Origin of the sequence: Rathayibacter sp. AY1F9, from assembly GCF_002932155.1 — a bacterium.
GTDB lineage: Bacteria > Actinomycetota > Actinomycetes > Actinomycetales > Microbacteriaceae > Rathayibacter.
Window position 1 is genome coordinate 56,549 of the sequence record NZ_PSVA01000004.1, and the last position, 105,289, is coordinate 161,837.

Consider the following 105,289-nt stretch of genomic DNA (forward strand, 5'->3'; position numbering starts at 1 on the left):
AGGTTCCTGCTGGCATCCCCCCATCCTGCCCGATGCGCCGCCCGGTCCCGCGCTCCCGGAGACGCCGAAGGCCACCGGGGAGCGCCTCGGCGCCCGCGGTGGCCTTCGGAGGATCGCGCCTAGAGGGTGGCGAACGCGTCGGCGATGACCGACACGGCGTCGTCGAGCAGCTCGTCGGTGAGGGCGAGGCTCGGCAGGAAGCGGACCACATTGCCGTAGGTGCCGGCGCTCAGCACGAGGACCCCGTGCTGGGCGGCGTAGTCGATGATCGCCTGGACCGCGACGGCGTTCGGCTCCTTCGTGGTGCCGGCGGTGCCGGGCTGCACGAGCTCCATCGCCATCATCGCGCCGATGCCGCGGACGTCGCCGATGATGTCGTAGCGCTCCTGCAGGCCTCGCAGCGCCGCGCCCAGGCGGGCGCCGATCCGGTCGGCCTCGGCGAGGAGGCCCTCGCGCTCGATGCGCTCGAAGACCGCGACGGCGGCGGCGGCGGCGACGGGGTTCCCGCCGAAGGTGCCGCCCAGTCCGCCGGCCTGCGCCGAGTCCATGATCTCGGCGCGGCCCGTCACACCCGCGAGCGGCAGGCCGCCGGCGATGCCCTTGGCCGAGAGGACGAGGTCGGGGACGAGGCCGAGGTGCTCGCTGGCGAACCAGGCGCCGGTGCGGGCCATGCCCGACTGGATCTCGTCGGCGACGAAGACGATGCCGTTGGCCGTGCACCACTCCTGCAGTGCCGGGAGGAAGCCGTCGGCGGGGACCATGAAGCCGCCCTCGCCCTGGATGGGCTCGGCGACGAGGCAGGCCAGGGCGGAGGCGCCGACGGTCTTCTCGAGGTACGAGATCGCGCGCTGGGCGGCCTCGGCTCCCGACAGGCCGTCGTGGTACGGGTACGAGCTCGGGGCGCGGTGGACGTCGCTGGCGAAGGGGCCGAAGCCCAGGCCGTAGGGCAGCGCCTTGAAGTTCATGGCCATCGTGAGGTTCGTGCGGCCGTGGTACGCGTGGTCGAGCACCGCGACGCCCGGGCGGCCGGTGTGCTTGCGCGCGATCTTGACGGCGTTCTCGACCGCCTCGGCACCGGAGTTGACCAGGACGGTCTTCTTGGCGAAGTCGCCGGGGGTGTGCTGGGCCAGCAGCTCCGCGACGCGGATGTAGGGCTCGTACGGAGTGACGGTGAAGAGGGTGTGCGTGAGGCGCGCGAGCTGCTCCGCGGCGGCCGCGACGACGGAGTCGTCGGTGTGCCCGATCGTCGTGACGCCGATGCCGGCGCCGAGGTCGATGAAGCTGTTGCCGTCGACGTCGACCAGGATCGCGCCGTGCGCGCGGTCGATGTAGACGGGGAGCGCGGTGCCGACGCCGGTGGGCACGACGGCGAGGCGGCGCTCGTGCAGGGCCCGGGATCGCGGCCCGGGGATCTCGGTCGCGACGCGCCGCTCCTGGGGGACTGCGGACGTGGGAACCTGGGGGGCGAGCGTGTCTGTCATGGTCCTCGGAGTCTACCCGCGGGGGTTCCGCGTCCAGAGGTCCAGACCGGCGCGACCGGCCTGATCCACCGCCGTCGAGGAGGAGCCCGATGAAGTCCGAGCACGAGTACGCGGTGTCCGTCGTCTGGGAGGGCGACCGGGGCACCGGCACGAGCGGCTATCGCGAGTACGGGCGCCAGCTGACCGTCACGGCGGAGGGCCCGGCGCCCATCCTCGCCTCGGCCGACACGCCCTTCCGGGGCGACGCCGACCGCTGGAACCCGGAGCAGCTGCTCCTCGCGGCGCTCGCGCAGTGCCACCTCCTCTCCTACCTGCACGTGGCGGTCAAGAACGGAGTCGTCGTCACCGGCTACACGGACGACGCGGTGGGCTCGATGCTGCAGGAGGGGGAGAGCGGCCGCTTCACCTCGGTGACCCTCCGGCCCCGCGTCACTGTCGCCGAGGAGTCGATGGTGGCGATCGCCCAGACGCTGCACGCCGAGGCCTCCCGGCTCTGCTTCATCGCCAACTCGGTGAACTTCCCCGTCGCCCACGAGCCGGAGGCGTCCGCGCGCTGAGGCTCAGCGGCGCTCGTGCGGGAGCGCCCGGCGGATGCGCTCGACCGTGGTCGTCGGCGGCGACTCGTTGTACGCACCGGCGAGCTCCTGCCCGGAGAGCGCGTGGACGGCCGCCATCACCTCGTCGGTGGCGTGGCGTCGGGCGCGGCCGGAGTCGGCGGAGCCGTGCCGCGAGAGGTCCAGCGGAGCCCCGAAGCGGACCGTGATCCGGTGCAGGCGCGGCACCCTCGTGCCCACCGGCTGGAGCTCCTGCGTGCCGATCATGCCGACGGGGACCACCGGCGCGCCCGTGGTGAGGGCGAGCCATGCCACTCCGGTGCGGCCCTTGTAGAGGCGCCCGTCGCGGGAGCGGGTGCCCTCGGGGTAGACGGCGAACGCCTCGTCCCGCTCGAGGATCGCCCGGCCGAGGTCCAGCGCCTCCTGAGCGGCCTGGCCGGCGCCGCGCTCGACCGCGACGGCTCCGACGCTCGTGAAGAAGGCGCGAGAGAGGGCGCCCCGCACGCCGGTCCCCGTGAAGTAGTCCGACTTGGCCAGGAACTGCACCGGCCGCGGGGCGAGCAGCGTCAGCACCGGGGAGTCGATGAACGAGAGGTGGTTGGCCGCCAGGATCACGCGTCCCTCGGCCGGGACGTTGTCGCGCCCCTCCACGATCGGCCGGTAGACCAGCCGGCCGACGCCGCCGATGGACAGGCGCGCCAGACGCGCGGAGAGGCCGATCCCCGGGGGAGTCGGCCTCTCGTGGTCGTCGTCGATCCGCATTCCGACGAAGCTACCGGGGCGTCCATGCCGCTCCGGTCATGCGGCGGATCAGCCGAACTGGGCGAGCGCCTCCTCGATGACCGTCGCGGCGTCGTCGATGAGCTCCTCGCTGATGACCACGCTCGGCATGATCCGCAGCACGCTGTCCCAGCTGCCCGCGTCGAGGACGATCACGCCGTTCGTGGTGGCGTGCTTCAGGATCGCGGTGAGCGCCTCCGGGTACTGCTTCTTCGTGCCCGGGTGGACGAGCTCGACGCCCCACATCGCGCCCTTGCCGCGGACCTCGCCCACGACCGCGAAGCGCTCGGCCCAGTCGCCGATCCGCGCCTGCAGCAGGCGCTCGACCCGCTGCGCCTCCTCCAGCAGGCCCTCGGACTCGATCGCCTCGAACGTCGCGAGCGCCGCGGCGGTGGAGACGGGGTTGCCGCCGAACGTGCCGCCGATGCCGCCGGGCTGCACGGCGTCCATGATCTCGGCGCGGCCGGTGACGGCGGCGAGCGGGAAGCCGCCGGCGATGCCCTTGGCCGTCGTGATGAGGTCCGGGACCACGCCGTGGTGCTCGATGGAGTACCAGGTGCCGGTGCGGGCGATGCCGGCCTGGATCTCGTCCGCGACGAAGACGATGCCGTTCTCGGTGCAGAACTCGGACAGGCGGCGGAAGTAGCCCGGCGCCGGGATGATGATGCCGCCGTCGCCCTGGATCGGCTCGACGAAGAGCGCGGCCAGCTCCTGCGCGCCGATGTGGGTGGTGATGTAGTCGATGGTGCGCTCGGCCGCCTCCTCGCCCGTCATGCCCTCGGGGTCGCGGAACGGGTAGCTGATCGGGAGGCTGTAGATCTCGCCCGGGAAGGGGCCCATGCCCGCGCGCTCCGGCCAGGGGCGGTAGGTCATCGCCATCGTGAGGTTGGTGCGGCCGTGGAAGGCGTGGTCGAGCGTCGCGATGGCGCGGCGGCCGGTGAACTTCCGCGCGATCTTGACGGCGTTCTCGACCGCCTCCGCGCCGGAGTTGACCAGGATCGAGTGCTTCTCGAAGTCCCCGGGGGTGATCTCGGCGAGCTTCTCGGCGACCCGGACGTAGTTCTCGTACGGAGTGACGGTGAAGAGGGTGTGCGTCAGCTTCTCGGCCTGCGCGGCGGCCGCCGCGGCGACCGCGGGGTGCGCGTGGCCGATGGTGGTCACTCCGATGCCGCAGCCGAGGTCGATCAGGCGGTTGCCGTCGACGTCGACCAGGACCGCGCCCGACGCGTGGTCCATGTAGATGTTCGCGAGCGTCCCGGCGCCGCGGGAGACGCTGGCGACGCGGCGCTCCTGGAGGGCGACGGAGCGCGGGCCGGGGAGCTCGGTGACGAGCTCTCGGGACTGGGGGACCGAGAATTCACGCATGCCCCGATGGTAGGCCTGGGACCGTTCGAGGACCCGCACCCAGCGCGTTGCGAGGCGCGCCGTGCAGGATGGAGGCGATCCCCGAACGTCCACCGGCCGCCGCCGGTCACGAAAGGTGCCCCTGTGCGCAGAACCCTCGCGATCCTCGCCGTCCTCGGCGCCTCCCTGAGCCTGGCGGCCTGCACCCCCGGGGAGCCGGATGCAGCGCCGTCCGCCTCCGCCACCCCGCTCGGCTGCGCGACCGAGGGCGAGGCGACCGCCGCAGTGCAGACCAGCGGCGACTTCGCCACCAAGCCGGTCACCGTGTTCCCCAGCCCGGTCAGCGTGGACGCCACCGAGCGCTCCGTCGCGATCGAGGGCACCGGCGAGGAGGTCGCCGAGGGCGACACCGTGCTGGTCGACTACACGCTCTACAACGGGACGAGCGGTGCCGAGTTCTCGGCGAGCAGCTACGCGTCCGGTGGCCGCGCGGCCTTCGAGGTCGACACCGACCAGTACCTCGCCGGTCTCGTGAAGGCCGTCAACTGCGCGACCGTCGGCTCGCGCGTCGTCGCCGTCGTTCCCCCGGCCGACGCGTTCGGCGACGCCGGGCAGAGCCAGTTCGGCATCGCCGCGACCGACTCGATCGTCATGGTGATCGACGTCGAGCAGATCGTGCCGACCGCCGCCGACGGCGAGCCGCAGCCCCCGGTCGACGGCCTGCCGACGGTGGCGCTCGCCGAGGACGGGGCGCCCACCGTCACCATCCCCTCGACCGACCCGCCCGCCGACCTGCAGCTCGCCGTCCTCAAGAAGGGGAGCGGCGCGACCGTGGCCGACGGCGACCAGCTGATCGTGCAGTACCAGGGCGTGGTCTGGGGCACCGGCGAGGTGTTCGACCAGAGCTGGGGGAAGCCCGCTCCCGCCGCCTTCGGCACCGGCGACGTGATCGAGGGCTTCAAGGAGGCCGTGGTCGGCCAGACCGTCGGCTCGCAGGTGCTCGTCACCATCCCGCCGTCGAAGGGCTACGGCGACCAGGGCAACCAGAACGCGGGGATCAGCGGGACCGACACCCTCGTCTTCGTGGTCGACATCCTCGCCATCAGCTGACCGGGAGGCGCTGGGTGCTCCGTGCCAGGATGGGCGGATGCGCAGGGTCATCATCCTCGGCTCGACCGGGTCCATCGGCACGCAGGCTCTCGACGTCATCGGCGCGAACCGCGAGCGGTTCGAGGTCGTCGGCCTCGCCGCCGGCTCGAACCGGGCGGCGGTCGCCGAGCAGGCGTCCGCGTTCGGCGTCGAGCACACGGCGTTCGGTGCGGAGGAGGCCGAGCAGCTGATCCGCTCGGTCGATGCGGACGTCGTGCTGAACGGGATCACCGGCTCGGTGGGGCTCGGCCCGACGCTCGCGGCGCTCGAGGAGGGCAGGACGCTCGCCCTCGCCAACAAGGAGTCGCTGATCGTCGGCGGCGAGCTCGTCACCTCGCTCGCCGGTCCCGGCCAGATCGTGCCGGTCGACTCCGAGCACTCCGCGATCGCCCAGGCCCTCCTCGCGGGCGAGCACCGCGAGGTCCGCCGCCTCGTGCTGACCGCGTCCGGCGGGCCGTTCCGGGGACGCGACCGCGCCTCCCTCCGCGACGTCACCCCGGCGCAGGCGCTCGCACATCCGACCTGGGACATGGGCCTGGTCGTCACGACCAACTCCTCCACCCTGGTCAACAAGGGGCTCGAGGTGATCGAGGCGCACCTGCTCTTCGACGTCCCCTACAACCGGATCGACGTCACCGTGCACCCGCAGTCGGTGATCCACTCGATGGTCGAGTACGTCGACGGCTCGACGATCGCCCAGGCCTCGCCGCCGGACATGCGGCTCCCGATCTCGCTCGGCCTCGACTGGCCGCACCGCGTCGCCGGGGTCGGCGTCCCGCTCGACTGGACCCGCTCCCACTCCTGGACGTTCGAGCCGCTGGACGAGGAGGCGTTCCCCTCGGTCCGGCTCGCAAAGCGCGTCGGGGAGGCGGGCGCCTCCTACCCGGCCGTGTTCAACGCGGCGAACGAGCAGGCCGTGCAGGCGTTCCACGCGGGGCGGATCGGCTACCTCGACATCCTCGAGACGGTGGAGGCGGTGGTCGACGCGCACAGCGTCGACGGCACGCTGACCCGCGAGTCGCTGGCCGCGGCGGAGGAGTGGGCGCGCCGCACGGCGGACGAGCGGATCGCCGGAGTCTGACCAGGGGTCATCCGAACGGGCTCCTTCTCCGCGGATCCGTGTCGGCGGACGTCGCGCCGCTGATCCGCTCGGCCGCGGAGTTCATCGGATCCGTGCAGGCGCACCCCAGCGTGGACGGGCGGGCCCGGCCTACAGTGTGTCGGTGGAATCCGTGCTGCTCTTCGTCCTCGGCGTCGTCATCATCGCCGTCGGCGTCGCCCTCTCCATCGCCCTGCACGAGGTCGGGCACCTCCTCCCCGCCAAGCTGTTCGGGGTCAAGGTCACGCAGTACATGATCGGGTTCGGGCCGACCCTCTTCTCCCGGCGCCGAGGCGAGACGGAGTACGGCGTCAAGGCGATCCCGCTCGGCGGCTACATCGCCATGATCGGCATGTACCCGCCGAAGCACCCGGGGGACCGGCCCACGGAGTCGAGCACCGGTTTCTTCAACGGCCTGGCGTCCTCCGAGGCCCAGCTCGAGGAGCCCCGGCGCGGCGCCTACGCCACGATGATCGACGAGGCCCGCGCCGCCAGCGCCGAGACGATCGGCGACGGCGAGGACCACCGCGCGTTCTACCGGCTCCCCGTGTGGAAGCGCGTGATCGTCATGGCCGGCGGCCCCTTCATGAACCTCGTGATCGCCACGGTCCTCTTCACCGTCCTCCTCTGCGGCATCGGGATCCCGCAGAGCACCAGCACCCTCGCCGCGGTCTCGCAGTGCGTGGTCCCGGAGTCGCAGCGCGCGACCGCGACCTGCACCGCCGACGACCCGCTGGCACCCGGAGCCGCGGCCGGCCTGCTGCCGGGCGACACGATCACGGCGATCGACGGCACTCCGGTGAGCACCTGGAACGACCTGACCCCGATCATCCAGCGCTCCGCGGGCGTCCCGCTCAGCGTGTCCGTCCAGCGCGACGGCGCCCCGCTGACCCTCACGATCACCCCCGCCGAGAACGAGGTCGCGGTGACCGACGCGAACGGCGCCCCCGTCACCGACGCCTCCGGTGCGATCGAGACGCAGACGGTCGGCTTCATCGGCATCTCGCCCACATCGGCCCTCGCGCAGCAGCCGGTCACCGCGGTGCCCGAGACGGTCTGGTCGAACATCACCAGCGTCGCCCATGTGATCCTCAACCTGCCGCAGCGCCTCATCGACGTCGCCCGGGCGGCGTTCGGCTCGGAGGCGCGCGATGCCAACGGCCCGATCAGCGTCGTCGGAGTCGGCCGGATCGCGGGCGAGATCGCCGCCTCCGACCAGCTCCCCGTCGTGTCCAAGGTGCAGACGATGGTCGGCGTCCTCGCCTCGCTCAACGTCGCCCTCCTCGTCTTCAACCTGGTGCCGCTGCTCCCCATGGACGGCGGCCACATCGCCGGTGCCCTCTGGGAGGGCCTGCGCCGCCGGATCGCCAAGCTCTTCGGACGCCGCGACCCCGGCCCCGTCGACATCGCCCGCCTGCTCCCGCTCACCTACGTCGTCGTCCTCGTCCTCGGCGGCATGAGCGCCCTCCTCATCTACGCCGACATCGTCAAGCCGATCACGCTGTTCTGAGTTGGATTCCACGCCGGGCCTCGCCCGGCGTGGCGCGGTCGGCTTCTCGGGGTGGGGGCGTGGGTGGAGCGGGGTGCGGACGGCTGGGGCGAAACGCTGGGATGCGATTCACCCGTTCGCCTCGGGGCTGCGACCGTCTGAGGTGAATCGCTGGGACGGGATCGGCGGTTCGGCTCGGGAGCGAGGCGACCGCGGATCGTCGTGCGGTCTCGGGCTGAGAGCAGGTGCGGTGGACGGGTTCCGAGGCGCGCAGGAGGGGCGGCGGCTGGGAAGGTGCGGCGAGCGGACGAGGGGTCCCGCGGCGCGCGTACGATGGGGCGCGTGCCAGCAGTGAATCTGGGTCTTCCCAAGGTCCCCATGACCCTCGCCCCCCGCCGCAAGTCCCGCCAGATCAAGGTGGGCAAGGTGCTCGTGGGCGGTGACGCGCAGGTCAGCGTCCAGTCGATGTGCACCACACCGACGACGAACATCAACGCGACCCTCCAGCAGATCGCCGAGCTCACCGCGTCCGGCTGCGACATCGTCCGCGTCGCGGTGCCGAGCCGCGACGACGCGGAGGCGCTGCCGATCATCGCCAAGAAGAGCCAGATCCCGGTCATCGCCGACATCCACTTCCAGCCCAACTACGTCTACGCCGCGATCGACGCCGGCTGCGCCGCGGTCCGCGTGAACCCCGGCAACATCCGAAAGTTCGACGACCAGGTCGGCAAGATCGCCGCCGCCGCGAAGGCCGCCGGCGTCTCGATCCGCATCGGCGTCAACGCCGGCTCGCTCGAGCCGAGCATCCTGCAGAAGTACGGCAAGCCCACCCCCGAGGCCCTCGTCGAGAGCGCCGTCTGGGAGGCCAGCCTCTTCGAGGAGCACGACTTCCACGACTTCAAGATCTCGGTCAAGCACAACGACCCCGTCGTCATGGTGAAGGCCTACCGCCAGCTCGCCGAGCGCGGCGACTGGCCCCTCCACCTCGGCGTCACCGAGGCCGGCCCCGAATTCCAGGGGACCATCAAGTCCGCCACCGCCTTCGGCATCCTCCTCGGCGAGGGCATCGGCGACACCATCCGCGTGTCCCTCTCGGCCCCGCCCGCGCAGGAGGTCAAGGTCGGCCTGCAGATCCTCCAGTCGCTGAACCTCCGCGAGCGCAAGCTCGAGATCGTCTCCTGCCCCAGCTGCGGCCGCGCGCAGGTCGACGTCTACACGCTCGCCAACGACGTCACCGCCGGCCTCGAGGGCATGAGCGTCCCGCTGCGCGTCGCCGTCATGGGCTGCGTCGTCAACGGACCCGGCGAGGCCCGCGAGGCCGACCTGGGCGTCGCCTCCGGCAACGGCAAGGGCCAGATCTTCGTCAAGGGCGAGGTCATCAAGACCGTCCCCGAGGCCGAGATCGTCCAGACCCTCATCGAGGAGGCCAACCGCCTGGCCGCCGAGATGCCGGCCGACGACACCTCGACCGGAGCCCCGGTCGTCACCGTCGGCGCGAACTGACGGCGCGGGGCGGATCGACGTGGTCCGCCCCGCACTGCGCCTCGCGCTCGTGGTCGTCGCCGCCGCGCTCCTCGCCTCCGGTGTCGCCGCGCTCCGCAGCGGCCCGTCCTCCGAGGCCGGCGAATGCATCGACAGCCGCAGCCCGCAGGACCCCTTCGGCTGCGACCGCTGGGTGCTGACCGCGGCCGAAGGGGAGACCCCGTACACGGCCTGGGTCGAGGACGCCCGCGTCCGCCTCCGCTCCGAGAGCGTCGGGGGTGCGCCGACCCTGGTCGTCGGCACGGGCTGCCTCGTGGTCAGCGCCGCCCACCGGATCGACGACGGCGTGCTGGTCCCCGGCGACGAGGTGACCGGATCCGACAGCTGCTCCGACACGCCGAGCCCCGAGGCCATCCGGCTCCGGGCGCTCCTCTCCGGCCCGATGACGATCGGCGGCACCCCCGACGACGTGCTGCTGGACGGCACGGGCGGAGCGGTCGTCTTCTCGCGGATCCCCGACTGAGGCTCCCGGCGCCCTCGCGAGCCGGGGGAGCGCAGCGGATAGGATCGTCCCTCGTGGTCACCCGTCTCTCGCATCTGTTCGTCCGCACGCTCCGGGAGGATCCCGCCGACGCCGAGGTCGCGGGCCACCGCCTCCTCGTCCGCGCGGGCTACATCCGCCGTCAGGCGCCCGGCGTCTTCGCCTGGCTGCCGCTGGGCCTGCGCGTCAAGCGCCGCATCGAGCGGATCATCCACGAGGAGATGGAGGCGGCCGGCGCCCAGGAGGTGCACTTCCCCGCGCTCCTGCCCCGCGAGCCCTACGAGCTCTCGGGCCGCTGGACCGAGTACGGCGACGGCGTGTTCCGCCTGAAGGACCGCAAGGACGCCGACTATATGCTGGCTCCCACGCACGAGGAGTTCTTCACACTGCTCGTGAAGGACCTCTACTCCTCCTACAAGGACCTGCCCCTGTCGATCTACCAGATCCAGGACAAGTACCGGGACGAGGCGCGGCCCCGCGCGGGCCTCCTGCGCGGTCGCGAGTTCACGATGAAGGACGCGTACTCCTTCGACTACACCGACGCCGGCCTCGACGCGAGCTACCAGCGCCAGCGCGACGCCTACGAGCGGATCTTCGCCCGTCTGGGCCTGGAGTACGTGATCGTGCAGGCCGACGCCGGAGCGATGGGCGGCTCCCGGAGCGAGGAGTTCCTGCACCCCACCCCCGTCGGCGAGGACACCTTCGTCCGGTCGGCGGGAGGGTACGCGGCGAACGTCGAGGCGTACCGCACGCCCGTCCCCGCGGCGCTGCCCGTCGAGGGCCTGCCCGAGGCGCGCGTCTTCGACTCGCCCGACACCCCGACCATCCAGACCCTGGTCGACCTGGCGAACGCGACGCAGCCCCGCCCCGACGGCCGCGCCTGGACCGCCGCCGACACCCTGAAGAACGTCGTCCTCGCGCTCACCGCGCTCGACGGCACCCGCGAGCTCGTGATCGTCGGCCTGCCCGGCGACCGCGACGTCGACCTCAAGCGCGCCGAGGTGGCCTTCGCCCCGGCCGAGGTCGAGGCCGCCACGGCGGAGGACTTCGCGACGCACCCCGGACTGGTCAAGGGCTACATCGGACCCTGGTCGGCCGAGGGAGCCGTCCTGGGCGAGGAGTCGGCGACCGGCGTCCGCTACCTGCTCGACCCGCGCGTGGTCGACGGCACCGCCTGGATCACCGGGGCCAACGTCTCCGGGCAGCACGTCCTCGACCTGGTCGCCGGCCGCGACTTCCACGGCGACGCCACCGTCGAGGTCGCGGACGTCCGCACCGGCGACGAGGCGCCCGACGGCTCGGGCCCGATCGAGACCGCCCGCGGCATGGAGATCGGCCACGTCTTCCAGCTCGGCCGCAAGTACGCCGACGTCCTCGGGCTGAAGGTGCTCGACGAGAACGGGAAGCTGGTCACCGTCACGATGGGCTCCTACGGCATCGGCGTGACCCGCATCCTCGCCATCATCGCCGAGGCCACCCACGACGACCGCGGACTGCTGTGGCCCGCGAACGTCGCGCCGTTCGACGTGCACGTCATCGCGACCGGCAAGGACGCGGCGGCTCTCGAGCTCGCCGAGTCGGTCGGCGCCTCCCTCGAGGCCGCCGGCCGCGACGTGCTGATCGACGACCGCCCGAAGGTTTCGCCCGGCGTCAAGTTCGGCGACGCCGAGCTGATCGGGGTGCCCGTGATCGTCATCGCGGGGCGAGGAGCGGCCGACGGGATCGTCGAGCTGTGGGACCGCCGGTCCGGCGAGCGCGAGCAGCTCCCGGTCGCCGAGGCGCTCGCCAGGCTGGGCGCCTAGACCCGACACGCCGAGGCGCTCGCCCGGCTGGGCGCCTAGACCCGACACGCCGAGGGCCCCGCCACCGCTTCCCGCGGCAGGCGGGGTCCTCCGTGCCTCGGCGGGATCCGCGGGTGGAACCCCGGGCCGCGTCGGGTACCCTTGAGGGCTGATCCGGGTGAGAGCCCGGCAGGCGAACGACCGCGGTCACCACCGCGGCATCCAAGTGAATAGAGAGAAAGGCCCGCCCGTGGACATCGACCTGAGCGTTCTGCGACTCATGGAGCGCGAGCGCGAGATCCCCTTCGAGGAACTCGTGCAGATCATCGAGCAGGCGATCCTGACCGCCTACCTCAAGCACATCGGCCAGGCCGACGACGCCGACAAGGCCACCGCCGTCGACGCGCGAGTGCACCTCGACCGCAAGACCGGTCACGTCTCGGTCTTCGTGCCCGAGCTCGACGAGGAGGGCGCCGTCGTGGGCGAGGCCGAGGACTCCCCGCGCGACTTCGGCCGCATCGCCGCCTTCGCCGCGAAGCAGGTCATCAACCAGCGCCTGCGCGACATCGCCGACGAGCACGTGCTCGGCGAGTTCAAGGGCCGCGAGGGCGACATCGTCGCCGGCGTCATCCAGCAGGGCCCCAACCCGCGGATGATCCACGTCGACCTCGGCTCCATCGAGGCGATCCTCTCGCCCGAGGAGCAGGTGCCCGGCGAGGACTACAGCCACGGACGCCGCATCCGCGTCTACGTCACGAGCGTCGGCCGCGGACCCAAGGGCCCGTCGGTCCAGGTGTCCCGCACCCACCCGTCGCTGGTGCGCAAGCTGTTCGCCCTCGAGGTCCCCGAGATCGCGTCCGGCGTTGTGGAGATCGTCTCCCTCGCCCGCGAGGCGGGCCACCGCACCAAGATCGCGGTGCGCGCGACCGAGCCCGGCGTGAACGCCAAGGGCGCCTGCATCGGCGAGCTCGGCCAGCGCGTGCGCGCGGTGACCGCCGAGCTCAACAACGAGAAGATCGACATCGTCGACTACTCCTCCGACCTGCCGACCTTCGTCGCCAGCGCGCTCTCGCCCGCCAAGGTGACCAGCGCGTTCGTGATCGACCAGAGCCTCAAGGCCGTCCGGGCGCTCGTCCCCGACTACCAGCTCTCGCTCGCCATCGGCAAGGAGGGCCAGAACGCCCGCCTCGCCGCCAAGCTGACCGGCGCGAAGATCGACATCCAGCCCGATTCGGTGATGGACGGGGAGTGATCCCCGAGCATCGGCCGTGCGGGGGAGCGGTCCTGGAGGGGAGGGAGTAGAGTGGAAGCCGTCAGAACGTGCGTCGGCTGCCGTCTGCGCGCCCCCCGGGCCTCTCTTCTGAGGCTGGTCCTCCACTCGAACGTCCTCGCGGTAGACCCGCGTGCCGTCCGTCCTGGTCGGGGAGCGTGGCTCCACGACACTGCCGACTGCTACGAGCTCGCGGTCAAGCGCCGCGCGTTCGGAAGAGCGTTCCGGACACGCGAGAGCGTGGACGCGAGCGAGCTGGAGCAGTACATCGCACGATCCGACCGGCTCGGCCCCTCGACCGGAGGGGCCGGAGCAGCGCACGATCACACCATAGAGAACAGGCAGAACGGCCCGTGAACTGATCATGAGCGAAGACTGATGAGCGGCTCGAAATGAGACCCGTCCGTTCGTGACGCCTGCCCCCGTCTTGGGTGCAGGCCCAAGACAGGAGAGAAGTGGCAAAACCACGCGTACACGAGATCGCATCCGAACTGGGTGTCGATAGCAAGGTCGCACTTGCGAAGTTGAAGGAGCTCGGCGAGTTCGTCAAGGGCCCGTCCTCGAGCATCGAACCCCCGGTGGCGCGCAAGCTCCGCCAGGCCCTCCAGGGCCAGGGCGGTTCCTCCGCGGGAGCGTCGGCGACCCCGGCCGCCCCCGCCGCCGGCGCCCGTCCCGGGGCCCCGCGCCCCTCCGGCGCGCGTCCGTCCGCGCCCACGCCCGGACCGGCCAAGCCGCCCGCTCCGGCGCCGGCACCGCCGATGTCGGTCGCCGAGCGCCAGGCCCAGGCTCAGGCCGCCCAGGAGGCCGCGGCCGCTCAGCGCGCTCAGGCAGCCAAGGACGCGCCCGCCGAGGCCGCCGCTCCGGCTCCGACCGAGGCCCCCGCGGCTCCGGCCGCCGCCGAGAAGCCGGCGTCCGGCGCGACCCCCGGCGGACCCAAGCCCGTCACCCCGCGTCCGGCTCCCGCCGCGAACACCCCGCGCCCCGGCGGCGCCTCGGGCGGCTCCAACCGCCCCGGCGGCACCCCGCGCCCGGGCAACAACCCGTTCGCCAGCAACCAGGGCATGGGACAGCGTCCCGCCGCCCCGCGCCCCGGCAACAACCCCTTCGCCAGCTCGCAGGGCATGGGATCGCGTCCGACCCCGGGCAACATCCCCCGCCCCGCTGCTCCGCCGCCGGGTCCGCCGGGACGCTGGCCGAAGCCGGCGGACCCGGCGGCGGAGCAGGACGTCCCGGCGGTGCCGGTCGTCCGGCCGGCGGCGGCTTCCAGCGCCCCGGCGGCGCTCCCGGTGCCGGTGGCGGCTTCGCCCCGCGTCCCGGTGGCGGTGGCGGTCGCGGTCGCGGCCCCGGCGGTGGAACCGCAGGAGCCTTCGGTCGCGGTGGCGGCAAGAGCAAGGCCCGGAAGTCCAAGCGCACGAAGCGTCAGGAGTTCGAGCTCAGGGAGGCCCCGTCGCTCGGCGGCGTCAGCGTCCCCCGCGGCGACGGCAGGACGGTCATCCGTCTGCGCCGCGGCGCGTCGATCTCGGACTTCGCCGACAAGATCGAGGCCATGACCGGCGTGCCGGTGCCCCCCGGCAACCTGGTCACCGTCCTCTTCGCCCTCGGCGAGATGGCGACGGCCACCGAGTCGCTCGACGAGGCCACCTTCGAGGTGCTCGGCTCCGAGCTCGGCTTCAAGATCCAGGTCGTCTCGCCCGAGGACGAGGACAAGGAGCTCCTCGAGGGCTTCGGTCTCGACCTCGAGCAGGAGCTCGACGACGAGACGGACGAGGACCTCGAGATCCGTCCCCCCGTCGTCACCGTCATGGGTCACGTCGACCACGGAAAGACGCGCCTGCTCGACGCGATCCGCAACGCCAACGTCGTCGCCGGCGAGGCGGGCGGCATCACGCAGCACATCGGTGCGTACCAGGTCGTCGCGGAGCACGAGGGCATCGAGCGCCCGATCACCTTCATCGACACCCCGGGTCACGAGGCGTTCACCGCCATGCGAGCCCGCGGTGCCCAGGTCACGGACATCGCGATCCTCGTGGTCGCGGCGGACGACGGCATCATGCCGCAGACCATCGAGGCGCTGAACCACGCCCAGGCGGCCAACGTGCCGATCGTGGTCGCGGTGAACAAGGTGGACAAGCCCGACGCCAACCCGGCCAAGGTGCGCCAGCAGCTCACCGAGTTCGGGCTCGTCGCCGAGGAGTACGGCGGAGACGTCATGTTCGTCGACGTGTCGGCTCGCGCGGGCACCGGCATCCAGGACCTCCTGGACGCCGTGCTGCTCACCGCGGACGCCGGTCTCGACCTGCGCGCCAACCCCAACAAGGAGGCGCGCGGAGTCGCGATCGAGGCGAAGCTCGACAAGGGACGCGGTGCGGTCGCGACCGTGCTCATCCAGTCGGGAACGCTGCGCGTCGGAGACGCGATCGTCGCCGGAACGGCCTACGGCCGCGTCCGTGCGATGGCGGACGAGAACGGCAACGCCGTCCTCGAAGCCGTGCCGTCGCGTCCGGTGCAGGTGCAGGGACTCTCGTCCGTGCCCCGCGCCGGCGACACCTTCCTCGTCACCGAGGAGGACCGCACGGCCCGTCAGATCGCCGAGAAGCGCGAAGCCGCTCAGCGCAACGCCCTGCTGGCCAAGGCCCGCAAGCGCATCTCGCTCGAGGACTTCACCCGTGCTCTCGAGGAGGGCAAGGTCGAGTCGCTCAACCTCATCATCAAGGGCGACGTGTCCGGTGCCGTCGAGGCGCTGGAGGAGTCGCTCGTCAAGATCGAGGTCGACGACTCGGTGCAGCTGCGCATCATCCACCGCGGTGTCGGTGCGATCACGGAGTCGGACGTCAACCTCGCGACGATCGACAACGCGATCATCGTGGGCTTCAACGTCCGCCCCGACCCGAAGGCCCGCGAGCGCGCTGCTCGAGAAGGAGTGGACATCCGCTTCTACTCGGTCATCTACAACGCGATCGAAGAGGTCGAGAACTCGCTCACGGGCATGCTCAAGCCCGAGTTCGAGGAGGTCCAGTCCGGTGTCGCCGAGATCCGCGAGGTGTTCCGCTCCTCCAAGTTCGGCAACATCGCGGGTGTCATCGTCCGCTCCGGCACGATCACCCGCAACTCGAAGGCGCGCGTCATCCGTGACGGCGTCGTGGTCGGGGACAACCTGGCCATCGAGTCGCTGCGTCGCTTCAAGGACGACGTCACGGAGGTCCGTACGGACTACGAGGCCGGTATCGGACTCGGAAAGTACAACGACATCCAGATCGGCGACGAGATCGAGACGATCGAGATGAAGGAGAAGCCGCGAGGCTGATCCGCTCCACTGGAAGGCCCGGGTCCGCCCGGGCCTTCCGGCGTCTCACGGCGCTGTTCGTGCGGGATCGGGAGGGGACTCTCGTCCTCTCGCGCCCTGCGGGAGGAATCGGGGGCCGCCCGTGTCCCGGAGGTGCGCACCCTCCAGCGTGCGCTTCCGCACCTCCGGGCGTGGGAGGCCGGCCCCGATCAGACGTTCTTGCAGCGGTGACTGCGCCCGCTGAGCGAGCAGCGAGCCTGCGGGCGACGTCCGGCTCCCGATCCAGCACCTGAGCCTTCCCGCCCCCCCCCCCCCGATCCCCGAGGATCAGGGAGCCGCGAGGAGGCACCCCACCCGCGCCGTCGCAGACGCGCGGTCGAGGGGCATCACGCCCCAGAAGCAAGGCCCCCTCGGACGCGACCGGTCGTCCGGGCGGAGAGTGGTTGAATGGCGAGCTGAACGGTTCGCCGAGAGAGATGTGAGGACCAGCCATGGCAGATCCGGCCCGGGCGAGGAAGCTCGCCGAACGTATCCAGGTGATCGTCGCGAAGCGGCTCGAGCGCGGTCTCCGCGACCCGCGCCTCGGCTTCGTCACCATCACCGATGTCCAGGTGACCGGCGACCTGCAGCACGCCTCGGTGTTCTACACGGTCTACGGCACCGATGAGGAGCGCGCCGATTCGGCCGCGGCCCTCAAGGCCGCCACCGGAATGCTCCGCACCGAGGTGGGCAGGAACATCACGTCCCGGCTCACGCCGTCGCTCGAGTTCATCCTCGACGCGGTGCCCGAGAACGCGAAGCACATCGAGGATCTGCTCGCCGCCGCGCGCAGCCAGGACTCGCAGGTGCAGTCGCTCGCCGCTCAGGCGGACTACGCCGGCGAGGCCGACCCCTATGTGAAGCCCCGCGAGGACGACGAGGACTAGGCGCCGAGCCCGAACACCGCGGAGCCCGTGGCGACGTCGACCGATTCCAGGACGACGACGACACGGGCTCCCGGCGTGAGCGGGGCCGGGACGTCGACGGTGATCTCCGGGTCGAGCAGCTGGACCGAGGAGCGGGTGCGCGTCGAGGAGACGACGATCCCGCTGAAGGAGGCTCCTTCGCGGCCGCGGAGGACGGCGGCCTCGACGATCGCGGTCGCCGCACGGGAGGCGGCTCCGGCCCGGCGGTCGCTCGCGGCGAGGAGCGGCGGGAGCAGGGGCAGCGCCTCGCGCAGCTGCGACGGGATCGTTCCGCCGCGGGACACCGCGAGGCAGACGGCGAGGCCGAACCGGTCGACCAGGCGCCGCAGCGGCGCGGTGACGTGCGCGTACGGCGCGGCGAGAGCCGCCTGCTCGGGATGCTCCGGCGGGGCGCCGTCGAAGGCGGTGTAGCCGGCGCCGCGGAACAGGCTCGCCGCGGCGTACATGATGGCGAGCTGGGCGGGGTCGGCGGTGTCGAGGCGGCGCAGGTAGGCGCCGTAGGCCTCCTCCTCGGGCCACGGGACGCCGAGCGCCGCGGCTCGGGAGCGGAAGGCCGCGACGGTGGCGGGGTCGGCCTCGGGCATGGTCCGGAGGATGCCCACCCCCGCGTCGAGCATCATCGTCGCCGCCGCCATACCGGTCAGCAGCGAGACCTGGGCGTTCCAGCCCTCGACGGCCAGGGGAGCGCGGCGCTCGACCCGGTAGCCGCCGTCGGCGGCGACGATCTCCTCCTCGGGCAGCGTCAGGCTCGCTCCTCCACGCTCGGCCTCGCGCGCCAGGCGCTCGCGTCCGAACCAGGGGAGGAGGGCGAGGGAGGGGTGCGGATCGCCCGCGTCGACGCTGCGCTGCACGCCCTCGTAGTCGAGCCGGGCCACGCTGCGGACGAGCGCCCGCTCGAGGTGCACCGAGCGCGGCTCCGCCCGCTCGTCGAGGGTCAGCGTCCAGACCAGCGCTCGGCGCGTCTCGTCCGGCAGGAGCGACGCGGTCCCCTCGGAGAGGACCGCGGGGTGCAGCGGGACGCGGCCGTCCGGGAGGTAGTAGGTCTGGCCGCGGCGGCGCGTCTCGGCGTCGAGCGCTCCGCCGGTGCGGACGACCGCGGGCACGTCCGCGATGGCGTAGCGGAGGACGACGCCCTCCGACGTGCGCTCCAGGTGGAGGGCCTGGTCCAGGTCGAGCGAGCCGGGCGGGTCGATCGTCACGAAGGGGAGGTCCGTCCGGTCGACGCGGTCCTCGTCGTCCGCTCCGGCGTCCGCGTGCTCGGCCTCGGCCAGCGCGGCCGGCGGGAACGGGCCGGGCAGGTCGTTCTCGACGCGGACCGCGGCGAGGGCGCGCTGGACGTCCAGGGCGAGGTCGACGTCGAGGGCGCGCTCGACGGCGGCGTCGGGGCGGGGGAGGCGGAGGCGGCGACCGGTCACGGCGCCGACCCTACCCGCCTCCTCCGACGCGGACGGCGGTCGACGGGCCCTCAGGAGCCGGGGAGGAGGTAGCCGTCCTCCGGGCCGCCCGTCGCCAGGCCGTCGGCGAGGAGCCCGGCCAGGGCGCGACCGCGCTGGTCGGCGTCCGGCCAGAGAGACTCCACCTCGGCCGCGGTGACCGGGCCGTGCGCGGCGCGCAGCTCGGCGAGGATGAGGCCGCGGACCTGGCGGTCCGAGCCCTCGAACCGCTTCTGCTTCGCCTTCACGGGCCCGGTGTGCTCGGGGTACCCCTCCGCCCGCCAGCGGCAGAGGTCGCGGATCGGGCACTCGTCGCAGCGCGGAGCGCGGGCGGTGCAGACGATCGCCCCCAGCTCCATCGCGCCCGCGTTGAAGGCCGCCGCCTCGGAGAGCGACTCGGGCAGCAGCGCCGACATCGCGGCGAGGTCGGCCCTCGCGCGGGGCGGGCCGGGCTCCGCCGCTCCGTCGACCGCGCGCGCGAGGACCCGGCGGACGTTGGTGTCGACCACGGGGTGCCGCCTCCCGTAGGCGAACACGGCGATGGCGCGGGCGGTGTAGTCGCCGATGCCGGGCAGCGCGAGGAGGGTCTCGACGTCGTCGGGGACCACGTCGCCGTGCTCCTCGGCGATCGCCACGGCACAGGCGTGCAGGCGCAGGGCCCGCCGCGGATAGCCCAGGGACTGCCAGGCGCGCACCGCCTCGCCGGGAGGGACGGCGGCGAGAGCGGAGGGTGTCGGCCAGCGCTCCAGCCACTCCGCCAGACGCGGGACGACGCGGACCACCGGGGTCTGCTGCAGCATGAACTCGCTGACGAGCGTGCCCCAGGCGGGGAAGCCCTCGCGGCGCCACGGCAGGTCGCGGGCGCTCGTGCGGAACCAGGCGGTGATCGCGTCGGCGAGAGGGTCGGAGGGCATCAGCCCACACTAGGCGGCGGCGCGTATCGTGGGCGGATGACCAGGTGGGCTCCGCAGAAGGCCGATGTGCTCGACGCTCTCGCGGCGGAGGTGCTGCACAACTACGGGCGCGGACGGGTCAAGGTCGGGATCGACGGCGACGACCCCGCGGTGAGCGCGGCGTTCGCGCTCGACCTCGCGGCGGCGCTCCGCCGGGCCGGCAAGGACGCGATCGTCGCGCACCTCGCCGACTTCCGACGTCCCCGCGCCGATCGGGACGACCCCGCCGTGCCCGACGAGCAGCGCTCCTACGCGGCCGGGTACGACTACGAGCTCCTGCGCCGCGTGCTGCTCGATCCGTTCACCCTCGGCGGCAGCACCGGGTTCGTGCTCGCGGGCTTCGACGCGGTGCGCGACGAGGCGCGGCAGGCGCGCTGGCGGACCGCCGGCCGCGACGCGGTGCTGCTCGTCGACGGCGAGTTCGCCCTCCGGCCGGAGCTGCGCGGCGCGTGGAGCACCAGCATCCGCCTCGACACGCAGGAGCCGCCGGTGGACGCGGCGTACCGCGCCACGACGGATCCGCGCCGGCTGGCGGGGATCCTCGTCGACATCCGCGATCCGGAGCAGCCCCGGCGCCTCTTCGCCGACTCCTGCTGAGCCTCGGGACGGAGGCCGCCGCCGCGGGCGGCGTCCGTCCGACAGGGCCGCGGGCTCAGACCAGGGCGGCGCGGCGCACGACCTCCGCCGGCGGCACGAAGGCGCCCGCCCGCTCGACCTCGTGCACCAGGTCGACCAGCAGCTGGTTGACCGGTGCCTCGCGCCCGCCGCGGTGAGCGGTGCGGACCACGGCCCCGGCCAGGTGGTCGATCTCGCTCGGCACTCCGCGGCGGACGCTCTGCAGCGTCGACCCGGGGTTCGGCACCTCGCCCATCCGCGCGGCCATCCGGCGGGGGAGCAACTCGACCAGGGGCAGGGGAGCGGCGGCCAGGGCGCGGACGGACGTGTTCGAGAGTCCCTGCAGCGAGCCGAAGCGGACGCCCGACGCGAGGCCCGTCCGGGCGGCCTCGCGCATCGACCGGGCGAGGACGCGCCGCAGCCCCGGATCGTCGATCGTCTCCTGGACCGAGAGCCCGGTGATCGCGGGCAGGGCGTTGACCTCGTTGATCAGCAGCTTCGTCCACTGCGCTCCGGTGAAGTCGTCGGTGACGGCGGTGGGGACCGCCTCGCCGAGCACGGCGGCGGCCCGTCGGACGTCGTCGTCGGCCGGGCCGCCGGGGACGCCGAGCGTGGTCGTGGCAGGAGCCGTGACGGTGACCCGGCCGGGTTCGAGGTGGCTCGCGGCGAAGAGGGCGAGAGCACCCACGAGCCGGGCGTCGCGCACCTGCCGGGCCGCCGCGGTGAGTCCGTCCAGTCCGTTCTGGACGACGACGACGAGAGTGCCGTCGACCGTGCGGCGGTTGGTGCGCAGCGCGTCCTCGGCGTCCTGCGCTTTCGTGCAGACGAAGGCGAGATCGGGCACGAGGTCGAGAGACTCGCCGCAGCGGACCCAGGCGGTGTGCTCGCCCCACGCCCCGTCGAGCCGGATCCCCGACCGGCGGATCGCGGTGAGGTGGTCGCCTCGGGCGGTGACCTCGACGTCGTGCCCGGCGCGGTCGAGAAGGGCGGCGATGGTGCCGCCGACGGCGCCTGCTCCGAGTACTGCGATCCTCATCCGGACAGCCTAGGACGGGCGGGCGAGGGCTCCGGCTCCACCCCGGGGGTACTCCCGATCCGTCCGTGTATCCTCGCACCCGTGCTCGAGACCCCCGCCCCGGCTCCGAACGGGATCCTCCTGCTGGACAAGCCCGGCGGCATCACCAGCCACGACCTCGTCTCGCGGACCCGCCGCCGCGCGGGGACCCGCAAGGTCGGCCACGCGGGGACGCTCGATCCGATGGCGACCGGGCTGATGATCCTCGGTCTCGGCCCCTCGACGCGCCTGCTCACCTACCTCGTCGGCCTCGACAAGCAGTACGAGGCGACGATCCGGCTGGGCTCCTCCACCACCACCGACGACCAGGAGGGCGAGGTGCTCGCCTCGGCGGAGCCCGCCCTCGTCGCGGCCCTCGCCCCGGAGTCGGTGTCCGACGCGATCGCGGCCCTCACCGGAGCGATCGAGCAGGTCCCGAGCACGGTCAGCGCGATCAAGGTGGACGGCCGCCGCGCCTACGCCCGCGCCCGCGACGGCGAGGAGGTCGTGCTCGCCTCCCGCCCCGTGACCGTCTCGGAGTTCGCCGTCCTGGCGAGCCGCCCGGTCGAGGGGTTCCTCGACCTGGACGTGCGCGTCACCTGCTCCTCCGGCACCTACATCCGCGCGCTCGCCCGCGACCTGGGCGCGTCCCTCGGAGTCGGCGGCCACCTGACCGCGCTGCGGCGCACCGCGGTCGGCCCCTTCTCCGTGGCCCAGGCCGGCGAGATCGACGAGCTCGACGTCCCCGCCGCGCTCCTGCCGCCGACGCTCGTGGCGGGCGAGCTGTTCCCCCTGCTGCGCCTCGACGCCCAGGAGGCGGGCGATCTCGCAAACGGCAAGCGCATCCCGGCCCCGGAGGCGGTGGCGGGCGCGAAGGGCCTCCTCGCCGCGGTCGGCCCGGGGGAGCGGCTGATCGGCCTCGCCGAGCGGCGCGGCACCCAGCTCAAGAGCGTCGTCAACTTCCCGACCGAGGACCTGCGGACGGCCGCCTCGTGATCGAGTGGTTCACGATCCTCCAGGTGGGGATCGCCGTCGCGGCCGGCCTGCTCTGCCTCGTGCTCGGGCTGCTCGCCCGCCGTCCCTCGGACGTCTCGGTCGGCGCGACGGCGATCGTCGAGCTGCTGCTGATCGTCCAGCTGGCGGTCGCGATCGTGTCGCCGCTGGTCGGCAACCGCCCGTCGGGGAGCCTGCCGGAGTACTACATCTACCTGATCTCGGCGCTGCTCCTGCCGCTCGCGGCCGGGTTCTGGGCGCTCATCGAGCGGAGCCGCTGGAGCACCGTGATCCTGGGCGTCGTCTGCCTCTCGATCGCGGTCATGGTCTACCGGATGCACCAGATCTGGTTCTTCCAGAGCGCCTGATCGGGCCCGCCACCGGGCCCGGCCCGGCGAGCGCCTAGCATGGACGTGCGATGTCGAAACCAGCCAGCGATGCGTCCGGACGGGCCGCTCACGACCCCTCAGTCCCCTCGGCCCCCGGGAGCGGAGAGCCGACCCGTTCCGCCCGCTCGCGCGGGATCGGCAGCCTCCTGGTCGTGGTCTACGGGATCCTCGCGCTCGCCGCGACGGGGCGCTCCGTCTTCCAGATCATCGACCGGTTCGACGAGGCGCCGCTGGCGTTCTCGCTCTCGGCGCTCTCGGCCGTCGTGTACATCGTCGCGACGGTCGCCCTGATCGTCCCGGGCCGCACCTGGCAGCGCGTCGCGTGGGTGACGATCACCTTCGAGCTGGTGGGCGTGCTCGTGGTCGGCGCGCTCAGCCTCCTCGCTCCGCAGCTCCTCGGGCTCGCGAGCGCCGACCCGTTCGGGCGCCAGTCGACGGTGTGGGCGGCCTTCGGCGCCGGCTACCTGCTGATCCCGCTCGTCCTGCCCGTGCTCGGCCTCTGGTGGCTCCGCGCGCAGGGGCGGCGCACGGCCCGGGCGGCCGCCTGATGCGCGTCGAGACCCGCCCCGGCGACCTGGCCGGGATCGGACCCTCCGCCGTCACGATCGGCAAGTTCGACGGCGTCCACTCCGGGCATCGGGCCGTCATCGGCCGGCTGCACGAGCGGGCCCGCGAGCAGGGGCTCGCCGCCGTCGTCGTCACCTTCGACCGCAATCCGCTCAGCGTGATCGCGCCGGAGAAGTGCCCGCCCGTCCTGGTCGGCAACGAGCAGAAGCTCGAGCTCCTCGCCGGGACCGGCGTGGACGCGACGCTGCTGCTCACCTTCGACGAGGCGTTCCGGGCGCTCTCACCCGAGCAGTTCGTCGAGCAGGTGCTGGTAAAGGCGCTCGAGGCCCGTGTGGTCCTCGTCGGCTCCGACTTCCGCTTCGGCGCCCGGGGAGCGGGCGACGTCGACCTGCTGCGCGTGCTCGGCGGGCAGCACGGATTCGAGGTGGAGCTGATCGACGACGTGCGGCCCGAGGACGGCCGCCGCGTCTCCTCCACCTGGATCCGCGAGCTGCTGGCCGAGGGCGACGTGGAGCACGCGACGCGCCTGCTCGGGCACGAGCCCGTCGTCCGCGGCGTGGTCGTGCACGGAGCGAAGCGCGGCCGCGAGCTGGGCTTCCCGACCGCGAACCTCTCGCCGCAGTCGCAGGGCCTGATCCCGGGCGACGGCGTCTACGCGGGCCGGCTCACCACCGACGGCGTCACGCATCCCGCCGCGATCTCGGTCGGCAGCAACCCGACCTTCGTCGGAGTGCCGCCCAAGCAGGTCGAGGCGTACGTGCTCGACCAGACGCTCGACACCCTCGACCTCTACGACCGCGTGGTCGACGTGGCGTTCGTCGGCCGGATCCGCGGCCAGGTCGCCTACGAGGGCGTCGAGCCCCTCATCCGCCAGATGAACCACGACGTGGTGCAGGTCCGCGAAGTCCTCGGCATCGACTGAGCGGGATGCCGGCCGCCGCCTAGCAGGGGCCGCGGGCCCGCACCAGCGGGAGAGGTCCCGGGGCCATCGGCGTACCGTGGCCGCATGAGCGAAACCCCCTCCGACTCGGCGCGCCCCCTCGCGCTCGTCACCGGCGCGACCGGATACATCGGCGGCCGGCTGACGCCGCGCCTCCTCGAGGCGGGCTTCCGGGTGCGCGTCCTGGTGCGCGACCCGCGCAAGCTGGTCGACGTGCCGTGGGCGGAGGAGGTCGAGGTCGCCCAGGGCGATCTCGGCGATCCGGAGTCGCTGGAGGCCGCGGTCGAGGGCGTCGACGTCCTCTACTACCTCGTCCACTCGATGGGCTCGGGCAACGACCACGCCCACTTCGAGGAGGTCGAGAGCCGCGCCGCGCAGAACGTCGCCACGGCCGCGAGGTCGGCCGGCGTCGGCCGCATCGTCTACCTCGGCGGCCTGCACCCCGAGGGCCAGGAGCTCTCGAAGCACCTCCGCTCGCGCGCTGAGGTGGGCCGGATCCTGATGGAGTCGGGAGTGCCGACGATCGCCCTGCAGGCGGGCGTGATCATCGGCTCCGGGTCGACCTCGTTCGAGATGGTGCGCCACCTCACCGACGTGCTGCCGTACATGCCCGCGCCGCAGTGGGTGCGCAACTTCATCCAGCCGATCGCCGTGCGCGACGTGCTGCACTACCTGATCGGCTCCGCGTCGCTCGAGGACGCCACGCTCAACCGCACCTTCGACATCGGCGGGCCCGACGTGCTCCGCTACGGCCAGATGATGAACGGCTACGCGGTCGAGGCCGGGCTCCCGCAGCGGCCGATCGCGTCCCTGCCGGTGTTCACCCCGTGGCTGGCCTCGCAGTGGGTCAACCTGGTCACGCCGATCCCGCGCTCGCTCGCGGTGCCCATCATCGCCTCGCTGCAGTACGACTGCGTCGTGCACGAGCAGGACATCCGCGCGCTCATCCCCGACCCCGAGGGCGGGCTGACCTCCTACCGCCGCGCCGTCCGGCTCGCGCTGGGAAAGATGCAGGCGGGCGAGATCGAGACGAGCTGGCAGAACGCGGAGGTCGTCGGCGCTCCCAGCGATCCGCTGCCGAGCGACCCGGAGTGGGCCGGCCACACGGTCTACGTGGACCTCAAGGAGCGCCGCACCCAGGCCGACCCGGCCAAGCTCTGGCGCGTCATCGAGGGCATCGGCGGCACCAACGGCTGGTACTCCTTCCCGCTCGCATGGGTGATCCGCGGCTGGATGGACCGCCTCGTCGGGGGAGTGGGCCTGCAGCGCGGGCGCCGCGACTCCGCGCGCCTGCACGCCGGCGACGCCCTCGACTTCTGGCGCGTCGAGGAGATCGAGCGGCCGAAGCTCCTGCGCCTGCGCGCCGAGATGAAGGTGCCCGGCGGGGCCTGGCTCGAGATGCGCGCCGAGCCCTCCGGAGACGGCGGCTCGGTCTACACGCAGCGCGCGGTCTTCTTCCCGCAGGGCCTCGCGGGCAGGCTCTACTGGTTCGCGATCCTGCCCTTCCACGGCATCATCTTCAACGGCATGGCCAACCGCATCACGGCCACCGCGGCCGACCTGCCGGACTCCGGCGACGAGCGCTCCCCTGGCGGGCGCCGGGTGCAGCGGTGACAATGGAGGGGTCCGGCGGCGGCGAGGCCGCCCGGGACGCCGACGAGAGGAGCACGATGAGCGAACGGTCGAGTACGGACGCGGGGCGCGGACTCCAGCTGGGGAAGGTCCTCTTCATCGGGGACAGCATCATCCAGGCGGGAGCCTGGGGCGAGTGGCTGACGGAGTCGACGGTCGTCGACGAGGGAGTCGGAGGGGCCACCACGGCGGACGTCGTCGCGCGGCTCGCCGAGCTGGTCGCGCAGGAGCCGGACACGGTGGTGCTGCTGATCGGCACCAACGACCTCGCCTGGCACCGCACGACGGAGCACGTCGTGCGCAACATCGAGACGATCGTCGCGACGTTCCGGCGCGACCTCCCGGACGTGCGCATCCTGGTGACCTCGGTCCTGCCGCGCGGACACGAGTTCGCGCCGCAGATCCGCGAGATCAACCGCCACCTGTGGCAGTTCGCGCCCACGGCGCACGCGGGCTACCTCGACCTGTGGCCGGTGCTCGCGGGCGAGGACGGCGGGCTGCTCGAGCAGTACTCGCCGGACGGCCTGCACCTCAACGAGGACGGCTACCGCGCCTGGCGCGAGGCACTGGGCCCGGCGCTCGAGGCGGTCGTGCGGATGCCTCCGCGGACCCGCCCGATCACGCTGCCCTACGACGAGTTCGCGCGGCCGAAGACGGCCTAGCGCAGCACCGTGGAGGGGGAGTCGAACGCAGGGTCGGCTCCCCTTCCGTCATTCCGCGGCCAGGGCGGCCTCGAAGGCCGCGAGGGCGTCCGCGGAGAAGAGGACGAACCGGACCTCGTCGAGTGCGCCGTCCGCGGTCGCCTCGCGGACCGTCTCCACCGCGATGCGCGCCGCGTCGTCCATCGGCCAGCCGTAGACGCCCGCCGAGACGGCCGGGAAGGCGAGCGTCCGCGCACCGAGACCGACGGCGGTGCGCACCGACTCGCGGTAGGCCGAGGCGAGGACGGCGCTGCGGTCCTCCGACCGCGAGTGGACGGGACCGACGGTGTGCACGACCCAGCGGGCGGGGAGGCGGCCGGCGGTCGTGGCGACCGCGGAGCCGGCGGGGAGACCGTCCGGCAGCTCGGTCCCGCGGAGCCGGCGGCACTCGGCGAGGATCTTTGGTCCGCCCGCGCGGTGGATCGCGCCGTCGACGCCGCCGCCGCCGAGGAGCGACGAGTTCGCCGCGTTCACGATCGCGTCGACGTGCTCGCGGGTGAGGTCGCCGCGCACGGCTCTCAGGGTGGTCACGACTCCTCCTTAAGGCTTCGTCCGAGGGCAGCGATCGCCGCAGGTCCCACGCGGCAGCAGCCGCCGATCAGATCCGCTCCCGCCGCGCGCCAGGAGGCGACCAGCGCAGGGTCGAAGGCCGCGTCGCCTGCCCAGCGACGCTCGACGGCGTCCCACTCCTCGCCGCTGTTCGGGTACACGACGACCAGCTTGCCGGTGACGGAGCGGGCGATGCGGACCGCCTCGGCGACGTCGCCGGGCGGGCAGCAGTTCACTCCCACGCCGACGACCTCCTCGGAGGCGGCGGCGACGGCGAGCGCCTCGGCCAGGGGCTCGCCGGACGCGGTGCGGCCCGAACGACCGCTCACGCAGATCCAGGCGGGGACCGAGGAGCCCGCGAGGGCCTTCACGACGGCCCGCACCTCCCGCACCGACGGGATGGTCTCAACGGCGAGCAGGTCGGGCCCGGCCGCGGCCAGGGTCTCCAGGCGCGGGCGGTGCCAGGCGGCGAGCTCGCCGACGGTGAGGCCGTCGTCGCCGCGGTACTCGGAGCCGTCGCCGAGGCTCGCACCGAAAGGGCCGACGGAGGCGGCGACCCAGCCGCTCTGCGCGCGCCGGGCCAGGTCGACGCTCTCCCGGAGGGCGCGCTCCGCGAGGCCCGGGGCCAGGCCCGCGGCCGCGAATCCGCTCGCGGACACCTGGTAGCTCGCGGTCACCGCGACCCGGGCGCCCGCCTCGGCGAAGGCGCGGTGCGCGGCGACGACCCGGCCGGGCTCCTCCAGCAGGACCCGGGCGCTCCAGAGCGAGGAGTCCACCGCGGCGCCCTGCGCCTCCAGCTCCGTGCCCAGGCCCCCGTCGAGCAGCAGCGGGCGCACCCGCGCCGCGGCGACGAGGCCGGCGGTCACGAGCGGTTGTTGGAGAGCTCGAAGATCTTCACGAGCTCGGCGATCGCCGCCTCGCGGGCGTCTCCGCCCTCCTCGAACATCGCGGTGATGTGCGTGCGGAGGTGGTTCTCGACGATGAGCTTGTTGAGCGAGCCGAGCGACTTCTGGATCGCGAGGGACTGCGTGACGATGTCGACGCAGTAGTCCTCGTTCTCGATCATCCGCTCGAGGCCGCGCATCTGGCCGCCCAGGATCCGGGCACGGTGCAGCGAGCGCTTCTTGACGTCCTCGATCACTCCTCCAGCCTACGCGCCGCAGGCGGTACCCGGGCGGGGTATGCGCGCCTACGATCGAGGGGTGAGCACCCGCAAGCCGTCCCGCGCGACCGCCGCCCGCTACCCCTCGCGCGACCGCGCCCGCATGGCGCTCGCGCCCGGGATCCTCGGCGCGATCGTGCTGCTGGCCGGGCTCGCCCTCGTCGGCTCCGACGCCTACGACTTCATCCGCTACCCGGTCGCGATCCTCGCGGCGGTCATCGGCTGGTTCGCGATCCAGGCGCGCGCACTCCTCTGGCTGATCGGGCTCGTCCCGGTGCTCGTGCTGTGGAACCCGGTGCTGCCGTTCGCCTTCCCGGACGCGATCTGGTCCTCGCTGAGCCTCGCCGCGGTCGGCGTCTTCGTGGCGGCGGGCCTCGTCATCCGCGTCCCGACTCCGGAATGACGACGAGCGCGACCGTCCGCGCGGCGGAGCGCCGACCGGACCGCCCCGAGGAGTAGACTGGCGGCGCACCCGCACGCCGGGGATGCTGCGACCGGGTCCCAGACCCGTTGCTCGGAGCTCCCGACGGCCACCGGATGCACCGACGCCCGACGCCTCTCCGGAGGCGATCCGGCGGATGCACGGCGACGGCAGCGCGCGGGAACCCCTCCTCCGCCCCCCGTCACACATCGAGGAGGAGCATGGCTCGCAGCGGCCAGCGTCAGTCCGGTCAGACGCGACGAGCGTCGAACGCCGCCGGGAGCCGACCCCGATCGCGCTCGCGCGGCGTGGACAACGCGGGGATCATCCCGATCCTCGCCCGCCGCGTCCGCGAGGTGGAGGCGAAGGCCCAGACCGGCAAGGTCGGACCGACCAACCGGACGAAGTTCCTGGTGATCGCCCTCCTGATGCGCGAGGAGCGCAAGCGGGTCAAGGTCGATCCCTCGCTCAGCGACGCGCAGCGCGCCGAGGAGATGAAGCGCCTCGACGGCATCGCCACGATCCTGGCCAAGACGGCCGCCCGCGACACCAGCCTGATCGCGCTGCTCGAATCGGAGGCCGGCGTCACGGCGGCCGCGCAGAAGCTCCGCCGCGACTGGCTGCTCGAGGCGGGCGCGGAGCTCAGCCCCGACGAGCTGCTCATCGTGACCGAGCCGGAGCCCAAGCCCGAGGTGCCGGTCAACCAGGTCGTGCCGCAGTCGGTGCGCGCCCGGCAGCTGGCGAACCCCTTCCTCCCGCCGGACTTCTCGATCGCCGAGGCCTCCGCTCCGGCGCCGCGTCGCAGGCTCGACGACTGGGAGCTGCTCGGGCCGCTCTTCAAGGCGTTCGAGTACGGAGCGGGCGGACGGGCCGCGAGCATGGAGCTCCCGGAGCCGCCGAAGCTCGACCGGGTCTCGCCGCGCGGCCGCGAGCTGATGCCGCACCAGGCGCGCTTCATCGAGAGCGCCCGCGAGGGGCACCGCAGCTTCCTGCTCGCCGACGAGCCGGGTCTGGGCAAGACCGCGCAGAGCCTCCTCGCCGCCTCGGTGGTCGGGGCGTACCCGCTGCTCGCGGTGGTGCCGAACGTGGTCAAGATGAACTGGGCGCGCGAGGTGGAGCACTGGACGCCGCAGCGGCGCGCCACGGTGATCCACGGAGACGGCGGCACGCTCGACGCGTTCGCCGACGTCGTCATCGTCAACTACGACATCCTCGACCGGCACATCGGCTGGCTCGGGAGCCTGGGCTTCCGCGGCATGGTCGTCGACGAGGCGCACTTCATCAAGAACCTCCGCTCGCAGCGCTCGCAGAGCGTGCTCGCGCTGGCGTCGAGGATCCGCGAGACCACTCCGGGGCACGATCCGCTGATGATCGCGCTGACCGGCACCCCGCTGATCAACGACGTCGACGACTTCCGCGCCATCTGGCGCTTCCTCGGCTGGATCGACGAGACCAAGCCGGGACCGGAGCTGATGGGCCGCCTCGAGGAGACGGGCCTCACCCCCGCCGACACGGGCTTCTACCCGGAGGCGCGCGAGGCCGTGATCGACCTCGGCATCGTCCGGCGCAAGAAGATCGACGTCGCCGCCGACCTGCCGTCGAAGCGGATCGTCGATCTGCCCGTCGAGCTGGACGACGACCTCGGCCGCTCCATCCAGAAGGCCGAGCGCGAGCTCGGCGCCCGCATGCTGCAGCGCTTCAGGGCGGTCACCTCCTCGATCACGCACGAGCTCGACGACGACGAGCGCGAGCGGTTCATCCGCATCGTGGCGCAGAGCGAGCTCGAGGAGTCGAAGTCGGCCAAGACCGGCGAGAACGTCTTCACCATGGTGCGCCGGATCGGCCAGGCCAAGGCGGCGCTGGCCGCCGACTACGCCTCGCAGCTGGCCCGCTCGGTGGGCAAGGTCGTCTTCTTCGCGAAGCACATCGACGTGATGGACCAGGCGGAGGACACCTTCGAGAAGCGCGAGCTGACGTCCGTCTCGATCCGGGGGGACCAGACCGCGGCGTTCCGCCAGACGCAGATCGACGCCTTCAACGAGGACCCCGACGTCTCGGTCGCCGTCTGCTCGCTCACCGCGGCGGGAGTCGGCGTGAACCTGCAGGCGTCGTCCAACGTGGTGCTCGCCGAGCTGTCGTGGACCTCGGCCGAGCAGACGCAGGCGATCGACCGCGTGCACCGCATCGGCCAGGAGGAGCCGGTGACGGCGTGGCGGATCATCGCGGCGCACACGATCGACGCGAAGATCGCCGAGCTCATCGACGCCAAGGCCGGTCTCGCCGCCCGCGCGCTCGACGGCGCGGACGCCGAGACGGCCTCGGCCGACACGGTGCAGCTGGACGCCCTCATGCACGTCCTGCGCGAGGCGATCGGCTGAGCGCACCCGACCGGGCCGGCTGAGAGCTCAGCCGGTCCGGGCGAGCGGTGCGGCGAAGAAGTCCTTCTCGAACGAACTCGACCGCAGGAACGCGTCCCTCATCGCGGCGCGCTGCCTCGGTGAGGCGTCGCGGGCGGCCTGCTCCGTGAACTCGATCGCCCGCTCGGTGGCCGTCGCGAAGACCGGGTCGCCGTAGGTGAGCAGCCAGTCCGCGTAGGGGTGCTCGGGGTGCCCGGAGGCGGCGAGGCGCGACCCGACGTCGGCGTAGAGCCAGAAGCAGGGGAGCAGGGCGGCGACGATCTCGCCGTAGCCGCCGCCCGCGGCGACCGCGAGCAGGTGGTCGGTGTAGCCGCGGGTCACGGGCGCGGGAGTCGCGTCCCTGGTCCCGAGCCGGTCGCGGTGCAGCTGAGCCTCCGCCGCGAGGGCGGACGCCGAGCCCTCGGCCCAGAAGACCTGCTCGGCGGTGGTCGGCGCGCGTTGCGCCGCCACGGCCAGGACGCGGGCGTACTCGGTGAGGTAGAGAGCGTCCTGCTCGAGGTACCACTCGAAGTCCTCCCGCCCGAGGGAGCCGTCGCCGAGGGCCCGCACGAACGGGAGCGCGTCGATCTCGTCGCGGAGGGTCCGCGTCCGCTCCCAGACGTCCGCGCAGAACGCCGGAGGACGTTGCCGGTGGAAGTGGTCGATCGGGCCGTTGCCGGAGCCGACCTCGAGAGCGTCGGCGGCGCGCAGGGCGCTGGTCAGCCACTCCTTGGCCTCCGTCAGCGCCTCGACCAGGGCGTCGGAGGAGGCGTCGCGCCCGGCCAGGAGCGTCGCCATCGCGGACGAGAGCGAGCACCCGGTGCCGTGCGTGTTCGAGGTGGCGACGCGCTCGCCGGGGACCTCGCGCACGAGGCCGTCGGGGGTGACGATCGCGTCCGGGGTGGCGGGGCCGTCGAGGTGGCCGCCCTTCACCAGCACGGCGGCCTCGAGGGCGCGGGCGAGTGCCGCTCCCTGCGCGAGCGCGGCCGGCCAGTCGGAGGCGGTCGGCTCTCCGGCCAGCACGCCCAGCTCGGGGAGGTTCGGCGTCACCAGGTCGGCGCGGCGGAGCAGGTCGCGCACGGCGTCCTCCGCCTCGGGAGCGAGCAGCCGGTGACCGCTGGTCGCGACCATCACCGGATCCACGACCACGACGGGCGGGCGGACCTCGTCGAGCCACTCGGCGACGACTCCGGCGTACTCGGCCGTGGCGAGCATCCCGATCTTCACCGCGTCGATCGTGACGTCGTCGCTCACCGCGTCGAGCTGCTCGCGGAGGAACGCGGCGGGTGGCAGGTGCACGGAGCGGACACCGTGCGTGTTCTGCGCGACGAGCGCGGTGACGACCGCCATGCCGTAGCCGCCGAGCGCGCCGATCGACTTGAGGTCGGCCTGGACGCCTGCACCGCCGGTCGGATCGGTGCCGGCGATGCTGAGGACACGGGGGACGCGGGCGCCGGCGGTCACCGGTCCCACTCCGCTCGGATCAGGCGGGCGGCCGCCGCGGGGTCGGCGGCCGTGCAGAGCGCCGACACGACCGCGAGGCCGGCCGCACCGGCGAGGCGGAGTGGCCCCGCATCCGCGGCTCCGACTCCGCCGATGGCGACGCAGGGCAGCGCCGTGGCCGCGGCGAGGGCGGCGAACCCGTCGACACCGAGGGGAGCGGGGTGGTCGGGCTTGGTCGCGGTGGGCCGGATGACGCCGACGCCGAGGTAGTCGACCGTCCCCGCGGGCAGGGCGCGGACGGCGGCGAGGTGCTCGGGGGTGTTCGCGGTGAGCCCGATCACCGCGTCGGGTCCGAGCAGCGAGCGGGCGGCGGTGACGGGGAGGTCGGACTGCCCGAGGTGGACGCCGTGGACGCGGGCGCCCGCGAGGCGGGCGGCGAGGGCGACGTCGACGCGGTCGTCGACCAGCAGGGTCGTGCGCTCGTCGAGGACGGCGGCGACGGCCCGGGTCAGGGCGACGAGCTCGGCGGCGGGGGCGTCGTGATCGCGGATCTGCACGGTCGTGACTCCGCCCCGGACGGCGGCGGCGACCACCGCGGGCACGCCGCGCGGGCCGCACTGGGCGGTGTCCGTGACGAGGTAGAGCGAGAGGTCGAGGCTCATGCGATCCGCGCCCCGGCCTCGGCGTCGGCCGGCTGGAGGGCAGCGAGGGCGTCGAGGAGGCCGACGGCGAAGGACCCGGGACCGCTGCTCGCGGCGGCGGCCCGCTCGGCGGCGAGGCCCCAGACCGCGGAGGCGCTGACGGCCGCGTCGAGCGGGCGGGCGCCCGCGCCGAGGAACGCCGCCATCACGGCGCCGAGCGCGCAGCCGCCGCCGGTCACGCGGGTCAGCAGCGGGTGGCCCCCCGTGACCCGGACGATCCGCTCGCCGTCGGTGACGAGGTCGACCGCTCCCGAGACGGCGACCACGCCGCCGGTGCGGCGGGCGAGGACGCGGGCGGAGTCGAGCGCCTGCTCGGCGGTGTCGACGGCGTCCACGCCGCGGCCGCCCGCACCGGCTCCCGCGAGGGCGAGGATCTCGGAGGCGTTGCCGCGGATGATCGCGGGCCGCGCCTCGAGCAGCTCCACCGCCAGAGCGGTGCGGACGGGCAGCGGGCCCACGGCGACCGGATCGAGCACCCACGGGGTGCCGGCGCGTCCGGCCGCGGCGACCGCCTCGCGAGCACCCTCGCGCTGCTCCGCTCCGGGCGTGCCGAGGTTGACGAGCACGGCGGAGGCGAGGCCCGCGAAGACGCCCGCCTCGCCGGGCAGGTCGCACATCGCCGGGCTGGCGCCGAGGGCCAGGAGGCTGTTGGCGGTGAAGCCGGTGACGACCGCGTTCGTGATGCACTGCACCAGGGGCCCGGCGGCGCGGAGCTCGGCGAGATCGCGACCCACGGACGCCGGGTCGGGCGCCGTGTCGGCGGGGAGGGTCGGGTGGACAGGCGTGCGAATGCTCATTCGCGACATCCCTTCGCTAGTACGAACTAGATCAGGTTCAACGGGTCTTCTCTCAGCCCTGGCGGGCACCCCGTGTCACTGCGCACGACCCTAGCAGCGGGCGCGGGCGCGCTCGCTGCTGCAGTGCGAGAGGAGCCAGCGGGCCGTCGTCGCCCCTTCGCCCGGGAGCGGCCGCTCAGCCGGTGAGGATCGTCGAGTCGCCGCGCGGCCCCACCGCGACGCGGAGGCCGATCGGCAGCCGCTCGCGCATCGCGTCGACGTGGCTGATCAGGCCGATCGTCCGACCGCCCGACCGCAGCTCGTCGAGCGTGCTGAGCGCCGTCTCGAGCGTCTCGGCGTCGAGCGAGCCGAAGCCCTCGTCGATGAACATGGTCTCGAGCGAGATGCCGCCGGACTGCGCCGTCACCACGTCGGCGAGGCCGAGGGCGAGGGCGAGCGAGGCGAGGAACGTCTCGCCGCCGGAGAGCGAGGCGGGCTGCCGGCGGACGCCGGTGAAGGCGTCGAGCACGTCGATCCCGAGGCCGGAGGCGGCGCCGCGGTAGGCGAGCGAGTCGTCGTGGGCGAGCGCGTAGCGGCCGCTGGTCATCGCGTCGAGGCGGAGGTTCGCCGCGGTCACGATCTCCTCCAGACGTCCGGCGAGGGCGAAGGCCTCGAGGTCCATCCGGCGCGTGTTCTGCCCCCGGCCGGAGACGGTCTCGGCCAGCGCGCGCAGCTCCTCGTGGCGGCGGAGGCGCTCACCCAGCACCGCGAGGCGGCCCGCGGCCGTCGCGGCGAGCTCGGCCAGGCGCTCCGAGCGGTGCTCGAGCACGGAGAGGCCGGCTCGCGCCTCGTCGCGACGGGCGGAGGCCTCGCGCGAGCGCTCCTCGGCGGCGGCGAGGTCGACGGCTGCGCCCGGCAGTCCGCGGAGCTCCGGGTCGGCGAGCACCGCCTCCGTCGCGCTCCGCCGTCGCTCGTGCTCGGCGACGACGGCCTCGGCCCGCGCCCGGTCCCCGCTGGCCAGCGCGGCCGACTCGGCCTCCTCGGCGGTCGTGAAGCCGCGCTCGGCGAGGACCTCGGCGAGCTCCTCCCGGGCGGCGGCGGCGGCCTCGGACCGCGAGACGGCCGCCTCCTCGGCCTCGACCAGGGCGACGGCACGACGGCGCTGGGCGTTCAGCTGCTCGACGCGCGAGGCGACGCTCGTCGCGCCGTCGCGGAAGGCCTCGACGCGCTCCCGCAGCAGCCGCAGCGCTTCAGCGGCGAGGGCGGACTCGTCGGCGCGGGCGCGGTGCTCCTCACGAGCGGCGTCCCGCCCGGTCGTGAGAGCGTCGATCCGGGTGCGCAGCCGGATGCGCTCGCGCCGCAGCTCCTCCATGCGGGCGGCGGCGCGGCGCGCCGAGGCGAGCCGCTCCTCGTGCGCCGGGCGGAGCGACTCCGGATCCGCGTCCTCGCCCACGCGCTCCTCGAGCGCCGCGAGAGCCCGAGCCGCGGCTCCCTCGCGCTCGCGGGCGCCGTCGAGGGCGGCGGCGGCGCGCTCCACCGCGACGCGGGCCCGGTCGAGGTCGTCGGTGCCGACCGTCGTCGGGCCGTCGTGCTCGGCCGGGCGGGGGTGCTCGCACGAGCCGCAGACGGGGCAGGGCTCGCCCGGCTCCAGCCGCTCGGTGAGCTCCCCGGCGAACCCGGCGAACCGGCGCGCGATCAGGGCGGCCTGCTCCGCGGCGCGCTCGCCGTGGACGCGCGCCGCGTCGGCGTAGGCCGTGCCGAGCCGCTGCAGACCCGCCGCAGTGAGATCGCGCTCGAGGGCCGCGGCGATCCTCCGCTCGAGCGCGGCGAGCTCGTCGACGCGCGTGGGGACAGCGGCGGCCTCCCCGGCCAGGGACTCCTCCTCGGCGGCGAGCGCGTCGACGCGGGCGGGCAGCTCGCGCAGCTCCGCCTCGATCCCCGCGAGCGCGGTCGCCGCCGCCTGCTCGGCGCGTGCGGACCGCTCGGTGACGCGCTCCGCGTCGGGGAGCCGGCGCTCCTCTGCCAGCGCCTCGGCGAGGGCGCCGAGGACAGCGGCGAGCCGTTCGGCCGTCTCGGCGGCCGGGCCCCCGGACGCGTCCCCGTAGGCGTCGGCGGCGAGGTCGCGCTGCTGCCGGGCGGCCCGCTCCTTCTCGGCGGCTGCCCGGGCGGAGCGGAGCAGCGGCAGCACGCCGTCGGCCCGGCGCGCGCGCTCGATCGCGGCCCGCTGCTGCTCGACGTGCGACTCGGCGACCACGAGCTCCTCCGCCTCGATGAGGGCGCGCCGGCGCCGCTCCAGGCCCCGTGCGATGCGCCGTGCCTCGTCGAGAGCGGTGCCCGCGGCCTCGTGCGCCGCGTCGGCCGCGGCGGAGCCGGCCCGGGCCGCCTCGAGCGGAGCGGCGAGCCGCGCCGGCAGCCCGGCGAACCAGGCGGCGTCCGGCAGAGGCGGCTCGGCTCCGTCATCGAGGAGCCGGACGGCCTCGTCCGCGAGCGCCGTCACGGCCGCGCGCTCCTCCTCGAGCCCGACGGCGCTCGCGTCGCGCTGCTCGAGCAGGCGGCGGCGGAGCAGATCGAAGCGCTCGGTCGCGAAGAGCGTGCGCAGGAGCCGCTGCCGGTCGTCGTTCTTCGCGAGCAGGAACTCGTGGAAGCGGTTCTGCGCCAGCAGGATCACCTGGAGGAACTGGTCCTTCGTCAGGCCGACGATCCGGCCGATGTCGGCGCCCACCTCCTTCGCGCTCGACGAGAGCCCGACCCAGGTGCCGTCGACCTGCTCCAGCAGCTCGACCTTCGCCGGCTGGGTCGTGGTGCCGGTGCCGCGCCGTTTCGGCCGCTCGTACTCGGGCGAGCGCCGGACGCGGTAGACGCGCCCCGCCGCCTCGAAGTCGAGCTCGGCGAAGGTCTCGTCCTCGGGGCCGCTGTGGTCGCTCCGGAGGCGCGAGGCGGTGCCGTCGAAGCGGGGGACCGAGCCGTAGAGCGCGAACGCGATCGCGTCGAGGATCGTCGACTTGCCCGCTCCGGTGCGCCCGGCGATGAGGTACACGCCCACGTCCTCGAGCCGGTCGAAGTCGACGCACTGCTCGGCGCGGAACGGTCCGAGTCCGGCGAAGGCGAGTCGGCGGATCCTCACCGCAGAGCCTCGGCCTCGACGGCCGCGAGCGCGTCGAGGGTGAGGGCGCGCTCGGTCTCCGTGGCGCCGTGACCGCCGCGGACGTGGGCGAGGAAGTCGTCGACGACCTCCACGTCGCTCCGCCCGCGGATCCGCTCGGCGTACGCGCGCGGCTCGGCCGCGGCGTGCGGGGGCCGGTGCTCGAGCGTGGCGCAGCCGGGGAAGCGCGACTGCAGGCGCGCCATGGCGTCGAGCGGGCGCACGGGATCGGTGAGCACCGCCGAGACCCAGTCGCCCTCCACCTCGGCCAGGGAGGGATCGCGCAGCAGCTGCTGGAGCTCGCCTTCGATCACGCTGAGCCTCCTCGGCACGGGGAGCGGCGACCACTCGACGCCCTCGAGCCCCTCGGGCCCGATCGTCACCAGCCAGGCACCGCGCGGCTTCGACGCCTCGCCGAACGAGTAGTGCAGCGGCGCTCCGGAGTAGCGCACTCCCGGCAGCAGCTCGGCGCGTCCGTGGATGTGCCCGAGCGCCGCGTAGTCGGCCGCGGCGAAGTGCTCGACCGAGACGTAGTCGAGCCCGCCCGCCGTGATGTCGCGCTCGAGGACCGCGGCCGGGGCTCCGACCGCGAAGCAGTGCGCGAGCACGACCCAGGGACGGCCCGCCGCCTCGGCGGCGGCGCGCACCCGCGCCATCGCGAAGGCGAGCACGTCCTCGTGGCGGCGCAGCTGCTCCTCCGGGTGCCGGTGGCGGAAGAGGGCGGGCTCGAGGAAGGGGATGCCGTGGACGCCGACCTCGAGGCCGGACGCGTCGCGCAGCAGGACCGGCTCGGCGTACGCCTCGGGGTCGGTGAGGACGTGGACGCCCGCTCCGCGCAGGAGCCCCGCCTGGAAGCCGAGCCGGGCGGGGGAGTCGTGGTTGCCGCTGGTGAGGACGACCTCGGCGCCGGCCGCGCGGATCGCCTCGAGCGTGCGGGTGAGGAGGGTGTAGTGCTCCGCGGCGGGCACGGCGGAGTCGAAGACGTCGCCGGCGATCAGCACCGCGTCCACGCGCTCGGCCTGCACTGTCTCGACCAGGGCCTCGAGCACGGTCGCGAGCGCCGCCGTCGTGGAGTGCCCGTGGAAGGTGCGGCCGATGTGCCAGTCCGAGGTGTGCAGCAGCTTCACGGTCGTCCTTCCTCTGCGTCGTCCGGGGGAGCGCCTCCAGGCTAGTGAGGCCCTCCGACACCGGCGGCGCAGCGGACACCTCCCGTTCACCGGGAGGTGCACAATAGGGCGTCGGTCGAGCAGAGGAGATGGTCGTGAAGCTGCCCCGCGTCCCCGCGACGATCCTGGGTCTGGGCTCGCGCACCCGCGCCGCCGCCGAGGACACCGCTCCCATCCAGCGTCTGCGCCCGGACGACGAGCCGGCCCGCACCAGCACGGTCGACAACGCGATCTACCAGGACGGCCGCCGGGTCGTCTCTCCCGGCAGCATCCCGGAGGCGCTCGCCGCCCTGCAGAAGCTGCCCGACGCGATGGCGTGGATCGGGCTGTACCGGCCGAACGCGGCCGAGCTCGCCGCGCTCGAGGACGAGTTCTCGATGCACCCGCTCGCCCTCGAGGACGCGATCAGCGCGCACCAGAGGCCCAAGCTCGAGCGGTACGGCAGCGACATGTTCGTGGTGCTGCGCGCCGCCAGCTACTCCGACCAGCGCGAGGAGGTCGACTTCGGCGAGCTCCACCTGTTCGTGGGGTCGAACTTCGTCGTCACGGTCCGCCACTCCGAGAAGCCCGACCTCTCGCTGGTGCGGCGGCGGATGGAGGCCGATCCGGAGCTGCTGCGCGTCGGCCCGGTCGCCGTGCTGTACGCGATCCTCGACGCCGTCGTGGATCAGTACTCGCCCGTCGTCGCCGGTCTCGAGAACGACATCGACGAGATCGAGGCGCAGGTCTTCGAGGGCGACCCGGCGGTGTCCCGCCGCATCTACGAGCTCAGCCAGGAGGTGCTGGACTTCCAGCGTGCGGTCGCTCCGCTGACCGGCATGCTCGGGCGGCTCGTCACCGACTTCGAGGTGTTCCAGTCGGATGTGGAGCTGCGCCGCTACATCCGCGACGTCGCCGACCACGTCGCGCTCGTCACCGAGCGGGTCGACGGCTTCCGCACCACGCTGCGGGAGATCCTGGCGGTGAACGCGACCCTCGTCGCCCAGCGCCAGAACGAGGACATGAAGAAGCTCGCGGAGGTGGGCAACCAGCAGAACGACGAGGTCAAGCGGATCTCCGCCTGGGCGGCCATCTTCTTCGCGCCGACCATGATCTCGAGCATCTACGGCATGAACTTCGACGTGATGCCCGAGCTGCACGTGGCGTGGGGGTACCCGGCGGCGCTCGCGGCGATGCTCGCCTCGAGCGTGGTGCTGCACCGGCTCTTCAAGCGGTGGGGCTGGCTCTGAGCCCGCGTCCCGCGACGTGTCAACACCGTGACGGTCCCGGAGGCTCCGCGTAGCGTCGCTCGTGGGCCGTCCGGCCCCTGAACGGAGGGACTCCCGATGACTCCGGAGGACACGACCACGACGGCCCCGCGGCCCCGCTCCCTCTGGCGGGCGGGCGCGGCTCCGATCCCCTCCGACGAGTTCATGCCGGGCGCGCACTTCGATGACGTCGTGGTCGGCGCCGGACTCACCGGGCTGGTCACCGCGCTCCTCCTGCAGCGGACTGGCCGGCGCGTGCTGGTGCTGGAGGCGCGGGAGGTCGGCGCGGTCACGACCGGGAACACGACGGCGAAGCTCAGCCTCCTGCAGGGAGCGCACCTCTCCCGGATCGCGGAGCGCAACATCCCCGCGGTGACCGAGGCCTACGTCGCGGCGAACCTCGCGGGCTTCCGCTGGCTGCTCGACTACTGCGAGGGCGCGGGAGTGCCGGTGCAGAGGCGCACCGCCTACAGCTACGCGCAGACGCCCGAGGGCGTGGACGCCGTCCTGAAGGAGCACGCGACCGCGCGCCGCTTCGGCCTCGCGACCCGCCTCGTCGGCGAGCTCGACGTGCCCTTCCCCAGCACGGCGGCCGTGGCCCTCGACAACCAGGCCCAGTTCGACCCGATGGACGTCCTCACGGCGCTCGCCGCCGACTTCCGCGCCGCCGGGGGCACCCTGGTACAGGGCGTCCGGGCCCTCGGGATGCGAGCGACCGCTCCTGTCCGGGTCCGCACCAGCGCGGGCCCGGTGACCGGGGACCGGGCCTACCTGCTCACGGGCGCGCCGATCCTCGACCGCGGCCTCTACTTCGCCAAGATCGCCGCGCTGCGCTCGTACGCGGTCGCGTTCCGCACCGACGCGCCGATCCCCGACGGCATGTACCTCTCGGTCGACGAGCCGTCCCGCTCGGTGCGCGACGCCGAGCGCGACGGCGAGCGGCTCCTCCTGATCGGCGGCAACGGCCACCCGGTGGGGCGCAGGCCCGTCACCTCGGAGGCGGTGGACGACCTGGTCGCCTGGACGCGGCGGTCCTTCCCGGGGGCGGAGCCGGTCGCGCAGTGGAGCGCCCAGGACTACGAGCCGTTCCACCGTGTGCCGTTCGTGGGCTGGCTGCCGCGGGGCCGCGGACGGATCTTCCTGGCGACCGGCTACGACAAGTGGGGGATGACCAACGCGGTGCAGGCCGCGATGACGCTCGTCGCCGACCTCGAGGGCGGGACGCCGGCCTGGGCGAGGACGCTGCACCGCCGGCCCACGCTGCCGCGGGTGATGGCGGAGGGGCTCGGCGCCGGGCTGGCGGTGGGCGCCTGGTACGCCCGCGGCTGGTCGGCAGCGCTCCGCGCGCCCCGCTCGGCCGGGGTGGTGCCGGCGGAGGGCCAGGGCTCGCTCGCCCGCGACGGCCTGCAGCCCGTCGCTGTCTCCACCGTCGAGGGGAGGCGCTGCGCGGTGTCGGCGGTGTGCCCGCACCTGGGCGGGATCGTCACCTGGAACGACTCGGAGCGCAGCTGGGACTGTCCGCTGCACGGCTCCCGCTTCGCAGCCGACGGGACGGTGCTGGAGGGGCCGGCGGTCGAGCCGCTCGCCCCGCTGGGCTAGGCCGGCCGCCGGCTCCGCGGAGCCGAGCCGGCGGCCGGCCCCGCAGAGCAGGCGGCTCAGTCCTCGTCCGCTCCGGGCTCCGCGACCTCGTCGCCGTCCGCGCCCGAGGCATCGCCGGTCGTGTGCAGATCGGTGTCGCCCGGGATGCTGAAGTCGCTCAGCGGGTCCAGGGGCTTCTTGTCGTCGGTGTCGTCGCTCATGCCTGCCACCCTACGAGCGTCCGGCGAGGCGCTGCACCGCGGCGACCGGGATCGACAGCCACTCCGGCCGGTTGCGCGCCTCGTAGATCGCCTCGTAGACGGCCTTGTCGAGCTCGAACGCGTCGAGCACCGCCCGGTGCGCGGTGACCGCGTCGCCCGCCTGCTCGGCGTAGCCCTCGAGGAACGCGGCACGGCTCGCCGCCGCCCACGCCGCCCTCGAGGCGCCCGGCTCGGCCTGCTCGTGCGCACCCGCCGCGTAGTCGAAGGAGCGCAGCATCCCCGCCACGTCGCGGAGCGCCACGTCGGGAAGACGGCGCTCGTGCATGGGCCGCAGCGGCTCGCCCTCGAAGTCGAGGAGCACCCAGCCGCGATCGGGCACGGACAGGACCTGCCCGAGGTGGTAGTCGCCGTGGATGCGCTGGAGCCTCGGCCACGGCGCGGTCTCGGCGGCGCGGAACACGGCCTCGATCGCCTCCGAGTCCTCGGCGATCACGGGGACCTCGGCCGAGGCGATGCGCAGGCGACGGCGCATGGCCGCGACCATCCGCTCGACGACCTCGGACGTGGTGTCCTCGGTCGGCATGACCTCCGCCAGCGTCGCGTGCACCTCGGCGGTGGCGCGGCCCAGCTCGCGGGCGGGTCCGGTGAAGTCGGAGTCGGCGGCGACCGCCTCGAGGGCGACGCGCCACGCGTCCTGGACCCCGGGGAGGAACTCCTGCGCGAAGGCGAGGTGCCCGAAGGCGCGGCCCGTCTCCTCGCCCTCGTCGTCCCACTCGCCGGTCACGTTGCCGATCACGGGCGGGACGAGGGCGCTCCCGGCGGCGTTGAGCGCCGACTGCACCGTCACGTCCGGGTTGTCGCCGTGGTGGAGGGCGCGGAAGACCTTGACGATCACCGGGGTCGCGTCGGATCCGTCGTCGGCGGTGGTGCGGACGATCACCGAGGTGTTCGACTGCTCGCCGCTGAGCACCTTCGAGGACGCGAACGCCCCGATCGCGGCACCCGGCTGCCGGTGGCCCTCGGCGCGGGCGCCGCCCTGGGCGCCGTCCTCGTCGGAGCGGCCGCCGTCGGCGATCATGCCGAGCAGGGCGCGGGCGAACACCGGGTCCCGTGGAGCGTCGTACACGAAGTGCGAGTCGTCGGAGTAGACGAGGGCGTCCTCGAGCCCGGGCACCGGAGCCGCGTGGACGGTCACCGGGACCTGATACAGCACCGGGCTCGTGCCTGCCCGGTCGATGAAGAGGTGGTCCACCACCTCCGCCTCGCCGGGGTGCAGCGACCAGGCGCCGCGGACCTCCAGCTCGGGGCGCCGCCCCTTGCTCGCGTACCACCTCTGGTCCGCCACCCATGCGGCGATGCGGTCGATCGACAGGCCTGCGCTCATGCTCTTCCCTCCGTCGGCACCCCGAACCCTACTGGCCGCGGACGACGGGCGGAGGGGCTTGCGGCGGGGCGCTCAGGCCAGCTCGAGCACGTCCAGCGTCCAGGCGTACTCGAACGCGATCTCGCGCCAGCGCTCGTAGCGTCCGCTCACTCCGCCGTGTCCCGCTGTCATCTCGGTGCGCAGCAGCGCGGGAGCGCCGACCTCGCGGAGCCTGGCCACCCACTTCGCCGGCTCCACGTACAGCACCCGGGTGTCGTTGAGGCTCGTCGTCGCGAGGATCCGGGGGTACTGCACGCCCTCGCGGACGTTCTCGTAGGGCGAGTACGACTTCATGTAGGCGTACACCTCGGCGTCGTGCAGCGGGTCGCCCCACTCGTCCCACTCGATCACCGTGAGCGGGAGCGACGGGTCGAGGATCGAGGTGAGCGCGTCGACGAACGGGACCTGCGCGAGGACACCCGCGAACGCCTCCGGGGCGAGGTTCGCGACCGCGCCCATCAGCAGGCCGCCGGCCGACCCTCCCTGCGCGACCAGGCGGGCCGGAGAGGTGAAGCCCGCGTCGACCAGGTGCCGCGCCGCGGAGACGAAGTCGGTGAAGGTCGTCCGCTTCGCCAGCGTCTTCCCGTTCTCGTACCAGGAGCGGCCCATCTCCCCGCCGCCGCGGACGTGCGCGACGGCGAAGACGACGCCGCGGTCGAGCAGCGAGAGGCGCGCGATCGAGAAGCCAGGGTCGATGCTCGCCTCGTACGAGCCGTAGCCGTAGAGGAGGAGCGGCGCGGGGGCCGAGTCCGGATCGGCGGCGTCGCGGCGCCAGACGAGCGAGAGCGGCACCCGCGTGCCGTCCTCCGCCACGGCCCACTCCCTCCTCTGCACGTACAGCGCGGGGTCGTAGTCGCCGAGCACCGGCTGCTGCTTGAGCACCGTGCGCTCGCCCGTCGCGACGTCGAGCGCGAGCACGGTCGAGGGGGTGACGAACGAGGTGTAGGCGAGGCGGAGGGAGGGCTGCTCCCACTCCGGGTTCCCCGCCAGGCCAGCGTCGTAGAGCGGCTCGTCGAAGACGATCTCCTCGAGCCGCGCTCCGGCGCCGTCCTCGCGGAGCAGCCCGAGCCGGGTGGCTCCGTCGGCGCGGTACGAGACGACGACGTGCCCGGCGAAGGCGTCGACGCCCTCGATCCGGCGACCCTCGCGGTGCGGCACCACCACGCGGCGCTCGCGGGCCCGGGCGTCGGCGTCGAGCGACAGGTCGGCCGGCTCCTCGACGATCTCGAAGTCGAGGGCGCCGTCGTTGTGCACGATCAGCAGGCGGTCGTGCCCGTCGACGACCGCGTGCTCGACCTCGTACTCCACGCCCTCTCGGCGCGGCCACACCGAGCGGAAGGAGCCGGTCGGGTCGGACGCGTCCAGCAGCAGGCACTCGCTCGTGATCTTGCTGCCGATCTCGATGACGAGGAAGCGGCGGCTGCGGGTGAGGCCCACGCCGATCCAGTAGCGCTCGTCGGGCTCGGCGAAGACGACCTCGTCCGGGGTCCCGGCGCCGACCTCGTGCCGCCAGATCGTGTCGGGGCGCCAGGACTCGTCGACGGTCGGGTAGAAGACGAAGCGCGCGTCCGCGCCGAAGGTCGCTCCGCCGCCGGTCCCCTCGATGACGTCCGGCAGGTCCTCGCCGGTCTCGAGGTCGCGGATGCGGAGGGTGTAGCGCTCGTCGCCCTCGACGTCGGTGCCGAAGAGCAGCCGTCGGCCGTCCGCCGAGACGTCGAAGCTGCCGAGCGAGAAGAAGTCGTGCCCCTCCGCCTCCGCGTTGCCGTCCAGGACGACCTGCTCGCCCTCGAGCGGACCGCCCTCGGCGATCGACGGCGGCGTCCAGTCGTCCGGCCCGCTGATCGGCGCTCGGCAGTGCACGGCGTACTGGCGGCCCTCGTAGGAGCGCGAGAAGTACCACCAGGAGCCCTCCCGGACGGGGACCGAGAGGTCGGTCTCCTTCGTCCGCGAGCGGATCTCCTCGAACAGGCGCTCGCGCAGCGGAGCGAGAGGAGCCAGCACCGCCTCGGTGTACGCGTTCTCGGCCTCGAGGTGCGCGATCACCTCGGGGCTCTCCTTCTCGCGCAGCCACTCGTAGTGGTCGACCACCACGTCGCCGTGGTGGCGGCGCTCGAGGGGGACGCGGCGGGCGACGGGCGGAACGGGCGCGGTCATCGCTCCAGCCTAGGGCGAGGGCGCCCCTGGCCGCCCGGGGTGCCGCAGCGGCGCCGGGCGTGATCACAATGGAGCATGGCCAGCGGTGCGGAGAACGAGTCGGCGACGTCCCGGGCGGGCGGTGCGCGGAGAGTGCAGACCGAGGTCGAGCGCAAGTACGACGTCGACGCGGGCACCCGGCTGCCCGACCTGACCGGCACCGGGAGCGTCGCGAGCGTCCGCACCGAGGAGCCGGTGACCCTCCGCGCCGAGTACTTCGACACCGCCGAGCGCGCTCTGTCCCGGGCGCGGATCACGCTGCGCCGCCGCGAGGGCGGATCCGACCAGGGCTGGCACGTCAAGCTGCCCGGCTCCTCCGGCCGCACCGAGATCCACGCGGAGCTCACGGCCTCGCGCACGGTCCCGTCCGCCGTCCGCGAGCCGGTGCTCGGGCAGGTGGGGCGCGCGCCGCTCGAGCCGCTGGCGCTGCTCGAGACGGTCCGCTCGATCACCCGCGCCCTCGACTCCCACGGGCGGGAGCTCGCCGAGATCGCCGACGACCTGGTGACCGCGCGCGACCAGCGCACCGGCCGCGAGCGGCGCTGGAGGGAGTGGGAGGTCGAGCTCGTCGACGTCCCTGGGGACGAGGGCGAGCGGGTCCTCGACGCGATCGAGCAGCGCCTCCTCGCCGCGGGCGCCCGCCCGGCCGCCAGCGCCTCCAAGCTCGCCCGGGCCACCGGCGGCCCGATCGAGGAGGCGGTCCCGGATCCGCGGAACGGCGGGGAGGCGGCGCTCGCCGCGGTCCGCTCGCTCCTGCGCGAGCTGCGCGCCGTCGACCCGCGGGTGCGCCTCGAGGCCGACGACGCCCTGCACCGGATGCGCGTGCTCGCGCGCCGGCTCCGGTCCGTCCTCGCCGCCTCCCGCTCCGTGCTCGACCGTGCGGCGACCGACCCCGTGCGGGACGAGCTGCGCTGGCTGGGAGGGGTCCTCGGCGCGGCCCGCGACCAGGAGGTGCTCGCCGAGCGGTTCCGCACCTCCCTGGCGGCCGTCGAGGGCGCCCCGAGCACCCCCACCGCCCTGCTGGAGGAGATCGAGCACCGGCACGCCTCGGCGCTGCGCCGCGTCGACCGCACTCTGCGCGGCGGCCGCTACCTCGCGCTCCTCGCCTCGCTCGACGCCCTGCTCGCGGATCCGCCCCGCACCGCGCGGGCGGGCTCGAGCGCGACGGCGCTGGTGCGCCGCTCCGTCGCGAAGGACCTCGCGCGCATCTCCGCGGCGGGCTCCGCGGCGGCCGGCGGCTCGCTCGAGGCTCGTCACGACCTGCGGAAGGCGGCGAAGCGGCTCCGCTACACCGTGGAGGCGTGGCGGGCGGTCGTCCCCGAGGCCGTCGGCGCCCGGCGCCGCTCGCTCGCCGAGGCGGGCGAGGACCTCGCCGACGCCCTGGGGGAGGAGCGCGACGCGCTCGCCGCCCGTGCGCTGATCCTGAAGGAGGCCGATCGCAGCGGGGAGGGGGCCTTCGCGCTGGGGGTCGTCGCCGCCGAGGAGCGGCACCGCGCCAGGCGGGCCGCGAAGGCCGCGGAGAAGGCGGGGGACCGTCTGGGGTCGCTCTCGCGCTGACCGTGCGGCCCCGCGGTCGCTGTCAAGCCGACGGCCCGGTCACACGGACGAAATCCACGGCGGATAATGTGAATCATGCCTTCCGTCCGTGCTCTTCCGTCACCGCTCCTGCGCCCGCGCCACTTCGACCGCGACGACGTCGTGGTCCATGCCGGCCTGTTCTCGCTGGTGAACTCGAGTACGACGCCCCGCGCGGCCTGGACCGAGGACCTGATCGCCATCGGCGAGGTCCTCGACGCCGCCGAATTCCCCTACCGCCTCATCCGCGGCACCGACGGCTCGCCCTTCCTCGCGGTGGACCGCGTGCTCGGCGCCGAGCTGGCCACGCTGCTGGCGCGTGCCTTCGCGACCGAGCCCTTCTACGCCAAGACGGTCGACAAGCGGGGCACCCCGCCCCAGCTCCTGGCCGAGGGCGTGCTCGCGCCGTACCCGCGCGCCTCCGTCTTCAAGCTCTTCCGCCCGCGCGTCTCCTCGACGGGATCGCTGCGCTACGGCGCCCGCAGCGGCGTCCGCCTCGAGCTGTGGAAGGTGGGCGAGGAGGAGATCATCACTCCCGCCGAGAACGCGCTCATGCGCAACAGCCTCCCCGTCGCCGAAGCCATCGACGCCCACGTCGAGGCGTACGGCCGCACCTGGCCGACGTTCGAGGGCATGTTCGAGCCGCTCGTCAGCGACATCCGCTTCGAGGTGGACATCGTCTTCTCGTGGGTCGACGGCACCGACCTGGAGTTCCAGCGCGCCCGTGCGGCCCGCATGGCGAGCTACGTGGTGGGCGAGGGCGACGACGCTCCGGCGCGCTTCCGCCAGATCGACGAGCTCAAGTACGCCCTGCGCAGCGTCTACATGTACGCGCCGTGGATCCGGCACATCTACATCGTCACCGACTCCCCGCGCCCGCGCTGGCTGGACGAGCACCCGGACGTCACCCTCGTGCGCAGCGAGGACCACTTCCGCGACCTCTCGGTGCTGCCGACGCACAACTCCCACGCGGTCGAGAGCCAGCTGCACCGCATCCCGGGGCTGGCGGAGCACTTCCTCTACTCCAACGACGACATGTTCTTCGGGCGCCCGGTCGACCCGTCGATCTTCTTCTCGCCCGGGGGCATCACGAAGTTCATCGAGGCGACGACGCGCATCGGCATGGGCGACTCCAACGCCTCCCGCAGCGGCTTCGAGAACGCGGCCCGCGTCAACCGGCGCCTGCTCCGCGAGCGCTTCGGCGCGATGACGACCCGTCACCTCGAGCACGCCGCCACGCCGCTCCGCAAGACCGTGATGGCCGAGCTCGAGGCCGAGTTCGAGCCGGAGTTCACCGCGACCGCCGCGAGCCGCTTCCGCTCCGCGAGCGACGTCTCCGTCACCAACTCGCTCTACCACTACTACGCGCTGATGACCGGCCGCGCGGTCGTGCAGGAGAACGCCTCGGTGAAGTACGTCGACACGACGATGCACCAGGGGCTGAAGGACATGCGCAAGCTCCTCAAGAACCGCGGAGTCGACTTCTTCTGCCTCAACGACGGCAGCTTCCCCGAGATCTCGGCGGAGGCGCGCACCAAGGCCGTCATCGGGTTCCTCGAGGAGTACTACCCGATCCCGGCTCCGTGGGAGCGCGAGGTCTGACCGTGGGCTGGGCCGTCGGGGGAGCGGTTGCCGGGCTGCTTCTCGGCCTGGCGAGCTCGCTCGTGTTCCCGGGCATCGGAGTGGGAGCGGGCGTCGGCGTGGGCGTCGCGCTGGCCGCGGCGCTGGCGTTCGCCGGATGGCTGTTCGCGCGGGACCGCGCCGGCGGGCGCTGACACCGCCGGCCGTGTCCGAGGACGCGGTCGACGCGGCGCCCGGAGGCGTCGGGGCGACCCCGACTCCCCGTCGCGTCGCTACGCGCTGACGCCCACCCGCTCCACGAGCGGCGGGTAGAGCTCCTCGTCCCGGGCGACGGGGGCCGCCGTCGCCGCGGCGATCTCGACGCCGTGGTCCGCGAGGATCCGCTGCGTCTCGCTCGCCGAGACGTAGGACACCTCGGTCGAGGCGCCGATCGGCACCACCGAGTGCAGCACCGTGCCGTCGTAGACGTGGATCAGGTTGAACGCCTGGGCGCCGTTGCGGGCGCGGGTCGCGCCCACCGGCACGTTGAGGTCCTGGGTGTAGCAGGTGGCCGACGCGACCGAGACCGGGATGCCGGCGAACATCGCCGTCGACGAGTAGTGCAGGTGGCCCGCGATGATGCTGCGGACGTCGGAGCCCTCGAGCACCTCCGCGAGGGCGGGCTGGTCGCGCAGCTCCACGAGGACCGAGAGGTCGAGCACGCTCGGCACCGGCGGGTGGTGCAGCGCGAGGATCGTGCCGTGCGGGGCCGGGCTGGAGAGCTCCTCCGCCAGCCAGTCGAGCTGCGCGTCCGAGATCTCGCCGTAGTGGGCGCCGGGCACGGTGGAGTCCAGCGCGATGATCCGGAGCCCGTTGACGTCGTGCACGCGGTCGACCGGCTGCGTGGTCGGGAGCTGGTCGAGCAACCCCGAGCGGAACGCGCCGCGGTCGTCGTGGTTGCCCATCACCCAGATCACCCCGGCGCCGAGGCGTGCGGCTGCGGGCTCGACGACGGCGCGCAGCTTCGCGTACGCCTCCGGCTCGCCCTTGTCGGCGAGATCACCCGTGATGACGATGGCCTCCGGACGTCCGCCGGACGCCTCCAGCTCGTCGAACAGGAGCCGCAGCTGGGCCTCGCTGTCGACGTCGGAGCCGTACAGGCCGCCGTCTCCGGCGATGAAGTGGGTGTCGCTCAGGTGAAGGATGAAGTGGTTGGGCCGGGGGTACTCGGCCTGGCGGAGGGACATGATCCTCGGGTTCCACGATCGGCGGGAGCCGGATCACGCGACCCGGCGTCGGCACTTGCGCACTGCTCCAGCGGAGGCGACCCCGCTGAGACCAGTCCATCATCGCGGGGTGAACTCCGGGCCAACACCGGTCGGCGCGTCATCGAACGGTTCTCCCAGGTTGCCGGTCGCTGCGCGGTCCTCCCGGACCCCGGAGGACCGCCGCGATCAGAGCCGGGCGAGCAGCCGCGCGTAGAACTCGATGGCGCGCTCGAACTGGTCGGCCTCGACCGACTCGTCGACCCCGTGGATCCCGAGCTGCTGCCGCGGGCTGATCTCGAACGGGATGAAGCGGTAGACGTGGTCGCTGATGGCGTGGAAGTGCCGGGCGTCGCTGCCGCCGGTCTGCACGTAGGGGGCGACGACCGCGTCCGGGAACGACTCCTGGACGACCGCGCGGAGCAGGTCGTACGGCCCGCCGTCGCCGGGCTCGCCCGTGGGGGAGACGGGGGAGGGCTCGTGGGCGACCTTCACCTCGACCTCGACCTCCGGGTCGTCGATGACGGCGCGGATGCGCTCGACCACGCCCGCCACGGTGCCGCCCGGGTTGATCCGCACGTTCGCGGTGGCGCTGGCGCTGGAGGCGAGGACGTTCGCCCCGGTGCTGCCGCGCAGCTCGGTGATCGCGACCGTCGTCCGCAGCATCGCGGCCGAGCGGTTGGAGTGGGCGGCGAGCGCGCCGACGACGGCGTCCGGGTACTCGTGCGGGCGGGCGTACCAGACGGCGTGGGCCGCGTCCGCGTGGTCGGCCGCCGCGCGCACCAGCTGGGCGATCGGCTCCGGGAGGGTCGAGGGGAACGGGTTCTCGGTCAAGCGGTGGATCGCCCTCGCGAGCCGCTGGGTGGCGAGCAGCCCGGGCGGGGGCGGCGGAGCGGAGGCGTGGCCGCCGACGTCGCGGCAGGTCAGCTCGAGGTTCATGATCCCGCGCTCGGTGACGCCGATCACGGCGAGGGGGGTCGTGACTCCGGGCAGGATGCCGCGCCGCACGTTCCCGCCCTCGTCGAGCACGAGGCGCGGGCGGACCCCGCGCGCGCCGAGCAGGGCGACGACCGAGGGGGCGCCGTCGCCCGCCGTCTCCTCGTTGTGCGTGGAGAGGAGGTACACGTCGTGCCGGGGCCGCTCGCCCCGCAGGACGGCCGCCTCGACCGCCTCGAGGAGGGCGACGAGGGAGCCCTTGTCGTCGAGGGCGCCGCGCGCCACGACGGAGGTGCGGCCGTCCGCGGCGACGACCGTCTCGGCCGCGAACGGGTCGTGCGACCACTCCGCCGCCGTCACGCTGACCACGTCGTAGTGGGCCATCAGCACGGCCGGCTCGCCCGGCTCCTCGCCCCGCCAGCGCCAGAGGAGGGAGTGGCCGGCGACCGTCTCGGACTCCAGCGCCGCGTGCAGCGCCGGGTAGAGCTCGGCGACGAGCTCCCGGAAGGCGTGGAAGCGGCTCCAGTCGGTCGCCGACTCGTCCGAGTGGGACACGGTGTCGACGCGCAGCAGGGCCTGGAAGCGCTCGAGCGCGGTCGTCGTCACCGGGCTAGCCTACGACGGCGGTGCCGGGCCCCCGGCCCGCCGGAGCGGAGGTGCGCGGTGGGGCTGCCCGAGGTCTGCGTCGTCTACGTCCTCCGCGACGGCCCGCGGGGCGCGGAGGTGCTGCTCGGCCGGAAGCGCCGCGGCCTCGGCGAGGGGCGCGTGGTCGCTCCCGGCGGCAAGCTCGAGCCCGGCGAGTCGCCCGTCGCCGCCGCCGTCCGCGAACTGCAGGAGGAGGCCGGGCTCGTCGCCCGAGCGGCCGATCTGGAGCCGCGCGGCGTGCTCGACTACTCCTTCCCGCACCGGCCGGCCTGGAGCCAGCGCTCGCACGTCTTCCTCTGCCGCCGCGTCACCGGCGAGGTCACCGAGTCGAGCGAGCTCGCCGCCGCCTTCGTCCCGGTCGAGGAGGTGCCGTTCGAGCGGATGTGGGATGACGCCCGCCTCTGGCTGCCGGGCGTGCTGCGCGGGGGCGCGCCCGTGCGCCTCCGGGTCGAGTTCGGCGCCGACCTCGCGAGCGTGGCCTCGTGGGGGCCGGCCGACGCTCAGACGAACGTTCCCGCCACCAGCAGCGCCAGCAGCGAGATCACCGAGGCGATCGAGAGCGTCAGCGAGTAGGCGGTGAACGTGCCCCGCACGGTGAGGCCGAGCACGGACTTGAAGAGCCAGAACGCGTTGGCGTTGACCATCCCGAGGAAGAGCGCGCCGGAGCCGGCGGCCAGGGCGATCAGCGCCGGGTTCACGTCGAGCACGGGGATCAGCGGGGCGACGATGCCGACCGCGGTGATCGCGGCCGTCGAGACCGAGCCGATCGCCGCGTGCAGCACGGCCGCGACGACCCAGGTGAGCAGGATCGGCGAGAGGGCCCGCCCGTCGAAGGCGCCGGCGAGCGCGTCGCCGACCCCGGTTCCTCCGACCACGGCGGCGAGGCTGCCGCTGACCCCGGTCAGGACGACGATCGGGCCGCTGCGGGTCAGTGCTCCGCCCAGTGCCGTGGCCACGGCGCCCTTCGGGAGCGTCCGCAGTGCCGTCGCGTAGGCCAGCACCAAGCCGGCCAGCAGCGCGATGTGCGCGTCGCCGAGGAACCGCAGGAGGGGGACGTCGAGCTCGGCCAGCTGGGTGAGCGAGTTCGCGGCGATCAGCACGATGGTGAGGGCGATCGGAGCGACGGCCAGCGCGAGCGGCACCCGCCGCGTCGCGAGCGCCGTGCCTCCCGTGGCCGCGCCCGCCTCGGGCTCGAGAGCGGGCCCCGGGACCGCCCCGCCCTCGAGGTCGCGCTCGTCCCGCCAGCCGCCGCGCTTCACCAGGGCGCTGTACACCAGCACGGTCAGCACGATGGTGACGATGCCCAGCGGGGCGCCGATGGCGACCATCGACGGCAGGGGAGCGCCCGCGATGCCTGCCGTGGCCAGCGCGGCGGCTCCGGGGACGACGAAGACCACGCCCACGATCATCCCGACGATGGAGGAGCCGGCCAGCAGCCCGTAGCCACCGGCACCGAGCCCCCGCGAGGCCAGACGAGTCAGCGGTGCGCTCATCACGACCAGCACGTCGGAGTAGATCGAGGGGAAGGCGACGCCCAGGGTCAGCGCGTAGGCGACCGGGAGCGCGCGCCGACCGAAGCGCTTCACGAGCCAGCGGGCGAGCAGCGGGGCCACGCCCAGCGCCTCCAGGAGCGATCCGAGCAGCAGGCCGAGCGCGATCAGCAGGCCGATGTCGCCGAGGACCGCGCCGAATCCGGACGTCATCGCGGTCACCGTCCCCTCGCCGCCCTGCCCCGAGACGAGGCCGAGCCCGAGGGCCGAGACGAGGAGGGCGATCACCGGCTCGACCTTCAGCACGACGATCAGGACCACGACGGCCACGATCGTGAGCAGGATGAGGAGCACGGGCCAGTAGTCGGTCATGGGCGGTCCTTCTGTCGAGGAGCGGGAGGGCCCGGAGACCGGGTCGCCGCGAGCCGTCCAGCCCCGGCCGTGGTGCGCCGCCAGACGGACGATCGCGCGGATCCGCGGAGCCGGGAGAACGCCGCGGAGATGCGGCGCGTCAGCGGAACATACCGATCCCCGACCCTGCTCCCCGACGTCGACGACTTCCTTCGTCATGCAGCGTCGCGAACACGCGGGCCGGATGCGCACCCTGCTACTTTCACCGGGCAGACGTCCTCGGGGGGAGGACGCAGCCGCATCTCTCCTCCGTGGTCACCCGCATCCGGACGGCCTCCGCCGTCCGACCCGCCAGGCGCCCTCCGTGGGGCGCCGCCGTCAGCGGGCCACACGACAGCGACGCGATCCGGCCCCGCCCGGACGCGCCCGAGCGCAGCAGGAGCACTACCCATGACGGCACAGATCATCGACGCGACCGATCTCGACGAGCTCCGGCGCGTCGGGCAGGAGCTCCGCGAGGGCGCGACCGTCATCGCGCAGACCGACACGAACTACGGCGTGTTCGCCAGCCCCTTCTCGCGCAGCGCCTGCTTCCGCCTCTACGACATGAAGAAGCGGGACGGCGCGAAGCCGCTCACCCTCTTCGTCTCCGCGCCCCGCGACTGGGCGACCTGGGCCTTCGCCCCGGAGACGGCCGACATGGACGCGCTCGTCGCAGCGTTCTGGCCGGGGCCGCTGAACGTCATCCTGCGCCGCAAGCCCGTCGTCCCGGACTGGGTCACCTCGGGCCAGGACACGGTGTCGGTCGTGCACAACCTCAGCGCCCCGATCAACCTGCTCTCGATATTCGCGGGCCTGCCGCTCGCGGCCACCTCCGCCAACATCAGCGGCACGGTGTCGACCGGACTCGTCGACTTCGACCTCGCCGCGGAGCACCTCGGCGGCGACAGCGACTACCTGATCCGCAGCACCACCGCCCCCGACTCCACGATGAGCAGCACGATCGTCTCCCTCGTGGGCGGCGCGTCGATCGTCCGTCAGGGCGACGTGGGCGCCGACGCACTGCGCGTCGTCGTGCCCTCCCTTGTCTGACCTCGGGCGCGGGGACGCCCCGCGCGGCCGCAGCGCCGCCGGGCTGATCACGGTCTACCGGATCGTCTCGCGCGCCTACTTCCACCTGCCCGTGGTCGCGGTGTTCCTGCTGGCGCGGGGCTACCCGATCCTGGCCGTGGCGCTGCTGCTGGCGCTCTACGGAGTGGTGGCGGCGCTCGCCGACGGCCCGCTCTCGCCGCTCACACGCCGCCTGTCCTCGGCGGGCGCGCTCGTCGTCGGCGAGGGCGTGAAGGCACTGGGCCTCGTCGTGATCGTGCTGGACGCGGATCCGGTCGCCGTCGTGATCAGCCAGCTGCTCGCCGGCTGCGGCTTCTCGCTGACGGCCGGGCGGGACGCCGCGCTGGCCTCCTCGCTGCGCGCCGGAGCCGATGCTCGCCGCCAGGAGACGCGGGTGCAGAGCGGAATGTTCCTCGCCTCCTTCGGCGCGGGAGTGCTCGGGGCCGCCTCGCTCGCGCTCTGGGACCGGCTGCCGTTCCTCCTCAGCGCGCTCGTGTCGTGCGCCGCGCTGGCCGTGGTGCTCCTTGCCCGCCTGCCGCTCGGCGCGAACGCCGCCTCGGGAGTGGCGGCGCGCGCCGTGCGGCCGGCCGTCCTGCCCGCCGCGGTGCGCTTCTGGTCCCTCTACTACTCCGTGAACCGCGCCGTCCTGCTCGCCGCTTACACCTTCGTGATCCCGCTGCTGCTGTTCCAGGAGCTGCGTCTGACGCTGCCCGCGTTCGGCCTGGTGCTCGGCCTCTACACGCTCGCCGGCCTGGCCGCCGCCCGGCTCTCGCCGCTCATCGCCGGCACGCCCCTGGTCTTCCGGCTGACGGCGCTCACCCAGGTGCTGGGCCTCGCCCTGACCACCCTCGGGGTGCTCGGCGCCGCGATCGCCGGCCTGGCCCTGCTCGGGATCGCGGGCGGCTTCGTGCGGCCCGCGACGATGATCGCCCTGGCGCCGGCGATGAACGGGCTCGAGGACGGCGCCCGGGTCGCGGTGATGCGCGGACTGGAGCGCAACCAGGGGATCCTCCAGGCCGTCCTGCTCGTCGGCGCCGGGATACTCGTCCCCCTCACGGGAGGGACCGCGCCGACCCTCATCGTCCTCGTCGTCCTCGCGGTCCTCGCGCAGACGATCGGGGCCGTCTCGATGCGACGACAGGAGAGGAGGGCCGTCACCGCGGAAGCGGAGTGACAGAGGAAGTCCGGGACGAGCCCGCCGGCGGCGTCCCTCATCCACGTGCAAGGAGTGAAGCAATGCAGCCCATCTACACGTTGTCCGATTCCGACAGATCGACCCTCCAGCAGTCGCTGCTGGCGGTCGCCATCGACCCCTACAAGGACTACGACCGCTTCCGCGACGCGATCGCCGCGCTGATCGACAGCGGCGACGTCCCGCAGGGCTTCGTCGACGCGCTCGCCCGCATCCGGCGCGAGCGCGACGAGAAGATCACCTACGCGCACCTGATCTCGAACAACCCGGTCGACGACGAGATCCCCTGGCTCGACCAGGACGACGCGCTCGAGGACAAGTACCGCAAGAAGCTGACGTTCGTCGGCGAGGGCCTGCTCGAGCTGCAGTCGCAGTACCTCGGCTCGCCGCTGCTCGCGTACGCCACCCGCAACAACGGCGACTTCTTCCAGGACGTCTACGCCGACAACCGCTTCTCGAACACCCAGACGCAGAAGACCGACGGCGAGCTGTACTGGCACAACGAGCGGACCGCGCACCCGGTGCGCGCCGACTTCATCTCGCTCCTGGGACTGCGCACGCCCGAGACCGACCTCGTCTACACGAAGTACGTCGACGGCCGCGAGATCCTGCGCTTCATCTCACCCGAGAACCAGGCGCTCCTGCGCGAGGCGGTCTACATCACCCCGTTCGACGAGCTCTCGCGCGCCCAGAACAAGAACCAGATCGTGTCGGACCAGCACGCTCTGCTCGAGAACGAGCACAGCTTCCGCTACTACGACACCCGGACGGTGCCGGCCGACCCGGACGACCTGCCGCACCTGTGGGCGCTCTGGCAGTTCCGCGATGCGCTCTCGAAGGTCAGCGAGCAGTACCACCGGATCCGCGACGCGGACCTGCTGATCATCGCGAACCAGGACGGCCTGCACAGCCGTCAGCTCGTCGACGTCCAGGACCGCGACAAGACCCGCTTCCGCTGGCTGCTGAAGACGTACTCGTTCCGCGACGCGGCGACCGCGGACCGCCACTCCGACTACTGGCTCGACGGCGTCCGCGGCCGAGTCACCGACTGAGAGAGAAGGAGAACAACATGACCGATCTGACCAGGAGCACGCCCCCGCACCCGCTCGACTTCCTGCCCGCGACGGCGCCCCTGGAGGTGTCCAGCGACGACGTGACCGACGGCGAGCGGCTCGCCGAGGCCCAGGGGAGCGGCGACACCAGCCCGTCCCTGCGCTGGAGCGCCGGCCCCGAGGGCACGCAGTCGTACGCCGTGACCGTGTTCGACCCCGATGCGCCGACCCTCGGCGGCATCCACCACTGGGTCCTGGTCGACATCCCGAAGGAGGTCACCGAGCTGGCCGCCGGCTCGACGGAAGTGGGGCGCCCGGCGCTCAACGACCTCGGGTCGCTCGCCTACGCCGGTGCGGCCCCGCCGCCCGGTGACCGCCCGCACCGCTACCTCTTCACGGTGCACGCGCTCGGAGTGCCGACGCTGCCGGTCGACGAGTCGACTCCGGCCTCGCTGGTCGGCTTCCATCTGACCGTCAACACGCTCGCGCGAGGCTCGCTCACGGCCCTCGCCTGAGCCGTCCCGTCGGCGCGCGCGGCGCGGACGGGCGCGCACCGGGCACCGGAGTCGATCCGGAGCCCGGTGCGCGTCCGTTCGCGGCATCACCGCCGCGGACGACGGGAGGCGATCCGCTAGGCTTCCGCTCGGCCGGGGCCCCGCCCATGGCGTCTCTGGACACCACGAAAGGGAAAGAATGACCAGCACGACGGTGATCGAATGGCGTGAGCAGGCTCCTGCGGAAGCGGTGGACGCGCTCTACGCCCCCGGTGGACTGGTCGTCTGCGCGACCAAGGTCGGCTACATCCTGATGACGACCGACGGAGCGGGCCTCGAGCGCAAGTTCTCGGCCAAGCAACGCAACCGCAACAAGCCGGGCGTCGTGCTCTGCTCCAGCATCGAGCAGCTCACCGAGCTCGCCGAGCTCAACGAGGAGGTCCTCGCCTTCTACCAGAAGCACTGGGACCAGGACGTCCTGCTCGGCTGCATCCTCCCGTGGAAGGCCGAGGCCGTCGACCTGATCGACGAGGACGCCCGCGAGCTGGTCCGCGACGGACGGGGCACCAGCTGCTTCGTCATCCGCTTCGGCCGCCCGGCCGAGCAGCTGGTCGCCACCATGTGGGAGCGCGACCGCACCCTCACCTTCGCCAGCTCGGCCAACCCCTCGGGCGTGGGCAACCGCGGCCGCGTCGCGAACATCGGCGAGCGGATCGAGAACGAGGCCGACGTCATCGTCTCGGCCGACTCCTACGTCTCCTCGATCCAGCCGGACAAGGACGAGGACTCCCGCCACGAGCAGGGCGTCATGGTCTCGATGGTGGACGCCTCGGGCGCCCTCATCCCCGTGCAGGGCGGCGAGCGCTCGATCACCCCGGGCCCCGTGCTGATCCGCCGCGGCCTCGACTACGAGCGCATCATGCTGAACCTCGCCGAGCAGTTCAACTCCTGGGACTACCGCCAGGGCGAGTACTACTGATCCGGTAGCGGATCGCGACGACGGCCGGGCCGGGGCTCGCCCCCGACCCGGCCGTCGTCGTCCCCGGCGTCAGAGCTCGAGCACGTCGCCGGGCTCGAGCGCGTGGTACTCCCCGCCCCCCTCGCGCACGGCCCAGCCGAGCCGGTCGTGGCCGAGCGCGCGTCCCGCCTCCGAGAGGACCTGCTCGTGGGTCGCGAAGGCGTGCCGCGGCGCGATCTCGAGCACGTAGTCCATCGCCTCGGCGATCTTCATCCACGGCGCGCCCGACGGGGCCGCGAGGACCTCGACGTCGACGCCCTCGGGGACGGTGAAGGAGTCGCCGGCGTAGTAGACGCGGCCGTCGACGAGGACGCCGACGTTGTCGATGACGGGGATGCTCCGGTGGATCACCGCGTGGCGGGCGCCGAAGAAGCGCAGCTCGAACGGGCCGACCGTCACCAGGTCGCCGTCGGCGACCGTCTCGACGTCGAAGCCCTCGGCGGCGGCGGCGACCCCGGCCGGGCCGAGGATCCGCAGCGATGGGGCCGCGTCGCGCAGGCGCTGCAGCTGCTCCGGGGTCCAGTGGTCGGCGTGCTCGTGGGTGAGCACCACGGCGACGGTGTCGGTCGTCCCCTCGACGGGCCGGGTGAAGGACCCCGGATCGATCACCAGCCGGGCGCCGTCCTCCTCGATCAGGACGGCGGCGTGCTCGAGTTTCGTCAGTCTCATGCCCCGAGCCAACCGCCTCGGCGGGCGGCGGGCAAGGCCGGGGCCGAGCGGAGACCGGATGGGCCGGGCGCTCGATTTGCGTCGATGCGGATCCGTGTGCAACACTCTTCGAGTTGCAAAAACGCGGCCCCATCGTTTAGCGGCCTAGGACGTCGCCCTCTCACGGCGGTAACGCGGGTTCAAATCCCGCTGGGGTCACCACGGCAACACGAGAAGAACCCCCGGTCTGACCGGGGGTTCTTCTCGTTTAACACCCGGGTGCTCGCCACGCGGCACCCGCTCGACGCATCGCGCCGATCGCCTCGTTCCCGCTCCGCCTCCCCGGGGCCGCATCCCGCCGGATCGGCGCTAGGATCGCATCCGCGAAGGGGAGTATCCCGCCTTTCCGCTCCCGTCAGTACGCACCGCCCCTGCGCGGCGCCGGGGGCGGGACGGGTGACGCGGACCGGCACGGCCGTCCGCTCCCCGGGGAGAGACTTTCGGCCCCCACCCACTCGGAAGGCCCTCATGCTCGATCTGCCCGTCTGGTTCGTGATCGGCTCGTTCGTCGTCCTGAGCCTGATCCTCGCCGCCGACCTGCTGCTGGTCTACAAGCGCCCGCACGTGCCGAGCCTGAAGGAGTCGGGGCTGTGGGTCGGCTTCTACGTGTCGCTGGCGCTCGTGTTCGCGCTGCTGATGCTGATCCTCGGCGGCGGCGAGCTGGCCGGCCAGTTCGTCGCAGGCTGGCTGACCGAGTACAGCCTCTCGGTCGACAACCTGTTCGTCTTCGTCATCATCATGGGCCGCTTCGCGGTGCCGGCGAAGCTCCAGCAGGAGGTGCTGATGGTGGGCATCATCATCGCGCTGGTCTTCCGCGGCGTCTTCATCCTGCTCGGCGCGCAGCTCATCGAGAGCTTCAGCTGGATCTTCTACCTCTTCGGCGCGTTCCTGGTCTACACGGCCTGGAACCAGGCGTTCGGCGCGGAGGACGAGGACGAGGGCACCGACAACCTGCTCATCCGGCTCCTGCGCCGCCGCGTCAAGATCTCGGACTCGTTCGACGGCTCCAGGATTCGCACCACGATCGACGGCACGCGCCACTTCACGCCGATGCTGATCGTGTTCCTCGCGATCGGCTCGACCGACCTGCTCTTCGCGCTCGACTCGATCCCGGCGATCTTCGGCATCACCGAGAGCCCCTTCATCGTGTTCACCGCGAACGTCTTCGCGCTGATGGGGCTCCGCCAGCTCTACTTCCTGCTCGGCGGGCTGATCGACAAGCTCGAGTACCTCAAGTACGGGATCGCGTTCATCCTCGCCTTCATCGGCGTGAAGCTCGTCCTGCACGCCCTGCACGAGAACGACCTGCCCTTCCTCAACGGGGGCGAGCCGGTGCCGGTGTGGGACATCGACACGATCACCTCGCTCGTGGTCATCGTGCTGAGCATGACCGTGGCGACGCTGGCGAGCCTGGCGAAGATGCGCCGCGAGCACCGCCACATCCAGCTGCACGACGGGCACCCCGAGGTCGTCGCGGACGACGCCCGGTCCTCCGCCGAGGAGAAGTGATCCCGCGATGACGACGACCACGGTCGACCTGCCCCAGGGGGCGCTGCGGCTCGCCGTCAGCAGCAGCACCGACGTCGGCGCCGTCCGCCGCGTCAACGAGGACGCCCTCCTCGCCGACGAGCTGCTCCTGGCAGTCGCGGACGGGATGGGCGGGCACGCACGAGGGGACCTCGCGAGCGCAGCCGCCGTCGAGGCGCTGCGCGAGAACCGGCCGACGAGCCTGGGTCCGGTGGACGCGGTGTTCGACCTGGTGGAGGGCGCCAACACGGCCGTGCGCGCGCTCGACGTGGGCGGTGCGCTCTGCGGCACGACGCTGACCGGGCTGATGCTCGTGCTCCCCGAGCCCGCGGGCCCGGCCCGCTGGGCGCTGTTCAACGTCGGGGACTCCCGCGTCTACCGCTGGGACGGTGCCGAACTCCAGCAGCTGACGGTGGACCACTCCGCCGTGCAGGAGCTCGTCTCGGCCGGCCTGCTCACCCCCGAGTCGGCGGAGTCGCATCCCGACCGCAACATCGTCACCCGCGCCCTCGGCGCCGACGAGGAGGTCGAGACGGACGTCTGGACGCTGCCCGTCGTGCCGCGCGCCAGCTACCTGCTCTGCTCCGACGGGCTGACGAAGGAGCTCTCCGACCAGCGGATCGCCGCCCTGTTCGCCCGCCGCGACTCCGGCGACCCTGCCGACCTCGCTCAGGCGCTCGTGCGTGCGGCGGTCGAGGCCGGCGGACGGGACAACGTCACCGTCGTCGTCATCGACGCCGTGCTCGACGCCCGCGCCTGAGCCGGGCGACTCCGTGCCGCGCCCGCCCGGGAGGCGGGGGAGCGCGGTGCTATTCTCGGTCCATGCTGAGTGGCCCGCACCTCCTTCCGTGCCGCGACGAGACCTCGAACTGACGGCCTCCCTCGTCGCGGTGCCTCGCCCGGCCGAGCAGCGACTCCAGGAGGAGAAGGAACCGTCATGATCGAGACCACACCCGGCACAGCCGCGCCCGCGTCGAGTGGAGCAGGGACCGGCAGGAGAGCCGAGAAGCCGCGCACCCTCGCCGAGAAGGTCTGGGACGACCACGTCGTCGTCGCGGGCGAGAACGGCGCTCCCGACCTGCTCTACATCGACCTGCACCTGCTGCACGAGGTGACCAGCCCGCAGCCGTTCGACGGCCTGCGTGCCGCGGGGCGCCCGCTGCGCCGGCCGGACCTCACCATCGCCACCGAGGACCACAACACGCCGACCCTCGAGATCGGACGCCCCATCGAGGATCCGATCAGCCGCACCCAGATCGACGCGCTGCGCCGCAACGCCGGCGAGTTCGGCGTCCGCCTGCACTCCCTGGGCGACGTCGAGCAGGGCATCGTGCATGTCGTCGGCCCCCAGTTGGGCCTGACGATGCCCGGCGTCACGGTGGTCTGCGGCGACTCGCACACCTCCACGCACGGCGCGTTCGGCGCGATCGCCTTCGGCATCGGCACGAGCGAGGTCGAGCACGTGATGGCGACGCAGACGCTGCCGCTGCAACCCTTCAAGACGATGGCGATCACGGTCGAGGGCACGCTGAAGGAGGGGGTGACGGCCAAGGACATCATCCTCGCGGTCATCGCCCGCATCGGCACCGGCGGCGGCCAGGGCTACATCCTCGAGTACCGCGGCTCCGCGATCCGCGCGCTCTCGATGGAGGGCCGGATGACGATCTGCAACATGTCGATCGAGGCGGGTGCGCGGGCCGGCATGGTCGCGCCGGACGAGACGACCTTCGCCTACCTGCACGGCCGCCCGCACGCTCCGGCGGGCGAGGACTGGGACGCCGCGGTCGCCTACTGGCGGACGCTGCCGAGCGACGAGGGCGCCGTGTTCGACGCCGAGGTCGTGATCGACGCCGACGCGCTCGAGCCGTTCGTCACCTGGGGCACGAACCCCGGCCAGGGCGTCTCGCTCTCGCAGGCGGTACCGGACCCTGACGTCCTCGACGATCCGAACGAGCGCGCCAGCGCTCTGCGAGCGCTGGAGTACATGGCGCTGGAGCCCGGCACGCCGATGAAGGAGATCCCGGTCGACGTGGTCTTCATGGGCTCCTGCACCAACTCGCGGATCGAGGACCTGCGGGCCTTCGCTGCCGTCGTCGAGGGGCGCACCAAGGCCCCCGGCGTCCGCGTGATGGTCGTCCCCGGCTCCGCCCGGGTGCGGCTCGAGGCCGAGGCCGAGGGGATCGACCGGATCGTCACCGCGTTCGGCGCGGAGTGGCGCTTCGCCGGCTGCTCGATGTGCCTCGGGATGAACACCGACCAGCTCGTCCTGGGGGAGCGCGTGGCCTCCACGTCCAACCGCAACTTCGAGGGTCGTCAGGGCAAGGGGGCGAAGACCCACCTCGTCTCGCCCCTCGTCGCCGCGGCCACGGCCGTGCGCGGCACCCTCTCCAGTCCCTCCGATCTGGAGCCGGTCCGCGAGAGAGCAGGAGTCTGACCGTGCAGAAGTTCGAGACCGTCACCGCGATCGCCGCGCCCCTGAAGCGCGCCAACGTCGACACCGACCAGATCCTCCCCGGCATCTACCTCCGCCGCATCACGAAGACCGGCTTCGAGGACGCGCTCTTCCACGGCTGGCGGCAGGACGCGGACTTCGTCCTCAACCAGGAGCGCTACCGCGGCGCCGGCATCCTCGTCGCCGGCCCCGACTTCGCCATCGGCTCCAGCCGCGAGCACGCCGTCTGGGCGCTGCGCGACTACGGCTTCCGGGTCGTCATCTCCCCCCGCTTCGGCGACATCTTCCGGGGCAACGCCGGCAAGCAGGGACTGCTCGCGGCCGTCGTCTCGGAGCCCGACGTCGAGCGGCTGTGGGAGATCATCGAGGGCACCCCGGGAATAGAACCGACGGTGGATCTGGTTGCGCGTACGGTCACCGCCGGTGGCGAGACCTTCGACTTCGAGATCGACGACTACACTCGATGGCGCCTGATCGAGGGCCTGGACGACATCGGCCTGACCCTGCGCGACGAAGCGCTCATTTCCGAATTCGAGACCCGCCGCGAGAGCTGGCGGCCCAAGACATTGCCGGTGAAATAGCGTGAACACACTTCTTCAGGACGCCAAGGCCCTGCAGGACGCCAAGGCGTCGGGAGCACGGGTGGGAATGACGACCGAGCGGATCACCATCAACGGCGGGCGACCGCTGGTGGGCCGGATCGAGCTCAAGGGGGCCAAGAACCTCGTCACCAAGGCGATGGTCGCGGCGCTGCTCGGCGAGACCGCCTCCACCCTCCGCGACGTGCCCGACATCAGCGACGTCCGCGTCGTGAAGGGCCTGCTCGAAGTCCACGGCGTCAAGGTGAAGCAGGGCGCCGAGGTCGGCGAGCTGATCCTCGACCCCTCCAACGTCGAGTCCGCGCACTTCGCCGACATCGACGCGCACGCCGGCTCCAGCCGCATCCCGATCCTCTTCTGCGGCCCGCTGCTGCACCGCCTGGGCGAGGCGTTCATCCCCGACCTCGGCGGCTGCCGCATCGGTGACCGCCCGATCGACTACCACCTCGAGGTCCTCCGCAACTTCGGCGCGGTGATCGAGAAGCTGCCCTCCGGCATCCGGATGTCGGCCCCCGAGGGCCTGCACGGCGCCAAGGTGTCGCTGCCCTACCCGAGCGTCGGAGCGACCGAGCAGGTCCTCCTGACCGCGGTGCGCGCCTCCGGCATCACCGAGCTCTCGGGCGCGGCGATCGAGCCCGAGATCATGGACCTGATCAACATCCTGCAGAAGATGGGCGCCATCATCTCGGTCGACACCGACCGGGTGATCCGCATCGAGGGCGTGGACCGGCTCACCGGCTACTCCCACCGCGCGCTCTTCGACCGCAACGAGGCGGCCTCCTGGGCGGCCGCGGCCCTCGCGACCGACGGCGACATCTTCGTCGGCGGCGCCCGCCAGCAGGAGATGACCACCTTCCTCAACGTCTTCCGCAAGGTCGGCGGCGCGTTCGAGATCGCCGAGGACGGCATCCGCTTCTACCACCCGGGCGGCGAGCTCAAGCCGGTCATCATCGAGACCGACGTGCACCCCGGCTTCATGACCGACTGGCAGCAGCCGCTGGTCGTGGCGCTCACGAAGGCCAAGGGCGTCTCGATCGTGCACGAGACCGTCTACGAGCAGCGCTTCGGCTTCGTCGACGCGCTCGTCGAGATGGGCGCGACCATCCAGATCCACCGCGAGTGCCTCGGCGGGCAGGCCTGCCGCTTCGGGCAGCGAAACTTCATGCACTCGGCCGTGATCTCGGGACCCTCGAAGCTGCACGGCGCCGACATCGTCGTGCCGGATCTGCGCGGCGGCTTCTCGCACCTGATCGCGGCGCTCTCGGCCGAGGGCACCTCGACGGTCTCGAACGTCGGCATCATCAGCCGCGGCTACGAGAACTTCCTCACCAAGCTCGAGCTGCTGGGCGCCGACTTCTCGCTCGACGCGTAGCCGCCCACCGGGACCCCGGTCCCGCGGAGGACGACCGTCCTCAGCGGCCCGGGGTCCTGTCGCGCCCGGGCGCGCCCCACGCGGGCGGTTCCGCGTCCTCCTCCAGGCGTCCCCGGATCCGCTTCTCGAGGAGCGCGAGCGTCGTCTCCGGCGCGGGCCGGAGGCCCAGCGGTCCGGGCGACTCGACCAGGACCAGCGTGAGGCGTCCGCGCCGCGTGCCGGCCAGGACGACCTCGAGGGCCTCGCGCGGACGCAGGCCCACCAGCACCCACCGCCGCTCCAGCCGCGCGATCCGCGCCCAGGGCACGACGACGCCCCAGTCGCCGAAGGAGACGGTCAGTCCCCGGCGGCGCGGCACGACCACCGCGTAGGGCCGCAGCGTCGGCAGCGGGAACCGCGGCTCGACCCGACGGAGGCCCGCTCCGAGCCGGCCGCGTCCGAGGACCGCGACGCCGCCGGTCGCCTCCGCCTCGACGTGGGCGAGCGGTGCCACCGCCACGCGCCAGAGGGCGTCGACCCCGCCGATCACGAGGGCGACTGACGCCGAGCCGCCGACGAGGACCGCGAGCGTCAGCAGGAGGCCGTCGCCGAGCGCGGCCGCATCGCGTCCGGCCTGCGTGGCGAGCAGCACGACTCCCCACACGATCAGGAGCACCAGGCCGGACAGCGCGATCGGCGAGTCGGCGAGGCGGCCGAGGGCCCTGCTGACGGCGTCCCACGGCGACGGGCGGCGACGCGGACGGGGCATGCCGGTACCGTACCCGGCGGCCGGACCGCTCCTCCCACCGCGGGGCCCCGCTGCTCCCGGGCGTGGGGACGCGGCCCCTCCGATGCGGGATGCGAGGATGGGCGGGTGTCTGAGCGAAGCCGTCCGTCCATCTTCTGGTTCCTCGCGGCGGCGGTGATCCCCGTGATGACCGCCTCGGTCGACCTGCGGATCCGGAACGGCGACAAGATCCCGAGCACCGGGGCCTTCGTGTTCGCGCCGAACCACTACAGCGAGATCGACCCGATCATCACGGGCTGGACCCTGTGGCGCGCCGGCCGCGCACCGCGCTTCCTCGCCAAGGCCTCGCTGTTCTCGGTGCCCGTGCTCGGCTCGATCCTGCGCGGCTCCGGGCAGATCCCCGTCGAGCGCTCGGGCTCGGTCCGCGGCAGCGAGCCGCTGAAGACGGCCAAGGCTCTCGTGGACGAGGGCCGCTCGGTCATCATCTACCCCGAGGGCACCCTCACCCGCGACCCCGAGCTCTGGCCGATGCGCGGCAAGACGGGAGCGGTGCGGATGGCGCTGCAGTACGGCCTGCCCGTCGTCCCGGTCGCGCACTGGGGTGCGCAGCAGCTGATGGGCCGCTACTCCAAGCGGATCACCCTCTTCCGCCGCAAGCGCGTCGACGTGATCGTCGGCGACCCCGTCGACCTGTCCGCCTTCCGCGGACGCAGCCTCGACTCCGCCACACTCAACGAGGCCTCCGCGGTCGTGATGGCGGCGATCACCGCCCTGCTCGAGGAGCTGCGCGGCGAGGCGGCGCCCGAGAAGCGCTGGAACCCCTCCGAGCACAACCAGAAGGGCACGGGTCGCTTTGAGTCCGAGCAGTAGGAAGGCGCCCATCCCCGTGCCCCGCCGCGTCGCCGTCCTCGGCGCCGGCAGCTGGGGCACCACGTTCGCGAAGATCCTCGCCGACGGCGGCTCCGACGTCGTGATGTGGGCGCGCCGCGCCGAGCTGGCCCGCGAGATCACCGAGGCCAAGCGCAACAGCGACTACCTCCCCGGCATCAACCTCCCGCGCAACATCCGGGCCACGCCGCGCATCGAGGAGGCGCTGGAGGGCGCGGACCACGTCTACCTCTCCATCCCGTCGCAGTCGCTGCGGAGCAACCTCGAGGCGATCACGCCGTTCCTCACCGAGCGCACGGTGCTGGTGAGCCTGATGAAGGGCGTCGAGAAGGGCACCGGCCAGCGGATGAGCGAGGTGATCGCGCAGATGCTGCCGGTCTCTCTCGACCGGATCGCCGTCGCCTCCGGGCCCAACCTCGCCCTCGAGATCGCCAAGGAGCAGCCGACCGCGGCGGTCATCGCCTCCGAGAGCCTCGTCACCGCGCAGGAGGTGGCTCTCGCGGCGACCAACCGCTACTTCCGCTCCTACGTCAACACCGACGTGATCGGCACCGAGTTCGGCGGCGTGCTGAAGAACCTCATCGCCGTGGCGATCGGCATCGTCGACGGCGTCGGCTACGGCGAGAACACGAAGGCATCGATCATCACGCGCGGTCTCGCCGAGATGACCGACTTCGCGGTCGCGTACGGCGGACGGGCCGAGACGATGGCCGGACTCGCTGGGCTCGGCGACCTCATCGCGACGTCGAGCTCGTCCCTCTCGCGCAACAACACGGCCGGGCGCCTGCTCGGCCAGGGCTACAGCTTCACCGACGTGGTGAAGTCGATGCAGCAGACGGCGGAGGGGCTCGCCTCCGTCGCGCCGGTCCTCGAGCTGGCGCGCGCCAGGGGAGTCGACATGCCCATCGTCGAGCAGGTGTCGCAGGTGCTCGCCGGTACGCTCGATCCGAAGGACATCGCGCCGCACCTGACCACGGATTCGGACGAGCCACAGGGTGAGAGGAACCTCGATGACCAGCAAGCTCCGCGTGGCCGTTCTGTTCGGGGGGCGCTCCAGCGAGCACTCGATCAGCTGCGCAACGGCGGCCGGGGTGCTGCGGGCGATCGACCGTGACCGCTTCGAGGTGATCCCCGTCGGGATCACCTCCGACGGCGCCTTCGTGCTCGAGGAGGACCGTCCTGAGAAGTTCGCTCTCGATGCCGCGTCGCTGCCCCGCGTCGAGGACGACGGCTCCCGTGTGCGCTGGCCGGAGTCGGCCCTCTCGCGTGAGCTCACCGTGACGACCGAGGACGGCGCGACGCGCTCGCTCGGCGAGGTCGACGTGGTGCTGCCGATCCTGCACGGCCCGTGGGGCGAGGACGGCACCGTCCAGGGGATGCTCGAGCTCGTCGGGCTGCCCTACGTCGGCTCGGGCGTGCTCGCGTCGGCGCTCGGCATGGACAAGCACTTCACCAAGACGGTGCTGCGGGCCGCGGGCCTCGCGGTGGCGCCCTGGTACCTCGTGACCGAGGCGGAGTGGCGCGCCGACCCGGGCGACGCCTCCTCGGCCCTCGACGAGCTGGGCCTGCCCGCGTTCGTGAAGCCGGCGCGGGCCGGCTCGAGCGTGGGCGTCAGCCGGATCGACGAGCGCGAGCAGCTCGAGGCCGCGCTGGAGGAGGCGTTCGCGCACGACTCGCGGGTGCTGATCGAGTCGGGCATCGTCGGCCGCGAGGTAGAGATCGGCGTGCTCGGCGGCCGCCGCGGTGCTCCGGCCCGCGCCTCCGTCGCCGGCGAGGTGGTCGTCACCGGCCGCGGCTTCTACGACTTCGAGGCGAAGTACCTCGGGGCGTCCGGCATCGAGCTGGTCTGCCCGGCCGATCTCACCGACGGCGAGCTCTCCGAGATGCGGTCCCTCGCGATCCGCGCCTTCGACGCGATCGGAGCCGAGGGCCTCGCCCGGGTCGACTTCTTCCTCACCGCCGACGGCTTCGTCGTCAACGAGATCAACACCATGCCCGGCTTCACGCCGGTCTCGATGTTCCCGCGCATGTGGGGCGCGAGCGGCGTGGACTACCCGGACCTGATCAGCGAGCTGCTCGACTCGGCGCTCGACCGCGTCCCGGTCGCCGCCCGATGACGTCGGCGCTCGCGCTCCGCGTCGAGGCGGGCGCGGCCGCGGCGCCCTTCGAGCAGATCCGTGAGCAGATCACCGCTCTGATCGCCGCGGGCGAGCTGCCGGTCGGCACGCGGCTGCCGCCGGTGCGCGCGCTGGCCGAGACGCTGGGCGTCGCCGCGGGGACGGTCGCCCGCTCCTACCGGGAGCTGGAGTCGGCGGGCCTGGTCGAGACGCGCGGCCGGGCGGGCACGGTCGTCGCGGGAGGCGTGGACGCGCTGGAGCGCGAGCTGCAGGCCGCGGCCGCCGTGTTCGCGTCCCGCGCGCGCGAGCTGGGGGCGACCTCCGATGGTGCGCTCACCGCAGCGAGTCGAGCCCTCGGCGTCTGACGCTGAAGCTCAGCCGGTGGGCGTGTCCGTCGGATCGAGGGTGTCGGCGTCCGAGACGTCGGTGCACTCGCGCGTCTGCGGGACGTAGGAGACGGCGTTCGCCAGGTCGAGCGCGGCGGAGGATCCGGACGCGCGGCTCTGGTCGACGGTGATCTCCACCGCGGGATCGCGACCGTAGGTGGTCAGCGTGTAAATGTCCTCGTCCTTCTGCGTCTCGTCGATGATCCAGTCGACTCCGCTGACGTTCACGCAGAGGTCCGTCGTCGGGCCGGGCACCTCGACTCCGCAGTGGAGGATGACGGCGGCCGGGGTGCCCCAGGCGGCGGTGCCCTGAGCGTTCGTCTCGCGCTCGGGCTGCTCCGCGACCACGTCGGGCAGGCGCACCGAGACCTCCGCGCAGCCGGTGCTCGTCGCATCGGCGGCGGGCTCGAGGGCGACGCTGGCCGAGCAGCCCGAGAGCAGCAGGACGGCGGCGGCGGCGAGAAGGGGGGAGCGGAGTCGGCGGGGGGACATCGCCGTCAACGCTAGCGTGTGAACCATGGCAGAGGATCGGAGTCCCACCCTGGCCGAGCTCAGCGAGGGCGAGGTGCTCGCGAGGGTGCTGGCCCGGCTCGGCGGCCCGGGCGCGGAGACCCTGGTCGGACCCGGCGACGACTGCGCGGTGCTGCGCGCTCCCGACGGCCGCTTCGTGGTGACCACGGACATGATGGTGCACGGCCCCGACTTCCGGCTGGCCTGGTCGCGCCCGGCGGACCTGGGCTGGAAGGCGGCGGCCTCGAACCTCGCCGACGTCGCGGCGATGGGGGCCCGTCCCACCGGGCTCGTCGTCGCGCTCGCGGCACCCCAGTCGCTGGGCGTCGACGTGCTGGAGGGGATCGCGGGCGGCCTCGCCGCCGGCTGCGCCGCGATGGCGCCGGGATGCGGAGTCGTCGGGGGAGACCTGTCCGCCTCCGCGACGCTGACGCTCTCGATCACGGCGTTCGGCTCGCTCGACGGACGACCGGCGGTGCTCCGCAGCGGTGCGAGGCCGGGGGACGTGCTCGCCGTGGCCGGTCCGCTGGGACGAGCGGGGCTCGGGCTGCGCCTGCTGTTCGAGCAGGCGCGGCGGGACGGGGAGCCGTCGGCCGACCTCGCCGCCCGGCTCCGCGAGCGGCATCCGTCCCTCCTCGAGGCGCAGCTGCGCCCGACCGCGCCGATCTCCGCGGGCGAGGCCGCGGGCGGGACCGCCACCGCGATGATGGACGTCTCGGACGGCGTGGTGCTCGACGCCCGTCGGATGGCGCGTGCGAGCGGAGTGGCGATCGACCTCGATGCCGCGGCGGTCGACGTGCACGCGCGCGGGCTCACGGGCGTGGAGGGCGTGGACCTCGACCTGGCGAGGGCGTTGGTGCTGGGAGGCGGCGAGGACCACGCGATGCTCGCGTGCTTCCCGCCCGCCGCGGCGCTGCCGGAGGGCTTCGTCCCGCTCGGGGTCGTCCGCGAGGGGGACCCGGAGGTGCGCCTGGGCGGGGTCGCGCTCGAGGGGCGCGGGGGCTGGGACCCGTACCTCGGCTGGGACGGCGCGGCGGGCTGAGGCCGGTCAGCCGGCCGCGGAGGAAGCGGGCGAGACGGGCGACGCCGGTGAAGCCCACCAGATCGTGGTCTCGCCGTAGTCCTTCCTCCGCTCCCGCTCCAGACCCGCGGGCCAGCGCGGCTCCGGGCTGCGGGAGCTCCGCTCCACGACGACCACCGCGTCCTCGCGCAGCAGCGGCAGCACGCCGGCGAGATCGGCGGCGAGGTCGTCCTCGCCGAGGTCGTAGGGCGGGTCGAGGAACACCGTGTCCGTGTTGAGGGCCGGGGACCCGTCGAGGAAGGAGCGGACCGAGCCGGTCACCACCTCGATCCGCGGGGCGGGCCGCTTGTTCTTGGCAGCCGCGGTCACGATCGCCCGTGCGTTCTCGCCCGCGGTCCGGGCGGCCTTCGGGTCGCGCTCGACCAGGACGACCGCGCTCGCTCCGCGGCTGGCCGACTCGAGCCCGAGGGCGCCGGAGCCCGCGTAGAGGTCGACCACCGTCGCGCCGTCGAGGGCGTCCCGGGCCTCGAGGGCCGAGAAGACGGCCTCGCGCACGCGGTCGCTGGTGGGGCGGGTGCCCGCGCGCGGGACCCGGAGGGTGAGCGAGCCGGCGAATCCGGCGATGATCCTGGTCACCGGATCGAGCATAGGGCGGCACCCTGCCCACGGCGTCCGGCGGCCGCCGCGCGCTCCCGCCTGGCGGCACACTGCGAACTCTCGGAACCTGGACCCTTTTCCCGTCAGGACTGCGAGAATCCCTAGCTATGACGTCGCTCGAAGACACCCGCTCCGCTGTCGGCCGCCGAGCGGCTCCCGAGACGCCCCTGACCCGCGAGGAGTTCACGGCGCACTGCGGCGCCGTCCTCGGGAACCTCACCCGCGTGATCGACGGCAAGTCGGCCGAGGTCTCGATGGCGCTGACGGTGTTCCTCGCCGGTGGGCACCTCCTGATGGAGGACGTCCCCGGCACCGGCAAGACGGTCCTGGCGAAGTCGCTGGCGGCCTCGGTCGGCGGCAGCGTCGCGCGCATCCAGTTCACGCCCGACCTGCTCCCCTCCGACGTCACGGGGGTCTCGGTCTACAACCAGGCGACCCGCGACTTCGAGTTCAAGCCGGGCCCGGTCTTCGCGAACATCCTGATCGGCGACGAGATCAACCGGGCCTCGCCCAAGACGCAGTCGGCGCTGCTGGAGTGCATGGAGGAGCGCCAGGTCTCGGTCGACGGCACCACCCACCTCCTCCCGCGCCCCTTCGCCGTGATCGCGACGCAGAACCCGGTCGAGATGGAGGGCACCTACTCGCTGCCCGAGGCCCAGCGCGACCGCTTCATGGCCCGCCTCTCGCTCGGCTACCCCGATGAGCGCGCCGAGCTCGAGATGATCCGCACCCGCGACTCGGCCAGCCCGCTCGAGGAGCTGCGGCCCGTCGTGGGCCTCGCCGAGCTCGAGCGGATGATGGCCTACGTGCGCTCCGTGTACGTCGCACCACCCGTGCAGGAGTACGTGGTGGCGATCATGCAGGCCACGCGGGTCGACCCCGAGCTGCGGCTCGGGGGGAGCCCGCGCGCCACGCTCCAGCTGATCGCCGCCGCGAAGGCTCTCGCCGCCCTCAGCGACCGCGACTTCGTGGTGCCGGACGACGTCGACGCGCTCGCCGTCCCCGTGCTCGGCCACCGCCTCCTGCCCGCCACGCGCCTCCCCGGCCGCTCCGGCGCCGGATCCTCGCACTCGGTCACCGAGATCGTGCAGCGCATCGTCGCGGCCACCCCCGTCCCCTTCGGCAACCGTGGCGACTGAGGCCCGCGCCGCCGAGACGCCGTCGTCCCGTCTCGGCGGTCTGCCCGCGCTCCGCGGGGTCGCGCTGACGCTGCGCGGCTGGGCGCTCGTTCTGCTGGGCGTCGCGGGAGTGGTGATCGCGCCGCTGACAGAGTTCCGCGAGCTGCTGTTCGTCGGCCTGGTGCTGCTGGGCCTGCCCCTGGGCGCGCTCGTCTCCCTGCTCCTGGCGCCGGCGTCGTTCCGAGTGCAGCGCCGCTTCGCTCCCCAGACCGTCGCGGCCGGCGACGTGGTGGAGGTCGACGTGCTGCTCGAGAACCGCGGCCGCGCCGTCCGCAGCGGGGCGCGCGCCCACGACCGGCTCGAGCGCGTGGAGCGCGGGGTCGTCGTCGGCCGGCCGGTCGCCGAGGGCGTCTTCGGGCTGCCGGGCGTCCCGTCGGGCGGCCGCGTGCGCGCCCGCTACCGTCTGCCCGCCGAGCGGCGCGGGATCCACCGCATCGGCCCGCTGCGCCTGGTGCGCGGCGACGGCCTCGGGCTCGCGCTCCGCGAGAGCGTCGTGGGGGCTGCGCAGCCGTTCGTCGTGACTCCGCGGGTCGTGCCGCTCCAGAGCGACGTCCTGGACGCGCACGGAGCAGGCGGATCGAGCCCGGTCGCGCACGCGACGGCCGGCGCCGGCACGGACGACGTGATCCCGCGCGACTACCGCCCGGGGGACGCCATGCGCCGGGTGCACTGGCGGGCGAGCGCCCGCTCCGGTGAGCTCATGGTCCGCCAGGACGAGCAGAACACCGATCCGCACGCGTGGATCCTCCTCGAGACCCGGGCCGAGCGCGTGCTCGAGCGGCGCGGCGACGACCGGCTCGAGTGGGCGGTGTCGATGACGGCCTCCCTCGCCGTGCACCTGCTCGACCGCGGCTTCGAGACCCACCTCGTCGAGACGGGTGCGGACGGCGAGCCGGAGCACTCGGAGGACGAGCGCGAGGTGGCGCACGACGTGCTGCTGCGCCTGGCCGAGCTGGCGCCCTCGCGCGAGTCGGTCGACGCGGTGACCCGGATCTCGGCCGACATGCGCGACACCGGGGGAGTGCGACCGGTCTTCGCCGTCCTCACCCGACTCCTCGAGTCGGACCTCGACGCCCTCGGCTCCCTGGCCGCGCAGTCGCGCCCCGCGATCGCCTTCGTCGTCGCCGGCACCGCTGAGGAGGAGGCGGCTCTCGCCTCGCTCGGCTGGTACGCGGTGTCCGTCGACCCGAGTGCCTCCGTCGAGGAGGCGTGGGCGCAGGCTCTCGCTCTGCGGGTGGTGGCGTGAGCCGCCGCGTCGAGAGCGATCCGCGCGCCGGGTCGGCTCCTCTGAGCGGTCTGCTCTTCCTCGCGATCACGGCCGCCGCCGCCGGGATCGGGCGGCTCCTCGTCGGCGTCGACTGGCTGGTGCTCCTCGCGAGCGCGGTCGCCGTGGTGCTCGGCGTCCCGGCCGCCGCCCGGGCTCTGCGCGTGCACCCCGTCGTCCCGCCGATCCTCGGCACGCTGACGATGGTCGGCGTGCTGACCGCGATGTTCGTGCCCGGTCGGGCCCTGCTGTTCGTGATCCCCACGCCCGGCGCCGTCGCGCAGGCGGAGGCGCTCGCGCAGGGCGGCTTCCAGTCCATCGCCCAGCAGGGGCTCCCGGCCATCGCCGACGACGGCATCTCGTTCCTCCTGATCGGCGGGGTGGTCGTGCTCGCCTGGGCGGCCGACCTGTTCGCCTTCTCCGTCCGCCTCCCCGCCCTGGCCGGTCTGTTCCCTGCGGCGCTGCTCGCGGTGCCGGCGATCGTGGACCCCTCCGAGGTGTCCTGGGCGAGCCTCGTCGTCACTGCGCTCGCCTACGCGGGCGTGCTCGCCGCCACGGCCGCCCCTCGCCGCCCGAGCGGCCCGAGCGCGGCCGCGGCCGTGCTGCCCGCCTTCGCGGCCGTGACCGTCGTCGTCCTGGGCGCGGGAGTCGTCGCCGGGTCGGCGGCAGGCTACGCGCGCACCACCGCCCCCTCGGGCGTCTCCGGCAGCCTCTTCAACGGCGCGATCGACCCGGTGGTCGCTCTCGGCGCGGACCTGCGCCGCCCGAACCCCGTGACCGTGCTGCGCTACGCCACCGACTCCGACCTGCCCGTCTACCTCCGCGTGCTGACCGTCTCGGACTTCGACGGTGACGACTGGGCGCCGAGCGACACGGAGCAGACCGCTCCGATCGAGGCGCCGATCGCGCCCGAGGGGCTCTCCGAGAGCGTGCCGCGCGAGGCGGAGGAGGTCGACGTCTCGGTGGAGACGCTGCGGAGCCAGTGGCTCCCCGTGCCGTATCCGGTCTCGTCGCTGACGGGCGTCGGCGACGGCTGGCTCCAGGACGTGCAGGACGGCTCGATCCGCGGCGACGCGACGACCCGCTCCGGAGACGACTACCAGGTGCAGGCGCTGCGGCTCGAGCCCGACCCGCAGCAGCTGCTCGCCGCGCCCGCGCCGTCCGGCGTCGACCGGTACCTCTCGCTCCCCGACGACGTGCCCGAGATCGTCCGCACCACCGCCGAGGAGGTCACGGCGGAGGCTCCGACCGCCTACGACCGGGCGCGCGCGCTGCAGACGTACTTCCGCTCGTCCGAGTTCCGCTACTCCGAGGACACCCCCGCGGAGGAGGGCTACGACGGCGACGGAGTCGGCGTGCTCTCGGCGTTCCTGACGACGAAGGAGGGCTACTGCGTCCACTTCGCCTCGGCGATGGCGGTGATGGCGCGCGAGCTCGGGATCCCGTCGCGGCTCGCCATCGGCTACCAGCCCGGCTCCGTCGTGCCCTCCGGCGGCAGCGACCTGACCACCTACCGCGTCCTCTCCTCCGACCTGCACGCCTGGCCCGAGCTGTACTTCGAGGGAGTCGGCTGGCTGCCCTTCGAGCCGACGCCCAGCCGCGGCGCTCCGGCCTCCTACACCCTGCCGAGCGCGACGGCGTCCTCGGGCCCCACCGCCCCGGGCTCGACCGCGACCACCGCGCCCGGTGCGACCAGCGCTCCCGCCGCGACACCCACTCCGACGGCCGCGTCGGCGACGCCGACCCCCGGTGCCGTCGGCGCCTCGAGCACCACGGCGGCTCCCGCGGCCACGCTCTGGGTGCTGCTCCTGCTGCTCGTGCTCGTCCCCTGGCTGATGCGCGCCGTCCAGCGCGCGCTGCGGCGCCGGTCCGCGCGCTCCGGCTCCGTCGAGGCCGCGTGGGCCGAGCTGCTGGCGACCGCCCGCGACCTGGGCGTCCCCGTGGAGGACACGGAGTCTCCGCGCGCGCAGGAGGCCCGCATGGCTCCCGCCCTCGACCCCGGAGCGGCGGCACGTCTGCAGGGGCTCCGGGAGCGCGTCGAGCGCCGGCGCTACTCGCCGTCCGCGAGCGAGTCGGAGGCGTGGGACGACGCGACCGCCGTGGCCGCCGCGCTCCGCGGCTCCGCGAGTGCCGGTCGTCGGGTGCTCGCGTCGGTCGTGCCCCGCTCGGCGCTGGACCCGGTCGCCCGGCTCGCGCGTCCGAGGTCCGACCTATGATCGCTAGGTGATCCCGGACCCCCTCGACGCCTCGCTCGCGCCGCTGATCGGGCCGCGCACGGCGAGCGCGGTCGAGAAGGCCTTCGGGTACCGCACGGTCGGCGAGCTCCTGGGCCACTACCCGCGCCGCTACGCGAAGCGGGGCGAGCTGACGGCGCTCTCGCGTCTCCCCGTGGGAGAGAGCGTGACGATCGTGGCGGAGGTGCGCGAGGTGCGCGAGCGGCCGATGCGCAACCGGCGCGGCACCCTGCTCGAGGTCGTCATCTCGGACGGCTCGGGCACGCTCTCGCTGACGTTCTTCGGACAGCCCTGGCGCGCGGCGAAGCTCCACCGCGGCGTGCGCGGAATCTTCGCGGGTACGGTCTCGATGTTCCGCGACACCCCGCAGCTCACGCATCCCGACTACCGCCTGTTCGACGACGAGGAGGCCGCCGCGACGGAGACGGGAGGCGGTGAGCTCGCGAAGGACTGGGCCGAGCGGCCGATCCCGATCTACCCGGCGACCAGCGCGATCTCGAGCTGGCAGCTCCAGGCCGCGATCGGCGTGCTGCTGGACGGCTTGCGCGACGTGCCCGACCCGATGCCCGAGCAGGTGCGCGCCGGCCGCTCGCTGCTGGGCCTCGGCGAGGCGCTGGAGCTGATCCACCGCCCGCAGCGGGAGGGCGAGGAGGCGCAGGCGCGCGAGACGCTGCGCTTCCACGAGGCGTTCCTCCTGCAGCTCGCCCTGCTCGAGCGCCGGGCCTCGGCGCGCAGCAGCCCCGCGACCGCCCGCGTGCCCGGCCCCGGCGGGCTGCTCGAGCGCTTCGACGCCGCGCTGCCCTTCGCCCTCACCGGCGACCAGACCGCGGTGGGGCACGAGATCGCCGCCGACCTGGCCGCTGAGAGCCCGATGACCCGGCTGGTGCAGGGCGAGGTCGGCTCCGGCAAGACCCTCGTCGCGCTCCGGGCGATGCTCGCCACGGCCGAGAGCGGCGGGCAGGCGGCTCTGCTCGCTCCCACAGAGGTGCTCGCGGGGCAGCACCTCCGCTCGATTGCGAGGACCCTCGGCCCGGAGCTCGCGGCCGAGCTGGTGCCGACCCTCCTCACCGGCGGGCTGGGGGCGGCGCAGCGCCGTGCGGCCCTCCTCCGGATCGTCTCGGGCACGGCGAAGATCGTCGTCGGCACGCACGCCCTCCTCGGCGACGCGGTCTCCTTCTACGACCTGGGCCTCGTCGTGATCGACGAGCAGCACCGCTTCGGCGTGGACCAGCGGGACGCTCTGCGCCGGAAGGGCGCCACCCCGCCGCACGTGCTGGTGCTGACGGCCACGCCCATCCCGCGGACCGTCGCCATGACGGTCTTCGGCGATCTCGACACCTCGACCATCCGCGAGCTGCCCGCCGGGCGCCCCGGCATCACGAGCCACGTGGTCCCGCTCGCCGACCACCCCGCGTGGATCGCGCGGGCCTGGGAGCGCGCCGAGGAGGAGATCCGCTCGGGGCACCAGGTCTACCTCGTCTGCCCGGCGATCGAGCCGGGGGAGCCCGCCGAGGGCGCGCAGCCGCCCGAGGAGGACGCCGCCGCGCCGCTCACGACCGTCGCGGCGACGCTGGAGGGCGTGCGCGCGCATCCGCTGCTCGGGAAGCGCCGGTCGGCCGCGCTGCACGGGCGGATGACGACGGAGGAGAAGGACGCCGTGATGCGCTCCTTCGCCGCGGGGGAGATCGACGTCCTGGTGTCGACGACGGTCATCGAGGTCGGCGTGGACGTGCCGAACGCCTCGATGATGGTCGTGCTCGACGCGGAGCGGTTCGGAGTGTCGCAGCTGCACCAGCTCCGCGGGCGCATCGGGCGCGGCGGCGTCGCGGGGGTGTGCCTGTTCGTGACGGCGGCGGAGGCGGGGACGGTCGCGCGCGAGCGGGTGGAGGCGGTCGCCGCGACGCTCGACGGCTTCGCGCTCGCCGAGGTCGACCTGGAGCTGCGCCGCGAGGGCGACGTGCTGGGCGACTCGCAGTCCGGCGGGCGCTCGTCGCTCCGCCTGCTGCGGGTGGTGCAGGACGCGGACGTGATCGTGGAGGCGCGGGCGCTGGCGGAGCGGCTCCTCGCGGAGGACCCGTCCCTCGCCTCGCACAATCGGCTCCGTGCCGCGCTCGAGCGCCGCGTGCAGGACCGCGACCGGGAGTTCCTCGCCAAGAGCTAGGCGGTGCCCGCCCGCTACTCTGTCGGCATGGCCCGCATCGCCGTCGTCCCCGGCTCCTTCGACCCCGTGACCCTCGGTCATCTCGACGTGATCGAGCGGGCCGCGCGCCTGGTCGACGAGCTGCACGTCGTGGTGGTGCACAACCCCGCCAAGACGGCGCTGCTGCCGATCGCCCAGCGCGTCTCGCTGATCGAGCAGTCGATCGCGGAGGCCGGGCTCGAGGGGCGGATCGTCGTCGCCTCGTGGAGCATGGGCCTGCTCGTCGACTACTGCACCGACGTCGGCGCGAGCATCCTGGTGAAGGGCATCCGCTCGCAGGTCGACGTGGCGTACGAGACCCCCATGGCGATCGTGAACCGCAACCTCGCGCACGTCGAGACGGTGTTCCTCCTGCCCGATCCCGCGCACGCCCATGTGTCGAGCTCGCTGGTGCGGCAGGTCTCCTCCCTCGGCGGCGACGTCGCCCCCTACGTGCCGCCCGCGGTCGCCGCGTACCTCGCCGCCGGCTGAGGCGCCGCCGATCGTCCACCCGGGCGATCCCGGGCCGTGGACCCGTGCGCCCGCGGCAGCCGGGAGAATGGACCGGTGAGCGAGACGCGCGTGCAGGCCTGGGCCCTCGACGGCATCCCGGAGGTGACTCCCGGTGACGACCTGCTCGAGCTGATCCTCGCGGCCGTCGCCGCCGCCGCCGAGGAGGACCGGCCCGCGGACGGCGACATCCTCGTGGTCACGAGCAAGATCGTCTCGAAGGCGGAGGGGCGCGTCGTCGCCGCGGCCGACCGCGAGGACGCGATCACGGCCGAGACCGTCCGCGTCGTCGCCACCCGGGCGCACGGCTCCGGCGTCACCCGCATCGTGGAGAACCGCCTCGGGATCGTGCAGGCGGCGGCCGGAGTCGATGCCAGCAACGTCGCGGAGGGGACGGTCCTCCTCCTCCCCGTCGACCCCGACGCCTCGGCGCGGGCCCTCTGCGCGGGCCTCCGGGAGCGGCTCGGCGTGGAGGTGGGCGTGCTCGTCAGCGACACCCTGGGCCGCGCGTGGCGGGTCGGGCAGACCGACGCGGCCATCGGGGCCGCCGGCGTCCTCGTGATCGACGACCTCCGCGGCGGAGTCGACGCCCTGGGGCGCACGCTCGGAGTGACCATGCCGGCCGTGGCGGACGAGATCGCCGCACTCGGCGACCTGGTGAAGGGCAAGGCGAGCGGTCGCCCCGTCGCCGTCGTCCGCGGGCTCGCCCGCCTGGTGACGGGGATCGAGAGCCCGGGCGCCCGCACGCTGACCCGGACGGGCCCCGACGACATGTTCCGCCTCGGCGCCGACGAGGCCTTCGCCGAGGGCTTCGCGGCCGGAGCAGCCTCGCGCGAGGAGCGCGCGTGACCGGCTGGAGCGCGGTCGTCGTGTTCAAGGGCCGCGGCGGCTCGAAGACGCGCCTCGACGTGCCGGGCCGCGCGGCGCTGGCCGAAGCGTTCCTCCTGGACACGCTCGCCGCCGTGGCCGCCGCGGAGCCGGTGGCGAGCCTTCTCCTGGTCACCTCCGACGCCGGTGCGGCCGACCGCGCACGGGCGGAGCACCCGCAGCTGGTGGTGGTGCCCGACCCGGGGACCCTCGACGCCGCCGTGTCCGGGGGAGCCGAGGCCGCCCTCCACCGCCGGCCGGGCGCCCCGGTGATCGTGCTGACCGGGGACCTGCCCGCCCTGCTGCCGTCGGACCTCTCCGAGGCGCTCGCGACGCGGTCGCTCCCGGCCGTCGTCCCGGACCGCGAGGGGAGCGGCACCACGGCGCTCCTGCTGGCGGCCGGAGCCCTCGTCGCTCCGGCGTTCGGCCCGGGCTCTCTGGCCCGGCACCGCGACGCGGGCTGCGCCGTCGTCGTGCTGCCCGGCTCGTCGACGCTGAGGCTGGACGTCGACACGCTCGCCGATCTCGGAGACGCGGAGGAGGCCGGCGTCGGCCCGCACACCTCCCGCGCGCTGGCCGCAGCGGCCTGACGCGCAGGGAGTCCGAGCCGCGGACGCGATCAGCCGGCGAGCAGCCCCGCCTCGAACGCCGCCGTCAGGCCCGCGTCGATCGCGAGCGGTGCGCCGTCGACCGAGCGGACGGGGATCGCCCGCCGGGTGCTCGACACCAGCCACGCCGCATCGGCACCGGTGAGCGCCGAGACCGGCAGCTCGCGGCGCGACGACGCGAGCCCGCGGCGCTCGCCCAGCGCGAGGACCCGCTCGACCGTCGTGCCGGCGAGCACGCTGTCCGAGAGCGGCGTCGCGAGCACCCCGTCGCCGAGGAGCACCAGGCTCGACGTCGCCCCCTCGAGGAGAAGCCCGTCGCTCGTGCGCCAGACCACGTCGTCCGCGCCCCGGGACGCCGCCTCGCGCAGCGCCGCCCGGGTGACGGCGCCCGAGGTGGTCTTGACGCCCGGGAGCAGCCACGGCGCGAGCGGACCGCTCGCGTACCCGCGGTCCAGCACGACGACGGCCGCGCCCTTCTCCCGGAGCGCGCTCGAGTCGGGAGTCGGAGCCGCGCGCACGGTGCACCGGGCGGAGTCGCTCGAGCCGTGGGCGGCGATGAAGCGGACCGTCAGGTCGTCGACCCGGTCGTGCTCCGCCACGGCGAGGTCGACCGCTCGGGACCAGAGGGGCGCCTCCGGGATCGTCAGCCCGACGGCCCGGGCCGATCCGGCCAGCCTCTCGAGGTGCTCGCCGAGCGCACGGGGACGTCCGTCGAGGACCGCGACGGTCTCGAAGACCCCGTCGCCGCGGAGGTAGCCCGCCTCGTCCACGCGGACGAGCGGACCCTCCGGGTCGCGGAGGACGACGGCGCCGGAGGTGATCTCGACGAGGACGGGGGTGCTCATCCGCCCATCCTGCCCCCGGCGGAGCCTCAGCGGGGGAGGAGGCCGCTCGCCACGTCGGACGGCTCGACGATCTCGCGCCACGGCTCCGGCCGGAGTCCTGCCGAGCCGAGCACGTCGGCCCCGGCGAGGAGGTCCACGTCGAGACCGGTCAGCTCGCCGATCGCGGCGACCGGCAGCTGGAACGTCCTGAAGCCGCCGAGCGGCACCAGGCCCTCGCGCACCCGCTCCACGAGCTCGCTCTGGTCGAGCAGGTACGCGCTCGTCGCGAGCGTCGATCCGTCCGGGCTCCACGCCGCGATCTTCCAGAAGCGGCGGGGGATGCCCGTACCGCGGTAGACCGGGTCGTCGTCCGCGAGCACGGGCCCGGTGAAGACGCTCAGGCGCGTGCGCCAGGTCTGCGCGTACTCGAGCACCAGCGTCTCGAGCCCGAGCCACAGCTCCTGCGACTGATTGAAGCCGCTCGCCTGGGGCGCGGCGTTCGTGTAGCAGAAGCTGTCGCGGTTGGCCGCGGCGGCCTCGTCCCGGTCGCCCCAGACGGGGTCGCGGCGGCGGACCAGGTGGCCGCGGTCGAGGTCGTTGCGGGCGTACACCTCCGGCCCGGTCTGCTCGGAGGCGGGGATGCGGTCGTCGAGGTGCCAGTCGTCGCCGCGGCCGAGCTCGACCAGGCGCGCGCCGTCGATGTTCACGGCCGTCGAGACGGCCAGGCGCCGCTCCGGATCCAGCAGCACCTCGAAGTGCGTGTACGGCAGGAGCCGGACCGGGCGCTCGACCCTCAGGAGCGGCGCACCCGCGGGGACGCCGAGGAAGTCCGCGTCGAAGCTCACTCCTCGACCTCCGCCGTCGGAGTCGCCGTGGCTGTCGCTGTCGGGGTCGCCGTGGGAGTCGCCGGGGGAGCCTCGGTCGCGGGGACTCCCGTGCCGGTCTGAGCCGGAGCCGGTGCCTGGGTGGCGGGAGCCGGGACCTGCGAGCCGTTGCTGATCAGCAGGGCGATGTCGGAGTAGCGCGCGACGGTCGTGCCCGCGGCCGGGTCGGTGCCCGCCACCACGCCGGCCGGGAGCGACGAGTCGATGGTCGCCCCCTCCTCGACGTCGAAGCCGAGGTCCTCCAGCGCCTCCGTGGCGTCGTCGACCGAGCGGCCGGAGACGGTCGGCACGGCGATCTGGCGGCCGTTCAGCAGGGCGCTGCTGGGCTCCTCGAAGTCGTCTCCGCCGTACTTCTGGTCGGCGCGGGTCATCACCGAGTTCCAGATGTAGTGGCGGATGTTGGAGGCGTACGGGCGGCTCTCGAGCTCCGAGTTCGGGAAGCGGACCTCGCGCATCGAGGTGTGGCCGTCGATGTTGCCCACCCAGACCACGGTCGCGACGCGCGAGCTCGCCCCGTCCATCCAGGTCGACTCCGCGTTGTCGGTGGTGCCCGTCTTGCCGATGTGCTCGATGCCGTCGTCCGGGTCGGACTGGGCGGCCGTGCCGCCGGTGACGACGCGCTGCAGGGCGTAGTTCGCGACCGCCGTCAGCTCGGGGCTGAGGGCCTGGTTGCAGGTGGAGGTCGGCGGCTGGACGGCGGCGCCGGTCGCGTCGGTGATCGAGTCGATGGCGATCGCGGAGCAGGCGGTGCCGTTGTTGGCGAAGCCGGCGAAGGCGGTGACCATCGAGAGGGGGGAGATGAGCGTGTCCGAGCCGAGGACAGCGGACGGCTTGTAGTCGACCTCGCCGCCGTCGGCGGCCTTCACTCCGAAGCCGACCGCGCGGTCGCGGATCGCGCAGAGGTCGAGCTGCTGCGCCATCGAGACGTAGACGGTGTTGATCGACTGCATCGTGCCGGTCAGCACGCTGTAGCTGCCGTTCTCGCTGTCGTCGTTGTTGACCTCGTAGGAGGTGTCGAGCTCGCCGCCCGGTGCGCAGCTGGCGGGGAAGCCCGAGAAGGTGCGCTCGCGGCCGTTGATCGTCTCGTTCAGGGTGCGTCCGCTCGCGAGCCACTGCGCGAGCGTGAACACCTTGTAGGTCGATCCGACCTGGAACCCGGCGGAGCCGCCGTAGGCCGTGTCGGTGTTGAAGTTGACGGCGGAGAAGTTCGCGCCGTTCACGGCGCCGGCCGCGTCGTAGTCCTTGTTCTGCACCATCGCCAGGATCCGGCCGGTGCCGACCTCCATCGAGACGGTCGCGCTGCCGATGTTGGTGTCGAGGGTGGGGACCTTGGGGACGGCGTTGTTCGTCGCGTTGGCCGCGGTGTCCTGCAGGTCGCGGTCGAGCGTCGTGTAGATCTTGTAGCCGCCGCGCTGGAAGTTCGCGAGGCGGGTGTCCGCGTCGTCGCCGAACGCCGGGTCGTTCTGGACGACGCGGGTGATGTAGTCGCAGAAGAAGGCCGCGTTGCCGGCGGTCTGGCAGCCGGTGGGCGTCTGCGTGATCGCGGGGACGACCTCCTCGGCGACGGCGGCGTCGTGGTCGGCCTGCGAGATCTTCCCCTCCTGCAGCATCTGGTCGAGGACGTAGTCGCGGCGGATCTTGTTGTCCGGGATGTTCTCGGGCTGGTCGATCCTGAGGCCGTTGGGGTTGTTGACCGTGGCGATCAGGCTGGCGGCCTGCGCGAGGCTCAGGTCGGCCGCGCTGGTCGAGAAGTAGTACTCGGCCGCCGCCTGGATGCCGTAGACCTGGCCGCCGAAGCCCGCGATGTTGAGGTAGCCGAGGAGGATGTCGTCCTTGCTGTACTTCTTCTCGAGGTCGACGGCGAGCTTCATCTCCTTGAGCTTGCGGCTCGGAGTGGTCGCGGTCGCCTCCTCGTAGGCGGCCTCCGAGGCGGCCTCGTCGGTCGCGCTCAGCGACTCCGCCTTCTGCACGAGGACGTTCTTGACGTACTGCTGGGTGATGGAGGATCCGCCCTGGAGGTCACCGCCGACGATGTTGCTGAGCACCGCGCGGATCGTGCCCTGCAGGTCGACGCCGCCGTGGTCGTAGAAGCGCGGGTCCTCGGTCGAGACCGCCGCGTCCTTCACGGACTGGCTGACCTGGTCGAAGGCCACCTCCTCGCGGTTCTGCGCGTAGAAGGAGGCGAGCAGCTCGTCCGAGCCGTCGGTGCGCTTGGCGTAGATCTCGGTCTTCTGGGCCAGCTGGCCGAGCTCGAGGTACTCGGGCACCGTCTCGAACAGCCCGATCGGGTTGTTCTCGGCGAGACCGGTGACGGCGAGGGCGGGAGTGACCCCGACCGTGATCAGCAGGCCCCCGGCGAGGCTGGCTCCGACGATCCCGAGGACCCGGGCGAGCACGCCGCCGCGGGCGGTTCCTTGCGCAGACATGGCTACGAGAGTAGGCGACGAGTCTGGATCCGTCGTGCGGCCGCGCTCGGGGGCCCGGATGCCCGCCCTCCCGGCCCCGGGAGCGGCGGCCGCCGGTACGGTGAGCGGGTGACCAGAGCCCGAGCATGACCGCCTCCGCCGACCCCGCCGAGACGCGCCGCCGCGCGGTGCTCGTGGTGGCCGTCCTCGCCTCCTTCGTCGCCTTCCTCGACGGCACCGTCGTCAACGTCGCCCTGCCCGCCATCACCCGCGAGCTCGGCGGCGGGCTCGCGGTGCAGCAGTGGGTGGTCGACGGGTACCTGATCACGCTCGGCGCGCTGATCCTCGTGGCCGGCTCGCTCGCCGACCGCATCGGCCGGGCCCGCAGCATGACCATCGGCCTGATCGGCTTCGGTGTCACCTCGCTGCTGTGCGCGCTGGCCCCCACCGCCGAGGTCCTCATCGTGGCGCGGATGCTCCAGGGCGCCGCCGGCGCGATCCTCGTGCCCAGCTCGCTCGCCCTCATCATCGCGACCGTCCACGGCGCCGCGCAGGCCCGGACCATCGGCGCGTGGACGGCCTGGACCGGCACGGCGACGATCGCCGGCCCCGTGCTCGGCGGCCTGCTGGTGGACGCGGGCTCGTGGCGGTACGTCTTCGCGCTCAACCTGCTGCCGATCGCGGTGACGCTGGTCCTGCTGCGCAGGCTGGGCGCGGTCGACTCGGGGACCCGGGTGCCGATCGACGGCGTCGGCGCGGTGCTCGGGGTGATCGGCCTGGGAGGGCCCGTGTTCGCGCTGATCGAGCAGGAGCGGCTCGGGATCCAGCATCCGCTCGTGCTGACCGCCCTGATCGGGGGAGTCGCCGCCCTCGTCGCGTTCGTCGTGTGGGAGCGACGCGCGGCGCATCCGATGCTGCCGCTGTCGCTCTTCGCGTCGCGGAACTTCACCGTCGGCAACGTCTCGACGGCGTTCGTCTACGGCGCGCTCTCCTTCGGCTTCTTCGCGCTGGGCCTGTTCCTGCAGCAGACCCTGGGCTTCTCGGCGACCCTGGCCGGACTCGCGACGCTCCCGCCGACGATCCTGCTGCTCCTGCTCTCGCAGGTCTCCGGGTCGCTGTCGGCGCGGTTCGGCCCGCGGCTCTTCATGGGCGTCGGACCGCTGATCGCCGCGGCCGGGTTCCTCCTGCTCTCCTTCGTCGACGAGGGCGCCGACTACGCCACGCAGCTGCTCCCGGGGATCCTCCTCTTCGGCTTCGGCCTCGCGGTGACGGTCGCCCCGCTGACCTCGACGATCCTCGGCGCGGTCGAGGACGGGCACAGCGGAGTCGGCTCCGCCGTGAACAACGCGGTCTCGCGCATCGCCGGGCTGGTCGCCATCGCCGCGACCTCGCTCGTGGTCGGCGACTCGCTCGACGTCGAGGGCTTCTCCCGTGCCGCCGTCGCGACCTCCGCCCTCCTGGTCGCCGGCGGCGTCGTCTCCCTCCTCGGCATCCGCAACCCGGCTCCCGCCGACCGCTGACGACTGCTCGGGGAGCGTCTCCGACCCCCGTCCGGGGTGCGGCGCCCCGTGTTCACGCGGTGTCCGCCGATCCTTCGACGGAACGTGGATGAAATAGTTGTCGCTACATGGAATACTGATCGACGTCGATGCGCTTGCATACATCGGACGGGGACGCTCTCCCCGCGACGACCGTCACACTCGAGGAGAAACCATGACCGACACCGTCACCATCCCCGGCTACAAGGCCGGCACCTGGGTCATCGACCCCACCCACAGCGAGGTCGCGTTCAGCGTCCGCCACCTGATGATCAGCAAGGTCAAGGGCAAGTTCGAGCGCTTCACCGCCACGTTCACCACCGGCGAGAACCCGCTCGACTCCAAGGTCGAGGCCACCGCCGAGGTCGCCTCCGTCAACACCAACGAGCCCAACCGCGACGGCCACCTCCGCACCGGCGACTTCTTCGAGGCCGAGCAGTACCCGGAGATCCACTTCGTCTCGACCGCCGTCCGCCCGAACGGCGACGACTTCCTCGTCGACGGCGAGCTCACCATCAAGGGCACCACCAAGCCCGTCACCTTCGAGGTGGAGTTCGGCGGCTTCGGCACCGACCCCTACGGCAACTACAAGGCCGGCCTCACCGCCAAGGCCACCATCGACCGCACCGACTTCGGTCTGACCTACAACGCGGCCCTCGAGACCGGTGGCGTGCTCATCGGCGAGAAGGTCACCATCACCCTCGACCTGCAGGCCGCCCACCAGGCGTAGTCCGAGCCGATCGACCGGAGCCGTCCCTCCCCCCGGGGAGCGGACGGCTCCGTCGTTCCCGGAGCCGGTGCGGGATCAGAGGATGCCGAGCTCCGTCAGCTGCTCGGAGATGCCCGCGCCGTCGGGCGCGAAGACCCAGGTCGTGCCGCTGGTCAGGGAGCGGTCCTCGGCCTTGGAGCGGCCTCCCGCGAGCACCGCCTCGCCGGTGGAGAGCTGGCGGATCGCGATCGCCGCGACCTTGTCGGGGTGCTCGTCCGCGAAGTCGGAGTAGATCTCCTCGTCGTGCTGCCCGTCGTCGCCGACCAGCAGCCAGCGCACGTCCGGGAACTCGGCCGCGAGTCGGCGGAGGTTCATCTCCTTGTGCTGCTTGCCGCTGCGGAACCAGCGGTCGTGCGTCGGGCCCCAGTCGGTCAGGAGGAGCGCTCCGGCCGGGTACAGGTGCCGCGACAGGAAGCGGGTGAGCGCCGGGGCGACGTTCCACGCGCCGGTGGAGAGGTAGATGACCGGGGAGCCCTCGTACTGCCGGGCGAAGCGGTCGAGGAAGACCGCCATGCCGGGCGTGGGCATCCGGGCGTGCTCGTCGAGCACGAAGGTGTTCCAGGCGGCGACGAAGGGGCGGGGGAGCGCGGTGACCATCACCGTGTCGTCCACGTCCGACACGACTCCGAGCCGCGACTCCGGACGCACGATGAAGACGGGCGCCTCGACGGGCTTCGAGCCCGCGGTCGAGAAGGTGATGGTGTGCCAGCCGGGCTCGAGCGTGATCGGGAGGTCCGCGTCGACGACTCCGCCGCGGTCGGCCGTCACTTGGTGGGTCTGCCCGTCGGCTTCGACGGTCACGACGGCCCCGCTCACGAAGACGCTGGTGAAGCTCCGCCAGCCGCGCACGCCCTCGACGGGGCGGACCTCCTCGACCCCGGGAGGGGTCGGCCGCGTGTAGAGGACGCGGGCCAGGACGCGCAGCTGCGTCGTCGAGCCGTAGCCGGTGTAGGGGATGACCCTCGGGACGTAGCCCTTGCGCTTCACGCGCCTCATCCGGAAGGAGTGGAGTCGGTCCTCGAGGCGGGCGGCGCGGTGCATGACCTCCGCCTTGCCTGCGCTCAGGGGCTTGCTCTCGGGCGTCAGCGGCATCCGCCCAGTCTGTCAGACCGGATGCCGGACCGCGGATCGCGCTCTCACGCGATCGTCAGGCTCCGGTGGGCTCGATCAGCTCGGGGCCGTTCGCCGAGACGGAGCCCACGGCCGCGCCGACGCCGTGCACCTCGAGCTCCTCGGCCAGCTCGGCCGCGCCCTCGGCGGCCGCGCGCAGCAGCTCGCCGTCCCCGGGGGACGCCGGGTCCAGCCAGTCCTCGATCAGCTCCGGCTGCAGCAGCACGGGCATCCGCTCGTGCACCTCGGCGAGCGGCCCGGCGGAGGGGCGGGTGAGGACCGTCGCCGAGAGCAGCCACGGAGAGCCCGGCTGGGCCGAGCGCCACCACTCGTAGAGACCGGCGAACAGGAGGAGCGAGCCCTCGCCCGGCGAGACGTAGACGGGTGCCTTCGCCCCGTCCGCGCCGACCCGCCACTCGTACCAGCCCGAGGCGGGCACGATCGCGCGCCGGGAGGCGTAGGACTCGCGGAACGACGGCTTCTCGGCGACGGACTCGATCCGCGCGTTGAACAGCGGCGGCCCCGCGGACGGGTCGGCGGCGGAGCGGGGCACCAGGCCCCAGCGGGCTCCGGCGAGCCGACGCCGCGGCGGGCTGCCCTCCTCGACCCCCTTCATCGACTCCGCGACGACGGCGATCCGCTGCGTCGGCGCGATGTTCCAGGACGGCTCCGGAAGGTCGGCGCCCGGCTCGTCGATGTCGAAGAGCGCCACCAGGTCGGCGGTGGTCTGCGAGAGGACGAAGCGTCCGCACATGGTTTCTCCCGGGTGGATCGGACCCGCGGAGCCGTCGCCCTTCCGGGGGCGCGAAACACGAGGGACTTTCGATGAGACGACCCCGACCGGCGGTCGCCGTGCGTACGATTGTAGGAACCACGACCGAAGGAGCCCGCCGTGCCTCTTGGAAACCTCGTCGATCGACCGTTCGGTGAATCGTCCCAGGTCCGCAACGAGCCGGTGCAGGTGCGCAGCGCCGCCCGTCTCGCCTCGCTGCTCGACGCGGCGGCCGCCGTCGTCGACGAGGTCGGCTTCGACCGTCTGACCACGGCGATGGTCGCCGAGCGCGCGGGAGCCGCGATCGGCACGGTCTACCGCTACTTCCCGGACCGCATCGCCGTCCTCCAGGCGCTGCGCGAGCGGGCCCTCGAGCGCTTCCGCCGCCGCGTCATCACCGAGATCCGCGACACCCACCCGGGCAACTGGTGGGGCGCGGTCGACTGCGCGATCGACGCCTTCTGCGAGATGCACCGCAACGAGCCGGGCTTCCGCTCCATCCGCTTCGTGGACACGATCCACGCCCCCGAGGTCGCGGGCGAGGCGTTCGAGGCCGGCTTCTTCGCCCGCCGCTTCGCCGAGATCCTCGCGTCCGAGTACGGCCTCCCGGGCGGCGCGCAGCTGTCCTTCCGCCTCGAGGTGACCATCGAGGTCGCGGACGCGCTGCTCACGCGCGCGTTCCTCATCGACCCCAACGGCGACCAGCGCTTCATCGACGAGAGCCGCTCGCTGCTGCGCCACTACATGACCTCGCACTACGGAGCCGTCGAGGAGTCCTGACCGGCTAGGACTGTCAAGGCCCTAGTCGCTCCCGGAACATCCCGCAACACTTCGCGGTCCGGGTTGGCAGGCGGCTGCTATTGGTGTTTTCCTTGCCGCCTGGCCCCGTTCGGGGCCGCGGGCCGTGCAACGGCCGGACGCGCGGAGCGAGAGCGGGCACAGTCGTGGACCAGGGACAGATCGGCGCGCACACCGCCGGACGGCGGGCGGCCTCGTGATCGAGTTCCGCAACGTCAGCAAGCAGTACCCGGACGGCACGCGGGCGGTCGACGACTTCTCGCTCGTGCTGCCCTCCCGGCAGACGACCGTCTTCGTCGGCTCCTCGGGCTGCGGGAAGACCACGATCCTCCGCATGATCAACCGGATGATCGAGCCGACCTCCGGCACCATCGAGATCGACGGCGAGGACATCTCGTCCCTGCCCGCCGTCGCGCTCCGCCGCCGCATCGGCTACGTGATGCAGAACTCCGGCCTCCTGCCGCACCGCAAGGTCATCGACAACATCGCGACCGTGCCGAGGCTGAACGGGGTCGCCAAGAAGCAGGCGCACGCCCGCGCGCTCGAGCTGATGGACACGGTCGGACTGGACCGTGCGCTCGCCGCCCGGTACCCCAGCCAGCTCTCCGGCGGCCAGCAGCAGCGCGTCGGTGTGGCGCGCGGCCTGGCGGTCGACCCGAACATCCTGCTGATGGACGAGCCGTTCGGCGCGGTCGACCCTCTCGTGCGCGCCGACCTGCAGCGCGAGACCCTGCGACTCCAGGACGAGCTCGACAAGACCGTGGTCTTCGTCACCCACGACATCGACGAGGCGTTCCTCCTCGGCGACCAGGTCGTCATCCTCGAGAAGGGCGGCCGGATCGCGCAGAAGGGCTCGCCCGCCGAGATCCTGGCGAACCCCGCGAGCGAGTTCGTCGCCGGCTTCGTCGGCGCCGACCGCGGCAAGCGCTCGCTCCGGATCGAGGAGCGCGACGGCGCCCGCATCGTGGTCGACGGCGACGGGCGCCCGACCGGAGTGCTGCGCGCGCAGGACGGCCCCGCCGCGTGAACTGGGTCGTCAACAACACGGACGCGATCGTCGCGAACCTGCTGGCGCACCTGGCCCTGTCGGTCCCGCCGATCCTGCTCAGCTTCCTCGTCTCGCTGCCGTTCGGCTGGTTCGCGAACCGCTACCGCTGGAGCCGCGGCACCCTGCTGACAGGGCTCGGCGTGCTCTACGCCATCCCCTCGCTGGCCATGTTCATCCTGCTGCCGGTGCTGCTGGGCATCCCGCTCCGCTCGACCGCCAACGTGATCACGGGTCTCACCCTCTACGGCGTCGCGCTGATGGTCCGCACCACCTCGGACGCACTGGGCGCGGTGTCGGACGACGTCCGCCAGTCGGCGACCGCGATGGGCTACTCCGGCTGGGCGCGCTTCTGGCGGGTCGAGTTCCCGCTGGCCGGTCCGGTCCTGCTCTCGGGCCTGCGCGTGGTCACGGTCAGCACGGTCAGCCTGGTGACGGTCGGCGCGGTGCTCGGGATCCAGAGCCTCGGCCTGCTCTTCACCGACGGCTTCCAGCGCGGCATCACCGGCGAGATCGTCACGGGCATCGTCCTCACGATCGTCCTCGCGCTGGTACTCGACGGACTGCTGGTGCTGATCGGCCGTCTCCTCATGCCCTGGACGGCTCTGGACCGCACGCGCCGCTCGCGCAGACCGGTCGCGGTCGAGAGGGCGGTGACGTCGTGAACCTCATCGCCGAGGCCTTCGCCTGGATCGCCGACCCCGCGCACTGGACCGGGGTCTACGCGATCCCGACCCGTGTCGCCCAGCACGTCGGCATCAGCCTGCTGGTGCTCGTGATCGCGGCCGCGATCGCGATCCCGATCGGCTACCTGATCGGGCACACCGGGCGCGGCAAGGGCATCGCCGTGCCGGTCGCAGGCGGCCTGCGCGCCCTGCCGACGCTGGGCGTGCTCGTCCTCGCGGCGATGAGCCTGGGGCTCGGCCTCGGCGCTCCGGTGATCGCCCTCGTCGTGCTCGCGATCCCGTCGGTGCTCGCCGGCGCGTACTCCGGGCTCGAGGCGGTCGACCGCCGCACGGTCGACGCGGCGCGCTCGATGGGCATGACCGAGTGGCAGATCCTGACGAAGGTCGAGATCCCGCTGGGGCTGCCGCTGCTGATCGGCGGGCTCCGCTCGGCGGCGCTGCAGATCATCGCGACCGCCACGCTCGCCGACTACATCGGCGCCGGCGGCCTCGGGCAGTACATCTTCCGCGGAGTGAAGTCGGGGGACTACCCGCAGATGCTCGCCGGCTCGATCCTGGTGATCGTGCTGACGCTCCTCAGCGAGGTCCTGTTCGCCCTCCTCCAGCGGCTCGCCGTGCCGCGCGGAGTCGTGCTCGGCCTGGCCGGCACCGCCGGCCGCACAGGTTCCCGCGCTTCGTCGCCCCGACGACGCGCGGTGATGGGAATCCCCATCGAAGAAGGGAAATAGCAATGTTCACAGCACATTTCACGAAGGGCCGTGTCGCGCTCAGCGCACTCGCGGTCGGTGCCGTCGTGGCACTGGCAGGGTGTTCCTCGAGCGATCCGCTCGATGAGGGATCGGGTGCGACTGCGGGCAGCGAGACCATCGTGGTCGGCTCGCAGGACTACTACTCGAACGAGATCCTCGCCGAGATCTACGCGCAGGCGCTGGAGAACGACGGCTTCACCGTCGACCGCCAGCTGCGCATCGGCCAGCGCGAGATCTACCTGCCCGAGATCGAGAGCGGATCCATCGACGTCTTCCCGGAGTACGACGGCAGCCTCCTGCAGGCGCTCGAGCCCGACGCGACGGCCACCACCGCCGACGACGTGTACTCCGCGCTCGGCGACGCGCTGCCCGACGGCCTCCGCGCCCTCGACGCCGCCGAGGCCAGCGACCAGAACTCGTACACCGTCACCCAGGCCTTCGCCGACAAGTGGGACCTGACCGACATCGCGTCGCTCAAGAACGTCACCGACCCGATCGTGGTCGGCGGCAACTCCGAGCTGCAGACGCGCCCCTACGGGCCCGACACCCTGCAGTCGAAGTACGGCATCACGACCACCTTCCAGGCGATCGAGGACAGCGGCGGATCGACCACCGTCGACGCGCTCACCAGCGACCAGATCCAGCTGGCGAACGTCTACACGGCCGACCCGAACATCCAGAAGAACGACCTCGTCGCTCTCGAGGACCCGGACGGACTGTTCGTGGCCGACAACGTCGTGCCGATCGTCTCGAGCAAGATCACGGACGACGCGGCCGAGGTGCTGAACGCGGTCAGCGCGAAGCTCACGGCGGACGACCTCGTCGCCCTCAACTCCGAGAGCGTCAACGAGCAGAAGTCCGCGTCCGCGATCGCGGGCGAGTGGCTGAAGTCGGCGGGTCTCGTCGACTGATCCTCCCCGGATCCACGCCCGGAGGCGCGTCACTCGTCGAGGTGACGCGCCTCCGCTCTGTTCAGGAGCTTCTTCCCGAGGAGCACGAGCAGGGCGAAGACGACGATGACGCCCACGAAGACGTAGCCGGCGCCGTGCAGGCTCTCCGACAGTTCCCGGTAGCTGCCCGCCGCGGCCGCGCCGACGCCGACGTAGGCGGACGACCAGAGCACGCACGCCGGGATCGTCCAGGCCATGAAGGTCCGATAGCGCATCCCGCTCATCCCCACCGTCAGCGGGATCAGCGAGTGCAGCACCGGCAGGAAGCGCGAGAGGAACACGGCGAACCCGCCGCGCCGCGCGAGGTAGCGCTCGGCCTTCAGCCAGTTCTTCTCGCCGAGCCGGCGTCCCAGGCGCGACGCGCGGATCCGCGGCCCGAACCAGCGGCCGAGGTAGAAGCCGACGGACTCGCCGCAGAGGGCGCCGATGACGACCGTGACGGCCAGCGCCGCGAACTGCAGCGGGCTGGTCACGCCGGTCGCGCTGACGATCACGATCGTGTCGCCGGGGACGACGAGGCCCGCCAGGATCGTGGTCTCGAAGAAGATCGCGAGTCCGGCGAGGAGCGTCCGCCAGACCGGGGGGACGCTGACGACGAAGTCCAGGATCCCGGTGAGGGTGTCGTTCACCGGGCGCCCCCGCCCGCCGGGGACTCGATCGGGGGCTGGGGCCGACGGCGGCTCCGGATGCTCGGCATGGCTCGATCGTAGGGGCGCACGGCTGGGCGGCGGCAGGGCTGCGCCCGGGAGGCCGGTGGACGCCGGGCGGTCAGGGGACGGCGACGAGCGCGGAGGCCGCCGGGCCGGTGCCGTTCGCCGTGACCGCCTGCACCGAGAGGGTGTAGCTGCGGCCCGGGACCAGCTTCGTGAAGGTCTGCGAGCGCTTGGTCGCGGCGACCACGGCGCTCCAGGCTCCGGCTCCGCTCGTGTCGGACCCGTCGCGCGACACCCGGTAGCCGGTGACCGCCGAGCCACCGGTCCCCGCGGGGGGCGACCACGCGAGCGTCGCCGTGCCGTCCGAGCCCGCCGTGGCGGTGACGGCGGTCGGAGCGCCGGGGAGCCCGGCGGAGACGAGGGTCGCGGTCAGCGTGGTGCTGCTCCCGGGAGTGACGACGCTGTGCGAGGCGGCGCCGCCGTCCGACCAGGACGAGAACCGGTAGGCCGTGCCCGACGCGTCGGTCTGGTCCGGGACCTCCAGCTGGAGGGCCGAGCCCGCCCACGAGACGACGGTCGTGCCTCCGGCGACCTCGGTGCCGTTGACGACGACCGTCCGGCCGGCGGGAGCGGTGGCCAGGGTGACGGCCACCTTCTGCGGGGAGAACGTCCGCGTCGCCGTCGTCGACACTCCGCTCGAGTCAGTCGCGGTGACGCTGATCAGGAGGTCGCTGTCCGCGGCGGCGGCGAGGTCCTCCGGGCCGGGGGCGACGAAGGAGAGGTCGTTCCCCGTCAGCGGCCCGAGGAAGGGATGCGTGTGCTGAGCGTGGCGGCGCTGGACCGTCCAGGTGAGCGCCGAGGCGGGCAGGACGCCGTCCTCGGCGTCGGTCGCCGTGGCGCGGAGGCCGTAGCTCCGGCCCGTGACGAACATCCCTCCGTCGGCGGGTGCGGTGATGCTCACCGTCGGGGCACTGCCGCCCGAGGTGATCCTCGTCGTCGCGGGGGCGGAGACGGCTCCCTTCGGATCGCGGACGCGGAGGGACGCGGTCCAGCTGCCGGCGGCGTAACTGTGGGTGAAGGTCGGGCCGGTCGTGATGCGGTCGGGGGTGCCGTCGCCGAACGACCACAGGTAGGTCAGGGCACCGCCCTCCGGGTCGCTGCTGCCCGAGCCGTTCAGCCGCGCGGCGAGAGGAGCCGCGCCGGAGGAGGGGGCGGCGGTGAGGGCCGCGGTCGGGGCGCGGTTCGCCGCGGCGGTGTAGGCGAGGCGCCGGACCTCGCCGCCGTTCGCGTAGCTGGTGTAGAAGAGGTCCTGGGTCCCGCGCGAGGGACCGAAGGCCATGGCGACGGCGCTGCTGCCGCCGAGGCCGGTCACGAGGTCGCCGGCCGCGCCGGTGCGGCCGAGGGTCCGGATCTTCCCGCACACGTAGTCGCCGAAGAGGTACGCGCCGTCGTAGGCGGCCGGCCAGACGCCGCGGGGGACGTAGGCGCCGCCCGTGATCGAGGCGCAGCCGCTGCTGTGCGCGTAGTCGTGGACCGGGTCGGTGAGCCCGGCGGGCGCCGCGGCTCCGCAGTTCGAGGCCGAGCCGGTCTTCGCGCAGTGGCCCTCACGGGTGTTCCAGCCGTAGTCGGCGCCGGCGACGCCCTGGTCGATCTCCTCCCAGGCGTCCTGGCCCACGTCGTTGATGCGGAAGACGGTGCCGGTCGCGTTCGGGTCGAAGGCCATCCGGAACGGATTGCGCAGGCCGCTCGCGAAGGTCTCGCGGCAGCGCAGGCCCTCGGCGGCCGGGGCGAGCCGGCAGGAGGCGGTCCCGGTGCCCAGGTAGGGGTTGCCGGCCGGGACGCCCCCGGTGAGGGTGATCCGGAGGATCTTGCCGTTCAGGATGTTCGGGTCGCGGGCGGCGTCGTTCCGGCCGCCGCAGCCGCTGCCGCCCGGCGAGCCGACTCCGCCGCGGTAGTCGCAGCCGCCGTCGCCGACGCTGACGTAGAGCAGGCCGTCCTTGCCGATGGCGAGGTCGCCGCCGTTGTGGTTGCTCGCGGGAGAGTAGATGCCGTCGAGGAGGACGCGCTCGGAGGCCGGGTCGATGCGGTCGTCGGTGCCGAGCTGGAACGAGGAGACGCGGTTGCGCGGGGCTCCCGCGGGGTTCACCGTGCCGCCGGCGTTGGTCGGGCAGGAGGAGTCGGAGCCCTTCGCGGTGTAGTAGACGACGACGGTGCGCGAGCCCGGTGCCGGGTCGACCGCGAGGCCGAGCACACCGCGCTCGCCGTTGGCGCAGACCTTCGAGCGCAGGTCGAGGGCCGGAGTGGCGACCAGGCCGCCGGCGCGGATCACCCGGATCGCTCCGGTCTGCGAGGAGACGAGGGTGCGCCCGTCGGTCGTGAAGGCGAGGGCGGTCGGCGCGGGGACGGCCGCCACCCGCGAGTCGGTGAAGCCGGCGGGCACGACGGGAGCGGCGGACGCCGGACCCGCGGGCCCGGCGACGAGCGCGGCGGCCGTTATCGCCAGGACGGTGAGCAGGGCGAGACCGCGGGGGCGGATCCTCGAGCGGGGCATCGGTGACTCCGAGACGGTCGGCGCTGCTGAGCGAGCGGCGGTCTGCGGCGGTGCAGAGGGCGCTGTCGGCGATGACGCGGGGCCAGGATAGGCGCGCGCGGCGGAGGGGCCGTGTCCCCCTTCAGGGTCAACACTGGGGGCTCCGGGCGCGGTGTCCCCGGGCCGCTCACGTCGAGCGGGGCTGCAGCGCGTCGGCCCGCCGGTTCACTCCAGAGCGGGCAGGACCACCGCGCGGACCGCCTCCGAGAACCGGGCGTAGCCGACCTCGTCGAAGTGCAGGCCGTCGTCGACGAAGAGGGAGGGGTCGACAGAGCCGTCGGGAGTGACGAGCGCGTCGGCGGTGGGGACGAAGGTGACGCGGTCGTCCGTCTCGGCGTAGGCGCTGACCGCGGTGTTGGCGGCGCGGACCTCGGCGCCGACGGAGGCGCGGGCGGGCGTCTCCGCGATCTCGACGTAGAACAGCTCGGCGTCGGGGGCGACCTCCTCCACGCGCTGGAGGTACTCGACGACGGCGCCGGCGGTCTGGGCGCCGGTGCGCGAGCCCTCCTCGCCGCTGATGTCGTTCGCTCCCACGTACACGATCACGGCGCGGGGATCGAAGGGGGCGACCATGCGGTCCAGCCACGCGAGGTGATCGGCGACGGTCGTGCCGCCGATCCCGATGTTGTAGGTCTCGAGCGGACGCAGGTCCTCCTTGGAGGTCGTCCAGCGGCCGATCGTGGAGCTGCCCGTGAGGACGATGCTGTGCTGCGGGAACCCGGCGGCGAAGCGCTTCTCGAGACCGGCGACGCGCTCGGCCATGTCGACGGAGGAGGTCGGGCCGGGGTCGGGGGAGCTCGCGGCCGGAGCGCCCGCGCCTCCGCTCCGCGAGGCGAGCGAGAGGGCGATGCCCGCGCTGGCGAGGACCAGCGCGAGCACCAGCAGCGCGACCAGGAGGCGGAGGCGGATGCGGCGGGGGCCGGGGGCGGAGCCGGAGGGCGTCGCTCGAGTCATGGCTCGATCCTCGGGCATCGGCGGGGGCGCGTCGTCCACGATGCGGCCGTCCGAGGACCCGCGCACCCGGTGGCCGTCTCTCCGTCACCGGATCGCCGTGATCGGATCCGTGCAGAACATCACAGAGGATGCACAGCCGTGCAACACTTGCACATCGCCATCGCCATCGTCGCCGCCGGCCGACTTCCGATGGACGATCACGACGAGGACTCATGGCACGCGCACGCATCACCTGGGTGGACACGGCGAAGGGCATCGCGATCATCCTGGTCGCCCTGGCCCACTCCGTGCAGTGGACCACGACGGCCGGGATCGCCCCCGACTCGTGGAACGAGATCAACCTCCTCCTCATCACCTTCCGGATGCCGCTGTTCTTCCTCGCCTCGGGGCTGTTCGCCGGCTCCGTGCTCACCCGGTCGTGGCCGGAGCTCTGGCGTTCGCGGCTGAGCCTGCTGGTCTGGGCCTTCCTGCTCTGGTCCGTGGTGCGGTTCCTCTTCTTCCTGGTGGTGCCCAACCCGGGCGGCACCGACGAGTCCGACCCGCTCGCGCTGCTCCTCCAGCCGGTGATGCCGCACAACGGGCTCTGGTTCCTCTACGCGCTCACGATCTTCTTCGTGGCCGCCAAGCTCGCGCAGGGCCGGATCGACTGGCGGGTGCAGATCGGCATCGCGACCGCGATCGCCGTGGTCTGGTACGCCGTCCGCTCCAGCACCTCCGAGGGCACCGGGAACATCGCCTGGGACGGCATGGCCCGCTACCTGATGTTCTTCCTGCTCGGCCTCTACCTGCGGAACGCGGTGATCGCGTTCGTGGAGCGCCGCGGGATCCTCAGCGGAGTCGGCTTCGGCGTGCTGTTCCTCGTGCTCGCCGGCGTGATCCTCGCCGTCCGCGCCCGCTTCCCGCTGCTGACGATCGGGCTGGTCCTGGTGAGCGTGCTGGCGGTCCTCGCCGGGCTCGTGGTCGCCCGCTTCCTCTCGAACCGGCGCGGCGCGGGCTGGATCACCTTCATCGGCCGCAACACGCTCCCGGTGTACGTGGTGCACGTCTTCTTCGTCTCGCTCGCCACGAGCGCCCTGCTGCTCTTCGACGGAGAGCGCTGGCTCGACGTCATCGGGCCGGTCGTGCCGCTCCTGGTCTGCGGGATAGGCGTCGCGGCAGCACTGGGCTACTGGCGCCTCACCCGCGACCTGCCCGTGCTGAAGTACGGCTTCCAGGCGCCCGCCTGGTTCTCCGGCTCCCGCTCGCGCGTCGACGCCGGCTGACCGCGGGGCGCCCGCCGACGGCGCCTCGGCATCGGCCCCGGGAGTCTCTTGAACGGTTTCCCAGAACCGATCTCGCGGATGTGCGCCTGGGAATCCGCTGAAGGCCCGTGAGAGGAAGTCTCAGCGCTCCGTCGCCCGCCTGATCGCTCGGCGTCGAGAGGCCGGCGGCGGCTGGTCCGCCGGAGGCGAGCCCCGCTCGGCAGTCGCCGCGCGGGGGATTCCCTCGACGTCGAGAGGGACTGTCTCGACGTCGAGCGACCGGTCGGCGGGAGCGCTCGGAGGGGCGTCCGGGGCCACCCCGGAAAGGGTGCCGCCAGGAGCTCGCGGAAGGCCGCACATCCGCCCCAGTACTGGGATCGGAGGCCGTCGGACCCCTTCCGCCGACCTACTCTCGGAGCTGTGAACGAACTCCTGGACCCGCTCCTGCTGTCGAGATGGCAGTTCGGTCTGACGACGATCTACCACTTCCTGTTCGTGCCGCTCACGATCGGCATGGCGCTCACCGTCGCGATCTTCCAGACCTGCTGGGTGCGCACCGGGAAGGTGCACTACCTGCAGCTGACGAAGTTCTTCGGGAAGCTCTTCCTGATCAACTTCGCGATGGGCGTCGTGACCGGGATCGTCCAGGAGTTCCAGTTCGGGATGAACTGGAGCGACTACTCCCGCTTCGTCGGCGACGTCTTCGGGGCCCCGCTGGCGTTCGAGGGCCTGCTCGCCTTCTTCCTCGAGGCGACCTTCATCGGCCTCTGGATCTTCGGCTGGGACAAGCTGCCCGAGAAGCTGCACCTGGCCACCATCTGGCTGACCACGCTCGGCACCACGCTCTCGGCCTACTTCATCATCGCCGCGAACGCGTTCATGCAGAACCCGGTCGGCTTCCGCATCAACGAGACCAAGGGCCGCGCGGAGCTCACCGACATCTGGGCGCTCCTCACCAACAAGGTCGCTCTCGCCGCGTTCCCGCACACGATCTTCGCCTGCTTCATGGTCTCGGCCGCCGTCATCATCAGCGTCGCGGCCTACCACCTCTCGCGGAACCAGCACCTCGAGACCATGCGCCCCGCGCTGAGGTTCGGCGCCTGGATGATGCTCGTCAGCGGCGGCCTGACCCTGTTCACCGGCGACTCGCTCGGCCTCGCGATGGTCGACACGCAGCCGATGAAGATGGCGGCCGCGGAGGCGCTCTACAGGACCTCCACGGGCGTCGACGCCTCCTTCTCCGTCTTCACCTGGGGCACGCCGGACGGCTCGAGCGAGCTGTTCTCGATCCGCATCCCCTACCTGCTCTCCTTCCTCTCGACGCACACCTTCACCGGCACGGTCGAAGGCATCAACGACCTCCAGGCGCAGTACACCCAGGTCTACGGACCCGGCGACTACACGCCGATCATCTGGGTCACCTACTGGTCGTTCCGCTGGATGATGGCCCTCGGCGTCCTGGCCATCGGCATCGCCGCGGCCGGCCTCTGGTTCACGCGGAAGGGCCGCGAGCCGAAGCAGTGGATGTGGAAGGTCGCGATCTGGGCCGCCCCGCTGCCGCTGATGGCGATGATCGTGGGCTGGGTCTTCACCGAGATGGGCCGCCAGCCGTGGCTCGTGTTCGGACTGCTGAAGACCGCCGACGGAGTCTCGCCCGGAGTGAGCGGCCTCGAGGTCCTGATCTCGCTGCTCGCCTTCACCGCGATCTACGGCACGCTCGCCGTGGTCGAGTTCCGCCTGATCAAGCGGGCCGCGCAGGCCGGCCCCGACGACGCTCCCGAGGTCGACGAGGAGAGCGGTCGCCCGCAGCTCGTCGGCACCGTCTACTAGGAGGCACCCCTCATGGATCTCGCCGTTCTCTGGTTCTGGATCGTCGCGTTCTTCTTCATCGGCTACTTCGTCCTCGACGGGTTCGACTTCGGCGTCGGCATGTCGCTCCCGTTCCTCGGGCGCGACGACACCGACCGCCGCGTGCTGATCAACACGATCGGCCCGGTGTGGGACCTCAACGAGACGTGGGTGATCGTCGCCGGCGCCGCCCTGTTCGCCGCGTTCCCGGAGTGGTACGCCACGCTCTTCAGCGGGTTCTACCTGCCGCTTCTGCTCATCCTGCTCGCGCTGATCGCCCGCGGCGTCTCGTTCGAGTACCGTCACCAGCGTCCGGAGGCACAGTGGAAGCGGCGCTTCGACACGATGATCGTCGTCGGCTCCGCGGTGCCCGCCTTCCTCTGGGGCGTGGCCTTCGCGAACATCGTGCAGGGCGTCCCGATGGACGCCGACCACAACTTCACCGGCACCGTCCTGGACCTGCTGAACCCCTACGCGCTCCTGGGCGGAGCGACGACCCTCCTGCTCTTCTTCACGCACGGAGTCGTCTTCGTCGCCCTGAAGACGGAGGGGGAGATCCGCGAGCGTGCGCGCCGCCTGGCGACCCGCGCGGGGCTGCTCACCGTGGTCGTCGCCGCGGTCTTCCTGGCCTGGACCAACCTCGGCCAGGGGAGCACCGCCTCCTGGGCGCTCTCGGCGGGCGCGGCCGCGACCCTCGTCGGCGGCTGGCTCGCCATCACGCGGGGCCGGGAGGGACGCGCCTTCGCGCTGCTGGCCGGCACCATCGCGCTCGCCGTGCTCGCCCTCTTCGCGACGCTGTTCCCCGCGGTGATGCCGGCCTCGAACGTCCCCGCCTACGGGCTGACGATCGAGAACGCCTCCAGCACGCCCTATACGCTGACGGTCATGAGTTGGACCGCCCTGGTGTTCGTGCCGCTCATCGTCGGCTACCAGGCCTGGACCTACTGGATCTTCCGCAAGCGCATCAGCCGCGCGCACATCCCGGTCGACGCCCACTGACGTGAAGCCCCTCGATCCGCGCCTGCTCCGCTACGCCCGGGCGGCCCGCGTGTTCCTCCTGCTCGGCGGGGTGCTCGCGCTGGCGAGGACCCTGGCGATCGTCGCCTTCGCGTGGCTCGTGGCGCAGCTGGTGGCCGGTGCGGTCGACGGGAGGAGCGCCGACGATCTCGCGCCGCTGCTGGCCGCCCTGCTCGCGGTCGTCGCGGCGCGGGCGGCTCTCGCCTGGGCGACCGAGGTGAACGCGGTGCGCGGAGGAGCAGGAGCGAAGGCGCAGCTGCGGCAGGCGGTCCTCGCCGCACTGGTCGAGCTCGGCCCGGCGGGCCGCTCCGAAGGGGGCTCGGGCGGGGTCGTCGCGCTGCTGGGCGGCGGACTGGACTCCCTCGACGGCTACTTCGCCCGCTACCTCCCGCAGCTGATCGCCACCGCGGTGGCGACGCCGCTCCTGACGCTCGTGGTCTTCCTCGCCGATCCGCTCAGCGCGGTGTTCCTGGTGGTGACCCTGCCGCTCATCCCGGTGTTCATGGTGCTGATCGGCTGGGCGACCCAGGCCGTGCAGGCGCGGCAGTGGGAGCGGCTGCAGGCGCTCGCGTCCGGCTTCGTCGACACCGTCGGCGGCCTCGCAACACTCAAGATCTTCGGGCGGGCCGAGCGGCAGGCGACGCGGATCCGCGCGCTGACCGAGGACTACCGCGTGCACACGATGAAGGTGCTACGGGTGACCTTCGTCAGCGGCTTCGTGCTGGAGCTCGCCGGCTCGCTCTCGGTCGCGCTGGTCGCCGTCTCGATCGGGCTGCGGCTCGTCGACGGCTCGCTGGGGCTGGCCGTCGGGCTGTTCGTCCTGGTGCTGGCGCCGGACGTGTTCCTGCCGGTGCGCCAGGTCGGTGCCGAGTTCCATGCGGCGGCGGACGGGGTGCAGGCGGCGGACCGCGCCTTCGCCGTCCTCGAGCGCGCGGCGGCCCTGCCCGCTCGCGGGAAGGCCCCGGCGGCGACGGGGGCGCTCGAGCTGCGGGGTCTCGCGGTCGACGACGGACGCGGGCGGACGCTCGCTCCTGTCGACGCGGTGCTCCCCGTCGGGTCGATCACCGTGGTGACCGGGCCCAGCGGGTCCGGGAAGTCGACGCTGATCGCCGCGCTCGCGGGCTTCGTGCCCTTCTCGGGCACGCTGCTGCTCGGCGGGTCGCCGGTCGCGGATCTGCGGTCGACGCTCGCCTGGGCGGGCCAGCGGCCCGACCTTCTCCCGGGGAGCGTCGCCTCCGCCGTCGGGCTCGGAGCACTCTCGCCGGACCCCGAGCGCGTGCGGCGGGCCCTGGCGATCGCCGCCGTCGACGTGGACCCCGAGCGCCGGCTCGACGCCGAGGGGACGGGCCTCTCGGGCGGGCAGAGCGCCCGCGTCGCCGTCGCCCGCGCCGTGCACCGCCTGCTCGAGCGCGGGTGCGCGGTGCTGGCCCTGGACGAGCCGACCGCCGCCCTCGACGACGAGTCCGAGCGGGCGCTGCTCGCCGGACTCAGGTCGCTGGCGGAGAGCGGGACGATCGTCGTCGTCGCCAGCCACCGGCCCGCGACCGTCGCGGCGGCCGACGCCGTGATCGCCTTGGCGCCGGCGGAGGCGGTCGCGAGGTGAACCGCTCCGACGTCCTCCGCGCCGCGATGCCCGGGCCGCGCCGCTTCCTGCCGGGTCTGTCCTTCGGGCTGCTCTCCTCCTCCGCCGTCGTGGCGCTGCTGGCCTGCTCCGCCTGGCTGATCGTCCGCGCGGCCGAGCAGCCGCCGATCCTGTTCCTCTCCATGGCCGTCGTGGGCGTGCGGGCCTTCGCGCTGGCGCGGGCCTTCTTCCGCTACCTCGAGCGGCTGACCGGCCACGACGCCGCCTTCCGCGCGCTCGCGGAGCTCCGGGCGGGCGTCTACGAGCGCCTGGTGCCGGTCGCGCCGGACGGGCTGGGCCGCGTTCGCCGTGGCGACCTGGTCTCCCGGGTGGTGGCGGACGTCGACGCCCAGCAGGACGTGCCGCTGCGCGTCGTGCAGCCGCTGGTCGTCGCGGCGCTGGTCGCTGCGGTCTCGGTGGTCGGCGTCTGGCTGCTGCTGCCGGCGATGGGCGCCGTGCTGCTGGCGCTGCTGGTCCTCGCCTTCGCCGGTGGGGCCCTGGGCGCCGGCCGGCTCTCCGCGCAGGCGGATCGCGAGCTGGCGCCGCTGCGCGGGGAGCTCGCCGAGCGCCTCAACCTGCTGGTCACCCGCCTCGACGTGCTCATCGCCTTCGATGCGGCGGGTGACGCTCTGGCGGACGTGGCACGCGCGGAGGAGTCGCTCGCCCGGGCGGCGCGTCGGCGGGCGGCCTCCGCCGGACTGGCCGCGGCCGTCCTCGCCCTCTGCTCGGGCGGTGCGGTCTGGGCGGGCCTCGCGCTCGGGATCCCGGCGATCGGCGACCTCGGCGGTCCGGCGCTGGGAGTCGTCGCGCTCGTGCCGCTCGCGGTCTTCGAGGTCGCCGCCGCCGCGCCGCTCGCCGTGCAGGCGGCGCGCACCGCGCTCTCGAGCGCTCAGCGCCTGGCCGATCTGGACGCCGAGGCGGCGTCGCCGGCGCTCGCGACCGACGCGGACGTGGACCCGGATGCCCCGGCTCCCCGGGGCGCCGGCATCGTCCTGCGCGACCTGTCGGTGAGCTGGCCCGGCGCGCACACGCCCGCGCTGCGGGGCGTCTCGCTCGACCTGCCGGAGGGTGCGCGCGTCCTCGTCACCGGCGGCAGCGGGTCCGGGAAGACCACGCTCGCGCACGCTCTGGTGCGCTTCCTCGACCACTCCGGCAGCTACCTCCTGGGCGGAGTCGAGGCGCGCACGCTGCCGCAGGCGGAGGTGCGGAAGCGGGTCGGGCTCGTGGAGCAGCAGCCGTACCTCTTCGACGACACGATCCGGCAGAACCTCCTCTTCGCGCGGCCCGAGGCCGATGGCGCCGTGCTCGAGGCGGTGCTGGAGCGGGTCGGGCTAGGCAGCTGGCTTGCTGCACGCGGCGGGCTCGACGCGCGGGTGGGGGAGCGGGGCTCGCTCGTCTCGGGCGGCCAGGCTCAGCGGATCGCCCTCGCACGCGCACTCCTGGCCGATTTCCGCGTCCTGGTGCTGGACGAGCCGACGGCGTCGGTGGACGCTCCCATGGCCGACGCTCTGCTCGGGGATCTGCTCCGCGCCGCCGAGGGGCGGACGGTGGTCCTGATCGCGCACCGGGTCGATCCCGGGCTGGAGTTCGACACGCGGATCCGGGTGGCGGACAGCACGGCGGCTCAGGAGCACCGGGCCGCCTGAGCAGGCGTCCGGCTCCGCGGGGCGGTCGGTCCGAGCGGCCGTTCAGCCGTGCTCCGTCGGGACCGAGGCCCGCGCCAGGGAGGCCGCGCGCGCCAGGCGCCCGCCCTCCGCCTCCCAGCGGTCGAGGACCGCGTCCGCCCGGGTCCGCGCCGCACCGCGTAGCCCGGCCAGGAGCGGAGCGACGACGTCGCGGGCCAGCGGGTCGCTCAGCTCGTCCACGCGGGAGTCGCGGACGAAGCCCTCGAGCCGGGTGAGGTCGGAGCCGCGCAGCCACTCGGCTCGGGACTGCAGCAGCACGACGGCCGCCAGCCGCGGCTCGAACACCGCCGGCTCCCACAGCTCGGAGGAGAGGGCTGTCACGTCGTCGTGCTCGAGCGAGCGGAACTTCCTCAGCGCGTCGCGGACGGTGCCGCGGACCGCCCCGACCGAGGCGCCTGTCGAGTCGAGCGCTGCTCCCAGGCGCTCGCGCACGTCCTGCGCGCGCCAGACGTCGCCCTCGTACTCCAGGGCCGAGCGGATGAAGTCGCCGGGGTCGCTCACCCCTCCATCATGCGTCGCGCGTCAGCCCCGGCTGGCCCAGACGGCCCGTCCGATGCCGTCGTACTCGACGAGGCGGCCGTCGTCCTGCAGCACGAGGCGGTAGGGCGCGACGACGCCGCTCTGGCCGATGCCGAAGGAGATCCTCGGGAACCGCAGCCAGAGGATCCGGGAGTCGGCCACGTCGAGCCGGCCCTCGGAGCTCATCGAGAAGGCGGCGCCGGAGGCGGAGGAGGTGTTCGTCGCCCAGTCCGCGCCGCTCGGCCCGTAGACGACGAAGTTGCCGTCGCGCTGCATCTCGGCCCGCCACTGCCCGCTCGCCGAGGTCAGCCGTGTGCCCGCGACGACGAGGCCGCTCGGGGAGAGCGAGTCGCGCACGACGAGCGCGGCACTGCTCCAGAGCACGCCGGAGTCGTCCGCGATCCGGAGATCGCCCTCGCGGAGGACCATCGTGGCGCCCGGCTCGCCGGACGTGTCCGAGGCCCACAGGGGCGCGCCGTCCGCGGTGTAGACCACGGCGTTCCCGTCGTCCTGCATCCGGAGGACGTTGCCCCGGCCGCGGGTGCCGCTCGCCCAGAGAGCCCCGCCCTGCCCGTAGACCACGAGGTTGCCGTCCGCCTGCATCACCGCCGTGGTGCCTCCCTGGGTGGCGAGCCGGTTCCCCGCGTAGAGGGTGCTGCCGCGGCGGAGGGTGTCGGTGCGCGGCTCGTCGATCCGGCCGCCGATGCTGCTGGCCCACGCGGCCGAGCCGCTGCGGCGGTAGATCACGAGATTGCCGTCGTCCTGCATCCGCAGCTCGCCGCCCGGGTCGGCCACCGTGCCGCTCGCCCAGACCGGGCGCCCGTCCGCGGCGTACACGACGAGGTTGCCGTCGTCCTGCATCCGCAGGCTGTCGCCGCGCCCCTGCGTGCCCGAGGCCCAGGTGGGACGGCCGCCGGCGGCGTAGACCACGGCATTGCCGTCGGTCTGCATCACGAGGGAGGAGGCGCCGTCGGGGGACACCAGGCGCTCGCCGCGCGCGAGCTGCTCGCCGGCACGGAGGACCGCGGCGGAGGCGACGGCGGAGGACGCCGCGGGCGGGGCCTCGACCGCGGCGGCGGGCAGCGAGCCCAGCAGGAGCGCGCTCGTGGCGGCGAGCGCCGCGACGGAGGCGGTCAGGGAGCGGCCGGAGGGGAGGTGCGTCATCGCAGGGGTCCTGTCGGGGAGGGCGATCTCCGGATCGCGGACGACTCCGGCGTGCTCTGGAG

93 protein-coding genes, 1 tRNA gene, 2 pseudogenes and 1 riboswitch (1 of these 97 only partly in view) are annotated in these 105,289 nt (G+C 73.2%); of the genes and pseudogenes, 61 read left to right on the plus strand and 35 right to left on the minus strand.

Features of this window, described 5'->3' with window-relative positions:
* A protein-coding gene (locus C5C37_RS04340) for an asparaginase (protein ID WP_104223039.1) crosses the window boundary here: on the minus strand, nucleotides 1-16 show its 5' end (the start). Its footprint begins 980 nt before the window's first position; 16 of the gene's 996 nt are visible here — the first part of the coding sequence; the start codon lies at nucleotides 14-16; its stop codon lies beyond the left edge, outside the window.
* Between the two features lie 103 nt (nucleotides 17-119).
* Nucleotides 120-1,481, minus strand: coding sequence for a 4-aminobutyrate--2-oxoglutarate transaminase (gabT, locus tag C5C37_RS04345; protein ID WP_104223040.1), 1,362 nt, complete (start codon nucleotides 1,479-1,481; stop codon nucleotides 120-122).
* An 89-nt stretch (nucleotides 1,482-1,570) separates the two neighbouring features.
* Between gabT and C5C37_RS04350 the strand changes: the two genes are divergently transcribed.
* On the plus strand, nucleotides 1,571-2,038 hold the full coding sequence (locus C5C37_RS04350; protein ID WP_104223041.1) for an OsmC family protein: 468 nt from the start codon (nucleotides 1,571-1,573) through the stop codon (nucleotides 2,036-2,038).
* Between the two features lie 3 nt (nucleotides 2,039-2,041).
* On the opposite strand, the gene C5C37_RS04355 is transcribed toward C5C37_RS04350, so the two are convergent.
* Both C5C37_RS04355 and C5C37_RS04360 read right to left on the minus strand, forming a co-directional pair.
* A complete protein-coding gene (locus C5C37_RS04355; RefSeq protein WP_104223042.1) occupies nucleotides 2,042-2,797 on the minus strand; it encodes a 1-acyl-sn-glycerol-3-phosphate acyltransferase in 756 nt (251 codons plus the stop codon).
* Nucleotides 2,798-2,845: 48 nt separating this feature from the next.
* A complete protein-coding gene (locus tag C5C37_RS04360; RefSeq protein ID WP_104223043.1) occupies nucleotides 2,846-4,180 on the minus strand; it encodes an aminotransferase class III-fold pyridoxal phosphate-dependent enzyme in 1,335 nt (444 codons plus the stop codon).
* 123 nt (nucleotides 4,181-4,303) lie between these two features.
* Between C5C37_RS04360 and C5C37_RS04365 the strand changes: the two genes are divergently transcribed.
* From C5C37_RS04365 to rbfA, 10 genes and pseudogenes are all read left to right on the plus strand, one after another.
* Entirely contained in the window at nucleotides 4,304-5,269 is a 966-nt protein-coding gene (locus C5C37_RS04365) for an FKBP-type peptidyl-prolyl cis-trans isomerase (RefSeq protein WP_159939270.1), read from the plus strand.
* Between the two features lie 37 nt (nucleotides 5,270-5,306).
* Nucleotides 5,307-6,389, plus strand: coding sequence for a 1-deoxy-D-xylulose-5-phosphate reductoisomerase (locus C5C37_RS04370; protein ID WP_104260216.1), 1,083 nt, complete (start codon nucleotides 5,307-5,309; stop codon nucleotides 6,387-6,389).
* 142 nt (nucleotides 6,390-6,531) lie between these two features.
* Nucleotides 6,532-7,917 (plus strand): RIP metalloprotease, encoded by a 1,386-nt coding sequence (locus tag C5C37_RS04375; protein WP_258060345.1) that lies wholly within the window; start codon nucleotides 6,532-6,534, stop codon nucleotides 7,915-7,917.
* A gap of 321 nt (nucleotides 7,918-8,238) precedes the next feature.
* On the plus strand, nucleotides 8,239-9,399 hold the full coding sequence (ispG, locus tag C5C37_RS04380) for a flavodoxin-dependent (E)-4-hydroxy-3-methylbut-2-enyl-diphosphate synthase (RefSeq protein ID WP_173244694.1): 1,161 nt from the start codon (nucleotides 8,239-8,241) through the stop codon (nucleotides 9,397-9,399).
* A gap of 19 nt (nucleotides 9,400-9,418) precedes the next feature.
* On the plus strand, nucleotides 9,419-9,901 hold the full coding sequence (locus C5C37_RS04385; protein WP_104338527.1) for a hypothetical protein: 483 nt from the start codon (nucleotides 9,419-9,421) through the stop codon (nucleotides 9,899-9,901).
* A 53-nt stretch (nucleotides 9,902-9,954) separates the two neighbouring features.
* The gene (locus tag C5C37_RS04390) at nucleotides 9,955-11,721 is read left to right on the plus strand and encodes a proline--tRNA ligase (protein WP_104338528.1); all 1,767 of its coding nucleotides are present in this window, start codon (nucleotides 9,955-9,957) and stop codon (nucleotides 11,719-11,721) included.
* 229 nt (nucleotides 11,722-11,950) lie between these two features.
* Nucleotides 11,951-12,952: a transcription termination factor NusA gene (gene nusA, locus C5C37_RS04395; RefSeq protein WP_104225180.1), complete on the plus strand. Its 1,002-nt coding sequence runs from the start codon at nucleotides 11,951-11,953 to the stop codon at nucleotides 12,950-12,952.
* 51 nt (nucleotides 12,953-13,003) lie between these two features.
* A complete protein-coding gene (locus C5C37_RS04400) occupies nucleotides 13,004-13,327 on the plus strand; it encodes a YlxR family protein (protein WP_104225593.1) in 324 nt (107 codons plus the stop codon).
* Between the two features lie 98 nt (nucleotides 13,328-13,425).
* Nucleotides 13,426-16,274 (plus strand): annotated as a pseudogene (infB, locus tag C5C37_RS04405) (translation initiation factor IF-2).
* Nucleotides 16,275-16,744: 470 nt separating this feature from the next.
* Complete coding sequence (rbfA, locus tag C5C37_RS04410) at nucleotides 16,745-17,179, plus strand: 30S ribosome-binding factor RbfA (RefSeq protein ID WP_104223052.1); 435 nt, start codon at nucleotides 16,745-16,747, stop codon at nucleotides 17,177-17,179.
* Here the strand turns inward: rbfA and C5C37_RS04415 are convergent.
* Together C5C37_RS04415 and C5C37_RS04420 are read right to left on the minus strand one after the other, a co-directional pair.
* Complete coding sequence (locus C5C37_RS04415; protein ID WP_258074036.1) at nucleotides 17,176-18,633, minus strand: ribonuclease catalytic domain-containing protein; 1,458 nt, start codon at nucleotides 18,631-18,633, stop codon at nucleotides 17,176-17,178. The two genes, rbfA and C5C37_RS04415, sit on opposite strands and share 4 nt — an antisense overlap.
* A 50-nt stretch (nucleotides 18,634-18,683) precedes the next feature.
* Entirely contained in the window at nucleotides 18,684-19,565 is an 882-nt protein-coding gene (locus C5C37_RS04420) for an A/G-specific adenine glycosylase (protein WP_104225596.1), read from the minus strand.
* 36 nt (nucleotides 19,566-19,601) lie between these two features.
* Here C5C37_RS04420 and C5C37_RS04425 point away from each other — a divergent pair, with 36 nt between their 5' ends.
* Nucleotides 19,602-20,201 (plus strand): hypothetical protein, encoded by a 600-nt coding sequence (locus C5C37_RS04425; RefSeq protein ID WP_146085184.1) that lies wholly within the window; start codon nucleotides 19,602-19,604, stop codon nucleotides 20,199-20,201.
* Nucleotides 20,202-20,256: 55 nt separating this feature from the next.
* On the opposite strand, the gene C5C37_RS04430 is transcribed toward C5C37_RS04425, so the two are convergent.
* Nucleotides 20,257-21,255, minus strand: a complete 999-nt coding sequence (locus C5C37_RS04430; RefSeq protein WP_104338529.1) for a ketopantoate reductase family protein — start codon at nucleotides 21,253-21,255, stop codon at nucleotides 20,257-20,259.
* 81 nt (nucleotides 21,256-21,336) lie between these two features.
* On the opposite strand from C5C37_RS04430, the gene truB reads away from it, so the two are divergent.
* The 6 genes from truB (at nucleotide 21,337) to C5C37_RS04460 (ending at nucleotide 26,456) form a co-directional block, all read left to right on the plus strand.
* Nucleotides 21,337-22,269 carry a tRNA pseudouridine(55) synthase TruB gene (gene truB / locus C5C37_RS04435; RefSeq protein WP_104223057.1) on the plus strand — a complete coding sequence of 311 codons (933 nt, stop codon included), beginning with the start codon at nucleotides 21,337-21,339 and terminating at the stop codon, nucleotides 22,267-22,269.
* The gene (locus tag C5C37_RS04440; RefSeq protein WP_104327287.1) at nucleotides 22,266-22,634 is read left to right on the plus strand and encodes a hypothetical protein; all 369 of its coding nucleotides are present in this window, start codon (nucleotides 22,266-22,268) and stop codon (nucleotides 22,632-22,634) included. The genes truB and C5C37_RS04440 overlap by 4 nt, the downstream gene beginning before the upstream one ends.
* A gap of 50 nt (nucleotides 22,635-22,684) precedes the next feature.
* Entirely contained in the window at nucleotides 22,685-23,203 is a 519-nt protein-coding gene (locus tag C5C37_RS04445; RefSeq protein WP_258063425.1) for a hypothetical protein, read from the plus strand.
* Entirely contained in the window at nucleotides 23,203-24,144 is a 942-nt protein-coding gene (locus tag C5C37_RS04450) for a bifunctional riboflavin kinase/FAD synthetase (RefSeq protein WP_104327315.1), read from the plus strand. Before C5C37_RS04445 ends, C5C37_RS04450 begins: the two co-directional genes overlap by 1 nt.
* A gap of 84 nt (nucleotides 24,145-24,228) precedes the next feature.
* On the plus strand, nucleotides 24,229-25,776 hold the full coding sequence (locus C5C37_RS04455; protein ID WP_104233790.1) for an SDR family oxidoreductase: 1,548 nt from the start codon (nucleotides 24,229-24,231) through the stop codon (nucleotides 25,774-25,776).
* Nucleotides 25,777-25,832: 56 nt separating this feature from the next.
* Nucleotides 25,833-26,456 carry a GDSL-type esterase/lipase family protein gene (locus tag C5C37_RS04460; protein ID WP_104225671.1) on the plus strand — a complete coding sequence of 208 codons (624 nt, stop codon included), beginning with the start codon at nucleotides 25,833-25,835 and terminating at the stop codon, nucleotides 26,454-26,456.
* A 48-nt stretch (nucleotides 26,457-26,504) separates the two neighbouring features.
* On the opposite strand, the gene C5C37_RS04465 is transcribed toward C5C37_RS04460, so the two are convergent.
* Genes C5C37_RS04465 through C5C37_RS04475 form a run of 3 tightly spaced genes read right to left on the minus strand, consistent with a single transcriptional unit; the run spans nucleotide 26,505 to nucleotide 28,185 of the window.
* The gene (locus tag C5C37_RS04465) at nucleotides 26,505-27,026 is read right to left on the minus strand and encodes an O-acetyl-ADP-ribose deacetylase (RefSeq protein ID WP_104287582.1); all 522 of its coding nucleotides are present in this window, start codon (nucleotides 27,024-27,026) and stop codon (nucleotides 26,505-26,507) included.
* On the minus strand, nucleotides 27,023-27,910 hold the full coding sequence (gene mmuM / locus C5C37_RS04470) for a homocysteine S-methyltransferase (protein WP_104287581.1): 888 nt from the start codon (nucleotides 27,908-27,910) through the stop codon (nucleotides 27,023-27,025). The genes C5C37_RS04465 and mmuM overlap by 4 nt, the downstream gene beginning before the upstream one ends.
* The gene (locus C5C37_RS04475) at nucleotides 27,907-28,185 is read right to left on the minus strand and encodes a metal-sensitive transcriptional regulator (RefSeq protein WP_104338530.1); all 279 of its coding nucleotides are present in this window, start codon (nucleotides 28,183-28,185) and stop codon (nucleotides 27,907-27,909) included. The genes mmuM and C5C37_RS04475 overlap by 4 nt, the downstream gene beginning before the upstream one ends.
* Before the next feature lie 61 nt (nucleotides 28,186-28,246).
* Between C5C37_RS04475 and C5C37_RS04480 the strand changes: the two genes are divergently transcribed.
* On the plus strand, nucleotides 28,247-28,609 hold the full coding sequence (locus C5C37_RS04480; protein WP_244229446.1) for a DUF6804 family protein: 363 nt from the start codon (nucleotides 28,247-28,249) through the stop codon (nucleotides 28,607-28,609).
* Between the two features lie 239 nt (nucleotides 28,610-28,848).
* Entirely contained in the window at nucleotides 28,849-31,005 is a 2,157-nt protein-coding gene (locus C5C37_RS04485; protein WP_104225603.1) for a DEAD/DEAH box helicase, read from the plus strand.
* Between the two features lie 27 nt (nucleotides 31,006-31,032).
* On the opposite strand, the gene thiD is transcribed toward C5C37_RS04485, so the two are convergent.
* From thiD to C5C37_RS04510, 5 genes are all read right to left on the minus strand, one after another.
* Nucleotides 31,033-32,487: a bifunctional hydroxymethylpyrimidine kinase/phosphomethylpyrimidine kinase gene (gene thiD / locus C5C37_RS04490; RefSeq protein WP_104246563.1), complete on the minus strand. Its 1,455-nt coding sequence runs from the start codon at nucleotides 32,485-32,487 to the stop codon at nucleotides 31,033-31,035.
* Nucleotides 32,484-33,128: a thiamine phosphate synthase gene (gene thiE / locus C5C37_RS04495; protein ID WP_104255108.1), complete on the minus strand. Its 645-nt coding sequence runs from the start codon at nucleotides 33,126-33,128 to the stop codon at nucleotides 32,484-32,486. Before thiE ends, thiD begins: the two co-directional genes overlap by 4 nt.
* Entirely contained in the window at nucleotides 33,125-33,964 is an 840-nt protein-coding gene (gene thiM, locus C5C37_RS04500) for a hydroxyethylthiazole kinase (protein ID WP_104246561.1), read from the minus strand. Before thiM ends, thiE begins: the two co-directional genes overlap by 4 nt.
* A riboswitch (TPP riboswitch) is annotated at nucleotides 33,956-34,047 on the minus strand. (Overlaps the previous gene by 9 nt.)
* 92 nt (nucleotides 34,048-34,139) lie before the next feature.
* Nucleotides 34,140-37,067 (minus strand): AAA family ATPase, encoded by a 2,928-nt coding sequence (locus tag C5C37_RS04505; protein WP_104338531.1) that lies wholly within the window; start codon nucleotides 37,065-37,067, stop codon nucleotides 34,140-34,142.
* Nucleotides 37,064-38,212, minus strand: a complete 1,149-nt coding sequence (locus C5C37_RS04510; protein WP_104338532.1) for an exonuclease SbcCD subunit D — start codon at nucleotides 38,210-38,212, stop codon at nucleotides 37,064-37,066. Before C5C37_RS04510 ends, C5C37_RS04505 begins: the two co-directional genes overlap by 4 nt.
* A gap of 128 nt (nucleotides 38,213-38,340) precedes the next feature.
* Between C5C37_RS04510 and C5C37_RS04515 the strand changes: the two genes are divergently transcribed.
* Nucleotides 38,341-39,480 (plus strand): magnesium and cobalt transport protein CorA, encoded by a 1,140-nt coding sequence (locus tag C5C37_RS04515; RefSeq protein ID WP_104223070.1) that lies wholly within the window; start codon nucleotides 38,341-38,343, stop codon nucleotides 39,478-39,480.
* Nucleotides 39,481-39,576: 96 nt separating this feature from the next.
* Entirely contained in the window at nucleotides 39,577-41,097 is a 1,521-nt protein-coding gene (locus C5C37_RS04520) for an FAD-dependent oxidoreductase (RefSeq protein ID WP_104260935.1), read from the plus strand.
* Between the two features lie 56 nt (nucleotides 41,098-41,153).
* Here the strand turns inward: C5C37_RS04520 and C5C37_RS17400 are convergent, their stop codons facing one another.
* From C5C37_RS17400 to C5C37_RS04530, 3 genes are all read right to left on the minus strand, one after another.
* Nucleotides 41,154-41,297, minus strand: a complete 144-nt coding sequence (locus C5C37_RS17400; protein WP_159914626.1) for a hypothetical protein — start codon at nucleotides 41,295-41,297, stop codon at nucleotides 41,154-41,156.
* A 10-nt stretch (nucleotides 41,298-41,307) separates the two neighbouring features.
* Entirely contained in the window at nucleotides 41,308-42,681 is a 1,374-nt protein-coding gene (locus C5C37_RS04525; protein WP_104287575.1) for a phosphotransferase, read from the minus strand.
* A 72-nt stretch (nucleotides 42,682-42,753) separates the two neighbouring features.
* Nucleotides 42,754-44,874: a S9 family peptidase gene (locus C5C37_RS04530; RefSeq protein ID WP_104272684.1), complete on the minus strand. Its 2,121-nt coding sequence runs from the start codon at nucleotides 44,872-44,874 to the stop codon at nucleotides 42,754-42,756.
* A 75-nt stretch (nucleotides 44,875-44,949) separates the two neighbouring features.
* Here C5C37_RS04530 and C5C37_RS04535 point away from each other — a divergent pair, with 75 nt between their 5' ends.
* The 3 genes from C5C37_RS04535 to C5C37_RS04545 all read left to right on the plus strand — a co-directional run bounded on the left by C5C37_RS04535 (nucleotide 44,950) and on the right by C5C37_RS04545 (nucleotide 48,263).
* Nucleotides 44,950-46,470 (plus strand): CYTH and CHAD domain-containing protein, encoded by a 1,521-nt coding sequence (locus tag C5C37_RS04535; protein ID WP_104268503.1) that lies wholly within the window; start codon nucleotides 44,950-44,952, stop codon nucleotides 46,468-46,470.
* Between the two features lie 75 nt (nucleotides 46,471-46,545).
* Nucleotides 46,546-48,090, plus strand: a complete 1,545-nt coding sequence (locus C5C37_RS04540; RefSeq protein WP_104225612.1) for a stealth family protein — start codon at nucleotides 46,546-46,548, stop codon at nucleotides 48,088-48,090.
* A gap of 2 nt (nucleotides 48,091-48,092) precedes the next feature.
* Nucleotides 48,093-48,263, plus strand: coding sequence for a hypothetical protein (locus C5C37_RS04545; protein WP_159939285.1), 171 nt, complete (start codon nucleotides 48,093-48,095; stop codon nucleotides 48,261-48,263).
* Between the two features lie 78 nt (nucleotides 48,264-48,341).
* On the opposite strand, the gene C5C37_RS04550 is transcribed toward C5C37_RS04545, so the two are convergent.
* Nucleotides 48,342-49,295 (minus strand): phosphodiesterase, encoded by a 954-nt coding sequence (locus C5C37_RS04550; protein WP_104287573.1) that lies wholly within the window; start codon nucleotides 49,293-49,295, stop codon nucleotides 48,342-48,344.
* A gap of 207 nt (nucleotides 49,296-49,502) precedes the next feature.
* Entirely contained in the window at nucleotides 49,503-50,855 is a 1,353-nt protein-coding gene (locus C5C37_RS04555; RefSeq protein WP_104338533.1) for a M20/M25/M40 family metallo-hydrolase, read from the minus strand.
* Nucleotides 50,856-50,912: 57 nt separating this feature from the next.
* Here C5C37_RS04555 and C5C37_RS04560 point away from each other — a divergent pair, with 57 nt between their 5' ends.
* Nucleotides 50,913-51,467: an 8-oxo-dGTP diphosphatase gene (locus C5C37_RS04560; protein WP_181072714.1), complete on the plus strand. Its 555-nt coding sequence runs from the start codon at nucleotides 50,913-50,915 to the stop codon at nucleotides 51,465-51,467.
* Here the strand turns inward: C5C37_RS04560 and C5C37_RS04565 are convergent.
* Nucleotides 51,395-52,756, minus strand: coding sequence for a GntP family permease (locus tag C5C37_RS04565; protein WP_181028702.1), 1,362 nt, complete (start codon nucleotides 52,754-52,756; stop codon nucleotides 51,395-51,397). The genes C5C37_RS04560 and C5C37_RS04565 overlap by 73 nt on opposite strands.
* Nucleotides 52,757-53,185: 429 nt before the next feature.
* Between C5C37_RS04565 and C5C37_RS04570 the strand changes: the two genes are divergently transcribed.
* The 5 genes from C5C37_RS04570 to C5C37_RS04590 all read left to right on the plus strand — a co-directional run bounded on the left by C5C37_RS04570 (nucleotide 53,186) and on the right by C5C37_RS04590 (nucleotide 57,562).
* Nucleotides 53,186-53,827, plus strand: coding sequence for an L-threonylcarbamoyladenylate synthase (locus C5C37_RS04570; protein ID WP_104225616.1), 642 nt, complete (start codon nucleotides 53,186-53,188; stop codon nucleotides 53,825-53,827).
* Nucleotides 53,820-55,019, plus strand: a complete 1,200-nt coding sequence (locus C5C37_RS04575) for a hypothetical protein (protein ID WP_104287570.1) — start codon at nucleotides 53,820-53,822, stop codon at nucleotides 55,017-55,019. The genes C5C37_RS04570 and C5C37_RS04575 overlap by 8 nt, the downstream gene beginning before the upstream one ends.
* A 62-nt stretch (nucleotides 55,020-55,081) precedes the next feature.
* Entirely contained in the window at nucleotides 55,082-56,089 is a 1,008-nt protein-coding gene (locus C5C37_RS04580) for a TauD/TfdA family dioxygenase (RefSeq protein ID WP_104287569.1), read from the plus strand.
* Nucleotides 56,090-56,106: 17 nt separating this feature from the next.
* Nucleotides 56,107-56,604: a YbhB/YbcL family Raf kinase inhibitor-like protein gene (locus C5C37_RS04585; protein WP_104223083.1), complete on the plus strand. Its 498-nt coding sequence runs from the start codon at nucleotides 56,107-56,109 to the stop codon at nucleotides 56,602-56,604.
* Nucleotides 56,605-56,782: 178 nt separating this feature from the next.
* Nucleotides 56,783-57,562, plus strand: a complete 780-nt coding sequence (locus tag C5C37_RS04590) for an L-threonylcarbamoyladenylate synthase (RefSeq protein WP_104223084.1) — start codon at nucleotides 56,783-56,785, stop codon at nucleotides 57,560-57,562.
* Between the two features lie 69 nt (nucleotides 57,563-57,631).
* On the opposite strand, the gene C5C37_RS04595 is transcribed toward C5C37_RS04590, so the two are convergent.
* On the minus strand, nucleotides 57,632-58,270 hold the full coding sequence (locus C5C37_RS04595) for an MBL fold metallo-hydrolase (RefSeq protein ID WP_104262526.1): 639 nt from the start codon (nucleotides 58,268-58,270) through the stop codon (nucleotides 57,632-57,634).
* Between the two features lie 125 nt (nucleotides 58,271-58,395).
* Between C5C37_RS04595 and C5C37_RS04600 the strand changes: the two genes are divergently transcribed.
* The 6 genes from C5C37_RS04600 to murA all read left to right on the plus strand — a co-directional run bounded on the left by C5C37_RS04600 (nucleotide 58,396) and on the right by murA (nucleotide 64,259).
* Nucleotides 58,396-58,471 (plus strand) — tRNA-Glu (locus C5C37_RS04600).
* A gap of 306 nt (nucleotides 58,472-58,777) precedes the next feature.
* Nucleotides 58,778-59,818: a TerC family protein gene (locus C5C37_RS04605; protein WP_104223086.1), complete on the plus strand. Its 1,041-nt coding sequence runs from the start codon at nucleotides 58,778-58,780 to the stop codon at nucleotides 59,816-59,818.
* Nucleotides 59,819-59,825: 7 nt separating this feature from the next.
* Nucleotides 59,826-60,596, plus strand: a complete 771-nt coding sequence (locus C5C37_RS04610; RefSeq protein ID WP_104338535.1) for a PP2C family serine/threonine-protein phosphatase — start codon at nucleotides 59,826-59,828, stop codon at nucleotides 60,594-60,596.
* A 177-nt stretch (nucleotides 60,597-60,773) separates the two neighbouring features.
* Nucleotides 60,774-62,270, plus strand: coding sequence for a 3-isopropylmalate dehydratase large subunit (gene leuC, locus C5C37_RS04615; RefSeq protein WP_104223088.1), 1,497 nt, complete (start codon nucleotides 60,774-60,776; stop codon nucleotides 62,268-62,270).
* Nucleotides 62,271-62,272: 2 nt separating this feature from the next.
* Complete coding sequence (gene leuD, locus C5C37_RS04620) at nucleotides 62,273-62,869, plus strand: 3-isopropylmalate dehydratase small subunit (RefSeq protein WP_104272689.1); 597 nt, start codon at nucleotides 62,273-62,275, stop codon at nucleotides 62,867-62,869.
* 67 nt (nucleotides 62,870-62,936) lie between these two features.
* The gene (murA, locus tag C5C37_RS04625) at nucleotides 62,937-64,259 is read left to right on the plus strand and encodes a UDP-N-acetylglucosamine 1-carboxyvinyltransferase (protein WP_181027099.1); all 1,323 of its coding nucleotides are present in this window, start codon (nucleotides 62,937-62,939) and stop codon (nucleotides 64,257-64,259) included.
* A 40-nt stretch (nucleotides 64,260-64,299) separates the two neighbouring features.
* Here murA and C5C37_RS04630 read toward each other — a convergent pair whose 3' ends face one another.
* A complete protein-coding gene (locus C5C37_RS04630) occupies nucleotides 64,300-65,007 on the minus strand; it encodes a hypothetical protein (protein ID WP_104272690.1) in 708 nt (235 codons plus the stop codon).
* Between the two features lie 105 nt (nucleotides 65,008-65,112).
* Here C5C37_RS04630 and C5C37_RS04635 point away from each other — a divergent pair, with 105 nt between their 5' ends.
* The 4 genes from C5C37_RS04635 to C5C37_RS04650 are packed head-to-tail and all read left to right on the plus strand — an operon-like array spanning nucleotide 65,113 to nucleotide 68,356.
* A complete protein-coding gene (locus tag C5C37_RS04635; protein WP_244229445.1) occupies nucleotides 65,113-65,856 on the plus strand; it encodes a 1-acyl-sn-glycerol-3-phosphate acyltransferase in 744 nt (247 codons plus the stop codon).
* 16 nt (nucleotides 65,857-65,872) lie between these two features.
* Nucleotides 65,873-66,988 carry an NAD(P)H-dependent glycerol-3-phosphate dehydrogenase gene (locus tag C5C37_RS04640; protein WP_181027083.1) on the plus strand — a complete coding sequence of 372 codons (1,116 nt, stop codon included), beginning with the start codon at nucleotides 65,873-65,875 and terminating at the stop codon, nucleotides 66,986-66,988.
* Complete coding sequence (locus tag C5C37_RS04645; RefSeq protein WP_104223094.1) at nucleotides 66,885-67,991, plus strand: D-alanine--D-alanine ligase family protein; 1,107 nt, start codon at nucleotides 66,885-66,887, stop codon at nucleotides 67,989-67,991. Before C5C37_RS04640 ends, C5C37_RS04645 begins: the two co-directional genes overlap by 104 nt.
* Nucleotides 67,988-68,356: a GntR family transcriptional regulator gene (locus C5C37_RS04650; RefSeq protein WP_104223095.1), complete on the plus strand. Its 369-nt coding sequence runs from the start codon at nucleotides 67,988-67,990 to the stop codon at nucleotides 68,354-68,356. Before C5C37_RS04645 ends, C5C37_RS04650 begins: the two co-directional genes overlap by 4 nt.
* A 9-nt stretch (nucleotides 68,357-68,365) precedes the next feature.
* Here the strand turns inward: C5C37_RS04650 and C5C37_RS04655 are convergent, their stop codons facing one another.
* Complete coding sequence (locus C5C37_RS04655) at nucleotides 68,366-68,869, minus strand: DUF3515 family protein (protein ID WP_104223096.1); 504 nt, start codon at nucleotides 68,867-68,869, stop codon at nucleotides 68,366-68,368.
* 25 nt (nucleotides 68,870-68,894) lie between these two features.
* On the opposite strand from C5C37_RS04655, the gene thiL reads away from it, so the two are divergent.
* Nucleotides 68,895-69,929 carry a thiamine-phosphate kinase gene (thiL, locus tag C5C37_RS04660; protein ID WP_104319133.1) on the plus strand — a complete coding sequence of 345 codons (1,035 nt, stop codon included), beginning with the start codon at nucleotides 68,895-68,897 and terminating at the stop codon, nucleotides 69,927-69,929.
* 6 nt (nucleotides 69,930-69,935) lie between these two features.
* Here thiL and C5C37_RS04665 read toward each other — a convergent pair whose 3' ends face one another.
* The gene (locus C5C37_RS04665; protein WP_104223136.1) at nucleotides 69,936-70,544 is read right to left on the minus strand and encodes an RsmD family RNA methyltransferase; all 609 of its coding nucleotides are present in this window, start codon (nucleotides 70,542-70,544) and stop codon (nucleotides 69,936-69,938) included.
* 128 nt (nucleotides 70,545-70,672) lie between these two features.
* Between C5C37_RS04665 and C5C37_RS04670 the strand changes: the two genes are divergently transcribed.
* The 7 genes from C5C37_RS04670 to cofC all read left to right on the plus strand — a co-directional run bounded on the left by C5C37_RS04670 (nucleotide 70,673) and on the right by cofC (nucleotide 79,387).
* Nucleotides 70,673-71,704 carry a MoxR family ATPase gene (locus tag C5C37_RS04670; RefSeq protein ID WP_104225624.1) on the plus strand — a complete coding sequence of 344 codons (1,032 nt, stop codon included), beginning with the start codon at nucleotides 70,673-70,675 and terminating at the stop codon, nucleotides 71,702-71,704.
* A complete protein-coding gene (locus tag C5C37_RS04675) occupies nucleotides 71,694-72,989 on the plus strand; it encodes a DUF58 domain-containing protein (RefSeq protein ID WP_104223099.1) in 1,296 nt (431 codons plus the stop codon). Before C5C37_RS04670 ends, C5C37_RS04675 begins: the two co-directional genes overlap by 11 nt.
* Complete coding sequence (locus tag C5C37_RS04680; protein WP_104338536.1) at nucleotides 72,986-75,223, plus strand: DUF3488 and transglutaminase-like domain-containing protein; 2,238 nt, start codon at nucleotides 72,986-72,988, stop codon at nucleotides 75,221-75,223. The genes C5C37_RS04675 and C5C37_RS04680 overlap by 4 nt, the downstream gene beginning before the upstream one ends.
* A 7-nt stretch (nucleotides 75,224-75,230) precedes the next feature.
* A complete protein-coding gene (locus C5C37_RS04685; RefSeq protein WP_374954037.1) occupies nucleotides 75,231-77,402 on the plus strand; it encodes an ATP-dependent DNA helicase RecG in 2,172 nt (723 codons plus the stop codon).
* 27 nt (nucleotides 77,403-77,429) lie between these two features.
* On the plus strand, nucleotides 77,430-77,912 hold the full coding sequence (gene coaD / locus C5C37_RS04690; protein WP_104233800.1) for a pantetheine-phosphate adenylyltransferase: 483 nt from the start codon (nucleotides 77,430-77,432) through the stop codon (nucleotides 77,910-77,912).
* A 75-nt stretch (nucleotides 77,913-77,987) separates the two neighbouring features.
* Complete coding sequence (locus C5C37_RS04695; protein ID WP_258065751.1) at nucleotides 77,988-78,779, plus strand: coenzyme F420-0:L-glutamate ligase; 792 nt, start codon at nucleotides 77,988-77,990, stop codon at nucleotides 78,777-78,779.
* Nucleotides 78,776-79,387, plus strand: coding sequence for a 2-phospho-L-lactate guanylyltransferase (gene cofC, locus C5C37_RS04700; RefSeq protein ID WP_104225626.1), 612 nt, complete (start codon nucleotides 78,776-78,778; stop codon nucleotides 79,385-79,387). Before C5C37_RS04695 ends, cofC begins: the two co-directional genes overlap by 4 nt.
* Before the next feature lie 29 nt (nucleotides 79,388-79,416).
* On the opposite strand, the gene C5C37_RS04705 is transcribed toward cofC, so the two are convergent.
* From C5C37_RS04705 to C5C37_RS04715, 3 genes are read right to left on the minus strand one after another with little or no spacing between them, the layout of a single operon-like run.
* Nucleotides 79,417-80,250, minus strand: a complete 834-nt coding sequence (locus C5C37_RS04705; RefSeq protein WP_104338537.1) for an aminotransferase class IV — start codon at nucleotides 80,248-80,250, stop codon at nucleotides 79,417-79,419.
* 26 nt (nucleotides 80,251-80,276) lie between these two features.
* The gene (locus C5C37_RS04710) at nucleotides 80,277-81,074 is read right to left on the minus strand and encodes a DNA/RNA non-specific endonuclease (protein WP_104246547.1); all 798 of its coding nucleotides are present in this window, start codon (nucleotides 81,072-81,074) and stop codon (nucleotides 80,277-80,279) included.
* On the minus strand, nucleotides 81,071-83,539 hold the full coding sequence (locus C5C37_RS04715; protein ID WP_104338538.1) for a transglycosylase domain-containing protein: 2,469 nt from the start codon (nucleotides 83,537-83,539) through the stop codon (nucleotides 81,071-81,073). The genes C5C37_RS04710 and C5C37_RS04715 overlap by 4 nt, the downstream gene beginning before the upstream one ends.
* Before the next feature lie 125 nt (nucleotides 83,540-83,664).
* Here C5C37_RS04715 and C5C37_RS04720 point away from each other — a divergent pair, with 125 nt between their 5' ends.
* Nucleotides 83,665-85,038 (plus strand): DHA2 family efflux MFS transporter permease subunit, encoded by a 1,374-nt coding sequence (locus C5C37_RS04720; protein ID WP_104225629.1) that lies wholly within the window; start codon nucleotides 83,665-83,667, stop codon nucleotides 85,036-85,038.
* Nucleotides 85,039-85,231: 193 nt separating this feature from the next.
* On the plus strand, nucleotides 85,232-85,786 hold the full coding sequence (locus C5C37_RS04725; RefSeq protein ID WP_104237910.1) for a YceI family protein: 555 nt from the start codon (nucleotides 85,232-85,234) through the stop codon (nucleotides 85,784-85,786).
* 75 nt (nucleotides 85,787-85,861) lie between these two features.
* Here the strand turns inward: C5C37_RS04725 and C5C37_RS04730 are convergent, their stop codons facing one another.
* Nucleotides 85,862-86,917, minus strand: coding sequence for an App1 family protein (locus C5C37_RS04730; protein ID WP_258059297.1), 1,056 nt, complete (start codon nucleotides 86,915-86,917; stop codon nucleotides 85,862-85,864).
* A 55-nt stretch (nucleotides 86,918-86,972) separates the two neighbouring features.
* Nucleotides 86,973-87,689, minus strand: a complete 717-nt coding sequence (locus C5C37_RS04735; protein WP_104246545.1) for an SOS response-associated peptidase — start codon at nucleotides 87,687-87,689, stop codon at nucleotides 86,973-86,975.
* Between the two features lie 138 nt (nucleotides 87,690-87,827).
* Between C5C37_RS04735 and C5C37_RS04740 the strand changes: the two genes are divergently transcribed.
* The 5 genes from C5C37_RS04740 to C5C37_RS04760 all read left to right on the plus strand — a co-directional run bounded on the left by C5C37_RS04740 (nucleotide 87,828) and on the right by C5C37_RS04760 (nucleotide 91,896).
* A complete protein-coding gene (locus C5C37_RS04740; protein WP_104223107.1) occupies nucleotides 87,828-88,487 on the plus strand; it encodes a TetR/AcrR family transcriptional regulator in 660 nt (219 codons plus the stop codon).
* Between the two features lie 214 nt (nucleotides 88,488-88,701).
* A complete protein-coding gene (locus C5C37_RS04745; protein WP_104225631.1) occupies nucleotides 88,702-89,532 on the plus strand; it encodes an ABC transporter ATP-binding protein in 831 nt (276 codons plus the stop codon).
* Nucleotides 89,529-90,215 carry an ABC transporter permease gene (locus C5C37_RS04750; protein ID WP_104223109.1) on the plus strand — a complete coding sequence of 229 codons (687 nt, stop codon included), beginning with the start codon at nucleotides 89,529-89,531 and terminating at the stop codon, nucleotides 90,213-90,215. The genes C5C37_RS04745 and C5C37_RS04750 overlap by 4 nt, the downstream gene beginning before the upstream one ends.
* Complete coding sequence (locus C5C37_RS04755) at nucleotides 90,212-90,964, plus strand: ABC transporter permease (protein WP_104225632.1); 753 nt, start codon at nucleotides 90,212-90,214, stop codon at nucleotides 90,962-90,964. Before C5C37_RS04750 ends, C5C37_RS04755 begins: the two co-directional genes overlap by 4 nt.
* A gap of 2 nt (nucleotides 90,965-90,966) precedes the next feature.
* A complete protein-coding gene (locus C5C37_RS04760; protein ID WP_104223111.1) occupies nucleotides 90,967-91,896 on the plus strand; it encodes an ABC transporter substrate-binding protein in 930 nt (309 codons plus the stop codon).
* A gap of 29 nt (nucleotides 91,897-91,925) precedes the next feature.
* On the opposite strand, the gene C5C37_RS04765 is transcribed toward C5C37_RS04760, so the two are convergent.
* The 3 genes from C5C37_RS04765 to C5C37_RS04775 all read right to left on the minus strand — a co-directional run bounded on the left by C5C37_RS04765 (nucleotide 91,926) and on the right by C5C37_RS04775 (nucleotide 96,132).
* Nucleotides 91,926-92,564 carry a DedA family protein gene (locus C5C37_RS04765; RefSeq protein ID WP_104223112.1) on the minus strand — a complete coding sequence of 213 codons (639 nt, stop codon included), beginning with the start codon at nucleotides 92,562-92,564 and terminating at the stop codon, nucleotides 91,926-91,928.
* Nucleotides 92,565-92,703: 139 nt separating this feature from the next.
* Nucleotides 92,704-95,139, minus strand: coding sequence for a PQQ-dependent sugar dehydrogenase (locus C5C37_RS04770; protein WP_104338539.1), 2,436 nt, complete (start codon nucleotides 95,137-95,139; stop codon nucleotides 92,704-92,706).
* 204 nt (nucleotides 95,140-95,343) lie between these two features.
* Complete coding sequence (locus C5C37_RS04775; RefSeq protein ID WP_146085185.1) at nucleotides 95,344-96,132, minus strand: GDSL-type esterase/lipase family protein; 789 nt, start codon at nucleotides 96,130-96,132, stop codon at nucleotides 95,344-95,346.
* 212 nt (nucleotides 96,133-96,344) lie between these two features.
* Here C5C37_RS04775 and C5C37_RS04780 point away from each other — a divergent pair, with 212 nt between their 5' ends.
* The 5 genes from C5C37_RS04780 (at nucleotide 96,345) to cydC (ending at nucleotide 103,505) form a co-directional block, all read left to right on the plus strand.
* Nucleotides 96,345-97,394 carry an acyltransferase family protein gene (locus tag C5C37_RS04780; RefSeq protein WP_181127369.1) on the plus strand — a complete coding sequence of 350 codons (1,050 nt, stop codon included), beginning with the start codon at nucleotides 96,345-96,347 and terminating at the stop codon, nucleotides 97,392-97,394.
* A 399-nt stretch (nucleotides 97,395-97,793) separates the two neighbouring features.
* The gene (locus C5C37_RS04785; protein WP_104261744.1) at nucleotides 97,794-99,203 is read left to right on the plus strand and encodes a cytochrome ubiquinol oxidase subunit I; all 1,410 of its coding nucleotides are present in this window, start codon (nucleotides 97,794-97,796) and stop codon (nucleotides 99,201-99,203) included.
* Between the two features lie 12 nt (nucleotides 99,204-99,215).
* Nucleotides 99,216-100,220: a cytochrome d ubiquinol oxidase subunit II gene (cydB, locus tag C5C37_RS04790; protein ID WP_104263596.1), complete on the plus strand. Its 1,005-nt coding sequence runs from the start codon at nucleotides 99,216-99,218 to the stop codon at nucleotides 100,218-100,220.
* Nucleotide 100,221: 1 nt separating this feature from the next.
* Complete coding sequence (gene cydD / locus C5C37_RS04795; RefSeq protein WP_104263597.1) at nucleotides 100,222-101,841, plus strand: thiol reductant ABC exporter subunit CydD; 1,620 nt, start codon at nucleotides 100,222-100,224, stop codon at nucleotides 101,839-101,841.
* Nucleotides 101,838-103,505, plus strand: a complete 1,668-nt coding sequence (cydC, locus tag C5C37_RS04800; protein ID WP_104338541.1) for a thiol reductant ABC exporter subunit CydC — start codon at nucleotides 101,838-101,840, stop codon at nucleotides 103,503-103,505. Before cydD ends, cydC begins: the two co-directional genes overlap by 4 nt.
* A 42-nt stretch (nucleotides 103,506-103,547) precedes the next feature.
* On the opposite strand, the gene C5C37_RS04805 is transcribed toward cydC, so the two are convergent.
* Both C5C37_RS04805 and C5C37_RS17405 read right to left on the minus strand, forming a co-directional pair.
* Complete coding sequence (locus tag C5C37_RS04805) at nucleotides 103,548-104,045, minus strand: DNA alkylation repair protein (RefSeq protein ID WP_104338542.1); 498 nt, start codon at nucleotides 104,043-104,045, stop codon at nucleotides 103,548-103,550.
* Between the two features lie 21 nt (nucleotides 104,046-104,066).
* A pseudogene (locus C5C37_RS17405) lies at nucleotides 104,067-105,289 on the minus strand (hypothetical protein); the annotation flags it as partial.

What these genes read in the sequence shown, in the direction of transcription:
- C5C37_RS04360 (WP_104223043.1), bottom strand. Translation starts at nt 4,180, where the DNA reads ATGCGTGAATTCTCGGTCCCCCAGTCCCGAGAGCTCGTCACCGAGCTC.
- C5C37_RS04355 (WP_104223042.1), bottom strand. Translation starts at nt 2,797, where the DNA reads ATGCGGATCGACGACGACCACGAGAGGCCGACTCCCCCGGGGATCGGC.
- rbfA (WP_104223052.1), top strand. Translation starts at nt 16,745, where the DNA reads ATGGCAGATCCGGCCCGGGCGAGGAAGCTCGCCGAACGTATCCAGGTG.
- C5C37_RS04530 (WP_104272684.1), bottom strand. Translation starts at nt 44,874, where the DNA reads ATGACCGCGCCCGTTCCGCCCGTCGCCCGCCGCGTCCCCCTCGAGCGC.
- thiE (WP_104255108.1), bottom strand. Translation starts at nt 33,128, where the DNA reads ATGAGCCTCGACCTCTCGCTCTACCTCGTCACGGACACCGCCCAGTGC.
- C5C37_RS04655 (WP_104223096.1), bottom strand. Translation starts at nt 68,869, where the DNA reads ATGTCCCCCCGCCGACTCCGCTCCCCCCTTCTCGCCGCCGCCGCCGTC.
- coaD (WP_104233800.1), top strand. Translation starts at nt 77,430, where the DNA reads ATGGCCCGCATCGCCGTCGTCCCCGGCTCCTTCGACCCCGTGACCCTC.
- C5C37_RS04735 (WP_104246545.1), bottom strand. Translation starts at nt 87,689, where the DNA reads ATGTGCGGACGCTTCGTCCTCTCGCAGACCACCGCCGACCTGGTGGCG.
- C5C37_RS04425 (WP_146085184.1), top strand. Translation starts at nt 19,602, where the DNA reads ATGACCAGGTGGGCTCCGCAGAAGGCCGATGTGCTCGACGCTCTCGCG.
- C5C37_RS04705 (WP_104338537.1), bottom strand. Translation starts at nt 80,250, where the DNA reads ATGAGCACCCCCGTCCTCGTCGAGATCACCTCCGGCGCCGTCGTCCTC.
- C5C37_RS04720 (WP_104225629.1), top strand. Translation starts at nt 83,665, where the DNA reads ATGACCGCCTCCGCCGACCCCGCCGAGACGCGCCGCCGCGCGGTGCTC.
- C5C37_RS04590 (WP_104223084.1), top strand. Translation starts at nt 56,783, where the DNA reads ATGACCAGCACGACGGTGATCGAATGGCGTGAGCAGGCTCCTGCGGAA.
- C5C37_RS04430 (WP_104338529.1), bottom strand. Translation starts at nt 21,255, where the DNA reads ATGAGGATCGCAGTACTCGGAGCAGGCGCCGTCGGCGGCACCATCGCC.
- C5C37_RS04760 (WP_104223111.1), top strand. Translation starts at nt 90,967, where the DNA reads ATGTTCACAGCACATTTCACGAAGGGCCGTGTCGCGCTCAGCGCACTC.
- C5C37_RS04540 (WP_104225612.1), top strand. Translation starts at nt 46,546, where the DNA reads ATGCCTTCCGTCCGTGCTCTTCCGTCACCGCTCCTGCGCCCGCGCCAC.
- thiM (WP_104246561.1), bottom strand. Translation starts at nt 33,964, where the DNA reads ATGAGCATTCGCACGCCTGTCCACCCGACCCTCCCCGCCGACACGGCG.
- C5C37_RS04535 (WP_104268503.1), top strand. Translation starts at nt 44,950, where the DNA reads ATGGCCAGCGGTGCGGAGAACGAGTCGGCGACGTCCCGGGCGGGCGGT.
- C5C37_RS04460 (WP_104225671.1), top strand. Translation starts at nt 25,833, where the DNA reads ATGAGCGAACGGTCGAGTACGGACGCGGGGCGCGGACTCCAGCTGGGG.
- C5C37_RS04420 (WP_104225596.1), bottom strand. Translation starts at nt 19,565, where the DNA reads ATGCCCTCCGACCCTCTCGCCGACGCGATCACCGCCTGGTTCCGCACG.
- C5C37_RS04770 (WP_104338539.1), bottom strand. Translation starts at nt 95,139, where the DNA reads ATGCCCCGCTCGAGGATCCGCCCCCGCGGTCTCGCCCTGCTCACCGTC.
- C5C37_RS04775 (WP_146085185.1), bottom strand. Translation starts at nt 96,132, where the DNA reads ATGACTCGAGCGACGCCCTCCGGCTCCGCCCCCGGCCCCCGCCGCATC.
- C5C37_RS04730 (WP_258059297.1), bottom strand. Translation starts at nt 86,917, where the DNA reads ATGCCGCTGACGCCCGAGAGCAAGCCCCTGAGCGCAGGCAAGGCGGAG.
- C5C37_RS04725 (WP_104237910.1), top strand. Translation starts at nt 85,232, where the DNA reads ATGACCGACACCGTCACCATCCCCGGCTACAAGGCCGGCACCTGGGTC.
- C5C37_RS04610 (WP_104338535.1), top strand. Translation starts at nt 59,826, where the DNA reads ATGACGACGACCACGGTCGACCTGCCCCAGGGGGCGCTGCGGCTCGCC.
- C5C37_RS04370 (WP_104260216.1), top strand. Translation starts at nt 5,307, where the DNA reads ATGCGCAGGGTCATCATCCTCGGCTCGACCGGGTCCATCGGCACGCAG.
- C5C37_RS04450 (WP_104327315.1), top strand. Translation starts at nt 23,203, where the DNA reads ATGCGCGTCGAGACCCGCCCCGGCGACCTGGCCGGGATCGGACCCTCC.
- C5C37_RS04550 (WP_104287573.1), bottom strand. Translation starts at nt 49,295, where the DNA reads ATGTCCCTCCGCCAGGCCGAGTACCCCCGGCCCAACCACTTCATCCTT.
- leuC (WP_104223088.1), top strand. Translation starts at nt 60,774, where the DNA reads ATGATCGAGACCACACCCGGCACAGCCGCGCCCGCGTCGAGTGGAGCA.
- C5C37_RS04485 (WP_104225603.1), top strand. Translation starts at nt 28,849, where the DNA reads ATGGCTCGCAGCGGCCAGCGTCAGTCCGGTCAGACGCGACGAGCGTCG.
- C5C37_RS04585 (WP_104223083.1), top strand. Translation starts at nt 56,107, where the DNA reads ATGACCGATCTGACCAGGAGCACGCCCCCGCACCCGCTCGACTTCCTG.
- C5C37_RS04570 (WP_104225616.1), top strand. Translation starts at nt 53,186, where the DNA reads ATGACGGCACAGATCATCGACGCGACCGATCTCGACGAGCTCCGGCGC.
- C5C37_RS04630 (WP_104272690.1), bottom strand. Translation starts at nt 65,007, where the DNA reads ATGCCCCGTCCGCGTCGCCGCCCGTCGCCGTGGGACGCCGTCAGCAGG.
- C5C37_RS04650 (WP_104223095.1), top strand. Translation starts at nt 67,988, where the DNA reads ATGACGTCGGCGCTCGCGCTCCGCGTCGAGGCGGGCGCGGCCGCGGCG.
- C5C37_RS04445 (WP_258063425.1), top strand. Translation starts at nt 22,685, where the DNA reads ATGTCGAAACCAGCCAGCGATGCGTCCGGACGGGCCGCTCACGACCCC.
- C5C37_RS04595 (WP_104262526.1), bottom strand. Translation starts at nt 58,270, where the DNA reads ATGAGACTGACGAAACTCGAGCACGCCGCCGTCCTGATCGAGGAGGAC.
- C5C37_RS04350 (WP_104223041.1), top strand. Translation starts at nt 1,571, where the DNA reads ATGAAGTCCGAGCACGAGTACGCGGTGTCCGTCGTCTGGGAGGGCGAC.
- C5C37_RS04645 (WP_104223094.1), top strand. Translation starts at nt 66,885, where the DNA reads ATGACCAGCAAGCTCCGCGTGGCCGTTCTGTTCGGGGGGCGCTCCAGC.
- C5C37_RS04520 (WP_104260935.1), top strand. Translation starts at nt 39,577, where the DNA reads ATGACTCCGGAGGACACGACCACGACGGCCCCGCGGCCCCGCTCCCTC.
- thiL (WP_104319133.1), top strand. Translation starts at nt 68,895, where the DNA reads ATGGCAGAGGATCGGAGTCCCACCCTGGCCGAGCTCAGCGAGGGCGAG.
- C5C37_RS04780 (WP_181127369.1), top strand. Translation starts at nt 96,345, where the DNA reads ATGGCACGCGCACGCATCACCTGGGTGGACACGGCGAAGGGCATCGCG.
- C5C37_RS04515 (WP_104223070.1), top strand. Translation starts at nt 38,341, where the DNA reads ATGGTCGTGAAGCTGCCCCGCGTCCCCGCGACGATCCTGGGTCTGGGC.
- C5C37_RS04715 (WP_104338538.1), bottom strand. Translation starts at nt 83,539, where the DNA reads ATGTCTGCGCAAGGAACCGCCCGCGGCGGCGTGCTCGCCCGGGTCCTC.
- cydB (WP_104263596.1), top strand. Translation starts at nt 99,216, where the DNA reads ATGGATCTCGCCGTTCTCTGGTTCTGGATCGTCGCGTTCTTCTTCATC.
- C5C37_RS04455 (WP_104233790.1), top strand. Translation starts at nt 24,229, where the DNA reads ATGAGCGAAACCCCCTCCGACTCGGCGCGCCCCCTCGCGCTCGTCACC.
- gabT (WP_104223040.1), bottom strand. Translation starts at nt 1,481, where the DNA reads ATGACAGACACGCTCGCCCCCCAGGTTCCCACGTCCGCAGTCCCCCAG.
- C5C37_RS17400 (WP_159914626.1), bottom strand. Translation starts at nt 41,297, where the DNA reads ATGAGCGACGACACCGACGACAAGAAGCCCCTGGACCCGCTGAGCGAC.
- C5C37_RS04580 (WP_104287569.1), top strand. Translation starts at nt 55,082, where the DNA reads ATGCAGCCCATCTACACGTTGTCCGATTCCGACAGATCGACCCTCCAG.
- C5C37_RS04670 (WP_104225624.1), top strand. Translation starts at nt 70,673, where the DNA reads ATGACGTCGCTCGAAGACACCCGCTCCGCTGTCGGCCGCCGAGCGGCT.
- C5C37_RS04565 (WP_181028702.1), bottom strand. Translation starts at nt 52,756, where the DNA reads ATGACCGACTACTGGCCCGTGCTCCTCATCCTGCTCACGATCGTGGCC.
- C5C37_RS04605 (WP_104223086.1), top strand. Translation starts at nt 58,778, where the DNA reads ATGCTCGATCTGCCCGTCTGGTTCGTGATCGGCTCGTTCGTCGTCCTG.
- C5C37_RS04525 (WP_104287575.1), bottom strand. Translation starts at nt 42,681, where the DNA reads ATGAGCGCAGGCCTGTCGATCGACCGCATCGCCGCATGGGTGGCGGAC.
- murA (WP_181027099.1), top strand. Translation starts at nt 62,937, where the DNA reads ATGACGACCGAGCGGATCACCATCAACGGCGGGCGACCGCTGGTGGGC.